This window comes from Winogradskya humida, assembly GCF_016862215.1.
Lineage (GTDB): Bacteria > Actinomycetota > Actinomycetes > Mycobacteriales > Micromonosporaceae > Actinoplanes > Actinoplanes humidus.
The window spans coordinates 1-112,545 of sequence record NZ_BOMN01000018.1; the positions used below are offsets into that span (position 1 = coordinate 1).

Below are 112,545 nucleotides of genomic sequence, written 5' to 3' on the forward strand. Positions count from 1 at the left end.
GCCAATCCCGAGGACACCGGTGCCCACCACCCAGCCGGATTCAGCGAAGCCGGCGTAGAGAGCACAGCCGGCCCCAGCGAGGCCGGCGCCCACCCGGACCGGCCTCGGGCGGCGTAGGTCACCGCACCCGGATGATGCCCCACACCCCGTTCTCCACGGCCCAGCGGAACGCCCCCGAGCGGTAGGCATGGTCCCCGCGATGCCGCGCTTTCATCACCAGCGTCCGGGCAACCCCCGCGGTGAGCCCGGAGAACGACCCCTCGGCCAGACCCGGCGCGACCTCCCAGGCCATGCCGTGCACCGTGAACGTGTGGTTGCGGGGTTTGTCGCAAGCGCCCACCACCCGCAACCACAATGTCTGCCCCACCTCGGCATGCCAGATCGGAGTGGGCGGATCCTCACGGGACAGCACGTCACGCGGGTGGGCGAGCGCCGAGCCGTAACTGACGCCCTTCTGACCCGAGTCCTCCGGGTCGTCGTCCGGCACGATGTCGCGCACCGGAAGATCGGGGTTGCCTGCCACGAAGTGCCGCAGCCCGTCCTGCACCAGCAGCACCTGCTCGTTGGCGACCACCCGGCCGTGCCGGTCACGGAGCAGCGCGTTGCCGCCGGTCCAGCGTTCCAGCCCGGTGTGCGGGTCGGTCGGCGTCACGTCGCCCGGCTCGACGACGAGGGCACCGATCAGGCCGTGATGGCGGTGGTTGCGCACGTCGGCCATATCCTGCAGGTAGCAGACCTGCCCAGGGCCTTGCGTGTGCGACGCCGGCGCAAGCCCGTCATCCGCCCACCACCAGTAGGTCCGCCAGTTCTCCGCGCGATGATCGTGGCGCGCCGTCCGGTCGCGGAGGACGACCCGGCCCGGCGCCTCGGGGTCGGCGGGTTCGGCCCCGTGCTGCCCGTCGCCCGGCGGACGCGACGCCACCGTGCCGTCGTGGTTGTTCCCCACGAACGCACCGTCGTCGCTGACCACGTCGTACCGCAGCAACGCCGGATGCAACGAGACCCGGGGCGACACCGTCCGCTGCTGCTCGTCGAGCGGCAACCGCGGCGGCTCAGGCTCCACCCCGAAGTCGGGCAGCAGCGGCCCGTCCTCGCCGATCACCTCGTTGATCAGCGTCACCTTCACCCACTCACCCCGACGGGCCCGCAAGATCAAAGGCTCCTTCGTCACTCGTACGCCCACCGCGCGCCGGAACCCCTCCTCGTCGCTCTCCCACCCGTCGGCCTCCTCGTAGATGAGCCCCCACGGGTCGGTCAGGTGGCGCCCGTCGTACTCGTGCTCGACCCGCCGGGCCCGCACGACGTACTCGCGCACCCCGGCCCCGCCGGTCGGCCTGGCCGGCAGCGTGCCGTCCCGGGGCGTGCCCGGCAGCGGGGGCAGTTCGAGCAGGGTGGACGGGTGCGGAGTCAGCGCGCGGACCAGCCCCCAGCAGCCCAGCCACAGATCGTCCATGGCCGCGAAGTGCCACAGGTGATCGCCCATGCCGTAGTCGTCCAGCTCCAGCGTGAACGCCTCGGAGATCCCGATCGTCTGCTGGTTGACCAGCGCCGATCGCCCGTCGTGCCACTCGCGGCGCCAGCGCAGCCCGTGGGTGACGAAGCTGTGCTGTTCCTCGTGGGAGCCCTGGATGATCCGGATCCGGAGCCGCTCCCCCGCGTACGTACGGATCAGCTCTGTCTCCGGGTCCCCGGTCTCCGCAGCTGCTTCCACCTTCTCCCTGTCTTCTGCTGGGTCCTCGTCTGCTGGGTCCTTGTCTGCCGGGTCCCCTTCTGCCGGGTCCCCTTCTGCCGGGTCCCCTTCTGCCGGGTCTTCTTCCTCCTCCTCGTCCGGGAGGCCGGGAGTGCCGCTGCTGCTGAACCACTGAGAGGGGTCGTCCCCGCGGAACGTGAGCGGGCTGGACCGGAAGTTCACCGCCATCGTCCCGGGGTCGTCGTCGCCGCTGAGCTCGCCGGGCGGGTTGAGCGGCTCGCCGTGCTCGTCGACGAGCGGCACGAAATCCGCCACGGCCAGGCACGCCTCGCGGTAGGGCGCGATGCCGCTGTCCACCGGCGGCAGCACCACAGCCTGCGGCCCGGACCACGCGATCGTCTCCTGGTCGGGCAGCAGCCACCGCGACCCGTGCGGTTCGGCGATCAGGGCCGCGAACAGCCCGTGTTTCTGCCGGTAGTTGGCGAGCAGGTGGTCGTGGAAGAAGCACGGCCCGAACTCCTCGTCGACCACCCAGCGGTGCAGACCCGCGTTGACCGGCAGGTTCTCCGCGTCGTCGGGCACGGCGGCGACAGCCGCCCGGCAGCTCGCTCCGGACAGATAGTTGAAACCGGTCGACGAACCGTCCGCGGTGAGCACGTCGAACTTCACCAGGTGCACGTGCAGTCCGCATTCCACGGGCGGTGTCGGCAGGTCGAACGCGTCGGCGGGGATCGGCGTCAGGTCGTTGATCATCCGCAGCTCGACGACGTCACCGTGATTGGCGCGCGGATAGAACGCCTCGATCCGCTCCGCCGGCGGCTCCTGCTCCTCGCCGTCCACCGCCACCCGCACGATCTGGTAATGGTGACCGTTCGCGTCCTTCCACCCCCGGTTGTTGTAGCTCACCTCGTCGGCGCTGACCCGCACGTCATAGCTGATCACGCGGGGTGCGGGCAGCCCGGCGCGGGCATTCCAGACGGCGGCGTCACCGTCGAGGTCCACGAACAACGCACCCGGCCGCGGGTTCGCCACCACCCCCGGCGCGAACGCGGCCAGCTCCTTCGCCGAGTGCAACGGCATGCCCAGCAGACGCCGCCGGCCACCGAGGAATTCCGGGACGATCGCGGGCGGCGGCGGGGACTTGCGCGGGAACGTCGCGTCCATGAACCACGGGAAACCCGGGTGGAGATCATCGCGGGGGTCGGGCTCCCGGCCCGGCAGCGGCCTCAGCGGGTGCACAGGAGTCCCATCCGGGTACGCGGTGACGGCGATCCCGTCCACGAGCCGGTCGAAGCTGCGCCACAATCCCCACATCCCGTGGTGGAAGTGCGGGTACAGGTGACAGTGCCAGATCACGTCGCCCGGAGCATGCTGGCGGCTGCCCGAACCGTAGAGCGGATCGATCGTCACCCCGGTCTGCGGGCCGATCGTGATCGAATCCAGCAGTTGCGACCCCCGTGCCTCGCCGGGCTGCGCGCCGTCCCGCGGATCGGCCCGCCACTGGTGCACGTGCAGGTGGAACACGTGGGTCTCTTTCACCCCGGCGTGCACCAGCCGCACCCGGGCCGGATCACCCTTGTACGCCCGGAAGATCGGCGTCACCGGATCGTTGAACAGCCACGAGCTGTGGTGCTGCTCCTCCCCCGCGACGATCTCCAGGAACTCCCCGTCGTGCGTGCGCCCGATGTGGAACACCTCGGTCAGTTCCTCGTCGATCTCGATGCGCACCGCGGAGAAGTCGACCTCGCCCACGGGCGGGAGCGGCCGGTCGAGGGTCTGCTCGGCGTAGCGCCGCATCTTGTGCGGCAGCCGGTTGGGCATGGGCTCGGCCCGGTATGACAGAGGCATCACCGTGTGCTCGCCGACCAGGTGCTGGCCGCTGTGCACCTCGGGCTCGTCGTGGATGAACACGGTGAACTCGCGGTGGCTGTGCGGGTCGCCGTCGACGTGCAGGTCGATGTAGTCGTCGGTCACGACGTCGCCGGGCATGATGACGTCGACGTACGGCCCGTCGGCATAGTGCGTGCCGGTGAGCAGTTCGCCGGTCTCCGGGTCGGTCCACGTCGCCCCGGCAGGCTCGACGACGAACGCGCCGAACAGGCCGTGCATGTTCGTGCCCCGCTCGGTGCCGCGGACGTCACCGAGATCGTTGACCGGCCACACTCCCTCGCGGCTCGCGTGCCAGCGGTAGGTCCGGCGCTCGTCCGGGCGTACCGTCGAAGGGTTGTTGCGGCCCACGGCCGCGCCGTCGTTCTCCTGGACCGACCCGCTGAGGTCACCCTGCAGGTGCATGCCCACGGCCCGGTCCCGCACCTGGTTCTCGAAGCGCACGTCGACGTGCTGACCCAGCGACGCGCGGAGCACCAGCGGGCGCACCACCGGGATCGGCCGCAGCGGGTTGAACCTGTCGTACGCCGGCGTCCTCTCCGCGAGCCCGGCGATATCCTCCCGGTGATCGTTGAGCAGCAGCCGCCGCACCCGCTTCACGCTGAGGCCGCTCTCGTGCGCCAGCCGCTGAAACTCCACGTGGTCGCCGGCCTCCAGCTTCGCGAGACGCTCCCCGATCATGACCCGCGTGGTGGCGAGCGCGTCGCGGTACAGCTCGGCCCAGCTCGCCCGGACGGCCGGGTCGGGATCGATCCGGGTGATCAGACCACCGGTGAGCCGGTCGAGGGCGGCCCCGACCTCATCTGCCGTGGCCTGGAAATTCCGCGTAGCCGCCGGGGTCGCCGGAGACGGGCGCTCCAGCATCCGCTCATGGCGCCAGAGCCCATCGACGACGAGCTGCATCCACTGCGCACGCTCGTGCATCCTCGGCAGGAACCCGTCGTCGTCCTCCCACCGCTCCCGGGCGAACCGGAGCAGCGGCTCGTACGCGCGCAGCGTGAACAGAAGTCCGTCCCGGTCGTGATCGCCGTCGTTGGTGTAGACGATCGGGAATTGCATCGCTATGACGTCGTAGGTCAAATCAGACATGTCGATCTCCTGGTGTCCGGGACCACAGGTTCGTTTCGCCGCTGCCGTCGCGGCGTCTTGTTGTCAGATCACGCCTCTTTAAGATCACGCCTCTTTGAGATCGCGCCCCTTGAGATCGCGCCCCTTGAGATCGCGTCATCTCAGATCGCGTCATCTCAGATCGCGCCGAGTAGCAGGGAGGCGCCGATGATCAGGGCGGCCGCACCCGCCGGCCGGACCAGCACCCGGCCGTGGCGGGTCAGCCGCTCGGCGGCCATCACCGCGGCGAGCACGGCCATCGCCGCCAGCGAACCGGCGCCGGTCAGCAGACCGGTGGCCATCAGCAGCCAGCAGCACCCGACGCAGGACGCGGCATAGACGCCGGAGACGACCGCGGCCTCCTGCCATGCAGGGCGAACGCCGCGCCAATGCAGCATGGCGATCCCGCGGGGGCTGCGGCAGGCAGTCAGGCAACGGTCCTTCCAGGAACTGAACTGGTAGGCCCCGGCGAGCATCAGCGCAGCCCCCAGCGGGGCGTGCGGATGCTCCCAGATCCAGGTCCAGCTCTGCAGCCGGTCGCTGACAGCGAGGTTGAGCGACACCAGGACGGCCCCCGCGGCCGTCCAGACGCCGACGTACACGCTCATCGCGAGCCAGATCCCCTGGTTGAACCGGCGCAGCAGGTCGAACAGCGGCAGCGCGGTCGGCAGCATCATCGCCACGACCATCACCACCCAGCCGGTGAGGGTCGCCGCGTGGTGGTGGTGACCGCCCTGGTGCTGGGCGGCCATCACCACCCAGCCCGCCGCACCGAGAGCCACGACGCCCCCGGTGAGCGTGCGGCCGGCCGGGCTCCGCGTCGCTGTGATCGTCATTCCGGGACCCTCGTGCGGACCTGGGAATACTGGAAACGGCCGCGCATCGCCGAACGACCCCGGACATCGAGGTACGCGCCGGGCAGAGCCGGAACCCGCACGGCAAGGGCGTCGGTGCGGTGCGCCACCACTGCGCCGCTGCCCAGTTCCTTGCCGAGTGCGGTGTTGGTGAGGGTGAGCGGCTCGTCCTCGTCGAGGAAGAACGCCGCCGACCCCGTGACCTCGACCAGTCCCGTCCCCGTCACGGCCGGCTTCTGCGGCAGCCCGACGTAGATGTGCCAACCGGCGGCGTCGGCGGTGACCTCGATCCGGGCGCGGGCCGTGGTCAGGACCGCGCCGCTGACGTCGGCGAGGTCTGCCAGGGGCCCGTCGAGCCGCCCGCTGAACGCCTCGGTCAGAAGCGCGAACTGCTCGTCGGTCGCGGTCGCAGAGACGAAGATCGCCGTGCTCGTGGAGCCGGCCCGGCGCCCGCCGCTGTGGGTGGAGACACTGACGACGCTGAGGCCACCCACGCCGACGCCGTCGATCCGCGCACCGTCGTCGAGCTGCCACGCGAACAGGCCGGTGCAATGGTCCTCGTCGGGGGCGTCGTCGAGCCAGCAGGGACAGACCAGCGTGCAGTCGCAGGCCTCGGTGAAGACACCTGTCAGCGAATAAGTCATGAGCCCTGTCCCCTTCTCAATTCCGGATCGTGACGGGAGCGGTGACCTGGCCGCCGCGGCTGGAGGTGATCTCGACGCTCGCGCCGGCCGCCGGGGTCAGCCCGGCCTCACCGGGCACGACGGTGCGACGGATGTCCCACTCGTGCAGCGCGTCGACCGGACCGCTGCCGACCTCCACACCGTCGAGAGCGACCGTGACGCGGTCGGGCAGTGGCGCGGTGGCGGTGCCCTCGATGCGCCATCGCCCGGAGTTGGTCCGGAACTCGACGAGGGTGAGCTGCAGGGTGTCGGTCACCGGGACGGCGGGGTCGATCTGGATCGAGACGGCGTCGGTGTCGACCGCCCCCGCGTTCTGGACAGTGACCTCGAACTCGAAGGCCCCGGCGGCGGGCGCCTCGAAGGTGGCGCGGGCCGTCGCGGAATCGGTCAGCACGACCGGGGCCCCGTCGATCTGGGCCCAGGTGTAGGTGATCCCGGCGCCGGTGCTGGCGCTCGCGTCAAGCGTGACGATGTCGCCCGCTACGACGACACGGTCCTGACCGGCCGCGGCTCGCACCGGGTCGGGGGCCGAGGCGGGCCCGGAGACCAGCACGTGCCGGTTGTGCGAGCCGCCGTGCGAAGAAGTGACCTCCACGCTTGCCGGCGGCGCATCGAGCTCGAAGACCTGCTTGCCCGCGGTCAGCAGGCCGATGCCGGTCACCATGAGCGTGGGCGGGTCGTCCAGGTCACTGGACTGCGCCTCGACGGTGAGCTGGTTCTGCGCGGTGTCGTAGTCGGCGACGAGCACGGTGACCGCGTCGGAGACCGTCGGGGCGGCGATCGACGGCGGCAGGTCCGTGGCGTTGACCACCTCCACAATGGCCGGGACCGTCGTGACCTCCGCCCGCGTGTGGTAATCCGTGCCGGTGGTGGTCAACGTCGTGCCTGCCGCGAGCAGGGTCTGGCCGGGCTCGCTTCGCGCGAAGACGTCGATCACCACGCTGCCGGACGACCGGGTGTAGACGGCTCGGGCCGCCTCGACCCCGGCCAGGGTGGAGATGCGGCCCTGCACGGTGAAGAGATCGGTGAAAATCTTGTCGAGGTTGGCAGGGTCGGTGGGGTCGGGGGCCGCCCCGGCACCGCCGACCTGCGGGCCCTCGACGGTGAAGAAGTCGAAGCCGAGCGGGCTGCCGGCGATCGTGTGCCCGGTGACGCCGTCGCCGAGGTATCCCGGCGGCGCGTCGGCGCTCCACCGCAGGAAGGGCGCGACCTCGCCGTCGGCGACCAGCAGATCGAAAAGGCCGGCCCCGGCGCCGATGTCCTCGGTGACGAAGACCCGGCCGTTCTCGTCGGCCTGCAGCGGGTCGGTCCGGCCATAAGGATGAGTGAATGTGTACGCGGCGCCGGGAATGCCGCCGTCGAGGCGCACCCGGATGCGGGCGAAGACCTGCTGCTGCCCGTCCGCGACAGCGCCGGTGCCGGCGAACGCGGCCTCGAGCGCGAGCACCACCCGGGCACGGCCGGGACGGGGCTGGCCACCGACCGGCATCTCCGCCTCGGCGAGGAAGTAGAACGCCTCGTCGGGGAAGTTGCCGGGGAAGCTCACCGGCGCCAGCGGATCGGGCAGGTCGCCCATGGCCTGTGTGTTCGGGTCGCGCGGGTCGGTGGCGAGCTCGAGGCGCCGCCCGGCGCCGTCCTTGTACCAGCGGGGAAAGCCGTTCGCGGTGTCGATGGGTCCGCGTACGGCGAGGCGTTCAGGGTTGCGTTGCATACCGGTCCTCCCGTGTTTCGTCACCGGTGGGTGCGATGAGGTAGAGCAAGGGATCTTCGCCGCTGATACAGGTCGTCACCTGGATGACAGATCACCTGAACCGATGACCGAGCACTCGAACCGCTTGCTTGCGGCGCCACCATGATGCCATGATGGCGCCATGGACCTCAACCCCTACGTCGCCCGGCTCCGGGAAGAGCTCGCCAACGCCGCCGATCTGGGCGGACCCGACGCCCGGGCCCTCGCCGACCGACTCACCTCACCGTTGGAATCAGCGTTCCGTCTGGTCATCCTCGATGCCCTCGGGACCGCCGCCGACGAGATCACCCGCGACATCGCCCCCGGCTCGGTCGACGTGCGATGGCGCTCGGGTGATCCCGACTTCGTCGTCAACCTGCCGCTCCACGACACGCATGACCCCGCAATGGTGCCGGATGATGCCACGGTGGCGCCACCTGCGCCGGAGCCCGACGACGGGTCGGTCTCCCGGATCAACTTCCGCCTGTCCGAGCAGCTCAAGGGCCGCATCGAGGAGGCCGCCGCACGCGAGGGCCTCTCGGTCAACGCCTGGCTCGTGCGCACCGCCACCGCCGCCGTTCAGCAACCCTCCCGACCGCAGACCTCCCGTGCCCCCCTCTCCGGGCAGCGCATCACCGGCTGGGCCCGATGACCACCGCGAAAGGACCACTGATGCCTTCCTTCGACACCCCGCAGCCGATCCGCGCGACGCTTGAGATGTCCGTCGGCGACGTGCGGCTCGCCGCGAGCGACCGCCCCGACACCGTCGTCGACGTGCGCCCGAGCAACCCCGCCTCCGACCGTGACGTGCAGGCCGCCGAGCAGACCCGCGTCGAGTTCACCGATGGCCACCTGCTGATCCGCACCCCCAAACCCCGCGGCATCGGCATGCTGGGCGTGCTCGGCAAGCCGGGCTCGGTCGACATCGACATCGCCCTGCCCACTGGCTCCGGCATGCGCCTCACGTCCGCTCTCGGCGCGATCCACAGCACCGGCGAGCTCGGCACCACCTACATCAAGACCGCGGCCGGCGACGTGCGCCTGGAGCGCACCGGCACCCTCGATCTGACCACGGCCGCCGGTGAGGTCGTCGTGGACCGTGCGAACGGCGACGTCCGGATCACGACCGCCTCCGGCACCGTCGACGTGATCGAGATCCGGGGCAACGCGGTGGTCAAGAATTCCAACGGTGCCACCCGAATCAGCCGGGTCGCCGGAAACCTCCGGGTAGCCAACGCCAACGGCGACATCGTCGTCGGGTCGGCCGCCGCGGACGTGAACGCGTCGACCGCCAGCGGCAGCATCCGCGTCGACGAGGTCAGCCACGGCAGCGTCTCCGTCAAGACCGCCGCCGGCTCGTTACGGGTCGGGGTCGCCCGGGGCACGGCCGTCTACCTCGACCTCAACACCACTTTCGGCAAGGTCTCCAGCGAGCTGGCCGAGTCCGGCGCCCCCGAGCCCGGTGAGGGCCGCGTCGAGCTCAAGGCCCGCACGTCGTTCGGCAGCATCGAGGTCTTCCGCGCCACCGCGGCCACGGAGGCGGGGGCAGCATGATCAGCGCGACCGGCGTGCACAAGGCGTACGGCGGGACCATCGTCCTCGAGGGTGTGGACCTGGACGTGCCGGCCGGTGCGATCTTCGCTCTGCTCGGCCCCAACGGCGCCGGCAAGACCACCACGGTCAACATTCTGACCACCCTGATCCGCCCGGACGCGGGCTCGATCCGCATCGCCGGCGCCGACCCGCTCACCGACCCCGACGCCGTGCGGGCGGCGATCGGGGTGACGGGTCAGTTCGCCGCCGTCGACGCCCTGCTCACCGGCGAGGAAAATCTCATCCTCATCGCCGACCTGTTGCATCTCGGCCGCCGCCCGGGCCGCAGACGCGCCGCTGAGCTGCTCGAGCTGTTCGACCTGACCACCGCGGCCCGCCGCCCCGCCGCGACCTACTCCGGTGGCATGCGGCGGCGCCTCGACATCGCGATGGGCCTGGTCGCCACCCCGCGGGTCGTCTTCCTCGACGAGCCGACCACCGGCCTCGATCCCCGCGGCCGCCGCGCGATGTGGGAGACGATCCGCGGCCTGGCCGCCGGCGGGGTGACCATCTTCCTCACCACGCAGTACCTCGAGGAGGCCGACCACCTGGCGGACAAGATCGACCTGCTGCACCACGGCCGCATCGTCGCCTCGGGGACCCCTGCCGAGCTCAAACGTCTCGTCCCGGGCGGCCACGTCACCCTCACCTTCGCCGAGCCCGCTGGCACCGACACCGCAGCCCGCGCGCTCGGCCTGACCCCACCCGGCGACCGGACGACCCTCAACGTCCCCGGCGACGGCAGCGTCCCGTCGCTGCGGGCACTTCTGGCCACCCTCGATGCCGCCGGCGTGGAGCTCGAAGGCCTGTCCGTGCACACCCCTGACCTGGACGACGTCTTCCTGGCCCTCACGGCAACGGGAGCCCCGCGATGACAACCCTCGCCTACGCCGTGCGCGACTCGAACACCATGCTGCGCCGCAACCTCAGGCACACCCTGCGCTACCCACAGATGTCGGTCTTCCTCGCCGGCGCCCCGATCATCTTCCTGCTGCTGTTCGTCTACGTCTTCGGCGCCACACTCGGCGCCGGTCTCGGCGGCACGAGAGCCGACTACCTGGCGTTCGTGGTCCCCGGCATCCTCATGCTCACCATCGGCGGCGCCACCACGGGAACCTCGGTCTCGGTGGCCTCGGACATCACCGAAGGCATCGCCGCACGCTTCCGCACCATGCCGATCGCCCGGGTCTCGATCCTCACCGGCCACGTTCTCGGCAGCATCATCCAGACCTTCGCCAGCCTCGTGATCGTCCTGGCGGTCGCCCTCGCCATCGGCTACCGCCCCACCGCAAACCCAGCCGCCTGGCTCGGCGTCATCGCCGTCCTCGCCATGGTCTGCTTCGCCTTCACCTGGCTCGCCGTCGCCCTCGGCCTCTCCGCCAAAACAGTCGAAGAAGCCAGCAACACCCCCATGCCCCTGACCCTGCTCCCCTTCCTGGGCAGCGGCTTCGTCCCCACCGACACCATGCCCCCAGGCCTGCGCCAATTCGCCGAATACCAGCCCTTCACCCCCATCATGGAAACCGTCCGCTCCCTCCTCACCGGCCACTCCCCCGGCACCCACCTCCTGACAGCCACAGCCTGGTGCGCGGCCTTGGCCCTCATCGGCTACCTCTGGTCCCGCTACCGCTACAACCGCCTCTGACACCCCCACCCGACGCTGCCCCCGCTGGCAGCAGGCCGCAGGCAGCAGGCCGCAGGCAGCAGGCCGCAGGCAGCAGGCCGCAGGCCGCAGGCCGCAGGCCGCAGGCAGCAGGCCGCAGGCAGCCGCAGGCAGCAGGCAGCCGCAAACCATTGACAACTAAAGAGAGAAGAGGACAGGGTCCGAGCACGGGGTGCCCGCTCCGCCACGAGAAAGAGGCAGCGGCCTCAACGGGCGAACAAGGATCGCACCGCCTCAGCCAGCCGGACCAGCAACGGCCCGGCATCACCGCCACCGCCACCGCCACCGCCACCGCCACCGCCACCGCCACCGCCACCCTCGATGGTCCAGCTGAGGATGTCGCCCGGGGTGATGGTCAGCGAGCGGCGGAGGTGGTGGGGCAGCCGGAGGCCGTCGAGTTCGGCGAGTTGTACCGCGTCGTGCAGGTCTTTCGCCGCGGAGGAGCCATTTGCGGCCTGGTCCGCGTGGAGCCAGTGCAGTTTCCAGGCCAGTGACAACTCACGGCTTGCGGTCCACAGGGCGACAGGCGGACGGCCGTCTGCGCGGGGAACGGCCGTGAGCACCGGGGGTTCGGGCAGGCGTTCGTCGTAGGCGAAGTCGACCTGGACGCTGCCCGATTCGCCGGAGCGCGACTGCCAGGGGATGTGGATCCGCACGCCTGAGCCTTCGGCGTACTCGGTGTAGCCCCAGCTTGCGTCGCGTTCGACCTTGTCGGGGTGGAGCCGCACCCCGTCGCCGGTCTCGGGCCGGGCCGTCAGTTCCTCGAGCAGGGCGCTGTGCGGCCAGCTGAGTTCGTATCCGTCGACGTCGGTGTCGGAGATCCAGCGCAGGCCTTCCGGTGGCACCCGCGGATGGTGCCCTCCGGTGTCGAGGTCCTCGCACTCCCAGATCTCGGAGCGGACGCCGTGCGCCACCTCGGGCCAGTGGCGCACCGGATCCAGCTTGGACACATAGGGGTAGGGGTCGATGTCGTCACGCGGCACGAACTCCATCGGCCGGACCATCCAATCGATGTCGCCCGGCGGCCGCGCCCGGTCCCCCACCCACGCCGGCATGGTCATGCTGCCCCGGAGCACCAGCACCCCGGCCAGCCACGACCCGTCCACCACCGCCAGGACGTGATCGAGCGCGGCCCGCTGCCCCGGAGTTGTCCCACCCACGGGCCGAGAGGCTACCGCCGGGGTACGACAGAAAGCCTCGGGCCTTGCAGAAACCCGAGCGGGGCAGTTGACCCTGCGCGAGAGAAACCGGGCGCAAGAAGCCGGACGCGAAGCCGGGCGCACGAAGCCGGACGTAAGAGAAACCGGGTGATGAAGAGCGGTTTACGAAGGGGCGATGAGCTCGTCGGCCACCCATTGGGCGACGCCCTCGGGATAGGGCGCGGGGAGGCCGAGGACGATGTGGTGGAAGCCGGCGTCCGTTGCCGCGCGGATCGCGGTACGGGTGGGTGCGGGATCGGTGTAGGTGACTCCCAGGTGGATCGAGCGGGTGATGTCCGCGGGGTTGCGGCCGATCTCGGCGCAGTAGCGGTCTAGCAGGGCGCTGCGGGAGATGACGTCCGGCATGTTGCCGCCGGGGATGTTCCAGATGTCCGCGTGGGTGGCGACCACGCGGAGGAGGGCGGAGGAGCGGCCGCCGATGACGATCGGCGGGTGGGGGTGCTGGACCGGTTTGGGGTTGCAGTAGGCGCCGGTCAGCCGGACGTACTCGCCGTCGAAGTCGAACGGCTCGGGTGACGTCCACAGGTGGCGGATGACGGTGCAGGCCTCGGCGAGGCTGCCCATGGAGTGCGCGAAATCGTGGAAGGGAAGGCCGTGGGCCTCGTACTCGCGGCGGGCGAGGGGGTGGTCGGGGCGGGAGCCGGCGCCGATGCCGAAGTCGAGGCGGCCGCCGGAGACGACGTCGACCGTGGCGGCGATCTTGGCAAGCATGGCCGGTGGGCGGAAACGGTTGCTGGTGACGAGGAGGCCGAGGCGCAGGCGGCGGGTCTGGGCGGCGAGGGCTGAGAGCAGGGTCCAGCCTTCGTACGCCGGGCCGAGCGGGTCGCCGCCGATCGGCATCAGGTGGTCGAACAGCCACGCGTGCTCGATCTGGGGTACGCCGTCCGCCTCCTGCCACACCCGCAGGATGTCCTCATAGCCGACCTGCATCGGGGCGGTCATGATCCCGAAGCGTGGCATGTCAGCTCTTCGACTCGACGGTGCCCAGCGGGGAGGCTTCGGCGGCCAGCGGTGCATCCGACGGGTAGAGGACGCTGCGCAGGTAGTTCACGCTGAGTTCGCGGACCAGGGCGACCCGGGCGGGATCCTCGTCGGTCGTTTCGGTGACCAGATATCCGGAGAGCCCGCCGAGGCTGTGCTCGGCGCCGAAGAGGGTGAGCAGGGTCTTCGGGGCGGGGCTCAGGTGGTACGCATCGGTGAACCATTCGGGTCCGCGCACCGAGAGCGGCGAGTCGTCCTTGTCGCCGGCGACGATGAGGGCCGGGGCGGTCAGGCCGTCGAAGGTGGGGCTCATGAACGGGAAGTGCTCCGCGGCGAACGGGCTCAGGTCGGCACCGCCCGTGCCGGGGATGGCGAACAGGACGCCCGCCTTGATCCGCGGGTCGGTCATGTCGTCCTCGCCGACGACGCCCGCGCCCAGCAGTGTGCTTGCTGTCTGGGCTCCCCAGGAGTGGCCGGCGACGGCGATGCGGGTGTGGTCGAGGCGGCCGGCGAGCCCGGGGACCGCGGCTTCGAGGACGTCGAGGTTGTCGAGGATGCGGGTCAGGTCCTCGACGCGGGTACGCCAGATGGCCGGGTAGCGGGGGTCGTCCGGGGTGACGTTCAGCGTCCGGGAGTCGAGGTGGGTGGGCTGGAACACCGCGAAACCGCTGGCCGTCCAGAAGTCGACCATGGGGGCGTACGAGTTCATCGACTGACTGAAGCCGTGCGAGAAGACGATGATCGGGAGCTGGTCGCCGGTGGCCGGCGCCGAGATGCGTACCTGCAGGTCGTCGCCGCGGTCCGGGGCGGGCAGCGTCACCGGGGCGAGCGAGAGGATCGGGGTCGGGACGGTCATGGGTTTCTCCTCCGGGGAGTGGCATCATGGACAAGCGGATCCTTGTTCCGTTAATGAACATACGGAACTCAGTTCCGTTTGCCAAGGAGTCTGCGGGACAGTGTGATGCGCGCAACCGATGAGGAGAGGTCGTCTGCTTCTTCCAGGCCGTGGACAAGTTCAAGGCCCGCTACGAGACGCTGGGCTTCAACGACGTAGCGAGCCTGAAGGACGGCACCATGTGGCCGACCGCCTTCGCCCTGCCGGAGCTGACCGACGAGGACGTGGCCAGGATCGGCGCACTGATCAAGAAGGCAGCAGGGCAGGAAGGGCGGCAGGGCAGGATAAGCAGCAGGGTTAGGAAGGGCGGCAGGGCAAGAGGGGCGGCAGGATAAAGGGCCGCGGGTCAGCGGCGGGCGAGGCGGCGTTCGCCGGAGGCGCCGGTGGCGTACGGCAGGTTGTAGTGGGCGTAGACGGCGGGTTCTTCGGCTGCCGTAAGTTCGCCGTCGGTGTCGATGGTGGGCGCGTCGGCGGCGAGTTTCTTGTCGTAGCGCACGCGGACCGCTTGGGGGGATACCGTCGCGCCGTCGACGGGGACGAAGGCGAGCCGGTGGCGGCCTACGAAGCCGACCTTCACGGTGACGAAGGCGGGTTCGTCGGTGGCGGTGTCGACGTAGACCGCTTCGAGTTCGCCGATCTTGCCGCCGTCGGGGTCGATGACCTTTTCGCCGCGCCAGTCGCGCAGGTTCTCCGCTGGAAACATGGCTTACGAGTGCCCCGCGTGGCGCGCGACAAACAAAAGGGCACGTTAGCGTGCATGTCATGGCGACTTTTGTGACGATCGGTTACGGCGACCAGAAGGGCTACGACCGCACTGAGGCCTCGGTGCGGGACGCTGCCCACGAGCACGACGCCCGCCTCAGGGAGACGGGCGTCGTGATGGGGATCGCGGGGCCACCGGTTCAGGTTCGCAACCCGGACGCGGGCGGCGTGACCGTGGAGCAGGGTGCGTACCTGTCGTCAGGTCTGCCGATCGCGGGTTTCGCGCTCATCGAGGCGGATTCCCTCGAGGAGGCGATCGGTCTGGCCTCGAAGTCGCCGTGCGCGGTGGCGCACGGCGTCATCGAAGTCTGGCCGTTGCAGACCTGACCAGACCCGGCCACTGCAGATCTCAGCAGCCCTGGCCGCTGCGGACTCTGCCTCTGCAGACCCTGCCAGTGCAGACCTGAGCAGACCCGGCCGCTGCAGACCTGAGCGGACCTGGCCGCTGCAGACCTGAGCGGACCCGGCCGCTGCGGACCTGAGCGGACCCGGCCGCTGCGGACCCTGCCGCTGCAGACCTGGCCGCTGCAGACCTGGCCGCTGCAGATCTGAGCAGACCCGGCCGCTGCAGGAACAAGGTTGCAGGAACAAGAGGTGTGGCTGCACCGAACCAGAGGGCTACGGCCCGGAGACCAGGTATTCGACCTGGTGTCCGCTGTTGACGGCGGCGCCCTTGCTGTTGATGACGTGGGAGATGGTGCCGGTGCCGCCGAGGGAGACCGTGACCATGTCGGTGAACTTGATGCCGGTCTTGGCGGGGACCTCGAAGGCGTGGGCGTTGACGACTGCGGGGTTGACGTTGAAGTAGGCGTAGCTGCCGAGGCCCCACGCCTGGTGGTTGTTGACCGTGTCGGCGACCTTGTACGCCGCCCAGCCCTGGGTGCTGCCGTTCATGTAGGCGGCCTGGTTCGGCGGGTCGTAGGGCAGCTCGTTCTGGTAGAAGTAGGTGCGGCCGTTCTCGCCGTTCCAGATGGTCTGGTACTGCTGGTAGTGCTCGACGAAGAGGCCGTAGAACGTGACGTCGTCGCCGTTGACGATCAGGCCGTTGGCGGCGGTGTTGACCGTCCAGCCGACCGTGCCGCCGTTGCCGTGGTCGGCGCGCCAGATCCAGGCGTGGTCGCCGATGACGTCGTCGCTGTTGATGCGCAGCGACACCGTGGCCTTGCCCGCGATCGAGCCGCCGATGCGGAAGAACACGTCGGAGAGCACCGTCGGGTCGGCGCTGTGGTCAGTGGCGGAACCGTTCGGGCCGACCTCCATGAGGACCGCCGAGTTGGTGGTGCCGGCATCGATCAAGAGCCCTGCTACGCGTACGCCGTCCACGTCGGCGACGTTGACAGCCGTGACGCCGCCGTCGGGGATGAACGTCGCCAGGCCGAGCCCGAGGACGACCGTGTCGGCGCGGGTGACGTTGAGCGGCGCGTTCAGGTGGTACGTCGCCGGGGTGACGAGCAGGTTCTTGCCGGCAGCGAGCGCGGCGTTGATCGTCGCCGAGGTGTCGCCCGGCTTGACGATGTAGAACGTGCTGATCGGCAGCGAGGAGCCGGCCGGGGTGCCGGACGCCCACGAGGTGCCGGTGGAGTTGCTGCGCACCGACGGGACGAACACCTGGTAGGCGCCGGCGCTGTCGACGTACAGATAAGGCTTCTCGGCGATTTTCGGGGTCTGGCCGACGGTGGTGTAGGGCGGGCTCGGGAAGCTGTTCGCGGGGGCGCCCTGGTCGCCGACGAAGACCTGGTTCCAGTTGGAGCCGTTCCAGCTGCCCATCTGGGAGTTGCGGGTGAGCCACTGCTGCTGCGACCCGGACTGGATCTGCCCGTCGATCTTGGTGTCGGACATGAAGCCGCCGGAGGACCAGCCGCCGTCGGAGAGCGCGAGGTTGCCGCGGACGTGCATGCGGCGGTACGGCGCGGCCTGGGACACGGCCCAGCGGTCGAGGCCGTCACCGGGTGTGACGGAGAGGCCCTCGGCGGAGCGCCAGAAGTTCTGGGTGGCGTTCTGCGAGCCGTCCGGCCACCAGTCGGCCTCGGCGTGGACATGGCCGTTGATGGTGACGGCGTCCGGGGTGAGGCCGAGCCCGGCGACCTGGGTGAAGAAGCCGACGTTCGCGTCGACGTTGTAGGTGCCCGGCTTGAACAGCAGCGCGTACCGCTGGGTGCCGAACTGGTTGCTGACCTGCTGGTTGAACACCGTCGTGAGCCGCGACTGGATCGTCGACGCGGACATCGACGGATCGAAGACCGAAACGTTGGGGCCGAGGTCGGGGTTCGTGGGGTTGGGTGGCACGGTGGTGGGCGGGGAGGTGGGTGGCGTGGTGGCCCCGTTCACCGTCCACTTCTGGTTCGCGGAGCCCGTACACGTCCAGAGCTGCAGTTTTGCCCCGTCCGCCTGGTTGTTGTCCTTGATGTCGAGGCACTTGTTGGCCTTGACGTTGACCAGGTCGTGCGTCGAGGCGTTGTAGGTCCACTGCTGGCTGTTGAGGCCGGCGTAGCAGTCCCACATGTGGACGGCGGCGCCGTCGGTGGTGGCCCCGTTGGCGACGTCGAGGCACTTGCCGAGCGCCTTGAGGGTGAGGTCGTCGCCGTACGTCCAGGTCTGGTTGGGCCCGGTGGAGCAGGCCCAGGTCTGCGGCAGGTTGCCGTTGGCGGTGCTGCCATCGGTGACGTCGAGGCATTTGCCGTTGGCGGAGCTGACGACGCTGCCCGTGGTGGCGGCGAGCGCGCTGGTGACGCCGGCGATACCCAGGCCACCGACCACGACGGCCGGGACCAGGATCGCCAGTAAGCGGCGTTTCTTCACAATAAGTCCTTACGCGAAGACGAAACGAGAAGACGATCAGGCGGGGTTGTCGGCGTGGGTGAGCGTTTCCCAGGCCACGAACAGGTTGTTGGTGCCCTGCGGGCGCTTGGCCTCGGTGTAGATCTGCGTGTTGCTCATCGCGATGCCGAGCCGGTTGTGCAGGGCGTTGTACGCGACCTCGCTGATCGGGCCGAGCCCCTTGGTGACGGTGCCGCCGCAGATGTTGGACGGGACGGCCGTACCGTTCTCGAACTTGGTGTGGAGGCCCAGCGAGTGCCGGAGCCGGTCCTGCAGTTCGGGGTAGAGGTCGCCGCCCTGGATGCGGGTGGTCTCGGCGACGTGCGAGATGGCCGAGATGCCGTAACCGGTGTGGACGAAGTCGCGGCAGGTCTCCTGGGCGAGCCCGTCGACGAACGTGCTCTGGCCCTGCCAGTAGCTGATCAGCTCGGACGGCGTGTCGACGCTGCCGACCGGCGGATACTTCGGCTGCGACCCGTCGGCGGCGACATAGATGTACGCGGCGGCGCGCGCCCGGAAGCGGGTGATGGCCCGGTCGTAGCTGGTCCGGTCGTCGAGGAAGACGGAGATGCCGACGGCGGCCTCCATCATCGACAGCTCCCAGTTGCCGTTGCTCGAACTACCGACGATCACGGTGGGCAGGTAGACGTTGCGCAGCATGGTGGCGAACCGGGCCTGGTTGGGCCAGCTCGAGTACGTGTACTTGATGATCTCCGCGGCGCGCGGCCAGACCGACCCGGCCCAGCCCGTCTGCAGCGGCGCGTTGCTGTTGGTGTGCGAGGTGATGCTCGCCGACCACGCGTCCATCAGGGCAATTGACTTCTGGGCGTACGCCGCATTGCCCGTGATGTACCACGCCAGCGCGTCGGTGTACGCGGCGATCGCGTCCTCGCGCTCGTCGGTGCAGCCATTGTTGGGGTTCGAGTAGGAGCCGCACTCGACGACGGCGCGCGGGGCAGGGGTGCGCGACAAGGACGCGTACTTGCTGGCCAGCATCTGGTTGTAGGCGCCGAGCCAGGGCTGCGCGCCCGCGTTGACCTTGCCCTTGACAAAGTCGAGCTGGGCCTTGCTGAGCAGGACGCCGGGGTGGGAGAAGACGGCGGCGGCTTTGACAGTATCGGCCTGAGCGACAAATCGGACGCCGACCGAGGCGACGAGGGCGAGAGCGACCGTGCCGACCGCCAGCAGGGCACGACGTGGGGATCTCTTCATGAAGTTAGCTCCGGAATGTGGGGGGCGAACCGGAAAGGGGGTTAACAGTTAAGAACTTGAACTAAGGCGTAGTCAATACACATCGATGAACTTAAGGATGACGAAAGGTTCGCCACGACACGTTCCGTCGCGCGCATGACACGTGGAATACAGGGGACTGCGCAAGCATGGAACCCATGACCGAGTCGACCGTGCAGGGACCGCTCACCGACGGCGAGCTGGACCGGCTGAACGCATACTGGCGAGCCGCGAACTACCTGACCGTCGGGCAGATCTACCTGATGGACAATCCGCTGCTGCGCGAGAAGCTGACACCGGAGAACGTGAAGCCCCGGCTCCTCGGGCACTGGGGCACCAGCCCGGGCCTCAACCTCATCTACGCGCACGCCAACCGGCAGATCGTCAGCCGCGACCTCGACGCGATCTACGTGATCGGACCGGGACACGGCGGCCCGGCGATCGTCGCCAACACCTGGCTGGAGGGTACGTACAGCGAGCTCTACCCGTCGATCAGCCGCGACGCGCCGGGCATGCAGCGGCTCTTCAAGCAGTTCTCGTTCCCCGGCGGCATCCCCAGCCACGTCGCCCCCGAGGTTCCCGGTTCCATCCACGAGGGTGGCGAGCTCGGTTACTCCCTGATGCACGCGTACGGCGCCGCGTTCGACAATCCCGACCTGGTGGTCTTCTGCGTGGTCGGCGACGGCGAGGCCGAGACGGGCCCGCTGGCGGCGAGCTGGCTGTCCAACGCGTTCCTCAACCCGGCCCGCGACGGCGCCGTCCTGCCGATCCTGCACCTCAACGGGTGGAAGATCGCCAACCCGACGGTCCTCGACCGGATCCCCGGCGGAGACCTGCAGTCCTACCTGCGCGGCGTGGGCTACGAGCCGATCCTCGTGGAGGGCGACGACCCCACCCTGGTGCACCAGGCAATGGCCGCTGCCATGGATCGGTGCCTCGACACGATCAAGGACATCCAGGACCACGCCCGCGGCACCGGTGACGGCACGCGACCCCGCTGGCCCATGATCATTATGCGTACGCCGAAGGGGTGGACCGGCCCCAAGGAGGTCGACGGCAAGCCGGTCGAGGGCACGTTCCGCGCGCACCAGGTCCCGCTGTCCAATCCCCATGGCAACGCGGAGCACCTGGAGCAGCTCGAGAGCTGGCTCCGGTCGTACCGTCCGGAAGAGCTCTTCGACGAGGCCGGCGTACCCATCGGTGAACTGTTGTCCCTGCCACCCTCGGGAACCCGGCGGATGAGCGCCAACCCGCACGCCAACGGGGGTGAACTGCTGCGCGACCTGGTGCTTCCGGACTTCCGGGACTACGCGGTCGACGTCGAGAAGCCCGGCGCCCCCGAGGTCGAGGCCACCCACGTCCTCGGCGACTGGCTGCGCGACGTGATCCGCGCCAACCCGGACCGGTTCCGTCTTTTCGGCCCGGACGAGGTCGCCTCCAACCGGCTGCAGTCGGCGTTCGAGGTGACCGACCGCGCCTGGGCCGCCCGCACCACCCCGCTCGACGACCATGAGTCCCCCGAGGGCCGGGTCATGGAGGTCCTCAGCGAGCACCTGTGCGAGGGGTGGCTCGAGGGTTACCTGCTCACCGGGCGGCACGGCCTGTTCACGAGCTACGAGGCGTTCATCCACGTGGTCGACTCGATGGTCAACCAGCACGCCAAGTGGCTCAAGACCAGCCGCCGCATCCCGTGGCGGCGCCCGATCGCGTCCCTGAACTACCTGCTCTCCAGCCACGTCTGGCGCCAGGACCACAACGGCTTCAGCCACCAGGACCCCGGCTTCATCGACCACATGGTCAACAAGAAGGCCGAAGTCGTCCGCATCTACCTGCCGCCGGACGCGAACACCCTGCTCTCGACGATGGACCACTGCCTGCGCAGCCGCCACTACATCAACGTCGTCGTCGCCGGCAAGCAGCCCGCGCCGAGCTGGCTGACGATGGCCGAGGCCGATCTGCACTGCCGCCGCGGCCTGGGCATCTGGGACTGGGCCAGCACCGACGCGGACACCGAGCCGGATGTCGTGATGGCGTGCGCGGGTGACGTACCCACCATGGAAGCTCTCGCCGCCACCGACCTGCTGCGAAAGCACCTGCCGGACCTCAAGGTCCGGTTCGTCAATGTCGTCGACCTGATGCGCCTGCAGCCGGTCTCGGAGCACCCCCACGGCCTGACCGACAACGAGTTCGACACCGTCTTCACCACCGACAAGCCGGTCGTCTTCGCCTACCACGGCTACCCGACCCTGATCCACCGCCTGACCTACAAGCGCACCAACCACGCCAACTTCCACGTCCGCGGCTACAAGGAGGAAGGCACCACGACCACGCCGTTCGACATGGTGATGCTCAACGACCTCGACCGCTACAAACTGGTCATCGACGTGATCGACCGCGTCGACGGCCTCGGCTCCCGCGCCGCCCACCTGCGCCAGCAGATGATCGACGCCCGCGAGGAATGCCGCGAATACACCCGCGAGCACGGCGAGGACGACCCCCGCGTCGCCGACTGGACCTGGCCCGCCTAGCGCTCTGTGTGGCAAGCCCCGGCCGTCCACGCGGCGGCCGGGGCGGGTGAACAATTTGTTCCGTGCGTGGTTACGCCAGGAGGGTATGTCTGACCTACTGCTGATTCACGGATTGACGTACGACCACCGCGCCTGGGGTCCGCTCCGGGAGCACCTCGATCCCGGCCGCCGCGTGCTGGCCGTCGACCTGCCCGGTCACGGCAGCTCCCCCCGTCGCGACGCCTACCCCCTCGCCGGGATCATCGACGCCGTCCACGAGCAGGTCACCGCCGCCGGCCTGGCCGAACCCGTGGTCGTGGGTCATTCGGTCGGGGCGATCATCGCCGGCGCCTACGCGGCCCGCTATCCCGCGGCGGCCGTGGTCAACCTGGATCAGATGCTGCTCCCGGGGCCGTTCTTCGCCGTCGTCCGCGCCGCCGAACCGCAGTTGCGGGGCCCGCGCTGGCGCGAGTTCTGGGAGCGGATGCTGGCCGGCATGGGCATCGAGTCGCTGCCCGATGATGCCCGCAAGCTCGTGGAGACCGCGACGGATCCGCGGCAGGACCTCCTGCTCGGCTACTGGGACGAGATCCTCCGGGAGACCGACGAGCAGATCCGCGAGAACCGGCTGCGGGAATTGCGCGCCATCGCGGACAAGGGACTCCCGTACCACTGGGTGAATGCGAGTGAGCCGCCCACGGCGTACCTGCAATGGTTGCGGTCTGTCCTGCCGCAGGCAGAGGTCACTGTCGTGCCGGGCGGGCACTTCCCGCACCTCGCGGACCCCGCCGCCGTCGCTGCGGTTTTATAAGGACAACCCGTGCTGTGAGGACACCCGCCAGCGGCGAGGTCCCCCGGCGGCGGGCTGGTAGCGGAAGTGGCTGCCGGTCCGCAGCGACGCCCGCAGATGCCCGGCGGCGAGCGGCGTCACCTTGTCCAGGCGGCTGAGCACGGTGCCGAGTGCCCGGGTCGCGTTGACCCGGGCGCGTTCGGCTTCCGCGCTCTGCAGGCGCGGGCGTCCACCGAGGCCGGTCGCCGCTCGAAGCTCGGCGACAAGCGCGGCCCGCTCGGCGGCCAGCTCCGATGCCCGGGTGGCGTCGCCGGCGCGATCCGCCTCATCAAGGCGTTCTTCCACCGTCGCCAGCCGAGCCCGATAGGCACCCCGGGCCCCGGCATCCAGGACCGGCTCGCCCGGCGGCGCTGTCAGTCCCGCCCCGCCAGAAACAAGATCAAGAGCTGCGATCTCACTACCGGGCGACGAGATGAGCGTACGCAGATAGTGCAGCCCCCGCACATCCCGCAGCCGCACTGTCTCGGCACCGGCCTCCAGGAACCAGTCATCGCCGTCGCGCAGCAGCCGCCACTCGTCACCGGGCGCCACCGCCACACCGAGCCGCGCCGCCAGCGACCGCGCCCGTTCCCGGTCCCCCGGTCTCCCCCGGACCGCGAGCGTCACGCACAGCCACGGCAACGCACCCAGCCGTTCCTCCTGAACCACCGCCCGATCGAGGTGCTCCCGGGCCTCCCCCGCCCGCCCGAGCCGCCCGGCGAGCCGCCCAAGAAGATCATCGACGGGCCCGGTGACCATGTTGGCGCCACCCCAGACGACCAGCCGCCCCTGGTACGGCACCAGCGCGTCGTACAACTGCTGAACCGCCCCCTGATCACCGCCGCGGGAGGCCACGAACGCAAGATCGGCGTCCGCGCCGCTGGTGGTGGCCACGAACGCGAGATCGGCGACCGCGCCCAGCCACCGCGGCCCACTGCCGGCGAGCACGGCGGGCAGCACCCGGTCGAGCTCCAGGAGCGCCTCGGCGTCGCGCCCCGCGTCCGCCATCACCCGCGCCGCGGTGGCCTCGTAGAAGTGACCGGGCAGCCGCCGCGCCATCTCCAGCAACGGCGCGACCTGCGCATCGGCGGCGCCCCGCAGGACCGCCAGGCGCCCGGCCAGCGACGCGGTCAGCCGTTCGGTGTCGGCCAGCCCCGCCCGGCGCCCGGCCACCGCGACCTCGTCCGTGAGGGTCGCGGCCAGGTCCAGCCGCCCCCGGACGATGGCGAGCATGGCCTGCCGGGACAGCGTCACGATGCCGGCGTGGGCGTCGCCGGCGAGCTCACCCGTCCGGGCGTACACGACCAGCGCCGCCTCGGCCGCGTCCAGCTCACCGAGCTCGACCAGGGCGGTGAACCGCCAGAACAGCCCCCGCATCTCGAGCGCGGCATCACCCGCGAGCCGCGCCAGCTCGATGATCTCGGCGGCGGTGTCGAGCCGCTCCGGCGCGGCCAGCGGATCCCACAACGCGTGCAACTGCCCGTCCAGCACCTCGGCGAGCGTCCCGGCGTCCCCGCTGTCCCGGGCCAGCCGTACGGCCTCGGCGGCAAGGTCGCGGCGCCGGTCCCCCGCCGACGGGTCGCTGAGCAGCTCCCGGGCCCACCTGATCAGAACCCGCGCCCGGACCTCGGACGGCAGCCGGCGCGCGGCCGCCGATTCCAGCAGCCGCAACAGCGCGACGTCCGGCACGAGAAACTCCGCCCGCGACGACACCCGCAACGCCAGCCGCGCCACAGGGTCGCCGTCCCCGTCACCGTCGGTGATGTCCGCCGCGACCTCGAGCGCCACATCGGCCCTGCCACCGCTCGCCAGCCAGATCGCGTGGATCACGTCGCCGGGCCGCCCGGGCAGGAGCAACCCCAGCTCAGCCTCGGTCAGCGGGTCCACCGCCCCAGCCTAGATACACCTCCAGCGGCCGCCGCAGCGCGGTGATGTCAGCGACCGGATCACCCGCCACGACCAGCACATCCGCGTCAAAACCAGCCCGGATCCGACCCTTACGATGGTGTACGCCGCACGCCTCAGCCGGGCCACGCCCTGCTGCAGGATCGCCTGGGACAGCCCGGCCCGTGCGGCCATGGCGATCACCTCGGGCGGCACCACCACGGCGGGATCGGACCCCAGCGTCAGACAGACCGCAACCCCGGAGGCAGCCAGCGCTTCGGCCAGCTCATCGTCCACGTACGCTCCCGACGCCGTCACCGACGTACAGTGCTCGATGCCGTCGACCCCGGCCCGCAGCGCCTGCCAGATGGCGGCATGCGCATGGGCGTGCGCGGTGACCGGCAGCCCGTGCGCATGAGCCTCGTCGACGGCGGCGGCCAGCTCCTCGTCGGTGAACTGCGTCCCGGCCGTGTCGGTCCCCGGCGTGAACACCCCGCCGCTGGCCATGACCTTCACGACGTCAGCACCCTGCGCGACCCGCTCCCGCACCATCCGCCGGACGTCCTCCGGCCCGCGGACCTCACCACCGAGCGACCAGCAATGCCCGCCCGGTGTGGTCAGCGGCGCCCCCGAAGCAACAACATTCGGCGACTTCGGCCGCCGGCTCAGCACCACCCCGCGAAGATCGCCGAGGTCACGCACAGTGGCCACGCCGGCCCTCAGATGGGTACGCCGACCACCACGCCACCCTGACGATGCAACCGCTCCCCGTCGAAGATCCGGGCGACGCGGATCACGTTCACTCCACTGTGGCCCGGCATTGCCCGATGGTACCGACGTCCGTGATTCGCTATCGATCTCTGTCGTAAGGTGACAGGGCGCGCTCACCTGATCGGCGAGGAAGGCACAATCGATGACGAGCAGATCCGAGTCTGACCTGCAAGCGCGGCTCAACGCCGCCCAGCCGAACAGTGCCCGGATCTGGAACTACCTCCTCGGCGGCAAGGACAACTTCGCCGCGGACCGCAACGCCGCCGAAGCCCTGATCACCGAGCTCCCGGAGATCCGCGAATTCGCCCGCGCCGGCCGCGGCTTCCTCACCCGCGCGGTCACCTACCTGACCGCCGAGGCCGGCGTCCGCCAGTTCATCGACGTCGGCACCGGCCTCCCCACCGCCGACAACACCCACGAGGTGGCCCAGCGCATCGCCCCGGAATCCAAGGTCGTCTACGTCGACAACGACCCCGTGGTCCTCACCCACGCCCGAGCGTTGCTGACCAGCAACCCCGCCGGCGCCACCAGCTACATCGACGCCGACGCCCAGGACCCGAAAACAATCCTCCAGGCCGCCGGCGTCACCCTCGACTTCACCCAGCCGATCGCCGTCATGCTCATCGGCATCCTCGGCCACCTCCCCGACACCGACAACCCCACCCAGGTCGTCCGCACCTTCGTCGACGCCCTCCCGCCGGGCAGCTACCTGGCGATCAACGACAGCATCATCACCCCGGGCAATGTCGTCGCCGCCGACACAGCCCGCGAGGTCGGCTCGAACTACCACCTCCGCACCCCCGCCCAGATCACGGCGTTCTTCGACGGCCTCGACCTCCTCGACCCAGGCGTGGTGCCCACCCCCCTCTGGCGCCCCACCCCCGGCACCACCCCGGCCGAGGTCCCGGTCTACTGCGGCGTCGCCCGCAAGCCGTGATCAAATAAGTGAGTGGAGCTAACCAAACAATTCACCGACGACCAGTACGCCAACGCGCTGGAATCGTGGTCATGGCTCGATCTGGCCGGTAAGGCTCCCCGTTTCACGTCCCTGTTCGGCGACGTGTTCCTGGAGGACAAAAGCGGCGCCTGGTGGTTCCTCAGCACCATCACCGGCGAACTCACCCCGGAATGGCCGGACGGCGCCGCGCTGGCCGCCGACCTGGACACAGAAGCAGGCCAGGACCAGTTCCTGCTCGGCGCTCTGGCCATGGCCGCATTCCACCGCCGCGGCCTGACCCTCAACCCCGACGAGGTGTACGCCTACGTCCCGCCCCCGGTCCTGACCGGCAGCTTCGACGTGGACCAGATCCAGGTCTACACATTCTCCGTCGCCCTCACCGTAACCGGCCAGCTCCACCACCAACTCCAAGCCCCACCCGCAGGCTGAGCCCCCACCACCATTCCCGGCCCACGCCGGCACGGTACGGTTCGTCGGTGGGTGATCGCGTCAAGAGCAGACAGAGCCCGCCCAAGGCGAACGGGCACCGGTTCCACGGAGACCCGGACCGTTTTCACCTCCTCGCAGAGTTCATCGGCGAACGCTTCGGCAACTCGGTCGAGTACGTCGCTGACGTCGCCGGCGGCCAGGGAATGCTCGCACGCGAGCTGCGGAAACGCCTGAACTACCGGGTAGAGGTCGTCGATCCGCGCGGATGGACACTGAAAGGCGTCGAGTCACGCGCCGTCCCCTACCTGGCACAAGACGCCGCCTACTACGATCTCGTCATCGGCCTCCACCCCGACCAGGCATTACGCGAGGTCGTCCACTCAGCGCTGGGCACAGCCACCGTCATCGTCCCCTGCTGCAACTTCTGGCGCAACGACCAGCGACTCGGCCGCGACGCCCTGGCCGAATCGATCGCACAATGGTTCGACCAGAACCAGGTCCGCTACGAGAGAGTCGAGTTCGCCTTCCGAGGGCCACAGAATCTCGGCTTCGTGACAGCGCCTCCGGGAACCGACTGACGCAGCCGTCCTTTGGGCAGAACAATTAGCCACCTCACCCATACCTTCCGTGACCAGACGTCAATACCGTTGGGTTATGGTTTGTCCCACCTGTGGTTTGGACAACGATCCCTCGGCCTCGGTCTGTGCCCGGTGCAACACCGATCTGGGCGCCGGGCGGGCGCCGGCGCCGAATGCCGCAAGGGGCGAGAGCGCAGCGCCACCACCGGTGCCGGGCGCCGTGAGGTATGCCCCACCTGCGCGCAGCCGGCTTCCGCTGATCATCGGCCTGGCCGTGGTGGTGCTGCTGGCGTTGGTCGTGGTGGTCTACCGCGTCACCCAGCAGGACCCGCCGGTCGCCGCACCTGACCCCGCGGCCACGGTGGTGACCACGGTCGACCCGGATACCCGGACAGATCCGGAGAGCACGACAGATCCGGCGAGTACGCCGACCGCCCGCAGCAACGAGTCCGAAGCGGAACCACTGCTACAGGCTCGGGCCATCGACAGGCTGCTGGGCCGTAGCCGGGTGAGCCGGGACAAGCTCAACAGCGCCATCGACCGGGTCGGGCGCTGTACCGGCCTGGGTGGCGCGGTCGACGACCTGCAGGCTGTCGGGCGGGAGCGGCGGGCCCAGATCGCCGAGGTCCGGGGCGCGGATCTGTCCGCACTGCCGGACGGCGAGTTGTTACGGTCCCGGCTGGTTACCGCGTTGCAGTTCTCGCTGGATGCGGATGCGGCCTATGTGGAGTGGGCCGAGCCGACGCTGGCCGGTACGTGCGCGAACACTGCCGCGCGCAAATCAGCCTATGCCCGGGGGCGGTCCGCCTCGGACCAGGCGGGGGCAGCCAAGCAGGACTTCCTCGCCGCGTGGAACCCGATCGCCACGTCGCTCGGGGTGCCGGCACGGGACCGCCAGGGCATCTGAGCACCAGGCCCGGATGTCTAGAGGGGCCAGTTCGCGGCGACGATCACGCCGATTGCGGCCGCTGCCTCCACCACGGTACGGGTGCTGCCGGCGCTCTCGGCGAGGGACTGGAGCCGTGTCTGCAGACGCCCGCGGGCTTGCGGCGTACCCTCCGCGATCTCGGCTTTTATAGCGGCCACTTCGCTCTGGGCGTATGCGGGCTGGGGATGCCGGCCGAGGATGGCGGTGAGGAGGTCACGGACCTCGTCGGCGGGGGCGGTGTTGTTGTTCTGGGTGTTGGTGTTGTGGTTGCCGATGTTCTGCTGACCGCCGTGGAAGTTCATGTCCCCGAAGTTCATCTGCGACTCAGCCACGTGATCCTCCGGTGGTGCGCGGCTGTCCGGCCGGCGCACTGGTGTTCTGGACGTTGACGTTGCGGCTGCCGAAATTTTGCTGGCCACCGATGAAAGTCGCGTTGTCGATCGACACGTTGGTCACGGCGCTCTGGAACTCCGTGGTGTCGACGCCCTGCTCGTCCAGGTATTCCAGGACGGTGTCGGTGACCACCCGGTCCAGCAGCTTGATGTACTTCTCCGCGTCCAGGATCTGCATGAAGTTCACGGTCGGGCGCTGGGCGGCGAGCTCACGGACGCTGAAGTCGGCGCCGTAGTCGTAGAAGCGGAAGTCGTCGGCGCGCCGTGCGGAGCGAGCCATCCGGCCGGTCAGCCGTAGCGTGTCCCAGCCGAGGCGGGCCAGATACACCGGTCCGAGCAGGTTGTCGCGCAGGAAGCTCAGCATCGTGTCCACGGCCGCGTGGTAGGGCACGCGTTCCGGGCGCAGGTTGTCGACGAGATGGTAGAGCGGGTTCACCTGCGGCATGACGGTGGACACGAACTCGGTGTAGAGCATGCCGCCCTCGACGGCCAGGTGGACGAACGCGGTGACGCCGATGCCCGAGTCCTGCGCGGGCAGCACGAGCCGGCCGTCCGGGGTGAAGATCTCCTTGCCGTTGGCCGGCACCACTGCGCGCAGGTAGTGCCGCAGTCCGCCCTGCGGGCTGCCGACGATCGCCGCGATGGTCTCGGTGGAGGCGAGGGTGCGTGGCGTACGCGTCTGCGGGTCGATCAGCGGATCGTCACTGCGCCGGTTACCGTCGGCAGCCACGTACGGCACCACGTAGACGTTCGGAATGCGCTCGCCGTCGCGCAGACGCTGATCACGCAGCCCTACGACGGCATCATGCACCCGCTGATTGAGTGCGAGGCTGTCGATCGCGACCCGGCCGTCACCGTTCTTGGGCTTGAGCGTCGTCGCGAACGACCAGCTGTGCTCGCGCCACCCGGCGCCGGCGAACGGGTCGATGTCCTGCACGCAGATGTTGCCGCGCTGCATCGCCGCGACGACGCCCAGCCGCCACTCGACCCGTGAGCTGCCGACGCGCGGCGCGACGGCTGTCACGCCGGGGGCCAGTTCGGTGGTGAGGATGCCGTACGCGTGACGGCGCGACAGGAACAGCACGAGGAACATGGCACCGGCGAGCCCGATCGGGACCAGCAGCACCAGGCCGCGCAGTCCGTCGGCGAACGCGTCGTCGACGGCGGGTGCCGAGTCGCCGTAGTCGCCGAACCCGTCCTGACCGCTCGGCAGCCCGAGCGAGTCGACGACGCTGCCCAGCACGACCGACAGCAGGAAGGAGCCCAGCAGGCACAGCGCCAGGACGACGACCACGGTGATCCCGGCCAGCCGGAACGATCGGGGCAGCTCCCGCACCGTCGACGAGCGCAACCCCACCACGACGGCGCACAGGCCCAGCCACGCGACGGTTGCCAGCGGGCTGAGGCAGAGCCCGACCACCAGGACGCCGGTGACCATCGCGTACCGGATGAGGAGCAGGCGGCGGGCCCGCAGGCAGTGCCGCACCACGGGGTCGAGGTCGAAACCGTAGGACGGCGGCACCGCCTTGCGTTCGGACTCGACCACCTCGCGGATCGTCGCGTTGGCAAAATCCGGGTCGAGGTACGGCGCTCCGCACAGCCGGCGGGTCGTGTCGTTCCAGGTGCCGGCCGGCTGATACGCGGGCATGCTCAACAGAGGCGCGCCCTGGTTGCCCTGCTGCGGGTAGCCCATCCAGAGAAGGTATCGGTGACCGCGATCGCGCCGGCACCCCTGGACGGAGGACTCGTTCCGGCTTCGTCAACCCGCCCTGGCCGACTCGCGGCGGACGGGCATGGATGGCAGGGAGTGCCAGCTCACCGGGACGTTGCGCATCAGGAGCGCCCCGTCGAGTTCCGCCGCCCCCGCCGGGAACAGAGCAGGATCCTCGAAGTACGTCGACCGCGCATCGGCCACCTCGACCGGCTCGACGGCCCACGACTCGGTACGCAGTTCGATGCCGTCCAGGACGCGGCCGCCGGTGGTCTCGGAGTAGCCGGCGCAGCCCTGCCGGAAGAACTCGGATGCCTCGGCCAGATCACCGAACAGCGCGCTGCCCGGCCACGTGGGACTGACCCGCACGTGGACGCCCACCGCGCCGGTGTTGTCGACGCTGCGGAACCCCACTCTGAGGTCCCGCTCATCCTCCGCGACGGTGAACCGGGCGCGGTGGTGCTCGCCGGGGAAGACCCTGCCGCCGGCCAGCGCCGAGGCCCGGGAAGCGGTGTCGCGCCGTGGAATGTAGACGCCGGCGGCGACGCCGTCCGGGGTGTCCCATTCGACCGCGATGCGATGTGCGGCGTTCTCGGTGCGCATGCCGATCCCGGCAGGCAGGGGCTTCGGACGCAGTCGGCCGAGCCGGATCAGGCAGATCCCCGCGACGCCGTGCCCGTTGACCAGCTGGGGGCGCAACGGCGCGGGCAGCAGGCGAGCGGTGGCTTCTGGATCCGTACGATAATTGACGAGCAGGCGCCGTTCGACGACGCCTGCCATGACGGGAACCCTCATGATGACCCTCTCCGGCGGCGCGTCATGACTCCAGAGTCGCGACGATGGACGCTTCGGCGGCGGCTTTGTCGACACCGAGGCCGGCTAGGACGCCCGTGCCGTCCTCGAGTTCGAGGATGGCGAGCAGAATGTGCTCGGTGCCCACGTAGTTGTGGTTGAGGCGCAGGGCTTCGCGGAACGTGAGCTCCAAGGCCTTCTTGGCGTGCGCGTCGAACGGGATGAGCGCGGGCAGGGAGTCGGCTGCCGCGGGCAGCGTCGCGGTTGCCGTCTGCCGGACCGCGTCGAGTGACACGCCCTGCGCGACGATCGTGCGGGCGCCGAGGCCGCTCGGGTCGGCCACCAGGCCGAGCACCAGGTGAGCCACGCTGATCTCAGGGTTGCCGCCGGTGCGGGCAGCCTCCTGCGCCCCCACGACGACCTTCCTGGCCCGGTCGGTGAACCGGCTGAATCCCTGGCTGGCGTCGAGATCCGGCGCGTCGCCCTTGGCCACGAAGCGTTTCTGGGCCGCCTGCTTGGTGACGCCCATGCTGCGGCCGATCTCCGTCCAGGAGGCTCCGGAGCGGCGGGCCTGGTCGACGAAGTGCCCGATCAGATGGTCGGCGACGTCGCCGAGGTGGTCGGCGGCCAGCACCGCATCGCTGAGCTGGTCGAGGGCGCCGGTGTGGGTCTTCTTGATGGCCTCGATCAGGTCGTCGAGCCGGACCGAGTTTGCTGCGGGACCAGTTGTCGTCATGCGTCAACCATAGGTTGACGATGCCGGATCGTCAACTCAAGGTTGACGCGGGAAGGTGTCAAGACCGCGACGGTGACGGCGTTGTCTGCGAGTGATCCTCAGCGGTCAGGGAGCGCCACGCCCGCAGCACCGGCAGCGTGGCCAGCAACCCGAGCACCGGCACGAGGAACGCGAGCCGCAACCCGATCGGTGACGACAGCGCCCCCAGCAGCACAGCCCCCAGCAGCGCCCCGCCGTAGTTGAACAGGTTCACCCGCGCGATGACCTCGTCACTACGCCCCGGCGCGCTACGCCCCGCGACGCTGAACGCGAGCGGGACCAGGATGCCGACGCCCAGCCCGGTCAGCGCGAACCCCGCCACCGCTGCCCCGATCGACGGCACCGCCACCACCAGCCCGCAGCCCAGTGCGCAGACCAGCAGACACCCGGCAGCGGCCACGGTCGTGCCGATCCGGGGCACCAGGTGGTCCCCCACGAGCCGGGCGGCGAGCACCGCGGCCTGGTAGGCGGCGTACCCCAGGGGCACCACGGTGGCCGACGCGGCGAGGGAGTCGTCGAGGTAGACCGAACTCCACGTGCTGACCGCCGAGTCGGCCAGGAACGCGGTGAAGATGAACGCGCCGCAGACGAGCACGATGCGCCGGGTGCCGCCCGCCGTGTGCCCGGAGAGGGCGGCCAGGACGGTGCGGTCCGGCTCGAAGGACGAGAAGCCGGCGAGGGCCGTCGCGGCGGCGAACGCCGCGGCGAGTCCGACTGCGACGGCGGCGCCGGCTCCCGTTGCCGCGGAGCCCGACATGGCCAGGGCTGCCACGATGGCGGCGGCGGTGTAGGCGGCGAACAGGCGGCTCATCACGCTGCGGCCCAGGCGGGCCTGGACCAGCACCCCCTGCATGCTCAGGCTGGCATCGACGGCACCCAGCCCCAGCCCGTACGCGATGAAGACCGCCACGAACACAGCCTGCGGGGTGTGGAATGTGGTCAGCGCCAGCCCGGCGGCGACGACGAGCAGCCCGCCGGCCAGGGCGTAACGGCTCCCCCACCGCGCGGCCACCTTGTCGGCGAGCATCGAGCCGCCGGCCGCGGCCGCGATGACGAGCAGCAGGAGCACCGAGACGAACGCGTCGTCGACGTCCTGCCGGGACTTGAACATGGGCAGGGCGGTGACCACGGCCGCATAGCCGAGGCCCTGTGCGGCGTACCCACCGGCGATCCACGCGGCCCGCCGGCCGCCACCCACCTGTTGCGGCATGAGGGAATCATTGTCGGCGATGACCGGGCGGAACAGGGCCGATCCACCAATTGCGCACCGGAGGAAGGCGTGTTTAGCGGCCGGCTCTCACCCGGCTGAGGAGCCAGATGAAGTACGGCGCTCCGATCAGGGCGGTCACCAGGCCGGCGGCGAGCTGTGAGGGAGCGATGACCGTACGCCCCACAGTGTCCGCGACGGTGACCAGTAATGCGCCCAGCGCGACCGACACGGGCACCGACCGGGCGTGCCGGGCACCGACCAGCGCGCGGGCGGCATGTGGTGCGACGAGGCCGACGAAGGCCAGCGCCCCCACCGCACAGGCCGCGGCCGCGGTGAGGATCGCCGCCAGGGTGAGGAAGCCGAGCCGGGCCCGGTTCAGCGGTACGCCCAGCACCCGCGGCACGTCCTCGTCCAGCGAGACCAGGTCGAGGGTCCGCGCGCCGATGAGCGCGAGCGGCAGCCCGACGGCGAGCATGATCGCGGCGGGGACGACCTGGCCGAGGGTCCGGCCGTAGGTCGAGCCGGCGAGCCAGGTCAGGGCGACGCCGACGTTCCACGGTGAGACGACCACGACCAGCAGCGTCGTGATCGCCGACGCGGCCGTGCTCACGCCGATGCCGATCAGGACGAGCCGGTCGGAGGACAGCCCCCGGTGGGACGCGAGCCGGTAGACGAGCGCGAACGTGGCCAGGGCGGCGAGGGTCGCGGCGCCCATCACCGGCCAGACGCCGACGCCGGGGACGAGCAGCACCATCGCGACGGCGCCGACGCTCGCGCCGGGGGTGATGCCGAGCAGGCCCGGTTCGGCGAGCGGGTTGCGGCAGACGGCCTGGACGATGGAGCCGGCCAGGGCGAGGGCGGCGCCGCCGAGCAGGGAGACGAGCACGCGGGGCCAGCGCTGGTCGAGGACGAACGAGACCTCGCGGCCGGCACTGCCCCGCCACCAGTTGGCGACGTCGCCGAGCAGCACGAGACGATCACCCAGCAGCAGCGCGGCGAGGAACGCGGCGATCAGGGCGACACCGAGCACGACACCGACGACGGTGACGAAGCCGCGGGAACGGGCGGTGCCGTGGGTGCCGCTGGCCGAGGTGGCGGGTCCGCTGTCGCGCAGGCGCCGGGCGAGCCAGACGAGCAGGACCGCGCCGGCCAGCGAGGTGACCACGCCGGTGGGGACGGAGATCGCGGTGTCCGCGGGCAGGGCGAGGCGCAGCAGCACGTCGGCGGTGACGATGACGAGGGCGCCGACCACGCCCGCGAACGGCAGGAGCAGGACGTGCCGGCTCAGGCCGGGGACGCGGCGGGCGACGAGCCGGGCGATGACCGGGCCGCAGAGCCCGACGAAGCCGATCGGGCCGGTGACGGTCACGGCGGTGGCGGCCAGCAGGACCGCGAGCAGGATCGAGAGGACCCGGGTACGCCGGACGTCGACGCCGAGCACCCGCGCGGAGTCGTCGCCGAGGCCGAGCACGTCGAGGCGGTGCGCGAGCAGCAGGGCGCCGAGCACGCCAAACGCGACCAGGGGCGCGGCGAACGTGACCTGGCCGGTGCCGGACTGCACGGTGGTGCCGCTGCCCCACGCGTACAGGCCGGTGGTGTTCTGCTGGAAGAGCATGAGCAGCACGACGGCGAGCGAGTTGAGCGCGAGGGCCACCGCGGAGCCGGCGAGCACGACCCGGGCCGGGCCGGCCGCGCCACCGCGGGCGACGAGCAGGACCAGACCCGATGCCGCGAGACCGCCGAGAAAGGCGATCAGGCCGTTGACCAGGAAGGGCAGGGCGATACCGTACGCGGCCACGGCGACCACCGACACGTAGGCGCCCGCGTTCACGGCGAGGGTGTCCGGCGACGCCAGCGGGTTGCGTGCCACGGATTGCAGGGTGGCGCCCGCGACGCCGATGGCCAGCCCGACGAGCAGGGCGGCGAGCAGCCGGGGCACGCGGCTGGCGACCAGCACCGCGACGGTCTGTTCCCGGCCGTCCCCGGAGGAGCCGGGCACGAGCGCGCGGAGCAGCTCGGCGATGCTGAGGTCGGCGGTGCCCTGGGTGAGATGCACGGCGGCGAGCACGAGCAGCAGGGCCAGGGCGATCGCGAACGCGGCGATCACCCGCGGGGCGCCCCGGCGGGGAGTGGTCCCCGCCGGGGTGACGGCCACGTCAGCGGCCGTGTCGGTGGTGCCGTTCATCGATGTCAGGCGCCGGGGAAGGCCGCGACGAGCGCGTCGATGTAGGCGTTGGCGGACGGCACGCTGCCGAACATCCAGATGCCGTCGGGGAGCTTGCTGAGGTGCCCGCCCTTGACGAAGCCGAGCTGCTTCCACACCGCGTTACCGGTCAGCGCCTTGGTGAACTCGCCGCCGCCGTCGGTCTCGTTGGCGACGTACACGAACGTACTGTCCGCGTTGGTGATCTTGGTCAGGCCCTCGATGTCGGTCTGCGCCAGGCCGTAGTCCTTGTCGCCGCCCTCGGTCCACTGGTTGGTGAGGCCGAGCTCCCTGCCGAGACCGCCGAAGAACGAGCCCGGGGTGTACATGCGGATGGCCACGGTGCCCGAGTCGATCCAGCCGTCGGACATGGTGAACGGCGCCCCGGTCCTGCCGGCCTTGGCCAGCGCGTCCTTACCGGCGGCGACCTTCGCGTCGAAGCCTGCGAGGATCTCGGTCGCCTTGGCGGACGTGCCGGTCGCCTGGGCGAGCGTGGTCAGCGTCTTGCGCATGTAACCGATCGGGTCGGTGCCGTCGGAGCCCTTCAGCGCGATCACCGGCGCGGTCTTGGTGATCTGCTCGATCACGGTCGCGGGCAGGTCCGTCGTGGCGACCACGAGGTCGGGCTTGAGCGCGACGATGGCGTCGAGGCTGGGCTCGCCGCGGGTGCCGACGTCGGGCGTCGCGGCGTCGACCGGTGCCACGGTGTCGTAGATGTTGTAGTTCTTGACGTCGGCGACACCGACCGGCTTCACGCCGAGCGCGACCAGGCTCTCGGTCAGGCCCCACTCGAGGGAGACGACGGCCTTGGCGGGCGCGTCGAGGTGCACGGGGCCGCGCTCGTCGGTCAGGTCGACCGGGCCGGTGGCGGCGGACGCGCTGGGGGTGCCCGCGTCGTCGGCGTCCTCAGTGGTGCCGCAGGCCGTGAGCGCCAGGGCTGCCACCACGGCGGTGGCCGCTGCGGCCAGAGTCCGGCGCAAGGGGGTCGTACGCATAGAAAATTATCCTTAAAGGGTGGAGGACATACGGGTGGAATGGCGGCCGACCGGTTCGGTGCGGACACGCCCCCGGTCGTCGACCCGCACATCGATGCGCAGGCCGTAGACCTCGGTGAGAAGTTCGGAGGTGAGCACGTCGGCGGGGCGGCCGGTGGCTCGCACGACGCCGTTCTGCAGCAGCACGACGTGGTCGGCGACGGCGGCGGCCTGGTCGAGGTCGTGCAGCACCACACCGACCGCGGCGCCGTGCTCGTCGGCCAGGTCCCGGACGATGTCGAGGGTCTCGACCTGGTAGCGCAGGTCGAGATAGGTGGTCGGCTCGTCCAGCAGCACGACGCCGGTGTCCTGCGCGAGGCAGGTGGCGAGCCAGACACGCTGCAGCTCGCCGCCGGACAGTTCGTCGACCGGGCGCTCGGCCATCGCCGCGACCCCGGTCAGGTGCATGGCCTTGTCCACCGCGGCGGGCCCGTCGGGATCACCGGAGCCGAACCGCCCGCGGTAGGGGTGCCGGCCGTAGGCGACGACCTCTCTCACGCGTACGCCGCCCGGGGTGGGCCGCGACTGGGTGAGCAGGGTGACCCGCCGGGCGAACTCCTTGGGGTGCAGGGCGTGGGCGTCGCCGGGCTGCTCCCCGCCGAGCGTGACCGAACCGCTCTTCGGGGTGTGCAGCCGCGCGAGCGCACGCAGCAATGTCGACTTGCCGGAGCCGTTCGGCCCGACCAGTGCCACGACTTCGCCGGCACGCAGTTCGATGGCGGCGTCCCGGACGACCGTGCGGCCGTCGTACGCGAGCGTGAGACCGCCGCCCGAGAGCGCAACGGTCTCCGGAGAGGCTGTCATGCAGGTTAGGCTAACCTAAGCCCGGGACAGCCGTTCAGGGGGCCGGGCTTCCTCTCACAGGTTTGACCGGGAAGAATGCCGCCATGGCGGACATCGACAGGTCACCGGAGCCCACAGTCATCGGCTCGGGCCCCAGCCCCATGACGGTGCTGCTCTACACGCCACCGGCCGTCGTGCCGATCAGCTTCGCGCTCAGCCTGGCCGCGCAGAACAGCGCGTGGGGTGGCTTCTTCCAGGCGACCGCCGTCGTGGCGCTCTTCCTGAGCGCACCCGCGGCCGTCCACCGGATCTTCACAGCGCTCAGCCCCCGCCGGGCCGACGACGCCGCCGGCGGGACGCTGACCGGCACGTTCGAGCGCCGCCGCTACGCCGAGGCGCTCACCGCCGCCGGGCGGCTCGACGCCGCGATCCCGCTGCTGACCGAGATGCACGACGAGGGCTGGCCCGCGGTCGACCTGACCGAGGTACGCCGGACCAGCGGCCAGGCGCTGACGGTGCTCGCCGAGCGGCTTCGCATCCACGAGGCGATGGGCCGGCGCCTCACCGAGGTCCTCGACGAGCAGCACAGCGCCGACCTCACGCCCGCCAACAAGGAGCGACTGGCCGTAGCCGCCGACGAGCTGCGTGATGCAAGGGCGGCGTATCAGTCCTCGATCGAGGAGCCGATCACCTACCTGCGCGAGCTGGCCGACCAGGCCGAGCTGGCGATCGCGCACTGGGACCAGATCCGCCGCGGGGCCGACAGCGAGAGCCGCGTACGCCGCATCCTGCGCGACGCCCGCGCGGCCATCGACCACGCCAACTCCCCCACCACGGACCCGGACGCCGAGGTGCTGCCGACCCTGCGCGCGGTCAACGAGCTCGTCGAGAAGCACGGGCCCGAGCTGTACCGCTAAACCGTCCACACCAGACAGAACGGCTTTCCGGCGGGATCGGCGAAGACCCGCCAGTCATCGCCCTCGCCGTCCAGCCGGGTGGCGCCGGCTGCCAGTGCGGCCCGTTCCGCCACGTCCACGTCCCGCACGTGCACGTCGAGGTGGATCTGCTGCGGGTACGCCGGGTCGGGCCAGCGCGGCGCGGAGTAGTTCTCGACCTGCTGGAACATCACGGGCTGCGAGCCGTACTCGCCGATCATGGCCATGCCGTCCGCCTCGTACGTCACCGGCTTGCCGAGCAGCTCCGCGTAGAACTGGCTGAGCAGCTTCGCATCGGGACAGTCGAGCATGACGTCCCCCAGCGTCGTCGCCGGATCGCCGGGGTTGAGGCACAGATCGAACGGGTGCCCGGCCGGGTCGGCGAGCGTGTGCCACTTCTCGTTGCGGCGCAGCACGGTGGCGCCGAGCTCCTGGGCGCGCCCGGCTGCGGCGTCGATGTCCGGCACCCGGAAGTCGAGGTGCGCCTGCTGGGGATGCTCCTGCCCCGGCCACGCCGGTGCCACGTGGCCGGGTGCCAGCTGCAGCCCGATCCGCCACCCGTCCTCACTGAGCAGCGTGATCCAGTCGTCCCCGTCGTCCGCGGGCAGCCGCTTCCACCCGGTGAGCTGCTCGTAGAACGTGGCCAGGCGAAAGATGTCCGGGGCGTCCAGCGCGACGGCCCGCAAGGTGCCGATCTCAGAGGTCATACCGCCGATCCTGCCCGCCCGGGGCCGTTCACGCCCGGATCGCCGCGACCGCCTCGTCGTAGAGTTCGAAGACCGACTGTTTGCCGCCCCCCGTGGTCCAGGCGTCGACAGCCGCGTTCAGGCAGGCCAGCGCACTGGTCACGATCGCCGCGGCCCGGGGATCGCCGGCGCTGCCCGGGGGCACGCCGAGCCGGCGCTCGACCTCCGGGACGAGCTGGCCGGTCCAGCGCAGCTGCTTCTCGACCTGCCGCGCCCGCAGCGACGGCGTCTCGTGGAACATCGCCGTGATCCTGGCGGCCCACTCGGGGGTGAACTCCATCTCCGTCGCGAGCACGTCGAGCGCGGCCCGCAGCGCCTCCCACGGCCCCTCGGAATCCGGTCGCCCCGCCAGGACCTCCTGCACGCGGACTCCACGCTCGGCGATGTCCCCTAGCGCGATGTCCTCCTTGGACTCGAAGTAGCGGAACAGCGAGCGGCGGGAGACGTCGGCCTCGGCGGCGATCTGCTCCATCGTCGTCGCGTCGAAGCCCTGCTCCAGGAAGAGCCGCATGGCCGTGGCCGCGATGTCCGCCTTGACGGCCTGCCGCGTGCGCTCCCGTAGCCCCATGATGCCGATCATAGCGGGTGGTGCCGATCTGGCACTCAGTGCCATTTTGGCATACAGTCACCTCTATGACACCCGTGGACTATCGCAACCAGACCACCCTGATCACCGGCGCGAGCGCCGGCATCGGCCGCGAGTTCGCCCGCGCCCTCGCCCGCCGCGGCTCCGGCCTCGTCCTCGTCGCCCGCCGCCGGGACCGCCTCGACGAGCTCGCCGCCGAGCTCGACGTCCCGACGACCGTCATCCCGCTCGATCTCAGCGAGCCCGCCGCCGGGGAGCGCCTGGCCGCCGAGATCGCCGGCCGCGGGCTGAGCGTCACCAGCGTCATCAACAACGCGGGCTTCGGCTCACACGGCAACTTCCACGAGCTCGATCCGGGCCGCCTGCGCGACGAGATCGCCGTCAACGTCGCCGCGGTCGCCGACATCACCCGGGCGTTCCTGCCGGCGCTGCGGGCCGCGGGCACCGGGGTGCTGGTCAACATCGCGAGCCTGGGGTCGTACCAGGCAGGTCCGCACATGGCCCAGTACGCGGCGACCAAGGCGTTCGTGCTGAGCCTGACCGAGGCGGTGTGGCAGGAGAGCATCGGCACCGGATTGCGGGTGCTCAGCCTCGCACCCGGCCTGACCCGCACGGAGTTCTTCGACGTGGTCGGCAACGACTCCATGACCCGCTTCGGGCGGTTCCAGACCCCCGAGCAGGTCGTGGCGTACGGGCTGAGCGTCCTCGACCGCCGCAACCCCCCGCCGAGCGTGATCTCCGGGCTGCCCAACCGCATCATGGCGAACGCGGGACGCCTGCTCACCCGTCGCCGGATCGTGCTGATCGGTGGCGTCGCGGGCGGGTAGACAGTGTCTACGGTGACCTGGTAGACACTGTCTATGCCCGCCGACCTCCGCACCCGGCTCGTTGACGCCGGCGTTGCCCTGGTCGCCGAGGAGGGCACCGACGCGCTGTCGCTGCGCGAGATCGCCCGCCGCGCCGGGGTGTCGCACGGGGCTCCGCGACGCGTCTTCCCCACCCACCGCGAGCTGCTCGCCGCCGTCGCGCGGGAGGGCTACGCCGATCTCACCGACCGGGTCGCCCGGCTTCCCGTCGTGGGCGACCCGGGCACTGATCTGCTCGCGCTGGCGCGGATGTATGTGGAGTTCGCGCGTACCAATCGCGGGATGTTCGAGCTGATGTTCCGGCACGAGCTGCTCAGCGGGAACAAGGAGGGGCTCCGCGGGGTCAGCAAGCCACTTTTCGGCGTACTGATGGAAAGGCTCGGAGCGCAACAATCCGACGCTGCCGTAAGGGCCGGGGCCTTCTGGGCCAACCTGCACGGCATCGCCCAGCTCTGGCTGTGGGACAGCCTCCAGATGGCCACCGGCAACGACGACCTCGAAGCGCTGCTGCGCCGGGCCGTGCAAGCGCACACAGGAGCGACACCGTGCTGATCCCCCACCTCGTCCGGGCGGCCCTCGTCCCGGTGTCCCGGCTGGCGTTCCGGCCGACGATCGAAGGCCTGGCGCATCTGCCGACGGACGGCCCGGTCATCGTCGCGGCCAACCACATCTCCGCGCTGGACAGCTTCCTGATCCCGCTGGTCAGCCCGCGCCCGGTGTTCTTCCTGGCCAAGGAGGAATACTTCACCGGCAGCGGCCCGCTCGGCGCCCTCACCCGCACCGCCATCAGCGGTCTCGGCGCGATCCCGGTCCCCCGCGGTGGTCACCGCGCTGCCCAGGCCGCCCTGGAGGCCTCCCTCGCGGTGCTCAAGGACGGCCGGGCGTTCGGCATCCACCCCGAGGGCACCCGCTCCCGCGACGGCCGGCTCTACCGCGGCCGCACCGGCGTGGCCTGGCTGGCCATGGCCTCCGGCGCCCCGGTCGTCCCCGCGGCCCTGATCGGCACCGACCGCGTCCACCCGGTCGGCACCCTCATCCCCCGCCCGGGCAAGGTCACCGTCCGCTTCGGCGAGCCCCTGCACTTCCCGCAGCCCGCGGGCAGCGCCGCGAAGGCCCGCCGCGAGGCCACCGACCAGATCATGGACGCCATCGCGGCCCTGTCCGGCCAGGACCGCGCGGACACCTACAACGAGGTCTCCACCAGCGACTGACCGACACCGAGGCGCACGGTGACCACCTCACCGACGTCGATCCCCTCGGCCTTGCGCACCCACGTCTTCAGGGGCACCACATATCGGCCGTCCTTGGGCCACAGCGACGTGGTCCACCGCGTGCCCCCGATCTCGGCGTCTACCGGGATCATGCCCCACCCGTAGCTGACCTCCGCCGCGACCTCGGCGATCGCGGCACAGCCCTCCTCGGGCACGGTCACGAAATGCCACGGCGCCGGCCCCCGCCAGAACCACACCTCACCGGCGAACTCAAGCTCCATGCCGCCCCACGCTACCGGGCAGGTCAGGCAGGTGCCGGGGTCAGCCAGCGGTCCAGCTCGGTGAGGATGTTCCCGAGCTCGGGCCCGAGGGCGTCGGCGATCTCGGTCAGGGTCTGTCCCTCGTGGGCACGGCGGCCGGACTCGCTCAGGAAGATCTGGAAAACGCCGGCCAGGGCGATGCCCTGCAGCCGGGCGATCTCCGGCGGGACCGGGCTCGTCTCGCTGATCGCCGCGGTGAGCGCGGCGGCCTGGCGATCGGCCACCTCGAGGGCCAGCCGGTTGATCGCCGGACTGATGATCGCCAGATAGCCGAGCGTGCCGCGGGCACTCTCCTGTGGCATGTCCCGCATCGCCGACACCGCCTGCAGGACGTAGTCGCGGATCGCAGCCGCGGGGGTGGCCCCCGCGGGCCGGGAGCGGATCAGGTCGCCCAGCTGTTGCTGGATCTGCTGCTCGCGATCGGTGACCAGCTGCTCCTTGGTCGGGAAGTAGTTGTAGAGCGTCTGATCCGCCACCTCGGCCGCACGCGCGATCTCGCTGACCGTCACCCGCTCATAACCACGCTCGGCGAAGAGCCGCGCCGCGGTGTCGGCGATGAGCCGGCGGGTGCGCGCCTTCTTGAGGTCACGAAGTCCTGGTTCCGCCACCGCAGAAGTGTATCAAGCCACAAACTTGTAGCTGACTCCATAATTAGAGTACGCTCCAGGCATGCCTATCCCCCGTACGCCGTACGACCCCGAACTCGTCGCCATGGAGCCGGAGCAGGAGTTCCCGGCGTTCACCCGTGAACTGCTCGAAATGATGAGGTCCCGCCCGTCCGGCGGGGTCGCGCAGCTCGGCGCAGAGCTCGCCCGCACCGGTGTGCGGCACGAGGAGCGCACGATCGCCGGACCGTCGGGCGCCATCACGCTGTCGATCTTCACGCCCCGGGCCCCGCGGACCGGCATGCCCGCCCTGTACTCGATCCACGGCGGCGGCATGATCGCCGGCGACCGGTTCGGCGGCCTGGCGGAGTTCGGATTCCTCGACTGGGTGAACGAGTTCGGGATGGTCCTGATCTCGCCCGAATACCACCTGGCACCCGCCGTGCAGGGCACCGCACTCGTCGAGGACTGCTACACCGGGCTCACGTGGGTCGCCGGCAACGCCGGGAGTCTCGGCATCGACGCAGCGCGCATCATCCTGGGCGGGTTCTCCGGAGGCGGCGGCCTGGCGGCGGGCACCGCACTGCTCGCACGCGACCTGGGCGGCCCTGCAGTGCTCGGCCAGCTGCTGATCTGTCCGCAACTGGACGACCGGGGCCGGACCGTGTCGGCACGCCAGTTCAGCAAGGAGAACGGCGCCCGCCGCGGCCTGACGACGGACCACATCCGGTTCGCCTGGGACATGGTCCTGGGCGAGGGGCACGCCGAGGGCACACCGAGCCCCATCGCCGTCCCGGCCCGGGCCCCGGACCTGTCCGGACTGCCGCAGGCCTACCTCGACGCCGGCTCCGCCGAGCCCTTCCGCGACGAGACCGTCGACTACGCCTCCCGGATCTGGGCCGGCGGCGGACAGGCCGAGCTGCACATCTGGGCCGGCGGCTGGCACGGCTTCGAAACGGCTGCCAAGGCCACGGTGACCGCGGCGGCCCGCGCGGCCCGGGAAAGCTGGCTGCGCAGGATCCTCGCGGCCGGGTGAGACAGGCCCTTCTACACTGCGGCGGTGCGGACCGTGACAGTGCAGGGAACCAATGGCGCGACATGGCGGGTACGGGTGGTGTGGGAGCCACGCTGGCGGGCCCTCGCCCGGCGGTTCGGTGGGTGGCGGCGCAATCGCAAGAACGGACCGGATCTCGGCGGGCTCGACTTCCCGTCCAGCAGCCATTCCGGTGGCGGTGGCGGTGGCTGGGGTGACCTCGGCGACGACATCGCGATCGGCATCGCGATCATCGTCGGGATGATCGTGTTCGGGGTGCTGTTCTGGTGGTTCCTGCTTCCGCTGCTGCTGCTCGTGCTCGACGTGGTGGTCGTGGTGGTGCTGCTGATCGCGGGCATCGTGGGCCGGGTGCTGTTCCGCCGGCCCTGGATCGTGGAAGCGACCGGCGATGGCGGCGCCCCGGTGGCAGCCGAGGTCGTCGGCTGGCGGGCGGCGCTGCGCAGCCGGGACGAGATCGCGGACAGGCTGCGGCTCGGCTATTCGCCGCAGGACGCCGTGACGGCGGTCCGGCTGCCCGGCGCTCAGAGGCTGTAGGCGTACCTCACCCGGCGTTGGCCGTCGTAGATCGCGCGCAGCCACGGCTCGCGCACCGCGGGCAGCCGGGCCAGCGTCGCGTGGAAGGCTCGCGCGTCCGGGCGGAAGGGCGTGTGCGGGTGCAACGGCAGCGGATCGTCGCGCATCGCGTCGTCGGGCATCGCACCGGCTCCGGGGACCGGCCTGCGGTCCCGGGTGAACGCGAGCCATACCCACACGTCCCACTCCAGCGGCGCCACGGGCGTGGCGCCCGGCGACGGCCACGACTCACCGGTCTGCGGATGCCGCGGAACCAGCAGGATGTCGGCCCCCGGATCGACCGGCACCCCCGGCCCGGCCATCACCACCCTCTTCTCCGGCAACCCCCGGCCGGGGGGCACGACGATGCGGGCGCCGTCCGCTGCCGCGACCAGGTGGGCGAGTGCCACCCCGGCCGCGGCAGTCCAGCGTAGATCCCAGTGTCCCTGCTGCTCGACGGGCGGCGTCCCCGGCCGCAGCCCCCGCAGATCGGCCCAGTCGTCGACCGGGTCGGCACCGTCCTCCCGAGCAACCACGGCGCCGGGGTCCAGCCACACCGCCTGCCAGTACGAGCAGTCGTCGATCCGCGTCGCCACCGGCCGGCCGCACTGTTCACACCCCAGGTTCAGGCCGTCCACCCCACCGGTGAGCCCGAGGCAGTAGCCGTCGTCACGCCCGCCGATGAACGCCGTGCCGCGCACGTCCCCGGGTGCGATCACCACCGAGCCCGCCGGCCCGAGCGACAACGCGAAGACCGGTGCGTACAGGCCCTGCGCCTGCCCCTCGGCCTCGTCCCCATCGCGCCACGGCGATCCGGACCGGTGCGGCTCAACGGCAAAAGTGCCGGCCTCCATGAGTACGCCGAGAAAGTCATGCCACGCGTCCTGGTGAGCATGCGCGGGCAGAGCCACCCTTTGCACCGGAACGGTCAGCGCCGCGCCGCATCCTACGCACGCGAAAACTGTCACGCGCCGAGGATAGACAGGTGGCATCATCGGCGGCGATGGGATTTCTCGATACGATCGCCGCCAGGGTGGCCGCCGGGTCCACAGTCGACTTCCGGCCGACCGGCTCCTCGATGGTGCCCCTGGTCCGCAGCCGCCAGCTCGTCACCGTCGCCCCGGTCGACCCCGCCAGGCTCGAGGTCGGTGACATCGTCCTGGCCAAGGTCGCCGGCACGACCTACCTGCACCTGGTGTCGGCCCTCGACCCCGGCAAGGGCCGCGTGCAGATCAGCAACAACCGCGGCCGGGTCAACGGCTGGACCACCCACCCCAGGATCTACGGCATCTGCACCGCCGTCGACGGCACCCCCCGCCCCCGCCTCACCGGCAAACAGGCTCAACCACGCTGAGCCGGCAACAGAATCAACCACGCTGAGCCGGCAACAGGCTCAACCACGCTGAGCCGGTCATGCCGAGGTGTCATCCTCGAACTCGTGCACGGCCGACCGGCCGACCTTGGGTCCAGGTGGGCACGGTCGATCGCGCGATCCAGCCGCTCGCCCCATGGCGGTCGCGCGGTGGAGATCGACAGCACGAACCCCAGCGAGCGGCCGTCGTCGAGCAACTCAGGTGGTCCGAGTATCCATTTCCGCCGGTCGGCCATGTGCTGGGACGACGCTCGCAACGCATTGGCGACCGACGCGGGCGCCGCCCGTTGCATCAAGGCAACCAGTTGATCGAATGATCCTCTTGCCTGAAACCCCCCCATCGGACAGGAGCACCGCCAGCTCACCGGTGTCGCTGAGGTACCGGTGAGCTGGCGCCGATGAAGTATCAACCGCTACCCGCCGCACGCTCAGCGCAGGGCGGGGAGGACCTTCGCGCCGAAGGTTTCGATGAATTCGGTGAGGTCCTGGCCGACGTGGTGCAGGTAGATGCGGTCGAAGCCGAGCTCCTCGTAGCCGCGCAGCCAGGTGATGTGCTGGTCCAGGTCGGCGGAGATGTTGACGACCTTGCGGACCTCGTCGAGGGTGACGTGTTCGGAGATGACGTCGAAGTGTTCGGCGGTTTCGAGGTCCCAGCAGATGGGGGGCGGGAAGATGTTGCTGCGCCACTGGTCGTGGGCGATGCGTTCGGCTTCGTCCTGGGTGGGGGCCCAGCTGAGGTGGACCTGGAGCGAGATCGGGCCGCGGCCGCCGTTGTCGCGGTAGGCGGCGATCATGGCGCGCAGGTGTTCCTCCGGGGCGTTGACGGTGACGAGGCCGTCGGCCCAGGTGGCGCACCAGGCGGCTGTTTCGACGCTGACCGCGGCGCCGATCAGCGGTGGGGTGATCTCCGGGCGGGTCCACAGTTTGGCGCGGTCGACCTTGATGACACCCTCGCGGGTGACCTCCTTGCCTTCGAGCAGGCCGCGGATCACGTCGACGCTCGCGAGCAGGCGGGCGTTGCGGACGTCCTTGCGCGGCCACGGCTCGCCGGTGATGTGCTCGTTGCTGTATTCGCCGCTGCCCATCGCGGCCCAGAAGCGGCCCGGGTACATCGTCCCGAGCGTGCCGATGGCCTGCGCGATGATCGCCGGGTGGTAGCGCTGGCCGGGGCGTTGACCACGCCGAAGCTGAGGTTGGTGGCCTGCAGCGCGGCACCGAGCCAAACCCAGGCGAAGGCGGACTGTCCCTGGCGCTCGCTCCACGGGGAGAAGTGGTCGGAGCACATGGCCGCGTCGAAACCGGCGCGTTCGGCGGCCACCACGGCGTTCAGCAGGTCGGTGGGCGGGATCTGCTCGTGGGAGCAGTGAATTCCGTAGTCCGTCATACGGGTTGTACCTACCCGGCTCGCACGCCCGGCAACCCGGGGTCATAACTTAAACCCATGATTCGCTGGGTGTACGCGGTGATCGAACGGCCTGCCGAACAGCTCGACGCCGCAGTGGCGTTCTGGTCCGCGGTCACCGGCACCCACCGGTTGCACCGCGATGACGCCGACGACTGGCTCGAGGTGCGGGAGGGAGACGGTGGCGCCCGGCTGCGCTTCGCCAGCGACGACGTGCCCGCGCTGGTGGCGGCCGCGATCGGGCTGGGCGCGACGACCGGCGACGAGCCGCACGTGCTGCGGTCCCCCGCCGGGCTGGCGTTCGAGGTCACGCAGTGGGAGGGCGAGACGCGGTTGCTGCCCGCCGGGGCGCGGAGCCAGCTCGATCAGGTGTGCCTCGATGTCGCGCTCACGGCGTACCCGTCGGAAATTGATTTTTGGGGTGAGCTCACCGGATGGCAGCTGCAGTCGTTTCCGCCGCAGTTTCGCCGGCTGGTGCGCCCGCAGGGCATTCCCGTGCAGATCCTGCTGCAGAGCACCGACGACGGCTCCACCAAGGCGCACCTCGACATCGCCAGCGCCGACGCGGAGGGCGACCGACGGCGTCACGAGGCGCTGGGTGCGACCCTCGTGCAGGACTTCCCCGAGTGGATCGTGATGCGCGATCCGGCCGCCGGCATCTACTGCTTGACCAGGAGGAATCCCCGTGACTGACGCCTTCTACCTCGACTGTGACACCGGTGTGGACGACGCGCTGGCGATCTCGCTGCTGCTGCACAGCCCGGGCGTCGAGCTGCTCGGCGTCGGCACGGTCAGCGGCAACACCAGCTCCGGGCAGGCCGCGCGGAACACTCTCAACGTGCTCGCGCTGGGCGGACGTCCGGGCGTACCCGTCGCGGTCGGGGCGCACCACCCACTCGAGGGAGTTTTCGCAGGGGGCGCGACCGTCGTCCATGGCGGTAATGGCATCGGCGGGGTGGAGCTGCCGCGCTCCCCGGACGAACCGGTCCCGGCGCAGGCGGTGGATCTGCTGCTCACGCTGGCCCGGGCCCGCCCCGGTGACCTGCGCATCCTCGCGACCGGCCCGCTCACCAACCTCGCGCTGGCGCTGCGCCGCGAGCCCCGCCTGCCGCACCTCGTCCGCGACGTCACGATCATGGGTGGTGCGGTGCGGGTGCCCGGCAACATCACCCCGCACGCCGAGGCCAACATCGCCAACGACCCGGAAGCCGCCGCCGAGGTCCTGGCAGCGCCCTGGCCGGTGACCCTGGTCCCGCTCGACGTGACCCTGGAGCACCGCTTCCAGATCAAGGACCAGGAAGCAATGCGTGCGCACGGTACGCCGCTCAGCGCCGCGATCGCCGACATGCTCACGGCCTACTACGACTTCTACGAGCCCCTGCTCACGGTCCGCGAGGTCCCCCAGCACGACGCCCTCGCCGCCGCGGTGGCAACGGGCGCGGTCACGCCGGCGGACGCGCCGATGCTCGGGCTGCGGGTGGAGCTGACCGGCGACGAGCGGGGCCGGCTCGTCGAGGACGCTTCGGTCGCCGCCCGGACCCGGGTCATCCTCAGCCTCACGTCGGAAGCCGCGCCCGTCATCCTCTCGCTCGCCGCAGGCCCGCGGTAGCCACTGCACGCGTCCGGTCGCCGCGGCTCTCCCTGCCCGCGTCCGGTCGCCGCGATTTCTACTGCACGCGCAGGGAGGTCATGCCGCCGTCGACGCGCAGGATCGCGCCGGTGGTCGAGGCGGCGAGGGGTGAGGCGAGGGAGGCGACGGCGTGGGCGATCTCGTCGGCGGTGACCAGGCGGCCGAGCGGCTGACGGGCCCGGAGCGCGGCCGCGGCGGCGTCCGGGTCCTCGGCGGCACCGAGCAGCCGGCCGACCCACGGCGTGTCGGTGGTGCCGGGTGCGACGGCGTTGACCCGGATCCCCTCGGCGACGTGGTCCGCGGCCATCGCGAGGGTGAGTGCCAGGACAGCGCCCTTGCTCGCGCTGTAGAGGGCCCGCTGCTGTACGCCGACGAACGCCACCGCCGAGCACATGTTCACGATCACCGGGCTCGACGACCCGCGCAGGTGCGGGAGGGCGGCCCGCGACACCCGGGCGATCCCGGTGACGTTCACGTCGAGGACCCGGGCCCACTCGGCGTCGTCGTTGGCGCCGACGTCACCGGTGGCACCGATCCCGGCGTTGTTGACCACGATGTCGATACCGCCGAGCCGCTCGGCGACGCCGGCCACGGCCCGGTCGACCGCCGTGGCGTCGGTGATGTCACAGTCCAGGGCCAGCACGCCGGCCGGGGCCTTGCCCGCGTCGCGGTCGAGCACGGCGACCCGTGCACCCCGATGGTGCAGCAGCGTCGCGGTCGCCGCGCCGATGCCGCCGGCACCACCGGTGACGACGGCGACGAGGCCCTGGAACTCGTTCATGGTGTCCCCCGTAGTCGCGGATCGATGTGGACCTTCGGGCCCGCACCCGTGGTGGGTGTACCGGCCAGGACCGATCCGGCCTGGTCGAGACCGACGGTGGCGGCGACGAGCGGGCGCGGATCGACGACACCCGCGGCGTACGCGGCGATGGTGTCCTCCAGGCCCGGGGAGGCGGAGAGGATGCCGACGGCGGTGACGTCCTTGAGCGCCAGGCGGCGGGTGTCGATCAGGCTCGGGCTGCCCGCGAGCCCGATGTAGACGAGCCGCCCGGCAGGTTCGACCAGGTCGAGCGCGCGGGCCGGCAGCGGGGCGGCGTTCGAGGCGTCGATCACGGCGTCGTACGGCAGATCGGGAAGTTGATCCTCGGTCCAGGCGTGCTCGAAGCCGATCGACCGGGCAAATTCTAGAGATTCCGGGGTACGCCCCAGCAGGTGGACCTCGGCGCCGGCCGCCCGGGCGAACATGGCGGTGAGCAGCCCGATCGTGCCCGGCCCGAGGATCAGGGCACGGTCACCGGCGCCCATTCCTGCGGCCTGCGCGGCCCGCCACGCGTTGCCACCGGGTTCGACGAGAGCACCGAGGACGGGGTCGACGGCATCGGGCAGGTGGTGCAGCGAGGTGGCCGGGACCGCGAGCTGCTCGGCGAGCGCGCCGGGGCGGCCGCCGCGGATGCCGACCTCCTCACGCTGCTCGCAGACGTGCTGGTGGCCGCGCAGGCAGCGCCGGCAGGTCCCGTCGCCGAGCATGGTGTCGCCCATGACCCGTCTGCCGAGCCAGGCGGGGTCGACGCCGGCGCCGAGGGCGGTGACCGTCCCGGACCATTCGTGGCCGAGCCGCATCGGGAAGCGGGCGTGCCCGTCGTGCAGGTACGACATCTCGCCGGTGAAGAACTCCATGTCGGTGCCGCAGATGCCGACCCGCTCCACGTCGACGACGGCCTCGCCCGGCGCGGCCTGCGGTGGCGGGACGTCCTGGACCGCACCGACGCCCGGCGCGGTGAGTACAAAAGCTCTCATCGGGGCGCGATCACGTTCTGCCGCTGCGAGCCCAGGCCCTGGATGCCGAGCTCCATCACGTCGCCGGGCTGCAGCCACACCTGCGGGGTGAAGCCCATGCCGACACCCGGCGGGGTGCCCGTGTTGATCAGGTCGCCCGGCTCGAGGACCATGAACTGGCTCAGGTAGTGGACGATGAAGTACGGGTCGAACACCATCGTCCTCGTGTTGCCGGACTGGCGGCGGGTGCCGTTGAGGTCGAGCCACATGTCGAGGGCGAGCACGTCCCCGATCTCGTCCGGCGTCACCAGCCACGGGCCCGCCGGGTTGAACGTCTCCGCGGACTTGCCCTTGCTCCACTGCCCGGAACGCTCCATCTGGAACGCCCGCTCGCTGACATCGTTGACCACGGTGTAGCCGGCGATCGCGGCGCGGGCCTCGGCAACGTCGTCGAGGTAGCTCGTGCGGCGGCCGATGACGATGCCGAGCTCGACCTCCCAGTCGGGTTTCGTCGAGCCACGCGGGATGCGTACGTCATCGTGGGGGCCGATGAGGGTGTTGGGGGATTTGGTGAACAGGATCGGCTCGGACGGCACCGCCTGGCCGGTCTCCTCCGCGTGGTCGCGGTAGTTGAGGCCGATGCACAGGATCTGGTGCGGGCGGGCGATCGGCGCGCCGATGCGCTCCCCGGCGAACGGGGCCGGTGTCCCGGCGGCGACCAGCGGGGCGATGCGCTCGATCCCGCCGCTGCCGAAGAACTCCTCGTCGAAGTCGTCCACGACGTCGGACAGGTCGACGTAACTGGTGTCGTCGACGCGGGCGACGGGCTTTTCGGCGCCGGGGGCACCGATGCGCATCAGGTACACGGGCGGAACTCCTGAGGTTGGTGCCAGGCCGGCACGAGATGACCGGGCACGTCCACGCGTACGGTGAAGATCCGGCCGGAATCGGGGAATTGCTGCCGTTGCTCGTCGGTGAGGTCGTCGGTGGCAGTGGTGATCACCAGGCGGCGCAGGTCGTCATCGGCGAACGCGACGCTGGACGTGTGCGGGGCGGGCACGGCGATCCGCTCGACGCAGGTGCCCGCGGGGTCGTATCGGCGGACCTCGCCCGCTCCCCAGACCGCCATCCAGAGGTGATCGTCGGCGTCCATCGCGATCCCGTCCGGATAGCCCTCGTCAAGCGTGATGAACGTGCCGCGCGGCCCGAGCGTCGCGTAGTCGCGGACGGAAACGGTGCGGCGCAACGTGTCCACGCTGAACAGGCGGCTGCCGTCGGTCGACCACGCCAGCCCGTTGGACAGCGTCAGGTCGTCGTCGATCGTCGTGATCGCGCCGTCGTTCTCGAGCCTGACCAGCACCTCTCGCTGCGAGTCGCCCGCGAACGCCAGCGTGCCGACCAGAAAACGGCCTTCAGGGTCGGTTTTGCCGTCGTTGAGCCGCCTTTTCGCGACGACCCGCGGCGGCTCGGGGGCCGGCGACCGCGGCGGCTCGGGTGCCGGAGACCGCGGCGGCTCGGGTGCCGGAGACCGCGGCGGCTCGGGTGCCGGAGACCGCGGCGGCTCGGGTGCCGGGATGATCGTCGGGCCGGTTCGGCGGGTGCCGTCGGGGTGCAGCAGGACCAGGCCGGTCTCGGCAGCCACCAGCAGACTCCCGTCCGCAGCCACAGTGACCGCACCGACCATGGTCTCCCAGGCGATCCGGTCCTCAACTATCAGCCGGTCACCGTCGAACACACCGGCGAGCACGGCCCGCCCCACGATATCCACCCACAGCAGCCGTCCGCGGCGAGAATCCCAGACCGGACCCTCCCCCAATATGTACGCCTCCCGCGTCGCCACCCTCGCCACGCGCCCGGTCACCGCGATCGTCCCAGCTCGCCCAGCTCCTCGACGATGCCCCCGACCGCGGCGACCAGCACGCCGACCGGGGTCCGGTAGGTGAGGCCGCTGACACTGACCGCCCCTGACGCGACCGTCGGCGAGGTCAGATAGACCGGCACGGCAACGCAGTTCACGCCCACCTCGTTCTCCTGGTCGTCGACGGCGAACCCGCGCTCGCGGATCACCTCGAAGTCCTCGTGCAGGTGCGCGGCGGTGCAACGCGTGTTCGGCGTACGCCGCTCCAGCTCCGCGCCGCCCACCCACTGCCCGACCGCGTCGAGCGTGGTCAGGCGCGAGGCGAGCAGCAGTTTGCCCACGGCGGTGGTGTGCGCGGGATTGCGGCCGCCGACCGTGGAGGTCAGCCGGACGGCACCGCGCGGCGGGTCGGTCTTCGCCCGGTAAACCACCTCACGGTCGTCGAGCACGGCGTAATGTGCGGTTTCGCCGTATCTCGTCGCGAGGGCTTCAAGGGCGGGCCGGATCCGTACGTGCTCGGGGCGCTCCTCGTGGTGCGCGAAGGCCATCCTCAGGAACTCGTCGCCCAGGACGTAACGCCCGCGGGTGTCCTGGTCGGCCAGCCCGGCCCGGCGCAGCGCGACCAGCCCGCGGTGCACGGTCGGTTTAGGGCTGCCGATGACCTTGGTGAGCTCCTCGAGGCCGATCCCGCCCGGGTGCCGCGCCAGCTCCTTCAGCACCGCCAGAACCCGGTCGGAGCCGACCAGCTTGGCTTCCTCGACTCCGGCTTCCTCAGCGGCACCTGTTCGCGTACTCTCCATGATGTTCCGAATATTAGATCATCATTCCAATTACCGGAAGTGACTCATGTCGGACCTTCACAGCTCGGATCTTCGCAGCTCACAGTGGTACGCCGGCGACGACCGCAACGCCTACATCCATCGCGCCTGGATGCGCCGCGGCGTGCCGGACTCCGCGTTCACCGGCCGCCCCCAGATCGCCATCGCCAACACCGCCTCCGACCTCACCCCGTGCAACGCCCACCTCAACGAGGTGGCCCAGTCGGTGAAGAACGGCATCTACGAGGCCGGCGGCATCCCCCTCGACCTGCCCGTCGTGTCGCTCGGCGAGACCCAGGTCCGCCCCACCGCGATGCTCTGGCGCAACATGGCCGCGATGGCCACCGAAGAGATGCTGCGCGCCAACCCCATCGACGGCGTGGTCCTGCTCGGCGGCTGCGACAAGACCATCCCGTCGCTGCTCATGGCCGCCGCCTCGGTCGACCTGCCCGCCGTCGTCGTCCCCGGCGGCCCGATGCTCACCGGCACGTTCCGCGGCGTCCCGCTCGGCTGCGGGACCGACGTCTGGCGCCTCTCCGAGGAGGTCCGCGCCGGCACCCTGTCCCAGGAGCAGTTCCTGCGCTCCGAGTCCGCGATGATCCGCAGCCGCGGCCACTGCAACACCATGGGCACGGCATCGACGATGGGCCTGCTCGCCGAAGCCCTCGGCACCGTCCTCCCCGGCCTCGCCGGCACCCCCGCCCCCGACAGCCGCCTGCTCGAAGGGGCTCACGCCTCCGGCCGCCTCGCCGTCGACCTCGTCACCGCCGGCCGCGTCCCCAGCACCCTGCTCACCCGCGGCTCGTTCCACAACGCGATCGTCACCCTCGCCGCCATCGGCGGCTCCACCAACGCGGTCGTCCACCTGCTCGCCATCGCCGGCCGCCTCGGCATCGACCTCACCCTCGACGACTTCGACCGGATCGGCTCCCACGTCCCCCTGCTCGTCGACCTCCAGCCCGCCGGTCGCTTCCTCATGGAGGACTTCCACCGCGCCGGCGGCCTGCACGCCGTCCTGCGCGAGATCCGCGACCTGCTCGACCCGGCCGCACTCACGGTCACCGGCCGCACCCTCGTCGACCACCTCGACGACGCCCCGACCTGGGACCCCGAGGTCATCCGTCCCCGCAAGGACCCCCTGATCGCCGAGGCCGGCATCGCGGTCCTGCGCGGCTCGCTCGCCCCGTCCGGCGCCCTGATCAAACCGGCCGCCGCCTCACCGCACCTGCTCCAGCACCGCGGCCGCGCCCTGGTCTTCGACTCGATCGAGGACTTCCACGCCCGCGTCGACGACCCCGGCCTCGACGTGGACGCCGACACGATCATGGTCCTGCGCGGCTGCGGCCCCAAGGGCTACCCCGGCATGCCCGAGGTCGCCAACATGCCCCTCCCTCAGAAACTCCTCGAACAGGGAGTACGCGACATGGTCCGCATCTGCGACGGCCGCATGAGCGGCACCGCGTACGGCACCGTCGTCCTGCACGTGGCCCCCGAAGCCGCCGCCGGAGGCCCCCTCGCCCTCGTCCGCACCGGCGACATCATCAGCCTCGACGTCACCGGCCGCCGCCTTGACCTCGAGGTCCCCGCCGCCGAACTCGCCCAGCGCCGCGCCGGCGACTCCACCACCGCTGCCTTCGCCGACCCGAAACGCGGCTGGGAACGCCTCTACGTCGACCACGTCCTGCAGGCCGACACCGGCGCCGACCTCGACTTCCTCCTCGGCTCCAGCGGCTCAGCCGTCAGCCGCGAATCCCACTGATCCTCTCGCCGGTCAGGATCGCGGGCGGTCGCCCAGCAGCCGGGTGGCGAGGACCGCTGCCTGGGTGCGCCGCTCGAGCCCGAGTTTCGCCAGCAGGCTCGACACGTAGTTCTTGACGGTCTTCTCCGCGAGGAACATCTTCCCGGCGATCTCCCGGTTGGTCAGCCCCTCGGCGACGTACTCGAGGATGCGGCGCTCCTGATCGGTCAGCGCGGCGAGCTCCTGCGGCTGCTCCACCCCGCTGCGGATCCGCTCGAGCACCCGCTGCGTCACCGCCGGATCGAGCAGTGACTGTCCCCCGGCGACCCGGCGCACGGCATCCACCAGGTCGGTCCCCCGGATCTGCTTCAGCACATACCCGGAGGCCCCCGCCATGATCGCCGCGAACAGGGCCTCGTCATCCTCGTACGAGGTGAGAATAAGCCCCTTGATCGTCGAGTCCACCGCGCGCACGTCCCGGCAGACATCGATCCCGTTCCCGTCCGGCAACCGGGCATCCAGCACGGCGACATCGGGCCGCAACGCCGGGATCCGCCGGGCGGCCTCCTGCGCCGACCCGGACTCCCCCACCACCTCGATGTCGCCGCCCGCGTGCAGAAGGTCGGCCAGCCCCCGGCGCACCACCTCGTGGTCGTCGAGCAGAAAAACACGGATCATAGGACCTTCCTACCGCCCCGCAAGGCCCCCACCAAGGGCCGAAGGTCCCGAACGGCTCAGTTGCCCGCGCCGAGGCTGGACATGAACGCGGCCGGATAGCGGTCGCCGCGTGCGGTGCCCGCGGGTACCGCCTTTTCGATCTCGGCCAGGTCGTCGCCGGTGAGGACGAGCTCCGTCGCCGGCAGGGCCTCGCTCAGCCGCTCCCTCGTGCGGGCCCCGGCCAGCGGGACGATATCCGGGCCCTGGGCGGCCACCCAGGCGATCGCCAGCTGAGCCACGGAGCAGCCCTTCGCCACCGCGATCCGGCGCAGCGCGTCCACCAGGGCGAGGTTGTGCTCCACGTTGCCGTCCGCGAAGCGCGGGCTCCTACCGCGAAGGTCCCCCGGCCCGGCGACGTGACCGGCACTCCAGTGCCCCGAGATGAGGCCCCGGCCGAGCACGCCGTACGCGGTGAGCCCGATGCCCAGCTCCCGCAGCACCGGCAGGATCTCCGCCTCCACCGCCCGGGAGATCAGCGAATACTCGAACTGCAGGTCGGCGATCGGATGCACGGCGTGCGCCCGGCGGATCGTCGCGGCGTCGACCTCCGACAGACCGACGTGCCGCACGAACCCGGCGTCGATCATCTCCTTGATCGCACCCACCGTCTCCTCGATCGGCACGGCGGGATCGAGCCGCGCGGGACGGTAGATGTCGATGTAATCCGTGCCCAGCCGGGTCAGCGAGTAGGCCAGGAAGTTCTTCATCGCCTCGGGACGCGAGTCATACCCGCCGAAGCTGTGCCCCGCGCCCATCAGCATGCCGAACTTCACGCTGAGCTGGTAACTCTCCCGGTCCCGGCCACGCAGTGCCTCGCCGAGCAGCATCTCGTTGTGGCCCGAGGCGTAGAAGTCGCCGGTGTCGATCAGCGTCACCCCCGCATCCAGCGCCGCGTGCACCGTGGCGATGCTCTCCGAGCGGTCCGCCTGGCCGTAGGCACCCGACATGCCCATCGCGCCCAGTCCCAGCGCGGAGACGACCGGGCCTGACTTCCCCAAAGTTCGTGTCTGCATCTCGTTCTCCTCCATCGTCGGTCTGCCACCACGCTGCGCCCGTTTCCCCCGGCGCGGGAGCGGAGCGTTCATCGTGGGATCGCCGCTCCCTGGATACGGCCGCCGCCCGCGGGGGACCATGGGGTCATGCAGCGTGACCAGCTCGCCGACTTCCTGCGCCGCCGCCGCGAGGCCATCCGCCCGGCCGAGGTCGGCATCACGGACGGCCCCCGCCGCCGCACCGCGGGCCTGCGCCGCGAGGAGGTCGCGATGCTCGCCGGGATGTCGGTCGACTACGTGGTCCGCCTCGAGCAGGGCCGTAGCAGCCAGCCCTCGACCCAGCTGCTCGGCGCGCTGGCCCGGGCGCTACGCCTCTCCGACGACGAGCGGGGCCACCTGTTCCACCTGGCCGGCCATCAGCCACCGCCGTCGGACGGGGTCGCCGGTCTGGCTCGCGCCGGCCTCATCCGCATGCTGGACCTGCTCGGCGACAGCCCCGCGCTGGTGATGTCAGACCTGGGTGAGGTCCTCGCGCAGAACCGGGCCTCCATCCTGCTGACGGGCGTTCAGACGGGTCAGACCGGCGACCGGCGTTACATCGTGTTCCGCTGGTTCACCGATCCCACGTTCCGCATCACACACCCGTCCGAGGATTTCGACCTCCGCGCCCGCCAGCTCGTCGCCGACCTGCGGGCGACCGCCGGGCGGCGTTCCGGTGACCCCGACATCGCCGGGCTCATCTCCCGGCTGCTGGCCGCGAGCGAGCAGTTCCGCCTGCTGTGGGCGGACCACGAGGTGGCGGTCAGGCGAGCCGACCGCAAAACCATGGTGCACCCCCGGGTGGGCCCGCTCGTGCTGGATTGCGAGACCCTGATGACCCCCGATCAGGGCCAGCATCTGGTGGTGCTCACCCCGGCTGACGCGGAGACCCGTGAGCGGCTGGCACTGCTGCGCGTCCTCGGCGTCGAGGAGTTCGCGACCGGCGGATCATGAGCTCTGACGGCTCCACTGCATGGACATGCCCGTCGCGCCGCGTTCGGTCCGGATCTCCATCATGGTGCCGAGGATCGTGGCCCGGTCGAGCAGGATCGGGCGGTTGTCCAGGCCGAAGGTGACCCGGTCCGAGACGAAGACGGGGGTGCCGGGCGGCTGACGCATCAGCGCCGCGGTCTTCTCGTCCAGGATCCCGGGGCGCAGCACCTCGGCGGCCCGGTGGACGACGATGCCGTGCTCCGCGAGGACGGCGTAGAGCGATGCCCCGCTGTAGTCCAGGTCGGCCAGGGGCACGCCGGCGGGTTGCGGCGCCCACGACAGCTGGTGGACCGCCGGGCGTCCCGACAACAGCCGCAGGCGTTCGAGGCTCAGGACGCGCCGGGTGGCGGGGACGTCGAGCTGGGTCGCGGCCCAGGCCGGGGGGCGTTGCAACGACTGCGCGACGATCAGCGTGGTGACGCTCTGGCCCTGGGCCTTGAGGTCCTCGGCCAGGCCGCGCAGGGAGTCGAGGCGATACATCAGCCGGGGCGACGTCACGAACGTGCCCCGCCCCGGCTCCTGCGAGACCAGGCCCTCGTCCTCCAGCCGCTGCAGGGCCTGCCGCAGCGTCACGAGGGTCACGCCGTACTGCGAGCTGAGCTCCTTCTGCGGCGGCAGCATCGCGCCCGGGGCCAGCTCGCCCGCACGGATCTTCGCGGTCAGGTCATCGGCGATCACCTGATATTTCGGCGTACGGCGTTGCAGTGGACACCCCCTGGTCGAGCGCGGCGCGCAGGGCCCCGACCTCCCGCCGGAGATCAGCGGGCGAAGCCCCGTCCAGAACCCTACGCATCAGCGCGGCCCCGACGACCACCCCGTCCCCGGCGCGTCCCGCGACAGCCGCCTGCTCCGGCGTCGACACCCCGAACCCGATGAGCACCGGCAGCCGCTGCACCGGATCCGCGCCGTCGCGTGACCCCGCGTGGAAAACACTCGCGGCCGGCTCGGCGAGCAGCAGCTTCGCGCGGCGGGCGAGGGCTTCGGCCTCGGGGGCGAGTGTGGTTCGCTCTCCGGTGACGCCCATGACGCTCACTGCGTACACAAATCCTTGGCTGCGGTGGCAGATCTGGCGCAAGCGATCGTCGGGGGTTACCGGTGCGGCGAGCAGGATCATGTCGATGCCGGCGGCAGCGGCGGCGGATTCGAGCTCCGCCGACTCCTCGAGCGGCAGGTCCGAGACGATCAGGCCACTCACGCCCGCCCGGGCGAGACGCTCGATACCCACCTTCAGGACCAGATTCGCGTACGCCATGACGATGATCGGTACGCGCAACCGCCCCCGGATCGCGGTCAGCTCGTGCAGGATCGCGTCCACTGTCGCACCACGGGTGAGTGCCTGGTCCGAGGCCTGCTGGATCGTGGTGCCGTCGAGCATCGGATCGGAGAACGGCAGGCCGACCTCGATCGCGTCCGCCCCCGCCTCCTGATAGGCGAGCAGGTAGTCGGTCCAGCCGGCTGTGACACCACCGGTCAGAAATGGCACCAGCAGCGGACGACCGGTACCCAGCCGCAAAGTCACGACGCCACCTGGAGCTGGGCCATGTCCTTGTCGCCGCGGCCGGAGAGCGTGAGCAGGACCGTCGAACCGTGCGGCAGTTCGTCCGTCCCGGCGGCGCGCATCACCCAGGCGACGGCGTGGGCGGATTCGAGCGCGCAGATGATCCCCTCGGTCCGGGCGAGGCGTTTGAGGGCGGTGAGCACCTCGTCGTCGGTGACGGTGACGTACTGCGCCCGGCCGGATTCGCCGAGGTGGGCGTGTTCCGGGCCGATGCCGGGGTAGTCGAGGCCGGCGGCGATCGAGTGGGCCTCCGCGATCTGGCCCTCGGCGTTCTGCAGGACCAGGGAGCGCGATCCGTGCACGACGCCGACCGTTCCGTCGGTCATCGCCGCTCCGCCGGCCGCTTCGACGCCGATGAGGCGCGCGCCGGTGTCCGCGAAGCCGGCGAAGGTGCCGGCGGCGTTCGATCCCCCGCCGACGCAGGCGACGACGACGTCCGGCACGCCGGCGGGGAGCTCCGCGGCGACCTGGCGGCGGGCCTCGTCGCCGATCACCCGCTGAAATTCCCGGACCATCCAGGGGTACGGGTGCGGCCCTGCCACCGAGCCGAGGCAGAAGTGGGTGTCGTCGACGTTCGCCACCCACTGCCGCATGGCCTCGTTGGTGGCGTCCTTGAGCGTCCGGCTGCCGGTGGTCACGGGCACGACGTCGGCGCCGAGCAGGTTCATCCGGAAGACGTTGAGCGCCTGCCGCTCGATGTCGCGTTCGCCCATGTAGACCGTCGCACGCAGCCCGAACAGCGCGGCCGCGGTGGCTGCCGCGACGCCGTGCTGGCCGGCGCCGGTCTCGGCGATGAGCCGGGTCTTGCCCATCCGGCGGGCCAGCAGCGCCTGCCCCAGCACGTTGTTGATCTTGTGGGATCCGGTGTGGGCGAGGTCCTCCCGCTTGAGCAGCAGCGTGATCCCGAGTTCGGCGGAGAGGTTCCAGGCCGGCGTCAGCGCGGTCGGGCGGCCCGCGTGCACCGCCCGGAAGAGATCAAGCTGCTGGCGGAACCCAGGATCGGTCCAGGCGTCGCGGAAAGCCTCCTCGAGCGCGGCGCACGCCGGTATGAGGGATTCGGGCACGAACCGGCCACCGAACGATCCGAACCGGCCACCGGCCACCGGGTCGCGCATGCCGCGCTGGGTCGCGAGGGTCATCACGGGCCTCCAAAGTTATAGAACTCTTGAGGCATCATGACATAACTTCCGCCAGAGTTCTATAACTCTTGGAGCGCCTCGAACCAGCCCAGCGCCATCTTGCGGTAGCCGGCGTCGTTCGGATGGAGCTTGTCGGCGAGGTCCCGCCCGCGCACCGCGCTCTGATCGACCAGGTGGAACTGCGCCCCCGCCGCGGCAACGACGGTCACCACGTGAGCGTTGTAGGCATCGGCGCGCTCCTGCCGCACGGCACCGTCGCCGACGTCCCGGTTACCTACGATCCGCGCCACGAGCACCTGCGCACCGGGCCGGTCCCGGGCGATCTGCGCGAGGAGACGGGTGAGCACCTGCGGGGCGAACCGGGCCGCTTCCGGCGTACGCAGATCGTTGGTCCCGGCATGAAGAACAACCACATCCGGCCGGTACGCGATCAGCCAGCGATGCAGACGCTTCGCCAACTGCGTCATGGTCCACCCGGAGTGACCCTCGTGATCGTTGTCAGGCCCGTCCCCCGAGCGCTGGGAGCCCACGAAATCGACGTCCCACCCGGCACCGGTCAGCATGCGGTAGAGGTCAGCGCGGTATCCGTCCTCGTGCACGGACCCGGCACCGGCGGTGATCGAGTCACCGAGCGGCATGACCCTGATCCGGCGCCCGGCCGCGAAACCCGGCTCAGGCACGGCCACCTCCGGATGCGAGGGCGGTGCGGGCGTAGGCGCCGACCGGGTCGGGACCGGTTCCGAACATGCCGTGAGCAGCAGAGCGGTCGTCACCGCCGTCAGCACCTGCACCCTCAGCCGCATCATCAGCCCCCGTAGGCCCCTTCGGCCTCCGCCCGGAAGAACTGATCAGGATTCACGTTTTTCTTGCCGGACCGAGGGGTGCCTTCGACACCATTCGATGAAAAATGCGTTCTGCCGGCACGGCGGCCGGGTCGATAATGCTGGGGTGCAGGCACTCGAGATCGCGTGCGACGAGTCCGGGTACGAGGGTGAGAAGCTGATCGACACCACGACCGACGTGTTCGCGCACGCCGGGGTGCGGCTCGGCACCGACGTCGCGTCCGCATGCCTTGCCGAGCTGCGGCGACGCATCCGCTCCCCCGCGACGGAGTACAAAGCGACACACCTGCTGCGCGAGAAGCACCGCGCCGTGCTCGTCTGGTTTCTCGGGCCGTCGAGCCCGCTGTTCCGCAACGCGCACGTCTACCTGATCGACAAGGTCTACTTCGCGCTCGGCAAGCTCACCGACGTCATGATGAGCGAGCCGGTCGCGGCCGGCCTCGCCCCGGACGGCCGGTCCCGGGCGGCCTCCGACGCCCTCTACCGCGACGGGACCAGCCACGACTTCCTGACCGCGGCGAACACCATGATGCGCGCGCGTGACCGCGCGGACGTGACGGGCCCGGTCGACAGCTTCTTCCGGGTGGCGGGCACGCTCGGCGGCCTGGACGGTGACTCCACCGGAGGTCGAACCGAAAGTCGGAACGGGCGTCGAGCCGAACAACGCAGTGGCCGCACCCCAGGTCTCACCAGCGGCGGCGATGGGCCGGGGAACATCCCGGCCATGTGGCAGCCCTTGGGACGCCATGGCGGCCGCACCACAGGACAGGCCGGCGCGTTCTCAGGGCGGGAGAAGGCCGTCGCGTTCCGGCAGCGGATGCGGGACGACCCCGCCCTCTCCCTGCTCGACCCGCTGACGCCGGCGGTGATGCGGGCCGTTGCGCGCTGGGGTGCGGACGGACAGCCGGTGACGATCGTGCATGACCGGCAGACGATGCTGCCGCACGAGCGGGTGGCGCGGTTGCAGCGGGAGTTGCGGGAGGCCGGGCTGGTGCTGGAACGGGTGGAGCTGGCCGCCGCCGAGTTCGAGGCCCGGGTGCAGCTCGCCGACATTCTCGCCGGCACGGTGCGCAAGATCGCTCAGGACCAGTTGCACGGCTGCGGGGACGGGGAGCTGACGACGCTCGTCCGGCCGTACATCGATGGGCAGTCGATCTGGGGTGATGGTCGTAGCTGGGCGTCGCTCCGCTCGTGAGCGACACGCCCACACGGCCTACTTGCTAATGAAAACCGTTGCCAACAAGATGGACAGCGTCGCCGAGATGGCGGCGGGTTGGTCTCTGTTCGTGTACGGGAAGGATCCCCATGTCTTTGAACGTTTCCCCCGATCTGTTGTCCGTCGCCGAGCGCGGCGAAGTCTCCGACGGCGAGTTCGTGGAGTGTGTGCGCACGTCCCTGCCGTACGCGTGGCAGGTCGTCAGTTCTGTCATGACCGACCTGGGACGTGACGGCGGTGACTTCGCCGATCACGAGATCCCGCCGCCGACCGAGGCCGAGCGGGGGCAGTTGCTGCGCGCGCTCGCCAGTGATGCCATCCGCGGTGGTCTGGAGCGGCACTTCGGCGCGAAGCTCGCGTTCCAGAACTGCCACCGGGTCGCGGCGTTCGGTTTCTCCGCGGTGGGCGGGGAGCGCTACCAGGCGTTCGTGTCGCCGCGCGGGCAGCTGCTGAACCAGTCCCCCGAGTTGCGTAACTGCTGATCACCGGGCCTTCCCCCGTTTTGCCGGCGGGGGAAGGCCCTGGTCAGGTGTCGTTGTTCCAGGCTTCGCGGAGGTCCTTGCGGGTGTCGCGCCACCATTGCCCGAGCTCGGCGCCCCAGGATCGGAAATCGCCGGCGAGGTCCTTCATGGCGTGCATGTAGCCCGGATCGTCCATCCGCGCACCGAAAGCCTCCGCTGCCGCACAACCCCAGAGCACGGGAATCCCCAGCACGGCGAGCAGGCTCAGCCACCAGAAACCAGTCATCGCGTACGCGAGGAGCAGCGCGACCATCACCGCCACCGTGACCGACCCCGCGCGGGTGGCCCGGCGCAGGAGCCACGGCGCCAGGCGCAGGCACCGCCACGGCACCCGGCCCGCGGGGACGAGCACGCGCAGCGCGAACCCCGTCACCACCGCCGCGAACAGGCCGGCGAGAATCCGGCCCGGCAGCACGACCGCCTCCCAGCGCAGGGCGCACAGAGCCGCGACCAGGACCAGGACGGTCGCCACGGCGAACCAGCGGCGCAACGCGCTGAGCAGGCTGCGGATCGGCCAGGTCATCGAGATGACGTCCGGGCGGGCGGGGTTCTCACGGGCGACGTCGCGCAGGGTTCGCAGGGAGCGGCGCACCCGCAGGTGTTCCGCGTCGAGCATGGCGATGAGCCACCGCCCGTACGCGTCGGAGGGGTCCATGTCGAGAGCCGCGCGGGCCGCCCGCTCGGCCTCGTCGCGGTTACCGGCGTCGCGTTCCAGGTCGGCGAGGGTGAGCAGCCCTTCGACCGAACGCGGGGCCAGGGAGAGCCCGTGCTGGGCGGCGACCCGGGCCTCGTCGTAGCGGCGGGGCGCGGCGAGCGCGCGGGCCAGGACGAAGTGGCCGCCCGGGTCGTGAGGTGCCAGCCGGACCGCTTCCTGCGCCGCCACGATCGCGTCCTTGTCGCGCAGCAGCGACATCAGGGACTCGGCCCGTTCCGCGTGGGCCTCGGCGCGGTGCGGGGCGGCGGTGATCGCGGCGTCGACGGCCTTCAGCGCCGCGGGATAGTCACGCTGCCGGCGCAGCACGAACGCGAGCAGCGTCAGCAGATCAGCGTCGGCCGGCTCCGCAGCCAGGCCGGCCCGCAACGCAGCCTCGGCCTGCTCGTCACGGCCGATCTCGATCAGCTGCCGGGCCTGCCTGTACGCCACGCTCACAGCATCTTGCGTTTCTTCAGGTACGCCGCCAGGTCGTCATACTCCCCGCTCTCGTTCCCGAACAGCGCCACCGACCGCGCCGTCGCGAACCACGCGTCCGTCGAGGGCCGCACCTCCTTCACCGCGGCGAGCATGTCCTGCTGCGAGATCATCCGCACCTCACCGGTCGTGATGGCGTCCCGCATCGCGAACTCGGCAGCGGTCTCGCTGACATGCGCGAGGTCCGCACCCGAGTAGTGATCCGTCGCCGCGGCGAGTTTGCGCAGGTCGATGCCGGCGATCGGGCGGTCCCGCAGGTGATACTCCAGGATCGAGGCGCGGGCGGCCTGGTCCGGCGGCAGCACCAGCAGGGTCCGGTCGAGCCGCCCGGGCCGCCGCAGCGCGGGATCGATGTCCCACGGCGCGTTGGTCGCCGCGAGCACAAAAACGCCGTCGTTGTTCCCGTCGACCCCGTCGAGCTCGGTCAGAAGCTGATTGACCAGCGTACGCATCCCCGACGACCCGAGCTGGCTACGCTTGTGCCCGAGCGCGTCGATCTCGTCGAGGAACAGCACGCAGGGCGAGTGGCTGCGCGCGGCGGCGAACAGGTCGTGCAGATTGCGCTCGGAGCTGCCCATCCACATCGTCAGCACATCGGTGATGGACAGCGAGATGAACGCCGCCCCCATCTCCCCGGCGACGGCCCTGGCCAGGAACGTCTTCCCACACCCGGGCGGGCCGTAGAGCAGCAGCCCGCCGCGCAGGCTCTTCCCGAACAACGTCCGCAGCTCAGGGTTGCGCAACGGCCCCAGAAACGCCAGATCGAGACGCTTCTTCACGTCCTCCATCCCCCCGACATCCGCCAGGGTGATGGTCGCCCGCTCGACATCGAACGCCCGATCATGATCACCACGAACCGGCTCGTGATCGTCATCGGCGCGGACGGGCGTGCCGGGATCGGCCGCAGGGGTGAACCGAGGCTGCACGATGCCATGGAACTCACCCTCCAGCGCATCCCAGTCCACATCACCAGGCGCACGCCCGCCCGGCGCAGCGTCACCCCGCGCAGCATCGCCCCGCGCAGCATCACCTGGCGCGGGGCCGCTCGCGGCAGGTTGCGACGGCTCGGCGGGATCCGGCGAAACCGCAGCGCCCGGCGAGGCGGACGGAACCGACGGCGTGGCAGGGCCCGGTCCGTCCGCAGAAGATGGTGGGGCGGCGGGAGATGGTGGGACGGCGGGGGCGGATGGGACGGCAGGGCCCGGCGGGGTGGGTGTGGTCGGCACCGACAGGGCCTGGGACATGAGGTGCTGGGTGGCGGGGTCGGTGGGGTTCTGGGCGAGGAGGTGGGCGGCGTGCGGGATGGCTTCCGCGGGGCGGTTGGCGGCGACGAGGAGCTCGGCCAGGTGGCGGCGCAGGGGGTGGTCGTCCGGCCGGGCTTCGACCGCCGCGGTGAGGCTGTCGATCAGGGCGTCGCTCATGGAAGGGAATTATGCCCGCACCGGCTGACACTTTCCGGCCGCTCTCCCCGCGGTGGGGAGACCACCCGGCCTACGGCAGTATCGCGTCGATGTAGCCGCCGTCGACCCGGACCGCACCGCCGGTGGTGGCGGACGCGAGCGGCGAGCTGAGATAAACGACCATGTTGGCGATCTCGTCCGGTTCGATGAGCCGCTGGAGCAGGGACTGGGGCCGGTGCAGCCGCATGAATTCGCGCTGCGCCTCGTCCCAGGGGAGATCCTTGTCGACGAGCTCGTAGACGAAGTCCTCGACGCCGCCGGTGTGGGTGGGGCCGGCGAGGACGCTGTTGACGGTGACGCCGCTGCCCGCTGCTTCCTTGGCGAAGCCGCGGGAGACGGCCAGCAGGGCCGTCTTGGTCATGCCGTAATGGATCATCTCGGCGGGCGTGACGACGGCGGAGTCGCTGGCTATGTACTGGATGCGGCCCCAGCCCCGGTCACGCATGCCGGGCAGATACGTCCGGGTCAGGCGGATGGCGGAGAGGACGTTGACCTCGAAGTAGCGGCGCCACTGGTCGTCGGTGATCTCCAGGGCGGGCTGGGCGCCGAAGATGCCGAGGTTGTTGATCAGGATGTCGGGGGCCGGGACCGCGGCGACGACGGCCCGGGTGCCCTCGTCCGTGGCCAGGTCGCCGGGGGCGGCGAAGGCATTGTCGATCTCCAGCGCCACCTTCTCCACCGTGGCGGCGTCGCGGCCGTTGACCGCCACCCGGGCGCCGGCCGCGCTGAGGCCGGCGGCGATGGCGCGGCCGATGCCCTGGGTCGATCCGGACACCAGGGCGGTTTTTCCTGTCAGATCCAGTCGCATGTCCCCTACTTTTCCCGGTCCGGTCCTTTGATGCGCGCCAGGACGGCCGATGAGGATATCTGACACCGAGCAGAGCGGGGAGACGACGAGACCGATGCAGACGTTTGTGGCCAGGGCGACGCAGTTCGCGCGCAACGGGATGGAGCCCATCCTGGCGCTGGTCGCCATCGTGATCCTGCACGGTTTCGGGCTCGTCGGCGGGGCCCCGCTGTGGGCGTTCGTGCTCCTCCAGCTGGCCTGGGCGGCGCTGCAGCAGCCGTGGGTGCGGCAGCGGTCCGGGGAGGACCGGTCGATCGGGCTGCAGATGGTCGTGGCGACCTGCACGATGTATCTGCTCGGCTGGGGTGCGCTGCTCGCCGTCGTACACGTCTACATCCTGACGGTTCATCTGCGCAGGACCGGCGCACAGGCCTGGAAGCCGGCCGCCACCGCGAGTGTGCTCTCGCTGGCTGCCGGACAGGTCGCGGTCTCCACCGGGCTGGTGCACAGCAACCTGGACGTCGCCCAGTCGAACGCGCTGGCGCTGCTCGTCGCGCTCGCCATGGTGGCCACCGCACGCACGCTCGGGCAGTTCGTCGCCGAACGCGAGCAGGCCCAGGCCGGGGCGCAGCTCAGCGAGGACCGGTTCCGGGCGCTGGTGCGCGACGGTTCCGAGGTCATCACGATGAGCGACGCCGAGGGCAATGTGTCGTGGGTCAGCCCCGCCGCCGCCGTGGTGATGGGGTACAAGCCCGAGGAGCTGCGCGGCCGGGTCATGAACGGGCTGTTCCACCCCGAGGACGAGGTCGCCTCGATGGAGCTGTTCACCCGGCTGCTCGCCTCGGACAGCACGGTGGAACACTCGGCCGAGCTGCGGGTGCGGCACGCGAACGGGTCGTGGCACTGGCACGAGATAATCTCGCGGAACATGCTCGCGCACCCCGCCGTACACGCGATCGTCAGTCACCAGCGCGACATCACCGAACGCCGTGCCGTGCAGGACCGCATCGCGTACGCCGCCTCGCACGACAGCCTCACCGGGCTGGCGAACGGGCCGACGCTCAAGCGCGACCTGGAACGCGCCCTCGCGCAGGGCACCCGCTACCAGCACCCGGTGGCCATGCTCTTCTGCGACCTCGACGGCTTCAAGTCGGTCAACGACACGTACGGGCACGACGTCGGCGACCGCCTGCTGCAGACGATCAGCACGGTCATCAAGAACATGACCCGCGACACCGACTCGGCCGGCCGGCTGGGCGGCGACGAGTTCGGCGTCGTGCTGACCCGGGTACGCAACTCCGAGGAGGCACTGAGCGTCGCCCAGCGGGTCATCGACGCGATCACCGGCAACGCCTCGGTCGCCGGGCTCAAGCTCGAGATCGGGTGCAGCGTCGGTGTCGCCCTGGCCTACCCCGGCGGCTCGGACGCCAAGACGCTGATGCGCCACGCGGACGCCGCGATGTACCGCTCCAAGCGTCGCGGCCGCAACAACAGCACGGTCTACGTCGAGGAAGAGGTCAGCGCTCCCTGGTCGTGAACCGGGCCGGAGCGGCGGCCCGCATACACGGGCCGCCGTCCGGTGCTCAGAACGTCACGCCGGGGAAGTCCTTCCTCGCCTGCTCGAACTGGGACTGGGAGAACCCGGAGTTGAACGCCTGCGCTGCCCGGCCGCTCAGGTCCTTGCCCGCGGCGGCGCTGGTGAACAGCACATACTCACCGGCGTTCATGCGCCGCGTGTAGATGAGGTTGCGGCCACTGTTCTCCGTACGTGTCGGGAAGTTCTGTGAAAGCAGGCCGAAGTAGCGCTGCATGACCGCCGCGTTGTTGCCGCTGTCGTGCCACAGCGGCAGGAACCAGTCCTTGAACCAGTGCGCGTTCTTCGCCCCGGCCGGCAGATTGTCCGCGTGACCGCCGAACAGGGCCTCGGTCCGCTGCGCGTCAGCCGTGCGCCCGGTGCTGGCGTAGAAGTCGTAGACGCAGAACTCCGCCCACTTGGAGTCACCCCACACCTCAAAGGCAGGTGACTCGTGTACGCCCTGACTCGAGCCCTCCACCTCGTGGCAGGCCTCGTGCACGATCTCGTCGTGCAGCACACCGTTGCTCTCGTCCCACCCGGTGTCACCGACATCGATCGTCGTCCGGAACCCGGAGTTCGCGTCGAACCGGTTGTTGACCGTGCCGCCGCCGTGCTTGCCCTGGTGGAAGAAGGCCAGCGCCGGCTTGGGTGCGCCGAAGTTCGTGCAGCCCGGCCCGATCGGCGCGGGCAGCTGCCGGTCGACGTCGCATTTGCCGTAGGCCGCCTTGATGTACTTCCACACGTCCGTGACGAACGGCGACACCCAGGCGACGTGCGCGGCGGGCAGCGCCTTCAGGTCGTTGTCGAAGTAGACCGCGACGTCGGCGTTGCAGGCCGTCCGGGTCAGCGCGTCCTTGTGGTCGGAGATGTAGTCCGTCAGCGTCGCGGGCGCATCCTGGTGGCAGGAGGCCGCGGGCGTGGCCGGCGTGGTGCTCGCCGGCGTCGCGGTCGGGGTTCTGCTCGCCGGGGTCGCGGTCGGGCTCTGCGTCGGCGGGTTCGAGGTCGGGCTCTGCGTCGGCCGGGTGGTCCGCGACGGTGACGGCACAGCGGACGGTGACGCCGGGGGCAGCGGTTTGTCCGCCGCGTACACCTCGAGCTCGTAGATGCGCGCCGCGGTGTCGGCCGTCGACGTCGCCCGGGTGACCGTCAGGCGCACGAACCGGGCCGCGACCGTGGCGATCGGGTGCACGGTCACGTCCGCGGTGTTGGCGCTGACCTTGGAAACCTGCGTGAAGGTGGTGCCGTCGGCGCTCACCGCGAGGTCGAAGTCGCGGGTGTTGCGGGCGCGCGGTTCGCCACCGGCTCCGGCGTGGCGGACGATCAGCTTGCCGATCGCGGCCGGGGCACCGAGATCGACCGTCAGGGCGGCGTTGCGCACTCCGGAGCACCACTTGTCAGCCAGGCCGTTGCCGGTTGTGCCGTTGACAGCGGACGCGGGTGCCTCGGCCGGGCGGCACGGCGCGGACCCGGTCGCGGTCTTCCCGCGGGCAAGGTTCGTGCCGTCGCCATCTTCGGCGTAGGCGCTCTGGATGCCGAGGGCCGCGGCGCCGGCGAGGAGCGCGCCGACCGCGGTGATCAGCAGGGGTTTGCGTAAACGGGAGGGGGATCGATGACGCATGATCAGCGACGCTAATCCCGCACCGCCCGTACCTCCATTAACTAATCCTTAACACTCCTAACTGATACGTTCTCTGCCCTTTTCTCCGGGATCGACGTGCCCGAGAAGAACGCGATGATGTCCTCAGCCAGCTCGGCAGGCGTCTCCAGAGCGGCGAAGTGACCACCTCGCGTGAACTCCGTCCACCGCTGCACATTGTGGTTCCGTTCGGCCAGCACCCGGACCGACCGGACGATGTCGTGCGGCATGACGACAACACCCATCGGGACGCGGGTGGAGACCGCAACCGGCCCGGCGCTCTCCTTGGTGAGCCGGGCCGAGGACCCGGCGGTGCGCGTGAACCAGTAGATCGAGACGTCGGTGAGGATCTCGTCGTCATCCGGCCTCGTAGCCGGGTCGGTCCACTCGGTGAACTTCTCGGCGATCCAGGCAAGCTGCCCCACCGGCGAGTCCGTCAGCGCGTACGCAATCGTCTGCGGCCGCGTCCCCTGCAACACCTGATACCCGGGCCGGTTCGCGGCATACCGGGCGGCATGCTCAACCCGCGCCCGATCCTCAGCGCCGAGCCCGTCGACAGGCCCGACCGTCGGCAGATACGTGACGTGCACACCCCTGACCCTCTCAGGCACCTGCGCCGCCACCGTGCGCACAATTCCCGACCCCCAGTCACCCCCATGCGCCCCGAACCGCTCGTACCCGAGCACGCTCATCAATGCCCCGAACGCCCGCGCGACCCGCGTCAGACCCCATCCACGCTCCACCGGCCGCCCCGAGAACCCGAACCCGGGAATCGACGGCACCACGAGATGAAACCGCTCCCTGAGCAGCGGAATCACATGCCGGAACTCCGCAAACGTCCCCGGCCATCCATGCACGAGCAACAACGGCTGAGCATCCACACGCTTCGACCGGACGTGCAGGAAGTGCACCTCAAGCCCATCAATCAAAACCACATGCTGCTGGTACGCGTTAAGCGCCCGCTCCTGCACCCGCCAATCAAAATCCGTCCCCCACCGCTGAGCCAACTCCCGAACCCGGCCAAGCGGAATCCCGTAGTCCCACCCCCCGCCGTCAACCTCATCGGGCCACCGCGTCCCGGCAAGGCGCCGCCGAAGCTCGTCGATCTCAGCCTTGGGCACGTCGATCCTGAATTCGTCCATAACACTAACGTTAGTTGCCCTAACGTTAGACGGTCAAATGATATGGTCCCCGGCGTGGATGATCTCCCCAGCTGGCTCCTCACCCAGACAGCGGCACAAGCGGGCCGCCTGGTCGCCGCCGAATTCGCCGCGGAAGGCGCCCGCGGCTACCACTACCGCCTGCTGCGCTCCCTGATCGACGAGGGCCCCGCCAGCCAAGCGGACCTGGGCCGCCGCACCGGCATCCACTTCAGCGACGTGGTGGCCTCCCTCAACGAACTCACCACCGGCGGCTGGATCGCCCGCACCCCCGACCCCGCCGACCGCCGCCGCAACGTCGTCACCATCACCCCGACCGGCCTCCACCGCGCCGAAGTCCTCGCCACCCGAGCCGCCGCCGTCCAGGACCACCTCCTGGCACCCCTGTCACAGGAGGAACGAGCCGCCTTCGTCGCCACGCTGACAAAGCTGCTCCACCACCTCAGACCGCATGAGAGCGAGGAGTAGGCGTCACATGGCCGGTCCTACTGCTGCAGTTCTGACACCTGACCCGTTCACTGCGGGCAATCTCAATGAGTTCCACGGCTGGCTCGCGGAGTCACTCACTCCCGATACCGCCGGCAACTCGTGGTTGCTCCGGGAGCCGCGTCGCCTGGGCATGGAGAGCCCGGTGCAGACCGGGCCGATGCTCATCGAGCCGATCGCCTACGAGGATGAGGACGCCGAGGAGGCGGCATGCATGGAGCGCGCCCTCGGGTTCCCGCCCGGCAGCGAGGTGGTCCTGGCCGCAGCTGTCAACGGCAAGGACGACCACCGCTTCCTCGCCCACCTCGCGGTGGCGATCGCCCGACGGTACGGGGGCCTCATCGACCTCGGCGGGCGGCTCCCGGTGCCTCCACCACGAGGCGTCCCCGCTCTGGCAGCGCTGGAGTCGGGCGTCGGCCTCCAGGAATGGCAAGACCTCTCGAGGGCAACGATCGCAACCCTCGCCGGTCGCCGGCACGAGATCCCGTACCGCACCGCGGGCGGCGAAGTCGCGATGTTCCATGTCGTCGATGCTGATCTGCTCACCTCGTGGTTACGGCATCCACTGTTCCGCATGGTGAAGTGAAACGGCTCGGGCCCGCGCGCCAGGATCGCGGCGGATCAGGAAACCCGGTCGAGGCACAGTGGAGTTCCGGGCATGATCGTGCGATGACTGACGGCAAGCCTGCGATGCAGCCCTTCGGTCACCGGGCCACGTTCGCGATCGAGGTCGGCGGCCTTCCTGCCTATCTCGTGGAGGCCGGGCAGACTCAGGTGTCCGAATTCCGCGTCGTTGATCTCTGGGCGGGCGGCAAGCAGCTCACGTGTCACGACAACACCGCTTACACACCGACGCTCGTGCATCACATGCGCTCGGCCGCCGAACTGGTGCGGCGGCGGCAGATCCCCCGGTGCCCGTTTCCCTGGCGGTCGCCCGCGGAGATCTTCCGGCTTCTGCACGCGAACGAGAGCGAGTTCCGGGAGCGATTCTGGCTGTTGAGTAACTGGGACGAAATCCTGGACAACGTGGAGACGTACACCTGGCTCGACGATCTGCTTGTCATTGCCTGCCGGATCCGCCGGCCGTCCCGCAGTGAGATCTTCGTGGCCCGGGTGCCCCCGGACGAGTTCGTGGCCACCCTCGACGAGGCTGCCCACCTCCTGGCCACCTGAACCGTCGCGTCGGCGGTCGTGGCCACGTACCCGCATCGGCAGGGTTTTTCGGTGGCGGCCTCCGGTGTCGTACGGTCATGATGCCCGGGTGAGTAGCAGGTTGCGGGCCATTGCCCGCGAGAGCGTGGCGATCGCGGAACGCGGTGGCTATGCCGGGGTGAGCCTCGGCGATCAGGTGACCAGGTCCGTGGCCGGCACCCGGCTCTACGTCCCGGATGAAGTGATCACCGCGCCACCGCCGGTCACTGGCGCGCCGATCATCCAGGTGACCAACGAGTCGACACTGACAGCCACCCGACGCCTCGGCGGCGACCTCGCCTGCCTGGTCTTTGCCTCCGCGCGTAACCCGGGTGGCGGTTTCCTCAAGGGCGCCAAGGCCCAGGAAGAGAGCGTCGCCCGCGGTTCGGCGCTCTACCCGACCCTGCTCGCGGCAGGCGACTTCTACGCCTACCACCGGTCCCGTCCCGAGCTGACCTACAGCGACCGGGTTATCTACTCGCCGGCCGTGCCGGTCTTCCGGGACGATCGGGGCGAGTTGCTCCCGGCTCCATATCCGGTTTCCTTCCTGACCGCGGCGGCCCCCAACCGGGCGGCGATCGCGCGCAGCCAGCCCGAGCGGCTGTCCGAGGTGCCTGAGATCCTGGCCCGCAGGGCCAGCCGCGTGCTGCGGGTGGCCGCGGCGAACGGCCACCGCCGGCTGGTGCTGGGCGCCTGGGGCTGCGGTGTGTTCGGCAACGACCCGGTCGAGGTGGCGGCCGCGTTCGCCGGCGCGCTGAAGGCGAGCCCATGGTTCGAACAGGTGACCTTCGCGGTCCTCGACCGCGGGCGGGACACCTCGACATATGCGGCCTTCGCAGGCCTGAGCACGACCTGACCACGCCCTGACCGGGGTGCGGGCCATACCGAGGCTTTCCGCGATCACCTTGCCGCGTCGTTGGGTATGACCAGGAACACGTTGAGCCAGCTGGTGGATCGCACCGCGCGGCGCGAGCTGGCCGGCCGGCCGGCCGAGATCGAGGAAAGCCTTGACGCCGACGGCCAGCGCGACGTCGAGCGCGTCGCCGCCGCCATCGTGGACACCTCGAACTTGCCCGTCGCACCGTGGGGTCCCGTCACGCCCGCACCTTGACGATGTTCATGCCATGAACTAGTTTAGTTCATGGCATGAACCAGTGAGGGGTGATGGCGATGAACACGCAGGTGAACGGCACGATCGCAGTCTTCGGTGCGACGGGGCAACAGGGTGGGGCGGTGGTCGACGCGCTACTGGACCGCGGGGCGCGGGTGCGGGCTCTGGTCCGTAACCCCGAGTCCGGGCGGGCCCAGGCGCTGGCCGCCCGCGGCGTCGAGCTGGCGGCCGTCCGGATCGACGACCCGGCGTCGCTGGCCGCCGCGCTGGCGTCGGTCGAGGCGTTCTACTTCATGACCCCGGAGGCGAACAGCCTCGACGAGGTCGAGGCGGAGATCCGCGTCGGCACCGCGCTCGTCGACGCGGCGGTGGCGGCACACGTCCCGCACGTCGTGTTCAACTCGGTCTTCGGCGCCGACCAGGAGACGGGTGTGCCACACCACGACTCGAAACACTGGATCGAGGAGCACCTGGGGAAGTCCGGCCTGAGGGCCACGATGGTCCGCCCGGCCGCTTTCATGGAAGGCTTCACGAGCGTGATGGCACCGAGCCTGGAGCACGGGAAGATCGTGCTGAGGCTGCCGCTGGCGGAGGACGTCGCCGTGAAGATGATCTCGGTCAGGGACATCGGCCGGATCGCCGCCGCGGTCCTGCTCGACACCGCCGATGCGCCCGGCGGAGCCATCGACCTCGTCGCCGACGAGCTGACAGGCCCCCAGATCGCCGCAGCATTCGGCGCACGCGCCGGACTCCCGGCACGGTACGAAGCCCTGCCACTGAGCGTTCTTCCCAACGAGCTCGACAGGACGATGTTCCGCCAGTTCGCGGAAGCGGCACAACACCCTTCGGACCTCGCGGTGGTACGCGCGATCGAGCCGGCCACCCTGAACCTGGCCGAGTGGATCCGGGCCATCGGCTGGACCGTGCCCACGAACGCAGTTGGTTCCTGAATCTCCGACCGCAATGAACTCCCATCCCGGCGTGCCCGCGGACAAGGCCCCATTCGTCAACCAGCCGGGGCCGGGTGTTCGTCATCGGATGCGGCTCTGCGAGTGACGGCCGAGCACTATCCGCCTGCCCCTGGCATGTGAGGTTGAACGACCAGGGTGAGCCGCCTCGCCAAGTGGGTATCGTTTCGGTCCGCCGGCGGGTCGAGGTGATGAGGTACCCCGGCGGCGGCGTGGACGCGCGCCGACGTGCCCGTCGCGAAGAGATTCGGATGCAGGATGCGGAGCTTTTCGGGCACACCGCGCCCGCCGTCGAGGTCGCGGTGCGGCTGCGGGCCTCGCCCAAGCCGACGTACGACGAAAGAAACAGCGGCATGCTCGGCCTCCGGAATTTCGCACCTCGCCCGACGCCGGCTCACCGGAAACCGTCATCGCCGGCCCAGTGTCCTGAGCCTTTGATCCGTCCGCAGTAGGTGGCGAGGGCAGCAGGATCTGGCCACGAGGCACGAAGTTGCGCCGAACCCGGCCATGCCGCAACCTTCTGCGGCGTCAGGTGTCAAACGTGGGCCAATCACGTCTGGCCGGGAAACATACGTTCTTCTGTCAGACGTGATTGGCCGGATTTGAGGAGCAACACCGCAGAAAGTTCTCCCATCCCGGTGTCCAGCGCAACATTCAGCCTCGCGGCATGGACTGCAACAACTCGGTCGCGGCTGGTGGGCTCCGCGAACATGCGGCTATGACACCGACCAGCCGGGCGACGTCATCGGTGGACAAGCCGGCCGCACACGGCAGGACGATCCGCGCCCAGAACGCCACCGGCATCAGCTGGGGAAAGGGTGACCCACCCGGACCCACCGGTGCGTGTGCCCACGGTGGCCATCGGCATGCTTCCGCTGCTGCGGCACGGTCACTGAAACCCGACCTGGTATCGCAGGCGCGGCGGCTGTCTCCGGCCGGGGAAGCAAAAGAGCCGCCACGGGGGTGGCGGCTCTTTCTGCTACGGCGACGATCAGGCCGGCCTGCGGTAGGCCGATGGTGTGCCCGGATAATCGATGCCCGCCATGCGGACATGATCACCGGTGTGCGGGGCATGGACGATCTTGCCCCCACCGATGTAGATCGCCACGTGGTGCACCGGGCTGCCGTAGAAGACGAGGTCTCCTACCTGCAGGTTGGCCCGGCTGACGGCTCTGCCGGACTGGACCTGGTCGCCCGTGTAGTGGTCGAGGTGAACCCCGACCGCCGCCCAGGCGATTTTGGTCAGGCCCGAGCAGTCGTAGCCCGAGGGGCCTTCGGCACCGAAGATGTAAGGCTTGCCGATCAGGTCGCAGGCCTTCTGGGCCGCGATGTTGCCCTTCTCCTGTGTGTAGGTCACAGGACAGGGGCCCGTCTTCAGCGGCCCGTCGTCGGCGCCGGTGGCACCGTAGGCCTCGACCCGCAACTTCTGCAGGTCGTCGACCTTCTTCTGGATCTGGTTCTTACGGGTGCCGAGGTCCTTGTCGCGGGCAGCGACGTCATCCGTGAGAGTTTGCAGATCCTGCTGGTCCTTCGCGTACTTGTCGCGCAGCTCGCGCACGCCCGCCACCTGCTCGTCCTGGTGCCGTGCGATCTGGTCGAGATAGAGCAGCTTCTCGGTCAGACCGGTCGGCGATCCCGTGACGACCATCGACTGCAGCGCGCCCGGTGAGCCCCGCATGTACGCGTCGGAAGCCATGCCACCCACCTGCGACATGGCCAGGTCAACTTCGAGCTGGAGGGGCTCCAGCTTGGCGTTGATCTTCTTGAGCTGTGCACGGTTCTTGACGAGCTCGTTGTGCACCTTGTTGTACTGCTCGATGAGTGGCTCGAGCTTGTTCCACTGCTCGTCGATCTGCTTCTCGATGCTCGAGGGCGTCGGCGTCGCGTTTGCCACCCCGGGAACGAGCACGACCCCGATGGCGGCGACGACACAGAGCAGACTGCGCAGAACTGCGGCGCGGGGCGCCCCAATCCGTTTCACGTAGGTGCTGTGTCCTTTCTTCCCTCAGCCGCCGACCGGGTTAGCTGTCGGGTTCGGACGGGAAGCGCGCCCGGCCGCGATAATGCTGCGGCTTAACCCCGTGAATCGTGGGTCCCCGGCTCGTGGTGCACGATTAGGCGGTGACCCGTCAGTTCGCCCGGGTTCGGACGAGGGGGGACCGACGGATCGCGCACCACCGTACTCCCGATCTTCGACAAACAGAACCCGTCGTTAGCATCACTAACTACACGTAACGCCCAGTGACGTACAGTAATTAATGAAGGTTTAAAGGGGCCATGCTGTGAGGGCCCTGTCAAGCCAGGGCACCACCAGGATCACTGTGGGTAGTACCAGCAGGCCCGCGGCCATGCTCGCGGCCAGCACCGTCAGCGCAACGGACCGGGTGTCCGCGCCCGCCAGCCGATCGAGGCGGCGGCGACGCTCCACAGTGGTTCCCGACGCGATCTCATCCGGGACCTCGGGGCTGACTGCGTCACTCAGCACCGACAATGCGCTTCGTAGTGGTTCCGCACCGTTTCGCTGCCGTGCGGCATCGTCGGCGGCCATTTCGAGCAGCAGATGTACGGCGTCAAGCGGCGCACGACTACGCAAAGGCCGCGGCACAGCACGATAGAACGCCGTGAACGATTCCATGACGAGGTCGTGGCGATATCGCAGGTGCGCCTGTTCGTGCGCGATGACGGCGCCGACCTGCGCACTGTCGAGCACCTGCAGCGCTCCCCCGCTGAGCACCACGCGCGGGCGCCGACCGGGCAGGCAGTAGGCGAACGGTAGCGGTCCGTCGAGCACGCGCAGCCCGTCGGGGACCTCGGCGGGCAACGTTCCGTGACGCTCGGCGCTGTCGAGCAGGTCGACGAGCATCCGGTGGCGGGCCCTGCGCGTCCGTGAGCGATAGCTCACACCCGCCAGCGAGACGAGCAGCCGGATGATGATCAGCGTGGCGACCGCGAGCGCGGCGATCAGTGCCGCGGCGCCGACCGGTTTGCCCGAGCCGAACTCGTCGATCAGCTCCTGCGGGCCCGCCAGCACGACACCCAGCGCGCACAGGATGCCGGCGAGGGTGATGCTCTGCCACAGCACGATCGCGGCGACCGGCGCACGTCCGGGCCACCGCGCGTGCGCGAGGATCCCGGGCACGGCGAGCGACAGGGTCAGCCCCAGCGCGCCGAGCAGCAGTGCGGTCACGGTCTCCTTTTCGCTGCCTCGATCGCGGCCTCGAGTGCGGACGGGTCGATCCGCCCGACAAAGTGTGCCAGAGCCGCGTCGCGGGCGGCGGCGTCCGGGGCTGTGCCGAGCGCGTCGAGCATGAGCGCCGCGGTCATCTCCTCGCGCGACTGCGCGGGTGCGTAGCGGTAGGCGCGGTCGGCCTTCTGCTGCGTGACCACGCCCTTCTTGGCGAGACGATCAAGAACGGTCATGACCGTGGTGTACGCCAGCCCGCGCTCCCCGCTGAGCCGTTCGTGGACCTGCCGGACGGTCAGCGGCTCCCCGGCGTCCCACAGCTGCCGCATGACGTCGCGTTCGAGGTCCCCCAGTGCCATGTGAGCCAGTCTACTGCACAGCGTCGTACTACAAGACGTAGTATCTACTACGAGACGTCGTAGAGGGGGCAACACGTGGACGTGCTCGACCTGACCCGGCTCCAGTTCGCGGTCGTGACGATCTACCACTACTTCTTCGTGCCGCTGTCGATCAGCCTCGCCGCCACCGCGGCCGGGCTCCAGCTGACCTGGCTGCGCACGAAGAACGACAAGTACCGCGACCTGACCAAGTTCGTCGGCAAGCTGCTCATCGTCACGTTCGCCGTGGGCGTGGTGACCGGGCTCGTGCAGGAATTCCAGTTCGGCATGGGCTGGAGCAACTTCGCCAAGTTCTACGGCGACGTCTTCGGCCCCACGCTGGCGATCGAGGGCATGCTCGCGTTCTTCCTCGAGGCCACGTTCCTCGCGCTGTGGTACTTCGGCTGGGACCGGCTGCCCCGCAAGGTGCACGCCGCGACCATCGTGATCGTCGCCGTGGGCACCGTACTGTCCGCCTTCATCATCCTGGCCGCCAACTCGTTCATGCAGCACCCGGTCGCGTACTCGATCGACCCGGTCACCGGCCGCGCCCACCTGGACGACTTCGGCGAGCTGCTGCTCAACAAGGTGAACCTGGCGGCGTTCCCGCACACCCTGGCCGGCGCGATCATGGTCGGCGGCTCCCTGCTGCTGTCCATCGGCGTCTGGCGGTTCAGAGCCACGGCAGAGGCCGGATTCCGTACGCTCGCCCGGCTCGGTGCCTGGCTCACCGTCCTGGGCGGCGCGTTCACCGCGATCACCGGCGACCACCTCGGCAAGGTCATGACCGAGGTCCAGCCGATGAAGATGGCCGCCGCCGAGGCACTCTACGAGACGACGACGGGCGCACCGTTCTCCGCGTTCGCGCTGGGCAAACTCGACGGCAGCGAGCCGTACTTCACCGTCGACATCCCGTACCTGCTGTCGATCCTCGCCACCGGCGACCCGCACTCCACCGTGCAGGGCATCAACAACCTGCAGGAGCAGTACACCGCTCAGTACGGCCCCGGCAGCTACATCCCGATGATCCCGGTCGCGTTCTGGGCGTTCCGCCTGATGATCGGCATCGGCATGGCGGCCATGGTGATCGCCGCGTACTACCTCTGGTCGACACGCAAGGGCCGCGAGCCGGAACGCTGGCACGACCGGCAGCTGATCCGCTTCCTGCCGCTGATCCCGCTGCTGCCGGCCGCGGCCAACACGGTCGGCTGGATCTTCACCGAGACCGCCCGCCAGCCCTGGATCGCGTTCGGCATCTCCAAGGTCGCCGACGGCATCTCCCCCGGCCTGACCCGCGCGGAGGTGATCGCGTCGCTGATCGGGTTCGCGCTCATCTACGGCATCGTCGCCGTCGTCTGGTACCGCCTGGTCCGCCACCTCTCCCGGCAGCCCCTCGCCCCATCGAAAGATGAACCCGCGCCGGTTGCCGACGAAGCTCCCGTCTACTAAGGACACCCACGATGATCACACTCTGGTTCTCGCTGCTCGTCCTCTGCTGGATGCTGTTCTTCGTCCTCGAGGGCTTCGACTTCGGCGTCGGCATCCTCGGCCCCGCCCTCGGCCGCGACGACCACGAACGCGGCGCCATCGTGCGGACGGTCGGCCCGTTCTGGGACGGCAACGAGGTCTGGCTGGTCGCCGCGATCGGCGTCACGTTCGCCGCGTTCCCCGACTGGTACGCCGCCCTGCTCTCGGCCCTCTACCTGCCGATGGTCGCCATCCTGCTGCTGCTCGCGATCCGCGGCGTCGCCCTGGAGTTCCGCGGCAAGGGCGACGGCCCCCGCTGGCGGCAGCTCTGCGACGCGGCCCTGACGACCAGCTCGGCCGGGATCGTCCTGCTCTGGGGCGCGATCCTCGGCGTCCTCACCCACGGCCTCGCGGTCGGCCCCGACGGCCAGGTCACCGGCACCGGTCTGAGCCGCAGCCTCGGCCCCCTCGCCTCCTGGCCCGCCCTGGCAGGTGCGATCCTCGCGCTGTTCGCGGCCCTCCTGCTCGGCGCGGCCTTCCTGTCACTACGCACCACCGGACCCGTCCATGTACGCGCACAGCGCGCCACCCTCGCGATAGCGTCCACCGGCACGGCGGTGCTGGCCGTACTCGGCATCGTCACCGGCTCCTGGCTCCTGCTGGCCGCCGCCGCCCTGTCGCTGATCATCACGCTGATCGCCCGCACGGGCCGCGAAATGCTCGCTTTCGCGGGCACAGCAACCGGGGTCGCCGGGGCAGTGGTCGCGGTCTTCACCCACCACGGCGACGTCGTCCTGCGCAGCACGCTGAACCCGGCGTGGTCCCTGACGATGACGGGAGCGGCGGCCACCGGCTCCGCCCTGAAACTCATCACGGTCGTGGGCGTCGTCGTGCTCCCCGGCGTACTCGTGTACCAGGCGTTCTCCTACTGGGTGTTCCGCAAGCGGGTGTCCAGCGAACGGGTCCCCTCATGAGCCGCGGGCCGATCGATGCGCGGCTGCTGCGGCATGCGCGCTCCGGGCGTACCGGAATCGGTGTCCTGTCCTTGATCGGGGCCGCGCAGGCCGGCACCACCGTGCTCGTCGCAGTGGCCCTGGCGCGGACCGTGACCGGCCACGACGCGGTCGGCCTGCTCGCCCTGGCCTTCGTCCTGCGCGCGGCACTCACCTGGGCCGAACAGGTCGTCGCCCAGCGCACCGCCGCCCGCGTCATCGGCGAACTCCGCCGCTCCACCCTCACCGCCACCCTCGCGCACGGCCCGGCGTGGGTGGCCCGCTTCGGCGCCGGCCGGCTGATCGCGGCGCTCACCGGCGGCCTCGACTCCCTGCGCCCCTGGTTCTCCGGCTACCTGCCCGCGCTCGTGCTCGGCGTCGCGCTGCCACCGCTGGTGCTCGTCGCGATGGCGCTCGTCGACCCGGCATCCGCCCTGATCGCGCTGGTCACCCTGCCACTGCTTCCGCTGCTCGGCGCGCTGATCGGCTGGGCCACCCAGAAGCGCGCGGACCAGGCGTGGGCCGCCGACGCGCGCCTCGCCGGCCACTTCCTCGACGTGGTCCGCGGCCTGCCCACCCTGCGCGTGTTCGGCCGGGCGGAACGCCAGACCGCCGTCGTGCGCGACATGACAGAAAAACACCGCACCGCGACCGTACGCGTATTGCGCGTGGCCTTCCTCTCCTCCACCGCCCTCGACCTGGTGGGCACCCTGTCCGTCGGCCTCATCGCCGTCGAGGCGGGCCTGCGCGTGGCGAGCGGCGGCATGCAACTCGGCGCGGCTCTGCTGGTCATCCTCCTGGCCCCCGAGGCCTACCGGCCGCTGCGCGAGATGGCGGCCCGGTTCCATGCAAGCGCGGACGCAACCGCCGTGATCGGAGACGTGGACGAGGTGCTGATCGACGACACCGGCTACCTTCCCCTGACCGCCGCCTACTCCCCCCGCCCCAGCCTCTTCGCCACCCGGCTGCGGGTGCGCTACCAGGACGCCACCCACGACGCCCTGACCCTCGACGCCCTCGCCGTCCGCGACCACGAGATCGTGGCCCTCCACGGCCCGTCCGGCGCGGGCAAGACCACCGCCCTGCGCGTCCTGGCCGGCCTCCACCCGATGTCCCCCGACCCCCGTACCGGCCGCATCGAACTCACCGGCCCCGGCGTCCTCTACCTCCCCCAGCGCCCCTCCCTGCCCCACATCCGCACGGTCGCCGACGTCTTCCCCGGCCTCCCCGCCGCCGACATCCGCACCGCCCTCGCCACGGTCGGCCTCGACACCGAGCTGGACCCCGCAACGGTCCTCGGCGAACACGGCTCCGGCATCTCCTCCGGCCAGCGCCAGCGACTCGCCCTCGCAGCCCTGCTCCGCGCCGCCGCCCGGGAACCCCTGGTCCTCCTCCTCGACGAACCCACCGCCCACCTCGACCCCGAATCCGAACGCACCGTCATCGGTCTCCTGCGCGAAGCCGCCACCCGGGGCTGCGCCATCCTCGTCGTCGCCCACCGCCCCGCCCTCCTCACCGCCGCCGACCGCACCGTCGAAGTCACACCCCCCGCCGCCACATCCATCCCCTCAGCCGTTTTCGCCCCTGCCCCACTACCAGCCGGACCACCAAACGCGGCCGCCCCGTCAGCCCTGCCAGCTCCCACTGCCGTCTCAGGCCTTACCGCTGCCCCAGCTCCAACTGCCGCCTCAGGCACGGCCGGCCCCTCGAGCTTGGCCGCCCCGTTGGGAACCCCTGAGCATTCCGGCCTGGTCAACCACTCCGGCTTGGCTGTCCCCGCGGACCTGGCCGATCTTTCTTCCCACTCGGAGTTGCGCGGGACGGCCACCTTCCCGGACCCGGCGCGACGTACCCCTGCGTCGGGTGGCGCACAGCCTGTAGAGCGTCCTAGGACAAAGTTGCTGTCGGTAGGGACTGCTGTGGGGCTCGGGGTGGCGTCCTCGCTGGCGGGGATCGTGCTGACGGGGGCGGCTGCCTGGTTGCTCGTGCGGGCGGCGACCCTGCCGCCGGTGCTGACACTGTCCACCGCCGTGGTCCTGGTGCGCGGGTCGGCTGTGGCCCGCCCGCTGCTGCGGTACCTGGAACGGCTGGTGGCTCACGATGTCGCGTTCGCCAGGCTCGCGCAGTGGCGGTCCGGGGTCTACGCGGGGCTGATCCCGCGGGTGCCCGGGCCCCGGCTGCGGCGGCGTGGTGACCTGCTCACCCGGATCGCCGACGATGTCGACGCGCGGACGGACGGGTTGCTGCGCGGGCGGCTGCCGATCATGTCCGCGTCGGTCACCCTGGTCGTCGCGGCGGCGGTGGCTGTCGGGGTGACGCCGTGGCTGGTGGTGCCGCTCGGGGTGGGGCTGCTCGTTTCCGCCGTCGCCGCTCCCGCGCTGGCCGGGTGGCAGGCCGGACGGGTCGAGGCCGCAACCGGGCGGGCCCGTGCCGAACTGCGCGACGCGGTGGTCGAGTCCGTGGACGGGATCGAGGAGCTGGCGGTGCGCGGGGCGGGTGCTCTGGGCGTACCGGAGATGCGCAGCCGGAAGCTGGAGGCCCTCGAAGCGCGGGCGGCGCGCACTGCCGGTTCAGCCGCGGCGCTCAGCCTGCTCGGATGGGGTTTCGCGGTCGCGGGCACCGCGTTCGTCCTGGCGCGAACGGCCGGGCTCTCCGCTGAATGGGCCGCGGTCCTGCTGCTCGCCGTCGTGGCCCTCGGCGAGCCGGTCGCCACGCTGCCGGACGCCATGGTCGCCCGCCGCCGCGCCGCCGGTGCCGAACGCCGCCTGGCCGCCATCGAGGACGCGCCACCATCAGCTGCCGTCGAGGACGGGCCCCCGTCAACCGCGACCCGGGAAACGCCGGCGTTCCTGGAGTCCGGGGATGTGGTGGTCCGGGGGCTGGTCGCGGGCTGGGACCCCGCGCGGCCGCCCGCGCTGCGAGGAGTCGATCTGGAGGTGCCGCACGGGCGGAGTGCCGCGGTTCTCGGGCGGTCCGGCGGGGGCAAGTCGACGCTCGCGGCGGTGCTCGTGGGGCTGCTCGATCCGCGCGCCGGCGAGGTGTCGCGGCCCAGGCGCACGATCCTGGTCGGTGACGAGGCGGACCATGTGTTCGCGTCGACCGTGCGGGAGAACCTGCGGCTGGCGGATCGCTCGGCGACGGATGACGCCCTGGCCGCGATGCTGGTCCGCGTCGGTCTGGGTCCGTGGCTGGCGGGGTTGCCGGCCGGGCTGGACACCTGGCTCGGGGCGGGCGGTGGCACGGTCTCGGGTGGCCAGCGTCGGCGGCTCGCGACCGCGCGGGCCCTGCTCGCCGGCCCCGGGTTGCTGGTGCTGGACGAGCCGACCGAGGGGCTCGACGAGGCCGGCGCGGACGCGCTGATGGCCGATCTGCTCGGTGCGGCGCAGGGGCGTACCGTCCTGCTGCTCACCCACCGGACCGAGGGCCTCGACCTCGTCGACGCCGTGCACGAGATGCGCGACGGCAGGCTGACACCCGCCGCCGCCCCGGCCGGGGTCAGGCAGTAACCGTCTTCAGGCCGAGGGCAGCCTCGCGGATGGCGGTGTGACACTCGGGCATGCCGGTGAAGTGGATCGCGCGCAGGCCGACGGCCTTCGCCGCTTCGATGTTGTCCAGGCGGTCGTCCACGAAGATGACGTCGGCCGGTTCCGCGCCGAGGACGGCGACCGCGTGGGTGTAGATGGCCGGGTCCGGTTTGATCATTTCCAGGTCCGCGCTGTAGAGGCGGTGGGCGAACGGCTTCAGGGCGGCGTGCCGGTCCAGCTCCCTGGCCAGCTCACGCGGCGCGTTCGACAACAACGAGACGGGTACGCCCGCCGCGTGCACGTCGTCGAGCATGCTCATCGTGTCCTGGTTCAGGTGCAGCCAGCTGGAGACGTCGCGCTCCACGAGGTGGCAGAGGCGCTGGCCGCCCGGTGGGGTGCCGAGCACGTCCGTCCAGTAGGCGAGGGCGCTCAGGCCGCGGTCGTACTCGGGGCGGCTCTCCCAGTAGCGCTCGATGAACTCGGGCATCGGGATGCCCGCGGCCAGCGCCATCGACATCAGGTCGGATCGGGACTGGTCGGCGCTGATCACGTTGCCGAAGTCCATCAGGAGATGTGTCATGCGCCCTGCCTCGCGATCGTGGTCGTGGTCGTGGTGGGGGTGGCGGTCATGGCGGTGAGCAGGTCCGCGGCGGGCAGCGGCCTGGCGTACAGATATCCCTGCCCGCGGGTGCAGCCGAGTGACCGCAGCTCGAGGGCCTGGTCGGGGGTTTCGATGCCCTCGGCGATCGTGGTCAGGTGGAGGACCTGGGCGAGGCGGATGACGGCTTCGGCGATGGCGCGGCCCTCGGGCGTACCGTTCAGCTCCGCCACGAAGGCCCGGTCGATCTTGAGGATGTCGACGGGGAGGCGGGTGAGGTACTGCAGGGACGAGTAGCCCGTACCGAAATCGTCGATCGCGACCCGGATGCCGTGCTCCCGCAGCGCTTGCAACGTCGGGGCGTGGGTGGCGTCGACCAGCGCGGACTCGGTGATCTCCAGGACCACGTGCGACGGCGCGGTCGCGGTGCGGTGCAGGACGGCTAGGACGTCATGGACCAGGGTGGGGTCCTGCAGCTGCCGCGGCGACAGGTTCACGGACATATAACTGCCGGGGGGCCGTACGGTTAGGGCCTCCTCCAGAACCCACAGCCCCATCCGGGTGATCATTGCCGTGCGTTCAGCCAGCGGGATGAACCGCACCGGGCTGATCGGGCCGCGGGTGGGGTGTTCCCAGCGCAGCAGCGCCTCCGCCCCGACCGCCCTGCCGGTGCTCATGTCGACGATCGGCTGATACACGACGTGCAGCTCGCCGCGGTCGAGGGCGTGCTGGAGGTCCTCGGCGAGGGCGGCGTCCTCGGCGCGGCGGTCGGTCATCGCGGGGTCGTAGGTCGTCCAGCTGTGGGTTCCGGCGCGTTTGGCGTGGTACATGGCCAGGTCCGCGCGGCGCATCAGGTCCTTGACCGTGTCCTGCTCGCCGATCGCGTAGGTCAGGCCGATCGACGCACGGATCGGCACGACGTCGTCGTCGAGCGGCACCGACGGCGTGAGCAGCAGGCGCTCGGCGATCGAGTGGGCGTCGTCGGTGGCGCCGGGGAGCCAGATGGCGAATTCGTCGCCGCCGATGCGGGCGCAGGTGTCGGTGTGGCGTACGGATGCTCGCAGGTGGTGGGCGAAGGTGGTGAGCATGTGGTCGCCGGCGGGGTGGCCGTAGGCGTCGTTGACGAGTTTGAAGCCGTCGAGGTCGATGAGCATGAGGGTGCCGTGTTCGTGGCGGCGCAGGCTGCGGGTGATGGCGTTGTCGAGGCCGGTGCGGTTGGCGAGGCCGGTGAGGACGTCGGAGACGATCAGGTCGCGGCTGTCGCGCAACGAGATCACCTGGCGGAACAGGACGGCCGCGGTCATCACGATCAGCCCCGGCACGAGTCCGCCCCAGGGCAGCAGGTCGTTCTCGCGTACGGTCACGGCCAGCAGCAACGTGCCGCCCACCGCGACCGCAGCGATCGGCAGGTGCAGTGACCACGCCGGGATCCGGGCCGACGCGGCGGCGGGCTTGGGCGCCACGGCGTCGAACCGCAGCGCCGCCACCGTCATCAGCAGCGACCCCATGACGAGGAAAGCGGTCGCGACCGGCGAGTTCGTGTCACCGCCGTGCGCGTAGAGACCCCACCAGAGTGCGTCGCCGCCGAGATAACACGTGATGCCGGTGACGAAGAACGTGAGCGGGCTCGACACGCTCGAGATCGTCCCGCGCAGCAGCACGACACTCACCGCCACCATGAGCAGCAGGTCACCGATGGGATAACCGATCAGGCCGATCCACTCCGTGGACGGTGTCCTGCCGTGGACCGTCGGAACGATCAGGAAGTACCAGACGACCATGAAGCCCGCGCCCAGCACGGTGACAGCCTCCGCCGCGAACGCCAGCCGCTGCCGCCCCGCCATCCGCCGCGCCGGAGCGAACATCAGGCCCGCAGCGAGCAGGACGAACATCACGAGCCGCCCGAGCGTGGAGGCCCACCAGAAACCCTGGCCCCCGCTCACCGTCCAGCACATCAGCATCAGGCCGACTACCAGCGAGCACAGCCGGCCACCCGCCACGATCTGCCACGCCGATACCTCACCCCGGCGTCCCGCACGAACACTCGCCACAACCCCGAGAGCATCAAGGGCCAGGACCGACACCCCCAGCACGTACGGCCGGACCGCCGCGTTCGCCAGGGACAGGACCACGGCGGCGGCGACAACCACGATCAACACCCAGGACGCGCGTGTACGCCACTCTCGTCCACCCATGCCCATGCCACTTGTGATCGGCCGGGAGCACCGGAAACTGAACATCACCCGGTGAGCAGGTTCAGGACCGCCTTCTCCGTGGGTGGGTCGACGGTCTCGCCGCGCTCGTACGCGTCCAGCACGCGCGGATCGACATACGCGCTGCGTGCCACGGCCGGGGTGTTGCCCAGGAGCTCCGCGACCTCTTTCATCGCGTGCGACACGGCGCGTTTCCGGCCGGTCCTCGTTTCCTGTACGCCTGCCGCGGCGAGCTCCGCCGCCGCCTTGACCGTCCCGTGCCAGGTCCGGAAGTCCTTGGCACTCATCTGCTCACCGCTGATCTCGCGCAGGTACCCGTTGATCTCGTCGGCGTGCACCTCGTGCCACCGGCGTGCGGAGGGGTCCCAGTAGGCGAACAGCCGGGTTGCCTCTCTGCGCCGGCTCCGGAGGTCGCGCAGGACGCGGCGGACGTCCTCGTCATCGACCGGGAGCGCGTGCGACTTACCGGACTTGCCGACGAAGTCCAGCGTCACCCGGCCGGCGTGGGTATGCACGCGGTCGGGCCGCAGCGTCGAGAGGCCGTAGGTGGGGTCCTCGTCACGCTGGGCGTACTGATCACTGCCGACCCGGAACATGCCCATGTCGAGCAGCCGGACGACCGCGGCGAGCACCCGGGCCCGGGAGAGGCCACGGCCGGTCAGGTCCGCGCACAACCGCTTGCGCAGCGCGGGCAGCCGGGAACCGACCTCGACGGCGTGGTCGAACTTCTTGCCGTCACGGTCGGCACGCCACTGCGGGTGGTAGACGTACTGTTTACGCCCGGCGGCGTCCTGACCGGTGGCCTGGATGTGGCCGCGGTCGTCGGGGCTGATCCAGACGCCGGTCCAGGCCGGTGGGATGACCAGCGCCTTGATACGGACGATCGTGGCGGCGTCTGTGAGTGCGTTTCCGTCGCTGTCGAGGTAGCTGAAGCCGGTGCCGCGCCGCTTCCGGGCGTACCCGGCCTTGGTGAGATCGCTACGCCGAAGCCGCATGGTGCCGCACTCCTCTTTTCGGGGCCCGGGGGATGCCCCGCCGCGACGCGGGCAAACGCGCAATATCCTTCGTCGATGCGACAGCGGCTGGCCTGGCTCGACGGGTTGCGGGCGGTCGCCGTCCTGCTCGTGCTGTACGCGCACCTCAGCCGCTACCTGTTCCGCGGCGCCCGGGAGTTCTCCAGCGAGTGGCTGAACGCCGGCACCGCCGGGGTGATGCTGTTCTTCCTGGTCAGCGGCTACATCATCCCGGCCTCGCTGGAACGGCACGGGGATCTGCGGCGGTTCTGGGCGAGCCGGCTGCGCCGGTTGATGCCGCTCTACGCGGTGGTCAGCGCCGCCGTTGTCAGCCTGGGTATCGCCGGTGTGGTGCCGCTGGATCCGTTCCTGGTCGATCACCCGGCGACCGCGGTGGCTGCGCACGCCGGCATGGTGCCGTTCCTGCTCGGCGTCCCGCTGGTGACGCCGGTGTTCTGGACGCTCACGTTCGAGATGGTGTTCTACCTGCTGGTCACCGCGTTGTTCGCCCTGCGCATCCCGCGCGCGGACGCCGTACTCTCCGTCGTGCTCGCCGCTGGTGGCGTCGCGACCGCGCCGCTCATCCCTCAGCTGGTCCCGGGGAGCTCTCCCGTCACCGCGGGTGTGATCGTGCTGCTGGGGGCCGGCCTGTTCGCGGTCACCAGCCGCCGGCGGCGCGCGGTCGTGATCGGCGGGCTGCTGCTGGGCGGACTCGCCGGCACGCTGCTCGTGGTGAACATGGATCCCGCGCACTCCTGGGACGGGCTGCTCATCCTGGCCGTGATGTTCACCGGGACGACCGTCTACCGCGCGGACCACGGGCAGACCGGCTGGTGGCCGGTCATCGTCACGGGCACGGTCGTGGCCGCGGCGCTGCTCGCCAACTGGTTCGCGGAGCTCACGTCGCTGCACGCCCTGACCCCGCGGTACATGACGCGGTCCGTCATCACCCTGCTCGTCTTCGCGGGATCCTTCGCCCTCGGCATGGCAACCCGCCACCTGCGAACCCCGCGCTGGCTGGCCCACGCCGGAGTGATCAGCTACTCCGTCTACCTCGTGCACTACGTCCTGATCCAGCTCCTCGCGCCCGCCCTCCCCCGCAACCTCCCCGTGCCTGCGCAGGCGCTCGCCGTGGTGGCGTACCTGACGCTGCTGTCCGGCATCTGCGAACTGACCTACCGGTTTGTCGAACTGCCCGGCCAGCGACTCGGCCGGCGCCGGGCTCCCGCTCCCGCCGATGACCGGCACGGCCTGGCAGGATAGCGACATGGAACGTGTACTCGGCATCGGCGGATACTTCCTGCGAGCCGCCGACCCGGAGGCCCTGAACGCCTGGTATCGCGATTGTCTCGGCCTCGACGCCGACGAGAACGGCACGTGGCAGCAGGAGGCCGGCCCGACGGTGTTCGCGCCCTTCCCGTCCGACAGCGACTACTTCGGATCCCGGACCCAGCAGACCATGCTCAACTTCCGGGTCCGCGATCTCGACGCGATGCTCACCCAACTGCGCGACAAGGGCGCAAACGTCGCGGCGGAGACGCAGGACATGGACGGCGTCGGCCGATTCGGCTGGGTCACCGACCCCGAAGGCAACCGCATCGAACTGTGGCAGCCCGCCTGACCGCTCACGCCAGGAATGGCGAAAAATGATCGGCGACCATTTCCGCTATCGCTTCGGCGCCCCGGCTGCCATCCACTTCAATGATGCGTACGCCTGACCGCCGCGCATTCTCCGTCACGTCCTCGATGATAAGGCCGTCGCGCGCGATACGGTTACGCTTCGCTTTCACCGGGTCGCTCACCTGCGCGTTGAAGGTGCCCGCACGCGGGAGAACGGCGAGCTGATGCCGCCGGAATTCCTCGGTCGGCACCAGAACGATCATCTGCCGCGGAGAGCCGGCAACCGGCACCACCAGCTCCGGGCGCAGCCCCCACCCGTCCACGATGATCGGGCGCGGCGTGACCAGGGCGCGCAGATCGTCCAGGACCCACTCGAAGCGTTCCGGGAAACCCGCAAGGACAGCGGCAGCCATTTCCGCGGGGCTCGGGGTGATCCAGACATCATCCGGATGCGGGCTTCCGACGGGTTCACCCCGGCGCAGGCGTGCGGCAATCCGGCGATCCTCATGGCCGCGCGCATCGTGGTAGTCGTAATGGTAATGGGTAACGCCGTACCGTTCCGCGAGAATTCCGCCGACCGTGGTTTTACCGGCCCACTGACCCCCGCCGATCCACAGCGCATTCCTGATGGTGCTGACCGGATCCCATTGCATGATGACCAGCGTGATATCGGCGTACCCTATTATCAAGTCTTGTTCTTGTGCCCTGAAAATGATTATCTATCCATAGGGGCCGCACGGACCCGGTTGCGGTAGCGCAGCGGGGACTCGCCGACCTCGCGTTTGAACGCCGTGCTGAAGGCGCTCTCCGATGCGCATCCCCGATCTGCCGCGAGCGACCCCACCCCGCACGTCCCCGCCGCGCAGCGCACGCTGCGCGAGCAGCACGCGCAGCCGACCCGGTGGCAGCTGCGCCTGCCCGAGGTACGCCCGGGGATCTCGGTGGCCTCGAATCTGGCGCACATGGAGCAGGGCACGTTAAGCATGGACCAGCTGCGGGCCATGGGCCTGATCGACGAGAACAAGACCCCGCAGCAGGCCGCCGCGACGATCGTGTTCGGCGCGGCCAGCCCGCTGCTCGACGGGATCGGCGGGGTCTACCTGAAGACAGCGACGTCGCACCCCTGGACCCCACCCCCTGGGGAAGCACCCCCGTGGGTGAGAAGCCGATCATCTCCTCCGACGCCGCCCCGCACGCCCTCGACCCAGCGACTCTGGGAGCTGAGCGTCGCAATGCTCTGAGCGATCAGAGGGCACGCAGCTTGTCGCCGAGGTCCTTCTGGAAGAAGTCGAGGAAGCCGTCGGGGTCAGGGCCGGCGTTCTGCAGCACGATGTGGTCGAAGCCGGCCGTGACGTAGTCGCGCACGGCGGCCACGTACGGTTCGGCGTCCGGACCGGTCGCGAAGTGCTCGCTGATGTCCTCCTTGCGGACGGTCTGCGAGGCGGCTTCGAAGTTGACCGGGTTGGGCAGTTCGCTCATGACCTTCCAACCGGTCAGAGCCCAGCGGGTCGTCTCGAACGCCGCGGCCACCCCGGCCTCGGCGGTTTCGGCCCACGCCATCGGGACCTCGGCGTAGAGCGGCCCGGCGCCACCGGCACCCTGGTAGGCCGTCACGAGTTCGGCGCGCGGCTCGGTGGCGAACAGGCCGTCACCCAGTTCGGCGGCCATCTCGGCGGCGTTGCGGCCACCCGCGGCGACGGCGATCACCGGGAGCTCGTCCGGCAGGTCGAAGACGCGGGCGTCCTCCAGCTGCAGGTGCTTGCCCTCGTACGACTGGTAGCCGCCCTGCCACAACAGCTTGATGATCTCCAGCGCTTCCCGGAGTCGCTCCTGACGGCCCCGCACGCTGGGGAAACCTTGCCCGACGACGTGCTCGTTGAGGCGCTCACCCGAGCCGACCCCGAGGGTGAAACGGCTGTCGGAGACGATGGCGAGCGTCGCGGCGGCCTGGGCGATGATCGCCGGGTGGTAGCGCACGGTCGGGCAGGTGACCCCGGTCGCGAGCCCGATCCGGTCGGTCTTCGCCGCGATCGCGCCGAGCACGGTCCACGCGAACGGCGAATGTCCCTGCACGTCCAGCCACGGGTGGTAGTGGTCGCTGATCTCCACGAAGTCGAACCCGGCCTGCTCCGCGCGGACCGCCTGCCGGATGAGCTCCTTGGGGCCGAAACCCTCCGCAGCCAGCTTGTACCCGAACTTCATCGCTCTCCCCCTCGTCGTGCTGTCCCAGCGTCAGATCCCGCTGTCACAGCGTTAGGTCGCGCCGTCACAGCGTTAGGTCGCGCCGTCACAGCGTTAGGTCGCGCCGTCACAGCGTTAGGTTGTGTGCAATTAAGTTGTGCACAATTTAATTGCACACAACCAAGTTGCACACAACGGATCGAGTTCCCCTGCGGGATTCCGGCAAACCCGGCACGAGCCCCTCCGCGAACCGGCCCGGACTCCCGTGGAACCGGCCCGGACTCCTCTGCGAACCCGGCGCGGGCTTACTGCAGACCCAGCACAAGCTTCTGCCGCTACCGGGTTTTCCTACCGCGCCGATAGGGCTAGCATGCGGTGCACCCGGACAGAGGAGTGCGTCGATGGACGAGAGCAGCTATGACCTGCGCCGCCTACGCCAGTGGCAGGCGGGTGAGGCGCGCGGCTTCTCCCGGCGTGACCTGCTGAAACTCACGGCCGCTGTCAGCGCGGGCCTGGCCGGCGCCGCCGCAGTGGAAAGCCCGGGACACGCCGCAGGGCCGATCGTGAAGCCGCTGCCGCCGGATCTGTTCACCGTGTTCGGCACCAACGCCGAGATGCGCTGGTCAGCGATGGCCGGGCAGGGATATCACGTCCCGATCGACCGGTTCTTCGTGCGCAACCACACCAGCACGCCGATCATCGACCGCGACTCCTGGCGGCTTCAGCTCACCGGCGCCGGGCTGAGGCGGGGACCGGTCGATTACACGTACGCGGACCTCGTGCGCCTGCCCGCCGTCACGCTCACGGCAGCCGTGGAGTGCGCGGGCAACGGGAGGAGCTTCTTCACCAGCCAGCAGGGGCAGACGGTGTCGGGTACGGCGTGGCAGCTCGGCGCCGTCGGGGTCGCGCGGTGGCGCGGGGTACGGCTGTCGACGCTGCTGCGGCATGCCGGGCTCGGTAGCAACGCCGTTGATGTCATGCCGGCCGGGCTCGATCCGAACTATGTCACCGGGGGTGTCGACCTGGGCCCGGTGCGGCGGCCGTTGCCGGTGCGCAAGGCACTGCGGGACGTGCTCATCGCGTACGAGATGAATGGTGAACCTCTGCCACCCGACCACGGTGCACCCGCCCGCCTGATCGTGCCGCACTGGATCGGTATCTCGTCGATCAAATGGCTGGGCAGCATCGAGGTCGCCGACGAACCGCTCTTCTCACCGTGGAACACCCAGTTCTACCGGCTGTTCGGGCCCGGCTTTCCCGTGGAGGGGCAGCCGTTCGATCGGCAGGTCATCAAGAGCGCATTCGAGCTCGACCGGGGCGCGCAGTTCACCGCGGGGCGCACCACGCGGCTGCGGGGACGGTCGTGGTCGGCGGGTGGTGCCATCCGGCACGTCGAGGTCAGTACGGACGGTGGCGCGCGATGGCGGCGGGCGCGGCCGGTGGGTGGTAGCGAAGGCGCGGCGTGGCAGCGGTGGGAGCTCGACTGGCGGCCGGAGGCGGGCGAGCACGAGTTGCTCGCCCGGGCTACCGACGTGCACGGGAACAGCCAGCCGGATGTGGCCGTCTACAACACCCTCGGGTATCTCTTCGACGCTGTGGTAAGGCATCCGGTGGTCGCCGTCTGACCTCGGTCTGCGTGAATCGCGTGTGATCCAATGGGGGTATGGAACTCGACCGGGACGCCCCCGGGCTGGTCGGCCGGGGTGGCGTCTGGGGCGAGCTGGCAGCGCTGCTCGATCCGGCGCGGCCGGAGGTGACGGCGGCGATGCTGGTCGGGCCGGCGGGGATCGGGAAGTCGTCCCTGATCGAGAGTTTTGCCGCGCGGGCGGCCGAGCTCGGCTATCCGCTCGTGCGGACCAGCGGCGAGGGCAGGGGCACCACCGCTCCCTACTCCGCCCTGCGCCCGCTGCTGGAACGAGCGGACCTGGACGAGTTGCCCGAGGGGCAGCGGCAGGCCGTGCGCTCCGCGCTGCGGGGCGCCGAGCAGGACGTCGCGCTGCTCGCCCTTCGCACGGCCGTCTGCGCGATCTGCGCCCAGCTGGCCACGAACGCGAGCATGGTCCTGGTCGTCGATGACGTGGACCGGGTCGACGCGCCCAGCCTCGACCTGCTGCTCACCCTGGCCTCGGTGGTGTCGTGGGGGCACGTGCCGGTGGTGGCGCTCTTCGCGAGCCGCACCGAGCGGGTGCCGGTCGAGCTGGCCGAGCTGGTGCACCAGGTGACGGTGCCGCCGCTGTCGGAGCGGGAGTCGGAGCGGCTGTTCGACGGGTTGCCGGGGGCTCCGAGCGGCTCCGGACGCCTCGAGATCCTGCGGCGGGCGGCGGGCAATCCCCTCGCTCTGCGGGAGTACGGCGACTGGGCCGACCTGCCCGGCGACGGTGACGGGGTCGCGCAGGTGTACGCGCGGCGCGTACGGGAGCTGCCGAAATTGTCTTTGCAAGCCCTGACCCTGGCCGCCGCGGGTGAGCGGAACTTCGCGGTGATCTCGCGGGCCGAGCCGGCGGTGACGCTCGCGGCCTGGCAACCCGCCGAGGAGGCCGGACTGATCACGGTGACCGACGCGACCGTACGGTTCCGGCATCCGCTGGTCGAGCGGGCCGTGCTCGAGGCAGCCGGCCCGGAGGCGCAACGGCAGGCCCACCGCGCGCTCGCGGCGGCCACCCCCGACCCGCGGCGGGCGCTGTGGCATCGCGCGGCCGCTGCCGACAGCCTCGACCCGGGGCTGGCGGCGGAGCTGATCGATGCCGCGGGGCGGCTGGACGGCGCCGGTACGGTCACCGCGATCAGTCTGCTCGAACAGGCCTCCCTGCTGCTGCCCGCGGCGGACCGGCCCGAGGTGCTGCTCGCCGCCGCCGGCAGGGCGGGGGCCGCGGGGCGGCTGCGCTGGGCGCGGGAGATCCTGCACCGGACCAGGGAAGCGCTGGTCGACGCGCCGATGCCGGCGGTCGGGATCCACCTGATGAGTTTCCATTCCTGGCTGGAGACCATGGCCGGGCGACCGGACGTGGCCGCCGAGCTGCTCGTGCCGGCGCTGGACCTGGCCGAGGGAAGCCGCGAGCTCTCAGGCGCCGCCAGCACCGCGGGCTTTCCGGTCTTCCTGCTCGGCGACGGGCCGCTGCGCGAACGGCTGCGCGCGGCCCTCGGCACGGTCACGGAGCCTGTTCCCCCGCTGCTCTTCCCCCGGGCCGTGGTCTCCCCGGACGAGCAGACCCGGGCCGCGACGCTCGGGATCCTGCCGAGCGAGGACGCCAACCTGGGCGCACTGGCCGGCGCGGCTGCCATGCTGCTGGACGAACCCGAGCACGCCGTACGGCTGCTCACCGTCGCGACCGAGGCGGTCGTCGAGAGCACCGCGGCCGGGGTGTTCCTCGCGGCGCCGGGCGCGGCGGGCTGGGCGCTGGTCGACACGGGCCGGTGGGTGGAGGCCGAGCGGTGGTTCGTGCCGCTGATGTCGTCGCCCATCGCGGCCGAGGCCGAGCTCATCCGGGGCGGGGCGCATCTGCAGCTGGCCGTCATCGCGTACGGGAGGGGGCGCCCCGAGCGGGCCGGCGAGCTGCTGGGGCACGGGAAGTTCAACCCGCTCGACATCCCCGCGCTGGGTCTGCGGCTGCGGTGGGCACAGGGGACGGCAGCGGCGGCGGCGGGCGAGCACGATGAGGCGTACCGGATGCTGGCCCTGGCCTGTGCCACCGGTCATCCGTGGCGGCTGCTCGCCCTGCCGGATCTGATCGCCGCCGCCCGGCAGGCCGGGCGGCTCGACCATGCCGCCAGGATAACCGGGGAGTTGGGCGAGCAGTGGGAGGGACGGTGGCTCAGCGGGAGGGCGCGGCGGCGGCTGGACCTGGCCGGGGCGCTGCTCGATGAGGATCCGGCGGCCGGGGCCGAGCGGATGGCAGCGTTGCTCGACAATTCGGACGCCCGGAGGTGGCCGTTCGAACGCGCGGTGCTCGCCACCGAACGCGCCGACCGGTTGCGGCGGGCCCAGCAGCCACGGCCGGCCCACGACGTGCTGGTCGACGCGCTGGACACGTTCGAACGGCTCGGGGCCGCGGGGTGGGCTGCGCGGGTTCACGCTGAGTTGCGGACTGGGACGACGGCTACGGCGGGTGCGGATCCGTTCGCCACGCTCAGTGCGCAGCAGGAGCAGATCGTCCGGCTCGCCGCCGGCGGCATGACCAACCGCGAGATCGGCGCCCGCCTCTTCCTGTCCCCGCGCACCGTCGGCTCCCACCTCTACCGCGTCTTCCCCGACCTCGGCGTCGCCAACCGCACCCAGCTCAGCGACCTCCTCGCCACCGCCGACCGCCGCCGCCGCGCAGGCGAACCGTCCCCGGCTGACGACCGTCGCCGCGAGTAAGCCGCCCGGCCGAGAGTGAGCTGCGTCCCTCTCGGCGGGGTGAGCTGCTGACGGCCGGGAAGCAGTGATGCAGTCGACTAACGGACGACAGGTGGGCGCGGCACAATCATTGTGGTGCGAGTGACTGAGTTGGATGAGGCGGCCCGGCGGCTGGTGGTCGGCGCCCTGCATCCGCCCTATCTCTACGCGATCGGCCCGCACGACGCGCGGCTCGCCCTCGACCTGATGCAGGCTCCACCGGATGATCCGCCCGGCGTCACCCGCCACGAGGTGACGATCCCGACCCCCCGGGGCCCGTTGCGGGTCCATGTGCTCGTGCCACTCACGGCCGGATCAGGACCACCACCCATCATCATGTACGCCCACGGCGGCGGCTGGATCGTCGGCGGCTACGACACCCACCACCGTCTCGCCGTGGCCCTGTCCTGCGAAACCGGCGCGATCGTGGTCGTCCCCGACTACGTCCGCGTCCCCGAGGCCCGCCACCCGGGCGCGGTCGAGCAGCTGACGGCAACGCTCGCCTGGATCCGCGCGAACGGCCTGCCCGCCACCGGCGACCTCACCAGGATCGCCCTGGTCGGCGACTGCGCCGGCGCCACGATGGCCCTCGCCGTCGCCCTCACCGACCGGGACGCCGTCGCGCACGGTCACCCGCCCCTGCGCACCCAGGTGCTGCTCTACCCGCTCGGCCGCCCACTACCCGACGACCCCTCGGCAACCGAGTTCGCCACCGGCGCCGCCCTCCGCCTGGCCGACGTCCAGCGCCTCTGGCAGGAGTACTCACCCCGCGCGGACCCAGCAGCGGACCCCCTCGCCGCGACAGATCTGCACGGCCTCCCACCGGCCCTCCTGATCACCGCCGAGGCCGACGTCACCCGCGACCGCGCCGAACGCTTCGGCGCCCGCCTGCGCGCATCGGGAGTCGCCGTCACCGCCGTCCGCTACCTCGGCACTGTGCACGACTTCGCCGTCCTCGACGCCCTCCGCTGGACCCCCGCCGCGACCGCCGTCCTCGGCCAGATGATCGACCACCTGAGCACCGCATTCGCACCCGCCCCGCAGCCTGAACCTGAACCTGAACTTCAGCCTCAGGCTCAGCCTCAGGCTCAGGCTCAGGCTCAGCCTCGACTTCAGCCTCAGCCTTCCGCCGGATTGCGGGCTGCCGGGGACCCGTTGCCCTCCGCCGGGCCTCGGCCCGCGCCCGGTCTGGCCGGGTCTCGGCCCGCACCCGATGTCGCCGGATTGCCGCCTGCCCCCGATGAGGCTCGGCCCGCACCCGATGTCGCCGGATTGCCGCCTGCCCCCGATGAGGCTCGACCCGCACCCGGTGTGGCCGGGGTCGCGGCAGTTGCCCGCAGCAGGGGCCCGGGCGCCGAGCGTGGGCCGGGGGCGGCGTGAACGTGGCGCTGGTGGGGCGGGCTGAGCCCTTGGACGCCGTGGCCGGGCTGCTCGGTGGGGGTGAGTCCGTACTGGTGCGGGGGGCCAGGGGGACGGGGCGGTCGGCGGTGCTGGCTGAGGCGGTGCGGCGGCATGCGGCTGGTGGGGTGCGGGTGCTGGCTACCAGGGCGCTGGCCGGGGATGAGGCGCTGCCCGGGGCTGGGTTGCAGCGGTTGCTGACGCCGGTGGAGGGGGAGGTCCGGGGGTTGCCGGCTGCGGAGTCCGCGGCGTTTGCGCGGCTCTTCGGCGTTGATGGGCCCGATGCCGCGCCGGTGCCGTTGCACGCGGCGGTCTGTTCGCTGGCTCGGCGGTTGCTGGACGGCTCGCGGTATCTGTTCTGCGTCGATGACCTGGACCGGCTCGACGAGTTGTCGCGTGCGGCGCTCACCGGGCAGGACCGGATTGCGGTGCTGGCCAGTTCGGTCAGTGCGCCGGCCTGCCCGCCGATGCGTACGGTCGGGGTGGACCGCCTCAGTCATGCCGAGTCTGAGCGGTTGCTCGCCGGGCTGCCGGGGATCCGGGGGCATGCCGGTGCCCGGCTGGTGCTCGCCCAGGCCGCCGGGAATCCGCTCGCGCTCACCGAGCTGGCCCGCGCCCTGCCGCCCGAGTCCGAGCTCGACGCCACGAGCACCGAGTTGCCGGTGCCGCTGCGTCTGCGCCGGGCCCTGGCGCCGATGGTCGACGGGCTCGATCCGGTCCGGCTGCGGGCGGCCCTGCTGGCGGCGTTCGCGACCGAGACGCCGGGGCCGCGGGTCACCGCCGCGCTCAACGTCCTGGTCCTGCCCGACGTGTGGTCCTGGCTGGTCGCCGACGGCGTGCTGCGCCCGGGCCCCCGGCACCGCTTCACCCACCCCGTCATCCGCGCCGCGGTCATCGAACGCGCCGGCCTCGCCCAGAGCCGCGACGCCCGCCACCAGCTCGCCGCCCTCCTCCCCCGCCCCGCCCCGACAACGCCCGCCCCCGCAAAGCCAGACCCCGCAAAGCCAGACCCCGCAGGGCCAGACCCCACAGGGCCAGACCCCGCAAAGCCAGACCCCGCCCGCACAGCCACCACCCCCACAGGGCACGCCCCGGGCAGCGTGATCGCCGACGGCACCGCGGCGTGGGCTTGGCATACCGCTCGCGCGGATCCCTCGGCCGATGACCGCAGCGCGGCGATTCTCGAGCACGCCGGGAACGAGCTGAGCCGCGCGGGCCGGCTGAGGGCGGCGACCTACGCGCTGTCCATGGCGGCAGCGCGCAGTGCCGGCCCGGAAGCGGCACAACAGCGCCACGATCGCGCGGCCAGGCACGCGTACCTCGCGGGGGATGCGGCCTGGGGCCGCCGGATGCCGGCAGACAACCCTTCCGACCTGCCGATGCGGCTGCGTGCGGTCTGGTTGCGCGGTGACGAGCAGTCCCGCCGGGCCGTGCGCGACGAGCTGCCGATGGCCTCGGAGTTCATGAAGGTCTGGGGCCGGGCGATCGTCGAGGACGAGGACCGCGGCGGAGTCGCCCAGCGCGCCCTGCACGAGCCCGAGCGGCCCGGCAGGACGGACAGGACCGGGCCGTACCCGCGGGCGGTGGCCCTCGGCACGATGGCGCAGGCGCGGCACGAGACGGCGCTGGCCCTGGTTCAGCTGCGGCGGGCGTACGAGCTGGCGCCCGTGACCGGTGTGCATCATCCGGTGGCGCTCGGGGGGCTGGCGTGGGCGCACTTCGACGCCGGTGACCTCGAAGAGGCCCGTCGGTGTGCGGCGGAGGTGCTGGACGTGACCGCCGGTCGCGAGCACGGCGGTGACGTTTTCGGGGATGTGCGGGCCGGGGCGCTGGCCACCCTCGCGTCGGTTGCCGTGCTGCGCGGGGACGCCGGGCACGACGAGCTGTTCCGGCAGGCCCGGGAGGCGTTGGTGCCGTCGCGGCACGCGTTGTACGAGTTGCGGCTCGATCGGGCGCAGGGGCTCACCGCGGGGATCGGGGGGCAGTACGGGCTGGCGTTCCACCGGCTTCGGCGCAGCTTTGACGCGTACGGTCATCCTCTGCATTTCCGGGTTTCGGATCTGGCTCTGGCCGATCTTGCGCAGGTGGCGGTCGTGCTGGGGCGCGAGGGGGAGGTCGCGCCGATCGTGGCGGCGGCCGGGCCCCGGGTGCGGGCGCTGCGCTCGGTGCGGACGACGGCGATCTGGAACAGGGCCCGGGCGTTGCTGGCCGGGCCGGGGGCGGAGGCGGAGACGTTCTTCCGGTTGTCGCTGGCGGACCCGGGCAGTGATCAGTGGGGGTTCGAGCGGGCGCTCGCCCGGATGGACTACGCGCAGTGGTTGCGCCGGCGGCACCGGCCGGCGGAGTCCCGTCCGTTGCTGAGCGCGGCGCGGGATGTCTTCGACGGGGCCGGGCTGACCTCGTGGCGGGACCGGGCCGGGGCGGAGCTCGCCGCCGCCTCACCGCCGCCGCGGGGGACGACGCCCGCCGACCATCTCACCCCGCAGCAGCGTCAGGTGGCGCAGCTCGCCGCGCAGGGGCTGACGAACCCGCAGATCGCGGCCCGGCTGGGGTTGTCGGCACGCACCGTGGGAACGCACCTGAGCAGGGCGTACCCCATTCTCGGGATCAGTCGCCGGGCGCAGCTGCCGGCGGTTCTGGACCCTGCAGTCGTTCGACGGACGACGGGGCGGTAGCCGGCCCGCGAGGATTTCGCTGACATCAACGGTCAAGCGAAGGACCCAGCATGCAGGACGCCAAGCCGGTGCTCGAGCCGGCGGCGGCGCGGTTCGCCGAGGAGACTCGCGTCGAGCAGGGGCGCCGGTCGATCCCCGACAAGGGCGTCGAGGAATTCACGGTCGCGGGCGGGCCTTCAGGCGCGGTCCAGATCCGCCTCGTACGCCCGGACGACGCCGGCGCGATCCTGCCCGTGATCGTCTACCTGCACGGCGAGGGCTGGGTGTCCGGCGATGCGCGTACCCATGATCGGCTGGTCCGTGAGCTGGGCGGCCGGGCCCGCGCCGCGGTGGTGTTCGTCTGTCACACCCCCTCCCCCGAGGCCCGCTACCCGGTCGCCGTCGAGGAGTGTTACGCCGCGCTCGAATGGGTCGCGGCGCACGGCGGCGGGCACGGCCTCGACCCGGCACGCATCGCGATCGCGGGTGACTCGGCGGGCGGCGCGATGGCGGCCGCGGTCACGCTGATGGCCAAGCAGCGGTCCGGGCCGACGCTCGCCGCGCAGGTGCTGTTCTACCCGGTCACGGACGCGGCGTTCGGGACCGGTTCGTACGGCGAGTTCGCCACCGGCCACGGGCTGACCCGCGACGCCATGCGCCGGTTCTGGGACCGGTACGCCCCGGGCGACGCCGCCCGCGCGGAGATCACGTGCTCACCGTTGCGCGCCACCGCGGAGCAGCTCGCCGGTCTGCCCCCGGCGCTGATCATCGTCGCCGAGGCCGACGTGCTGCGCGACGAGGGCGAGGCGTACGCGGCCAAGTTGCGCAGCGCCGGCGTACCCGTGACCGCCGTGCGCTATCAGGGCACCATCCACGACTTCGTCACCGCCGACGCGCTCCGCGACACCCACGCGGCCCGCTCGGCAACCGTTCAGGCCGGCCGCTTCCTGGCCGACGCCCTCTCGTAAGGAGCACCATGTCCACCACTGTCGTACTCGTGCACGGCGCCTTCGCCGACGCGTCAAGCTACGCCGCTCTCATCCCGGAACTGCTCGACGCGGGAATCCCCGTCGTCGCCCCGGCCGTCCCGAACCGCAGCCTCGTCGGCGACGCCGCCTACGTCGCCTCGGTCGTGCGCAGCATCAACGGCCCGGTCCTGCTGGTGGGCCACTCGTACGGCGGCGCGGTCATCACCGTCGCCGGCGCCGAGGAGAACGTGAAGGGCCTGGTCTACCTCGCCGGGTACGCCCTCGACGAGGGCGAGAGCCTCGGCCAGCTGCAGGGCGGCTTCCCCGACTCCGACCTCGCCGCGGCGCTGGTCTACACCCCGTTCCCGAACCCGGGCGGCGAGGACGGCACCGACGTCTCCGTCGACGTGGAGAAGTTCCCGCACATCTTCGCGGCCGACGTGGACCCCGCCCTGTCCCGGATCCTCGCCGTCTCGCAGCGCCCCCTCGCCGGTGCCGCGTTCGCCGAGCCCGCCCCCGTCGCCGCGTGGAAGACCAAGCCCGCGTGGGGCATCGTCTCCAGCTCCGACCACACCATCAACCCGGACGTCGAGCGGTTCGGCTACAACCGGGCCGGCGTGAAGGCCATCGAGATCGACTCCTCCCACCTCGTCATGCTCTCGCACCCGCGTGAGGTGGCCGACCTCATCAAGGAAGCCCTCGCCTCGATCGACGCCTGAGGCTTGGGCACACTGTCCCGGTGACACATCGCTTCGGGGCAGTCGACGTGCACTACCCGCCGGCCGGTGGCGCCCGTGCGGCTCTCGTGGTGTCCTCCTCCACCCGGTTCGACGACCTGGTGGAGGAGCGCACCGCCTGGCGGGACACCGTCGCGGACTACCAGCCCGGCCAGTTCTACCTGCGCGAGCTCCCGGCGCTGGCCGCGGTGCTCGCCACCACGTCCCCGGTGGACCTGCTGATCGTCGACGGCTACGTCGACCTGGACCCGGCCGGCACCCCGGGCCTCGGCGCCCACGTCCGCGACGCGACCGGCCTGCCGGTGATCGGCGTCGCCAAGACCGAATTCCACGCGGCGACACACGCCGTGCCGGTCCTGCGCGGCACGGCGACGACCAAACCGCTGTTCGTGACGGCCGCCGGTTACGACCTGGCAGACGCCGCCGCCCTGGTCACGGCGATGGCCGGGCCCTACCGCTTCCCAGACGCCCTCAAACGGGTCGACAGTTTGGCCCGTGGCCGCGACTGAGTCCATAGTGGGTGCGTGCCGAAAGGGTTGACCTACACCGACGCCGTCAAGCTGCTGGGCGGTTCCGGCCCCCTGATCACGATCGCCGACAACCTGCTCGGCGGCGCGCTCAGCGTGGCAACCGCGGGCGGCAGCGACGTCGCGCTCAGCCTCTTCGACGCCAAGGCCGAGGCGATCCGGCTCGGCCACCAGGTGGCCGCCAAACTCTCCGATTCAGTACGCGGCCTGGGCCGTTACGACCGCACCGTACGCCTGCAGGCCGCCCACGGCGTCCTCGTCGTCACCGCGTTCTTCGAGGCCCTCGACGCCTGCCTCACCGAAGCCGGACTGGGCTCCCCCGAGTTCACCCGCGACGAGCAGCTACGCCTGAGCGGCGTCGTCTCCTCGCCCATGGCCGCCACCAACCTCGTCGGTTTCCTGAAGGACTCCCCGATCCCCGTCCCGGCGCCCGAGCGAGGCTACGACCAGCTGCTCGCCGAGCTGACGGCGTGGTTCGCCCTGACGAGGACGAAGGCCCAGGTGTTCCTCAACGGACTGGCCATCCTCGCCGACGCCGACGAGACCACCCAGCGGACGGTGGCCCAGTCGCTGGAACGGCTGCCCGAGCGTGCCGCCGCGCGGTACGACGAGTCCGTGCGGCGGCTCGCGCTGGAGATCCCGGAGTTCGGGTTCTGGCTGCGGCAGCTGGAGGACCGGGCCACCGCGCGCGGCCTGGAAGCCCTCGAAGCGGCGTTGCACGAGATCACCTCGCCGCGCGGGCCGCAGCGGCAACGGGCGGCGCTCGCCACGGCGTACCGTGCGGTGCTGGACCGGCCGATCCTGGGCGGCGACGCGGGGGACGTACTGATCCCCAGCCTCGCCACGGCGTACATAGATCCGCGTTTCCGGGTGCGGCCCGCCGGCCCGGGAGCCCGGCCCGCCGAGGAGAGCTGGTGGGACACCGCCGATCCGCGTGGCGACTTCGCCGGGTTCCTGGCTACCTACCTGACCACCCCCCAGGCCGCCGAGGCGCCGATGGTCCTGCTCGGGCATCCCGGCGCGGGCAAGTCGTCGCTCACCCGGATCCTCGCCGCCCGCCTGCCCGCCGCCGACTACCTGGTCGTCCGGGTCGCCCTGCGCGACGTGCGCGCGGAAGCGGAGATCCAGGACCAGATCGAGCAGGCGTTGCGTACGACCATCGGCGAAACCGTCTCCTGGGCCGACCTCACCCGCGACGCCGACGGCGCGATGCCCGTCCTGCTGCTCGACGGCTTCGACGAGCTCCTCCAGGTCACCGGCATCCACCAGTCCGACTATCTCCACCGCGTGGCGGCCTTCCAGGAACGCGAGTCCACCCTGGGCCGCCCGGTCGCCGTCATGGTCACCAGCCGCGTCGCCGTGGCCGACCGCGCCCGCCTCCCCACCGGCGCCCTCGCCGTCCGCCTCGAAGCCTTCGACGACGCCCAGGTAGCCCGCTGGCTCGAAATCTGGAACGGCATCAACCCGGACCGCCGCCCGGTCCCCCTCGCCGCCCTGCACCGCTTCCCCGACCTCGCCGCCCAGCCGCTACTGCTGCTGATGCTCGCCCTCTACGACGCCAGCGGCCACCGGTTGCCAGCCGAAGAAAACCTCGGCACCGGCCAACTGTACGAACGCCTCCTCAGCGAATTCGCCCGCCGCGAGGTCCGCCGCCTGCATCCTGGCGTAGCCGAATCCCACCTGCCCGCCCTCGTCGACGCCGAACTCCTGCGCCTCTCGGTCGTCGCCTTCGCCATGTTCCACCGCCTCCGCCTCTGGGCCACCACGGAAGAACTCGACCGCGACCTCGCCGGCCTGGGCCTGCACCCCGCCACTCCCGCCCGCACCGAGGACTTCCGCACGCCGCTCACCGCCGGCCAGGAGATGGTCGGCCGCTTCTTCTTCATCCAGCGAGCCCAGGCCAGGCAGGACGACCGCACCCTGCAGACGTACGAATTCCTGCACGCCACCTTCGGCGAATACCTCATCGCCCGCCTCGTGGTCCAGGCAGTCCGGGACGCCGCGGCGCGCTCCCAGGCCCGCAGCCTCCACCTGGGCCCGGCCAACGACGACGACCTGCTCCAATCGTTGCTCGGCTTCACCCCGCTCACCACCCGCGCCACGATCCTGCCCTTCATCACCGAACTCCTCCGCGACACCGACCCTTTGCCCACCCGGGAATGGCTCGTGGATCGGCTGCGCACGGCGGTCACCCGCCCCCAATACACCGAACGCCGCTACCAGCCCGTCGACAAACGCATCGACCACTGGATGGCGACCTATTCGTTCAACCTGATGCTGCTCACCCTGGCCTGCGGCGGCCCGCTCCCCGCGTCGGAGCTCTTCCAGCACGCCAAGGATCCTGCCGCTTGGCTCCGCGACACGTCCCTGCAATGGCGCGCGGCCGTCCCCAGCGGCGTCTTCATGGACACCGTCGCCACCATCACCGTGTCCCGCGAATGGACCGATGATTCCCGCCGCGACCTCATCCTCAACCCCGACGAGGAACACGACGGCGGTCCGCTGTGGTCCCACAACTTCGCCCCGGACTCCGAGGTGGCAACCTGGGATGCCGGCAGCGTCATCAGCAACTACTTCGAGCTCGGACCAGCACTGAACTCGATGCGGCTCAGTGGGGCGCTCTCCGACGACGCGTTCCGCAACGCGCTCGGGCCATTGCTGGAGCGGCTGCCGCATAGCATTCTGACCTTCGTCTTCCAGGACGCAGGCGAGACGGAATCGGTCGCGGCCAGCCTCATCCGGATGTGGTTGTCCTCCACGCTGGCCGACGATCCCCACACCCTGCTCGAGGCCTACGAGCGGGCCCTCAGGACAGCGTCCCGCTTCGCCCAGCAGTCACCGGATCTCGGGGCCCGCGGGCCGGTCACCGAGGCGATCCTGCGCTCCCTGACCCGCGACGCCCACCGCCTGTCCCCGCCCGACGTGGTCCGGCTGGTGGACGGGATCATCAGGCACGGCCACGGCGACCCCGGCCTCGTCGTCGCATGCTTGGCCGGGCTGCCTGACGACACACCGGGGCTGGGAGACCTGCGCGACGCCCGAACTCTCTGACCCCGGCGGACGCTCAGATTCCGGTCATCGTCCTGAACCTGACAGCCACGATTCTCACAGTCAGTTACCTCGTCCAAAACCTATACCTTGAGGGTTATTCACAGGCGATCTTGTAGAAGTGGCGTGCGATGACGGTGCTGATAGTTTCGGGGAAGGTTTTCAGGGGCCGGCAGTAGTCGGTGTGCAGGATGCGCCAGGTTTTGGAGTTCCCGGTGGGCGGATTCCTGATCGCTACTGTGGATTCCATGCCCTCACTGAATGAGCCTCCCTGTCTCTGCCGTTCGGAGCACAGTCACAGTCTGACAATGGTCGCCACCATTTTCCAACCTACTTAATACTCACCATCTGCCATTCACGCCCCTATGATCTATCTCAACCCGACAAAGGCACGCCTACGCCTTCCGATCATGCGACTCCCCGAGAAGCATCAAGGGATGGAATACGCGCAGCTGGAAATTTTCACGGCAGTCGAATTGGCGTGGCTACGTGACCCCACACGGCGCCGGAACTACTCCGCGGCAACCGAAGTGTTCCGCCGTGAGCACCGGGTCCGGCGCGCGTTCGGGAAAGCCTTGGGCCATACCGCCCGGCTGCGACGCGACTCCCCCGAGGCGCGGACACCGGACGGCAACCTCAGGTGGATCGAGGCAGCTCGTGCTTTGTTCCGGGCAGCGAACACCACGCAGGCCGACGCTGACGCCGACGCCGAGCGTGACCGCAGGCGTGCCGCCGGTGACCTGTTCGACTGGACCCGTTTCATCAACCGCTGGCAGGTGAAGTACGCAGCCGCCTGCTTGCCCACCAACACCTGACCCGCTCGGGACACCACACCGATGACGCCACGCATCCACACAGGAGAATCTTCTTCGAGCCTCACGCACAACGGCCGAAATCGTCATCGACGGCCATGGGTGAGCCGTGCATTCAGGGAGGAACGTTCAGGACGGGGAGATCAGGCCGTCCACCTGGGGCGATCTGCAGCTCAAGGCAGGCCCTGAATAACCCTCCCAATAAGCTGAGGCATGATTAGCGTGCGCTTGACAACCGGCGCTCACTTTCATTGCGCCATTCAGGGATTCAGCGCAATGAAAGCGCATATCTGAACCCAAGGCGGATGACCTTCGGCCGGTTCCCACGAATGCAAAACATGGCGTCACCGTCCACTGCGGTTCGTCATACGGAATCCCGCCGTGCTTCGAGTGCGCCGCCACGAGAGTGCCTATCGGGATTCAGTGCATCACCCACCACGGTGACACCCCGTGTTGTCCGCCGCGTCAAACAATCATCGACAATCCGGCAGGGCGCAAAAGTCGCAGAAAATTCCACAGCCCTCCTACCGCCGGTCGCGGTCAGCTCGGTCGCCGTCAGCTCCGTCGCGGTCAGCTCAGTCGCGGTTGGCTCAGTTGCGGCGGCGGGCGGAGCTGGCGAGCAAGACGATGCCGGTGATGAGGGTGGTGAGGCGGATGAGGAAGGTGATCAGGCCGATCACCGCGACCAGGGCGCCGATGGCGATGATGGCGTAAGGCAGCCAGTCGTGCTCCGGGACGATGCGGGCGGCTTCCGGGTCGTTCGGGCGGTAGGAGACCGTGACCTGTTTGCCCCGCTCGGGGCGGGTGCTGCTGGTTTCCGGCTCCGTGACCGTGACCTCGCGGCCCTCGGCGGTGGTGAAGGTGTAGACCTTTGCGTACATCGTGTGGTTGTCGTTGTTGCGGCTTCGTTCGGCGCCGGTGATCGTGCCTGTGGCGGTGCCGCCGCCGGGGAACGGGACGTGCTGGCTGTGCCAGAACCAGCCGGCGGCGACGAAGATCAGGCCGATCGCGAGGATCGCCAGGGAGCCGAACAGCCCCGCTCGCTTACGGCCGGGCGTGTCGATGCCGGCGAGGCCTTCGACGATCAGGGCGCCGCCGGTGGCCGCGCGTGTACCTCTTCCGAACAACGAACTCAGCCCTTTCGTTTCGGGCGCTGTTCCTGCAGGCGCAGGATGATGCGGGTGGTCACGATGTAGGCCAGGCCCAATGTCGCGAGCGCGCCCATCGCGAACCACCAGGCCCCCACCGTGTACGTCCACAGGCCGTCGGTGGGCAGCAGGATGTGGAATGTGCGCAGGTCGACCGTGACGGCTCCGGAAGCGAAACCCCAGCGGGTCGGGCTGAACAGGGCGAGGGCCTGCAGCCACGGGCGGCCGCCGATGCTGTAGAGGCCACCGCTGAGGACGAGCTGGGCCATGATGGCGACGACCAGGATGGACATGGTGTGTTCGGCGCGCTGGGCGAGGGCGCTGGCGAGCAGGCCGGCCATCGCGGCGGTGAACGCGGTCAGGGCGAGGACCACGATCAGTTCGAGGCGGGGGCTCGCGAGGATGACTCCCGAGGCGGGGAGGTCACGGCCGAGGAGACCCAGCAGGCCCAGGACGATCGCTTGCAGGACGCAGATGATCGCGCTCACGGCGATCTTCGAGCCGAGGTACGCGCCGGAGCGCAGTCCGATCGCCCATTCGCGCTGGTAGATGGGGCGTTCGGCGACGAGTTCGCGGATGCTGCCGGCCATGCCCATGAAGGCGGCTCCGAGCACCAGGATGACCAGCAGCGTCGCCGCGCCGGTCTGGGGTGGGCCCGGTTCCCAGCGCAGGCTCGCCTCGGGTGGGGCGGTCTGCACCACGGCGGCCAGGACGAACGGGAGGCCGACGAGCATCATCCACTGCCGGCGGTCGGCCAGCAGCAGCGTCGTCGCGCGATGCATGAGCAGGCCGGTCTGGCGCAGCATGCCCTGCTTGGGCGGGGCGGGGGACGCTGCCTGACCGAAGCGTTCGCGGGTCTTCTGCTGGACCGTGAGCGAGTGCAGGCCGGCCCACTCGGTGGCTTCCTCGCTGAGCGCGCTGAACGCGTCGGCGTAGTCGCGAGCGCCGAAGTGGTCGAGCAGGCCGGCGGGCGGGCCGAAGTAGGCGACGCGGCCGCCGCGGGCCAGGGCGAGGACGCTGTGGCAGGCGTCGAGGTGCAGGGTGCTGTGGGTGACGACCACGACGGTGCGGCCGCGGTCGGCGAGGCTGCGGAGCTGGCGCATCACCTCGCGGTCGAGCAGCGGGTCGAGGCCGGAGGTGGGTTCGTCGAGGTAGAGCAGGGACGGCTCGGTGAGCAGCTCCATCGCGACGGAGGCCCGTTTGCGCTGGCCGCCGGAGAGGCTGTGGATCGGCAGGTCGCGCTGCTTGGTGAGGTCGAGCTGGGTGAGGACCTCGTCGACGCGCTGGTCGCGTACCGAGGAAGGCACGTCGTCGGGCAGACGCAGAGCCGCCGCATAACGCAGGGCCTGGACCAATTGCAGTTGATCGTGCAGGACGTCCTCCTGCGGGACCAGGCCGATGCGGTGGCGCACCTCGTCGTAGGACGGGTACAGGTCGATGCCGTCGACGTAGACGTGGCCCTCGTCGGCGGCCCGGGCGCCGGTCAGGGCGCGCAGCAGGGTGGACTTGCCGGCACCGCTGGGACCGATGATCGCGATCAGCGAGCCCGGCGGCACCGAGAACGTGATGTCGGAGATGACGCGGGTCTCGCCGTACCGGACGGTGAGGTTCTGCGCGGCGAGCGACGTCTCCGGTGCCTCGCCGTGCTCCCGCAGCGCGCCGACGCCGTCGAAGCTGAACGTGGAACGGCCGATGGTGAGCCGGTCGCCGGGCAGCAGCGACGAGCGGTGCACGGGGTGGCCGTTGACGAACGTGCCGTTGCGGCCGCCGAGATCGGTGACCAGCGCGACGCCGGGCTGCGCCACCGCGACCGTGGCGTGGTAGCGCGACACGAGCAGGTCGTCGACGATCACGTCGTTGTCCGGCTGGCGGCCGATCGTGAGCGGGCGGCCCGGGAAGGGGTACTGCTCGCGGACCGCTTCGGGTGCCGCGACGGTGATGGGGGCCATGGCCAGGGAGGTCGGCTCCGCGCCCTCGTCACCGGGGTCACCCGCGTGCACGGTCAGGACCGGCCCGGCGTCGAAGTTGCCGAGGCGCAGGACGGTCGGGGTGCCGGGCCGCAGGGCGAGCGCGGTGATCCGCTCGGAGCCGAGGTACGTCCCGTTGCGGCTGGTGTCGACCACGGTCCACTGGTGGCCGCGCAGCTCGAAGTGGCAGTGTTCGCGGGAGACCCCGTTGTCGCCGAGGACGACCGTGCAGTGGGGGTCGCGGCCGACGACGACGCGGCCGTCGCCGGGGAACATCAACTGGTCCGCGCCGGACACGGTTACATAGAGCGGCATCGCCATGGCGAGCATCTTGTCAGTGCCCGGCAAGGGGCGGCGTGCGGGTGGCACGCCGCCCCTCTCCCCGCCCGGGGCCTACATACCGTTGCCGATGAAGAAGCTCGGGTGCGGCGGCTGGTTGTAAGCGGTGTTCTGCCAGGCCAGAGCCGTGCGGTACTGGGTGTCCTGGAGCAGCGTCGTGATCCGCCGGTCCGTCTGGATCGGCGTCGAGTAGATCCGCAGCGCCGTGTTGTCGGTTGTCGGCCAGATCACTTCCTCACGCCAGTCACCGAGCAGATCACCGGAGAGTGACGGTGTGGACTTGGTCCCGTTGTTCGAGTGGACGCCGGACGCCGTCAGCAGCCTCGTGTCGGCGCTCGTGCCGTACTTGTCGATGTGCGTGGCGTCGAGCAGCTCGCGCACCGGGTCGCCGTCCCACCAGGCCAGGAAGTTCGTCGAGCCGGGCTTGCGACTGGCCACCACGGCACCGGAGGGGCTGCGCACGCCGTCGGCCGCCGCGGACCAGGACTCGGCGCCGGCGCTGCCCGCCCAGATGTCGCCGGAGACCCCACGGCCGTTGTCACCGTTGGCGGGGGTCGACCAGATGATCTGACCGGTACGCGCGTCCGCGAACCACGACGACGGTTTGCTGGAGTCCTCGTCGACCTTGAACTCCTCCAGCCCGGGGCGCGACGGGTCGAGATCGCCGACGTGCATCGCGTCGCCGTGCCCGAGCCCGGTGTTCCACAGCTTCGCGCCGTTGTCGTCGATCGCCAGCGCGCCGTAGATGATCTCGTCCTTGCCGTCGGCGTCCACGTCCGCGATCGACAGCTGGTGGTTGCCCTGCCCCGCCGTGCCGGAGTTCGTGGAGCTGCTGCTGTCGAACGTCCAGCGCCGGGTCAGCGTCCCGTTGCGGAAGTCCCACGCGACCACGACGCTGCGGGTGTAGTAGCCGCGGGCCATGATGATGCTGGGCCGCGACCCGTCGAGATACGCGGTGCCGGCGAGGAACCTGTCGACGCGGTTACCATACGAGTCGCCCCACGACGAGACGGTCCCGCGCGGCGGCACGTAGTCCACGGTCGACAGCGCCGCGCCGTTGCGCCCGTCGAACACGGTCAGGAATTCCGGCCCGGTGAGGATGTATCCGCTGGAGTTGCGGTAGTCCGCGCTCGCGGAGCCGATGACCTGCCCGGTGCCCGAGACTGTCGCGTCGGCGGTCTTCATGGCGATCTCCGCGTCACCGTCGCCGTCGTAGTCGTACACCTGGAACTGGGTGTAATGCGCCCCCGCCCGGATGTTGCGCCCCAGATTGATCCGCCACAACCTGGTCCCGTCGAGCTTGTAACCGTCGACGTAGACGGGGTCGGTGACCCCGGACTGCGAATTGTCCTTGGAGTTCAGCGGATCCCACTTGAGCACGAGGTCGAGCTTGCCGTCCCCGTCGAGATCGCCGACGCTCGCGTCGTTCGCCGCGTAGAGCGAGCTGTTGGGATTCTGGATCGGTACGTCCAGATAGCCGTTCGCGAAATTGAGCGACGCCCCCGAGGCTGCCTGTTCGACACCCCCGATCACAGCCCGCACTGTGTACGCGGAGCCGGCCGCGGCGCCCGCGTCGAGGTAGTTCGTCGACGCGGTGACCGGCGACGCGGTGACCTTCGTGGTCCCGCGGTAGACGTTGAAGCCCACGCCCGCGGGATCGGTCGCCAGCAGCCGCCAGGTCACGAGGTTTCCGGTGCCGGAACGGACGCTGACCAGGCCGCGGTCCAGGTTCTCGATCTGCTTGGCGAACAGCTGGGCCGGGGCATCCGCGGATCGGGCTGCTTGCGCGTGGGCCACCGGGGCTATCAGGAAGCTCGCGCCGAGGACCGCCACGGCCACCGCCGATGTCTTGGGCATGGTCACCTCACATTGACGTACGTGATTGTACGGGAGCGCTCCCACACTGACGCCCATTAATCTCCGTGTCAAGATGCCGTAATGATCGAGAAATTGTTTTGGAAGCGCTCCCATGCCATGATGCGGTCAATTTCCCCTCGTCCGGGAGGACCCCCATGACCCCACGGAAGAACCCGCGCACCGCCGCTTTGCGCACCGCCGCTTTGCGCACCGCCCGCGCCCTGCGGACCGGTCCCGCCCTGCTGGCTGCGCTCGGCCTGCTGACTGCCGCGACCGCGACGGCCGTTGTCACGACTGCCGGACCCGCGCAGGCAGCAGCCGGTTGCCGCGTCGACTACGCGACGACCAGCCAGTGGCCCGGCGGCTTCGGCGCGTCCGTCTCGATCACCAACCTGGGCGACCCGGTCACCGCGTGGTCCCTCGCGTTCGCCTTCCCCTCGGGCCAGACGATCACCCAGCTCTGGAACGGTGTGGCCACCCAGTCGGGCGCGGCCGTCACGGTCCGCAACGCTGCCTGGAACGGCGCCCTGGCCACCAACGCGACCACGTCATTCGGCTTCAACGGCTCGGGCACCGGCGCCACCCCGGCATCCTTCTCGCTGAACGGCACCACGTGCACGGGAAGCGTCCCCACGAGCCCACCGACCAGCACTCCGCCGACCACGACACCCCCCACCACGACGCCGCCGACCACCACGCCGCCGACCACGACACCCCCGCCTGCGGGGCAGCCGGTCAAGATCATGGCGCTGGGTGACTCGATCACCGGCTCCCCCGGCTGCTGGCGGGCCCTGCTCTGGCAGAAACTCCCGGCCGCCCAGGTCGACTTCGTGGGTACGCTGCCGGCCCAGGGCTGCGGCTTCACCTACGACGGCGAGAACGAAGGCCACGGCGGTTTCCTCGCCACCAACGTCGCCGACCAGAACCAGCTCCCGGCGTGGCTCTCGGCGAGCTCCCCCGACGTCGTCCTGATGCACTTCGGCACCAACGACGTCTGGAGCAACATCCCCGCCGCGACCATCCTGACGGCCTTCACCAAGCTCGTCGGCCAGATGCGCACCCAGAACCCCGCCATGAAGATCATCGTCGCGCAGATCATCCCCATGAACCCGTCCAGCTGCACCGAATGCGCCCAGCGCGTCGTCACCCTCAACGCCGCCATCCCGGCCTGGGCGGCGTCCCTCACCACCACGGCCTCCCCGATCACGGTGGTCGACCAGTGGACCGGCTTCGACACGGCCACCGACACCTACGACGGCGTCCACCCCGGCGACGCGGGCAACGTCAAGATCGCCAACAAGTGGTACCCCGCGGTCGCCGCCGCCATCACCCGCTGACCCTGCCGCTCCACCCGCCCGGGGTGCCGCCACGGCATCCCGGGCGTCACGGCCACCCCGGCGTCACGGCCACCCCGGCATCACGGGCGTCACGGCGTCACGGGCGTCACGGCATCACGGCATCACGGCGTCACGGGCGTCACGGGCGTCACGGCGTCACGGGCGTCACGGGCGTTACGCGTCGGGGCAGTCGTATCCGCCGACGAAGTACACGCACTCGGTGCGGTCCGAGCGCCGCTCGTCCTGGAGCGCGTTGCGGCCGTC

The 112,545-nt window shown here is 70.6% G+C and carries 102 protein-coding genes, 2 pseudogenes and 1 riboswitch (1 of these 105 only partly in view); of the genes and pseudogenes, 48 read left to right on the forward strand and 56 right to left on the reverse strand.

Annotated elements, in window-relative coordinates; all coding sequences use genetic code 11:
• Window positions 1-118: 118 nt before the first annotated feature.
• From Ahu01nite_RS07070 to Ahu01nite_RS07085, 4 genes are all read right to left on the reverse strand, one after another.
• Window positions 119-4,666 carry a multicopper oxidase domain-containing protein gene (locus Ahu01nite_RS07070; protein WP_203835602.1) on the reverse strand — a complete coding sequence of 1,516 codons (4,548 nt, stop codon included), beginning with the start codon at window positions 4,664-4,666 and terminating at the stop codon, window positions 119-121.
• Window positions 4,667-4,821: 155 nt separating this feature from the next.
• A complete protein-coding gene (locus Ahu01nite_RS07075; protein WP_203835603.1) occupies window positions 4,822-5,520 on the reverse strand; it encodes a DUF2182 domain-containing protein in 699 nt (232 codons plus the stop codon).
• Window positions 5,517-6,182, reverse strand: a complete 666-nt coding sequence (locus Ahu01nite_RS07080) for a DUF1326 domain-containing protein (RefSeq protein WP_203835604.1) — start codon at window positions 6,180-6,182, stop codon at window positions 5,517-5,519. Before Ahu01nite_RS07080 ends, Ahu01nite_RS07075 begins: the two co-directional genes overlap by 4 nt.
• Window positions 6,183-6,198: 16 nt before the next feature.
• Entirely contained in the window at window positions 6,199-7,932 is a 1,734-nt protein-coding gene (locus tag Ahu01nite_RS07085) for a PKD domain-containing protein (RefSeq protein ID WP_203835605.1), read from the reverse strand.
• Between the two features lie 160 nt (window positions 7,933-8,092).
• Here Ahu01nite_RS07085 and Ahu01nite_RS07090 point away from each other — a divergent pair, with 160 nt between their 5' ends.
• Genes Ahu01nite_RS07090 through Ahu01nite_RS07105 form a run of 4 tightly spaced genes read left to right on the forward strand, consistent with a single transcriptional unit; the run spans window position 8,093 to window position 11,188 of the window.
• The gene (locus tag Ahu01nite_RS07090) at window positions 8,093-8,602 is read left to right on the forward strand and encodes a toxin-antitoxin system HicB family antitoxin (RefSeq protein WP_203835606.1); all 510 of its coding nucleotides are present in this window, start codon (window positions 8,093-8,095) and stop codon (window positions 8,600-8,602) included.
• A 20-nt stretch (window positions 8,603-8,622) separates the two neighbouring features.
• A complete protein-coding gene (locus Ahu01nite_RS07095) occupies window positions 8,623-9,504 on the forward strand; it encodes a DUF4097 family beta strand repeat-containing protein (RefSeq protein ID WP_203835607.1) in 882 nt (293 codons plus the stop codon).
• Window positions 9,501-10,418, forward strand: coding sequence for an ATP-binding cassette domain-containing protein (locus Ahu01nite_RS07100; protein ID WP_203835608.1), 918 nt, complete (start codon window positions 9,501-9,503; stop codon window positions 10,416-10,418). Before Ahu01nite_RS07095 ends, Ahu01nite_RS07100 begins: the two co-directional genes overlap by 4 nt.
• Complete coding sequence (locus Ahu01nite_RS07105; RefSeq protein WP_203835609.1) at window positions 10,415-11,188, forward strand: ABC transporter permease; 774 nt, start codon at window positions 10,415-10,417, stop codon at window positions 11,186-11,188. Before Ahu01nite_RS07100 ends, Ahu01nite_RS07105 begins: the two co-directional genes overlap by 4 nt.
• A 224-nt stretch (window positions 11,189-11,412) precedes the next feature.
• Here the strand turns inward: Ahu01nite_RS07105 and Ahu01nite_RS07110 are convergent, their stop codons facing one another.
• From Ahu01nite_RS07110 to Ahu01nite_RS07120, 3 genes are all read right to left on the reverse strand, one after another.
• Window positions 11,413-12,366: a nucleotidyl transferase AbiEii/AbiGii toxin family protein gene (locus Ahu01nite_RS07110; protein WP_203835610.1), complete on the reverse strand. Its 954-nt coding sequence runs from the start codon at window positions 12,364-12,366 to the stop codon at window positions 11,413-11,415.
• A gap of 162 nt (window positions 12,367-12,528) precedes the next feature.
• Window positions 12,529-13,386: an LLM class flavin-dependent oxidoreductase gene (locus Ahu01nite_RS07115; protein WP_203835611.1), complete on the reverse strand. Its 858-nt coding sequence runs from the start codon at window positions 13,384-13,386 to the stop codon at window positions 12,529-12,531.
• Between the two features lies 1 nt (window position 13,387).
• Window positions 13,388-14,263: an alpha/beta hydrolase family protein gene (locus Ahu01nite_RS07120; protein WP_203835612.1), complete on the reverse strand. Its 876-nt coding sequence runs from the start codon at window positions 14,261-14,263 to the stop codon at window positions 13,388-13,390.
• A gap of 149 nt (window positions 14,264-14,412) precedes the next feature.
• On the opposite strand from Ahu01nite_RS07120, the gene Ahu01nite_RS07125 reads away from it, so the two are divergent.
• Window positions 14,413-14,637 carry a hypothetical protein gene (locus tag Ahu01nite_RS07125; protein ID WP_203835613.1) on the forward strand — a complete coding sequence of 75 codons (225 nt, stop codon included), beginning with the start codon at window positions 14,413-14,415 and terminating at the stop codon, window positions 14,635-14,637.
• An 11-nt stretch (window positions 14,638-14,648) separates the two neighbouring features.
• Here the strand turns inward: Ahu01nite_RS07125 and Ahu01nite_RS07130 are convergent, their stop codons facing one another.
• Entirely contained in the window at window positions 14,649-15,005 is a 357-nt protein-coding gene (locus Ahu01nite_RS07130; protein ID WP_203835614.1) for a PRC-barrel domain-containing protein, read from the reverse strand.
• A 59-nt stretch (window positions 15,006-15,064) separates the two neighbouring features.
• On the opposite strand from Ahu01nite_RS07130, the gene Ahu01nite_RS07135 reads away from it, so the two are divergent.
• Entirely contained in the window at window positions 15,065-15,391 is a 327-nt protein-coding gene (locus Ahu01nite_RS07135) for a YciI family protein (RefSeq protein ID WP_203835615.1), read from the forward strand.
• A gap of 291 nt (window positions 15,392-15,682) precedes the next feature.
• Here Ahu01nite_RS07135 and Ahu01nite_RS07140 read toward each other — a convergent pair whose 3' ends face one another.
• Both Ahu01nite_RS07140 and Ahu01nite_RS07145 read right to left on the reverse strand, forming a co-directional pair.
• Complete coding sequence (locus Ahu01nite_RS07140; protein ID WP_203835616.1) at window positions 15,683-17,863, reverse strand: RICIN domain-containing protein; 2,181 nt, start codon at window positions 17,861-17,863, stop codon at window positions 15,683-15,685.
• A 36-nt stretch (window positions 17,864-17,899) separates the two neighbouring features.
• Entirely contained in the window at window positions 17,900-19,093 is a 1,194-nt protein-coding gene (locus Ahu01nite_RS07145) for an alginate lyase family protein (protein ID WP_203835617.1), read from the reverse strand.
• A gap of 176 nt (window positions 19,094-19,269) precedes the next feature.
• Between Ahu01nite_RS07145 and Ahu01nite_RS07150 the strand changes: the two genes are divergently transcribed.
• Window positions 19,270-21,639 (forward strand): phosphoketolase family protein, encoded by a 2,370-nt coding sequence (locus tag Ahu01nite_RS07150; protein WP_203835618.1) that lies wholly within the window; start codon window positions 19,270-19,272, stop codon window positions 21,637-21,639.
• Window positions 21,640-21,724: 85 nt separating this feature from the next.
• Entirely contained in the window at window positions 21,725-22,429 is a 705-nt protein-coding gene (locus Ahu01nite_RS07155; protein ID WP_203835619.1) for an alpha/beta fold hydrolase, read from the forward strand.
• Here the strand turns inward: Ahu01nite_RS07155 and Ahu01nite_RS07160 are convergent.
• The 3 genes and pseudogenes from Ahu01nite_RS07160 to Ahu01nite_RS51775 form a co-directional block, all read right to left on the reverse strand.
• Window positions 22,424-24,334 (reverse strand): hypothetical protein, encoded by a 1,911-nt coding sequence (locus Ahu01nite_RS07160; protein WP_203835620.1) that lies wholly within the window; start codon window positions 24,332-24,334, stop codon window positions 22,424-22,426. The two genes, Ahu01nite_RS07155 and Ahu01nite_RS07160, sit on opposite strands and share 6 nt — an antisense overlap.
• Window positions 24,312-24,581, reverse strand: coding sequence for an amidohydrolase family protein (locus Ahu01nite_RS51770; RefSeq protein ID WP_369076627.1), 270 nt, complete (start codon window positions 24,579-24,581; stop codon window positions 24,312-24,314). Before Ahu01nite_RS51770 ends, Ahu01nite_RS07160 begins: the two co-directional genes overlap by 23 nt.
• A gap of 62 nt (window positions 24,582-24,643) precedes the next feature.
• Window positions 24,644-25,042: pseudogene (locus Ahu01nite_RS51775) on the reverse strand (amidohydrolase family protein); the annotation flags it as partial.
• Between the two features lie 202 nt (window positions 25,043-25,244).
• Here Ahu01nite_RS51775 and Ahu01nite_RS07170 point away from each other — a divergent pair.
• From Ahu01nite_RS07170 to Ahu01nite_RS07185, 4 genes are all read left to right on the forward strand, one after another.
• Window positions 25,245-26,039, forward strand: coding sequence for an SAM-dependent methyltransferase (locus Ahu01nite_RS07170; protein ID WP_203835622.1), 795 nt, complete (start codon window positions 25,245-25,247; stop codon window positions 26,037-26,039).
• Window positions 26,040-26,051: 12 nt separating this feature from the next.
• Window positions 26,052-26,489 (forward strand): T6SS immunity protein Tdi1 domain-containing protein, encoded by a 438-nt coding sequence (locus Ahu01nite_RS07175; RefSeq protein ID WP_203835623.1) that lies wholly within the window; start codon window positions 26,052-26,054, stop codon window positions 26,487-26,489.
• A gap of 47 nt (window positions 26,490-26,536) precedes the next feature.
• The gene (locus tag Ahu01nite_RS07180; RefSeq protein ID WP_203835624.1) at window positions 26,537-27,067 is read left to right on the forward strand and encodes a hypothetical protein; all 531 of its coding nucleotides are present in this window, start codon (window positions 26,537-26,539) and stop codon (window positions 27,065-27,067) included.
• A gap of 220 nt (window positions 27,068-27,287) precedes the next feature.
• On the forward strand, window positions 27,288-27,974 hold the full coding sequence (locus tag Ahu01nite_RS07185) for a hypothetical protein (RefSeq protein ID WP_203835625.1): 687 nt from the start codon (window positions 27,288-27,290) through the stop codon (window positions 27,972-27,974).
• A gap of 17 nt (window positions 27,975-27,991) precedes the next feature.
• On the opposite strand, the gene Ahu01nite_RS07190 is transcribed toward Ahu01nite_RS07185, so the two are convergent.
• The 8 genes from Ahu01nite_RS07190 to Ahu01nite_RS07225 all read right to left on the reverse strand — a co-directional run bounded on the left by Ahu01nite_RS07190 (window position 27,992) and on the right by Ahu01nite_RS07225 (window position 36,916).
• A complete protein-coding gene (locus tag Ahu01nite_RS07190) occupies window positions 27,992-28,327 on the reverse strand; it encodes a hypothetical protein (RefSeq protein ID WP_203835626.1) in 336 nt (111 codons plus the stop codon).
• Entirely contained in the window at window positions 28,320-30,080 is a 1,761-nt protein-coding gene (locus Ahu01nite_RS07195; RefSeq protein ID WP_203835627.1) for an AbeC-like domain-containing protein, read from the reverse strand. The genes Ahu01nite_RS07190 and Ahu01nite_RS07195 overlap by 8 nt, the downstream gene beginning before the upstream one ends.
• Window positions 30,081-30,146: 66 nt before the next feature.
• On the reverse strand, window positions 30,147-30,878 hold the full coding sequence (locus tag Ahu01nite_RS07200; protein WP_203835628.1) for a DUF2071 domain-containing protein: 732 nt from the start codon (window positions 30,876-30,878) through the stop codon (window positions 30,147-30,149).
• A gap of 37 nt (window positions 30,879-30,915) precedes the next feature.
• Window positions 30,916-31,626, reverse strand: coding sequence for a Clp protease N-terminal domain-containing protein (locus tag Ahu01nite_RS07205; RefSeq protein ID WP_203835629.1), 711 nt, complete (start codon window positions 31,624-31,626; stop codon window positions 30,916-30,918).
• A gap of 58 nt (window positions 31,627-31,684) precedes the next feature.
• Window positions 31,685-32,875, reverse strand: a complete 1,191-nt coding sequence (locus Ahu01nite_RS07210; protein ID WP_203835630.1) for an MFS transporter — start codon at window positions 32,873-32,875, stop codon at window positions 31,685-31,687.
• 73 nt (window positions 32,876-32,948) lie between these two features.
• Entirely contained in the window at window positions 32,949-35,060 is a 2,112-nt protein-coding gene (locus Ahu01nite_RS07215) for an iron ABC transporter permease (protein WP_203835631.1), read from the reverse strand.
• Between the two features lie 5 nt (window positions 35,061-35,065).
• Window positions 35,066-36,073, reverse strand: coding sequence for an ABC transporter substrate-binding protein (locus Ahu01nite_RS07220; RefSeq protein WP_203835632.1), 1,008 nt, complete (start codon window positions 36,071-36,073; stop codon window positions 35,066-35,068).
• A 12-nt stretch (window positions 36,074-36,085) separates the two neighbouring features.
• Window positions 36,086-36,916 carry an ABC transporter ATP-binding protein gene (locus tag Ahu01nite_RS07225; RefSeq protein WP_203835633.1) on the reverse strand — a complete coding sequence of 277 codons (831 nt, stop codon included), beginning with the start codon at window positions 36,914-36,916 and terminating at the stop codon, window positions 36,086-36,088.
• 83 nt (window positions 36,917-36,999) lie between these two features.
• On the opposite strand from Ahu01nite_RS07225, the gene Ahu01nite_RS07230 reads away from it, so the two are divergent.
• Window positions 37,000-37,812 carry a hypothetical protein gene (locus Ahu01nite_RS07230; protein WP_203835634.1) on the forward strand — a complete coding sequence of 271 codons (813 nt, stop codon included), beginning with the start codon at window positions 37,000-37,002 and terminating at the stop codon, window positions 37,810-37,812.
• On the opposite strand, the gene Ahu01nite_RS07235 is transcribed toward Ahu01nite_RS07230, so the two are convergent.
• Window positions 37,809-38,537, reverse strand: a complete 729-nt coding sequence (locus tag Ahu01nite_RS07235) for a VOC family protein (protein WP_203835635.1) — start codon at window positions 38,535-38,537, stop codon at window positions 37,809-37,811. The genes Ahu01nite_RS07230 and Ahu01nite_RS07235 overlap by 4 nt on opposite strands.
• 28 nt (window positions 38,538-38,565) lie before the next feature.
• Entirely contained in the window at window positions 38,566-39,144 is a 579-nt protein-coding gene (locus Ahu01nite_RS07240; protein WP_203835636.1) for a TetR family transcriptional regulator, read from the reverse strand.
• 65 nt (window positions 39,145-39,209) lie between these two features.
• Between Ahu01nite_RS07240 and Ahu01nite_RS07245 the strand changes: the two genes are divergently transcribed.
• From Ahu01nite_RS07245 to Ahu01nite_RS07255, 3 genes are read left to right on the forward strand one after another with little or no spacing between them, the layout of a single operon-like run.
• Entirely contained in the window at window positions 39,210-39,989 is a 780-nt protein-coding gene (locus tag Ahu01nite_RS07245; protein WP_203835637.1) for an SDR family NAD(P)-dependent oxidoreductase, read from the forward strand.
• A 33-nt stretch (window positions 39,990-40,022) separates the two neighbouring features.
• Window positions 40,023-40,580, forward strand: coding sequence for a TetR/AcrR family transcriptional regulator (locus tag Ahu01nite_RS07250; RefSeq protein ID WP_203835638.1), 558 nt, complete (start codon window positions 40,023-40,025; stop codon window positions 40,578-40,580).
• Entirely contained in the window at window positions 40,574-41,239 is a 666-nt protein-coding gene (locus Ahu01nite_RS07255) for a lysophospholipid acyltransferase family protein (RefSeq protein ID WP_307794516.1), read from the forward strand. The genes Ahu01nite_RS07250 and Ahu01nite_RS07255 overlap by 7 nt, the downstream gene beginning before the upstream one ends.
• Here the strand turns inward: Ahu01nite_RS07255 and Ahu01nite_RS07260 are convergent.
• Window positions 41,212-41,520, reverse strand: a complete 309-nt coding sequence (locus tag Ahu01nite_RS07260) for a DUF1905 domain-containing protein (RefSeq protein ID WP_203835639.1) — start codon at window positions 41,518-41,520, stop codon at window positions 41,212-41,214. The genes Ahu01nite_RS07255 and Ahu01nite_RS07260 overlap by 28 nt on opposite strands.
• Before the next feature lie 23 nt (window positions 41,521-41,543).
• Complete coding sequence (locus tag Ahu01nite_RS07265) at window positions 41,544-42,167, reverse strand: TetR/AcrR family transcriptional regulator (RefSeq protein ID WP_203835640.1); 624 nt, start codon at window positions 42,165-42,167, stop codon at window positions 41,544-41,546.
• A 61-nt stretch (window positions 42,168-42,228) separates the two neighbouring features.
• Here Ahu01nite_RS07265 and Ahu01nite_RS07270 point away from each other — a divergent pair, with 61 nt between their 5' ends.
• Together Ahu01nite_RS07270 and Ahu01nite_RS07275 are read left to right on the forward strand one after the other, a co-directional pair.
• Window positions 42,229-43,200: an alpha/beta hydrolase fold domain-containing protein gene (locus Ahu01nite_RS07270; protein ID WP_203835641.1), complete on the forward strand. Its 972-nt coding sequence runs from the start codon at window positions 42,229-42,231 to the stop codon at window positions 43,198-43,200.
• 24 nt (window positions 43,201-43,224) lie between these two features.
• Window positions 43,225-43,752 (forward strand): hypothetical protein, encoded by a 528-nt coding sequence (locus Ahu01nite_RS07275; RefSeq protein WP_203835642.1) that lies wholly within the window; start codon window positions 43,225-43,227, stop codon window positions 43,750-43,752.
• Here Ahu01nite_RS07275 and Ahu01nite_RS07280 read toward each other — a convergent pair.
• Complete coding sequence (locus Ahu01nite_RS07280; protein ID WP_203835643.1) at window positions 43,740-44,738, reverse strand: hypothetical protein; 999 nt, start codon at window positions 44,736-44,738, stop codon at window positions 43,740-43,742. The two genes, Ahu01nite_RS07275 and Ahu01nite_RS07280, sit on opposite strands and share 13 nt — an antisense overlap.
• A 35-nt stretch (window positions 44,739-44,773) precedes the next feature.
• On the opposite strand from Ahu01nite_RS07280, the gene Ahu01nite_RS07285 reads away from it, so the two are divergent.
• Complete coding sequence (locus tag Ahu01nite_RS07285) at window positions 44,774-45,124, forward strand: phage repressor protein (RefSeq protein WP_203835644.1); 351 nt, start codon at window positions 44,774-44,776, stop codon at window positions 45,122-45,124.
• A gap of 446 nt (window positions 45,125-45,570) precedes the next feature.
• On the opposite strand, the pseudogene Ahu01nite_RS07290 reads toward Ahu01nite_RS07285, so the two are convergent.
• A pseudogene (locus Ahu01nite_RS07290) lies at window positions 45,571-46,526 on the reverse strand (TIGR03885 family FMN-dependent LLM class oxidoreductase).
• Window positions 46,527-46,583: 57 nt separating this feature from the next.
• Between Ahu01nite_RS07290 and Ahu01nite_RS07295 the strand changes: the two are divergent.
• The gene (locus Ahu01nite_RS07295) at window positions 46,584-47,237 is read left to right on the forward strand and encodes a VOC family protein (RefSeq protein WP_203835645.1); all 654 of its coding nucleotides are present in this window, start codon (window positions 46,584-46,586) and stop codon (window positions 47,235-47,237) included.
• Window positions 47,230-48,153 carry a nucleoside hydrolase gene (locus Ahu01nite_RS07300; RefSeq protein ID WP_203835646.1) on the forward strand — a complete coding sequence of 308 codons (924 nt, stop codon included), beginning with the start codon at window positions 47,230-47,232 and terminating at the stop codon, window positions 48,151-48,153. The genes Ahu01nite_RS07295 and Ahu01nite_RS07300 overlap by 8 nt, the downstream gene beginning before the upstream one ends.
• A gap of 58 nt (window positions 48,154-48,211) precedes the next feature.
• On the opposite strand, the gene Ahu01nite_RS07305 is transcribed toward Ahu01nite_RS07300, so the two are convergent.
• The 5 genes from Ahu01nite_RS07305 to Ahu01nite_RS07325 are packed head-to-tail and all read right to left on the reverse strand — an operon-like array spanning window position 48,212 to window position 52,608.
• Window positions 48,212-48,955, reverse strand: coding sequence for an SDR family NAD(P)-dependent oxidoreductase (locus tag Ahu01nite_RS07305; protein ID WP_203835647.1), 744 nt, complete (start codon window positions 48,953-48,955; stop codon window positions 48,212-48,214).
• Complete coding sequence (locus Ahu01nite_RS07310) at window positions 48,952-49,971, reverse strand: zinc-dependent alcohol dehydrogenase (protein WP_203835648.1); 1,020 nt, start codon at window positions 49,969-49,971, stop codon at window positions 48,952-48,954. The genes Ahu01nite_RS07305 and Ahu01nite_RS07310 overlap by 4 nt, the downstream gene beginning before the upstream one ends.
• The gene (locus Ahu01nite_RS07315) at window positions 49,968-50,807 is read right to left on the reverse strand and encodes a fumarylacetoacetate hydrolase family protein (RefSeq protein WP_307794517.1); all 840 of its coding nucleotides are present in this window, start codon (window positions 50,805-50,807) and stop codon (window positions 49,968-49,970) included. Before Ahu01nite_RS07315 ends, Ahu01nite_RS07310 begins: the two co-directional genes overlap by 4 nt.
• Complete coding sequence (locus tag Ahu01nite_RS07320) at window positions 50,807-51,811, reverse strand: SMP-30/gluconolactonase/LRE family protein (RefSeq protein WP_203835650.1); 1,005 nt, start codon at window positions 51,809-51,811, stop codon at window positions 50,807-50,809. Before Ahu01nite_RS07320 ends, Ahu01nite_RS07315 begins: the two co-directional genes overlap by 1 nt.
• A complete protein-coding gene (locus tag Ahu01nite_RS07325) occupies window positions 51,808-52,608 on the reverse strand; it encodes an IclR family transcriptional regulator (RefSeq protein ID WP_203835651.1) in 801 nt (266 codons plus the stop codon). The genes Ahu01nite_RS07320 and Ahu01nite_RS07325 overlap by 4 nt, the downstream gene beginning before the upstream one ends.
• Window positions 52,609-52,654: 46 nt before the next feature.
• Between Ahu01nite_RS07325 and Ahu01nite_RS07330 the strand changes: the two genes are divergently transcribed.
• Complete coding sequence (locus tag Ahu01nite_RS07330; RefSeq protein WP_203835652.1) at window positions 52,655-54,385, forward strand: IlvD/Edd family dehydratase; 1,731 nt, start codon at window positions 52,655-52,657, stop codon at window positions 54,383-54,385.
• 12 nt (window positions 54,386-54,397) lie between these two features.
• On the opposite strand, the gene Ahu01nite_RS07335 is transcribed toward Ahu01nite_RS07330, so the two are convergent.
• Complete coding sequence (locus tag Ahu01nite_RS07335; protein WP_203835653.1) at window positions 54,398-55,042, reverse strand: response regulator; 645 nt, start codon at window positions 55,040-55,042, stop codon at window positions 54,398-54,400.
• Between the two features lie 56 nt (window positions 55,043-55,098).
• On the reverse strand, window positions 55,099-56,094 hold the full coding sequence (locus Ahu01nite_RS07340) for an aldo/keto reductase (RefSeq protein ID WP_203835654.1): 996 nt from the start codon (window positions 56,092-56,094) through the stop codon (window positions 55,099-55,101).
• A 126-nt stretch (window positions 56,095-56,220) separates the two neighbouring features.
• Here Ahu01nite_RS07340 and Ahu01nite_RS07345 point away from each other — a divergent pair, with 126 nt between their 5' ends.
• Window positions 56,221-57,066: a helix-turn-helix transcriptional regulator gene (locus Ahu01nite_RS07345; protein WP_203835655.1), complete on the forward strand. Its 846-nt coding sequence runs from the start codon at window positions 56,221-56,223 to the stop codon at window positions 57,064-57,066.
• On the opposite strand, the gene Ahu01nite_RS07350 is transcribed toward Ahu01nite_RS07345, so the two are convergent.
• From Ahu01nite_RS07350 to Ahu01nite_RS07365, 4 genes are read right to left on the reverse strand one after another with little or no spacing between them, the layout of a single operon-like run.
• A complete protein-coding gene (locus tag Ahu01nite_RS07350; protein ID WP_203835656.1) occupies window positions 57,061-57,783 on the reverse strand; it encodes a GntR family transcriptional regulator in 723 nt (240 codons plus the stop codon). The two genes, Ahu01nite_RS07345 and Ahu01nite_RS07350, sit on opposite strands and share 6 nt — an antisense overlap.
• Window positions 57,770-58,624, reverse strand: a complete 855-nt coding sequence (gene trpA / locus Ahu01nite_RS07355; protein ID WP_203835657.1) for a tryptophan synthase subunit alpha — start codon at window positions 58,622-58,624, stop codon at window positions 57,770-57,772. The genes Ahu01nite_RS07350 and trpA overlap by 14 nt, the downstream gene beginning before the upstream one ends.
• Window positions 58,621-59,802 carry a tryptophan synthase subunit beta gene (trpB, locus tag Ahu01nite_RS07360; RefSeq protein WP_203835658.1) on the reverse strand — a complete coding sequence of 394 codons (1,182 nt, stop codon included), beginning with the start codon at window positions 59,800-59,802 and terminating at the stop codon, window positions 58,621-58,623. Before trpB ends, trpA begins: the two co-directional genes overlap by 4 nt.
• Window positions 59,803-59,861: 59 nt before the next feature.
• A complete protein-coding gene (locus Ahu01nite_RS07365; protein ID WP_203835659.1) occupies window positions 59,862-60,482 on the reverse strand; it encodes a GDSL-type esterase/lipase family protein in 621 nt (206 codons plus the stop codon).
• Window positions 60,483-60,750: 268 nt separating this feature from the next.
• On the opposite strand from Ahu01nite_RS07365, the gene Ahu01nite_RS07370 reads away from it, so the two are divergent.
• Together Ahu01nite_RS07370 and Ahu01nite_RS07375 are read left to right on the forward strand one after the other, a co-directional pair.
• Window positions 60,751-61,839 (forward strand): hypothetical protein, encoded by a 1,089-nt coding sequence (locus Ahu01nite_RS07370; RefSeq protein ID WP_203835660.1) that lies wholly within the window; start codon window positions 60,751-60,753, stop codon window positions 61,837-61,839.
• A gap of 110 nt (window positions 61,840-61,949) precedes the next feature.
• Window positions 61,950-62,342 carry an SCO5389 family protein gene (locus Ahu01nite_RS07375; protein ID WP_203835661.1) on the forward strand — a complete coding sequence of 131 codons (393 nt, stop codon included), beginning with the start codon at window positions 61,950-61,952 and terminating at the stop codon, window positions 62,340-62,342.
• A gap of 43 nt (window positions 62,343-62,385) precedes the next feature.
• Here the strand turns inward: Ahu01nite_RS07375 and Ahu01nite_RS07380 are convergent, their stop codons facing one another.
• From Ahu01nite_RS07380 to Ahu01nite_RS07390, 3 genes are all read right to left on the reverse strand, one after another.
• Window positions 62,386-63,525: a tetratricopeptide repeat protein gene (locus tag Ahu01nite_RS07380; RefSeq protein WP_203835662.1), complete on the reverse strand. Its 1,140-nt coding sequence runs from the start codon at window positions 63,523-63,525 to the stop codon at window positions 62,386-62,388.
• A 2-nt stretch (window positions 63,526-63,527) separates the two neighbouring features.
• The gene (locus Ahu01nite_RS07385) at window positions 63,528-64,991 is read right to left on the reverse strand and encodes an ATP-binding protein (protein ID WP_203835663.1); all 1,464 of its coding nucleotides are present in this window, start codon (window positions 64,989-64,991) and stop codon (window positions 63,528-63,530) included.
• 70 nt (window positions 64,992-65,061) lie between these two features.
• Window positions 65,062-65,838: an SDR family NAD(P)-dependent oxidoreductase gene (locus Ahu01nite_RS07390; protein WP_203835664.1), complete on the reverse strand. Its 777-nt coding sequence runs from the start codon at window positions 65,836-65,838 to the stop codon at window positions 65,062-65,064.
• Between the two features lie 49 nt (window positions 65,839-65,887).
• Here Ahu01nite_RS07390 and Ahu01nite_RS07395 point away from each other — a divergent pair, with 49 nt between their 5' ends.
• Window positions 65,888-67,354 (forward strand): sensor domain-containing diguanylate cyclase, encoded by a 1,467-nt coding sequence (locus Ahu01nite_RS07395; protein WP_203835665.1) that lies wholly within the window; start codon window positions 65,888-65,890, stop codon window positions 67,352-67,354.
• 46 nt (window positions 67,355-67,400) lie between these two features.
• Here Ahu01nite_RS07395 and Ahu01nite_RS07400 read toward each other — a convergent pair whose 3' ends face one another.
• Both Ahu01nite_RS07400 and Ahu01nite_RS07405 read right to left on the reverse strand, forming a co-directional pair.
• Window positions 67,401-69,011: a discoidin domain-containing protein gene (locus tag Ahu01nite_RS07400; RefSeq protein ID WP_203835666.1), complete on the reverse strand. Its 1,611-nt coding sequence runs from the start codon at window positions 69,009-69,011 to the stop codon at window positions 67,401-67,403.
• A gap of 41 nt (window positions 69,012-69,052) precedes the next feature.
• Window positions 69,053-70,171 carry an epoxide hydrolase family protein gene (locus Ahu01nite_RS07405; RefSeq protein WP_203835667.1) on the reverse strand — a complete coding sequence of 373 codons (1,119 nt, stop codon included), beginning with the start codon at window positions 70,169-70,171 and terminating at the stop codon, window positions 69,053-69,055.
• Between the two features lie 54 nt (window positions 70,172-70,225).
• Between Ahu01nite_RS07405 and Ahu01nite_RS07410 the strand changes: the two genes are divergently transcribed.
• The 6 genes from Ahu01nite_RS07410 to Ahu01nite_RS07435 all read left to right on the forward strand — a co-directional run bounded on the left by Ahu01nite_RS07410 (window position 70,226) and on the right by Ahu01nite_RS07435 (window position 73,927).
• Window positions 70,226-70,657, forward strand: a complete 432-nt coding sequence (locus Ahu01nite_RS07410; protein WP_239158685.1) for a MarR family winged helix-turn-helix transcriptional regulator — start codon at window positions 70,226-70,228, stop codon at window positions 70,655-70,657.
• Between the two features lie 7 nt (window positions 70,658-70,664).
• Window positions 70,665-71,261 carry a DUF6368 family protein gene (locus Ahu01nite_RS07415; RefSeq protein WP_203835669.1) on the forward strand — a complete coding sequence of 199 codons (597 nt, stop codon included), beginning with the start codon at window positions 70,665-70,667 and terminating at the stop codon, window positions 71,259-71,261.
• Window positions 71,262-71,344: 83 nt separating this feature from the next.
• Window positions 71,345-71,848, forward strand: coding sequence for a hypothetical protein (locus tag Ahu01nite_RS07420; RefSeq protein WP_239158686.1), 504 nt, complete (start codon window positions 71,345-71,347; stop codon window positions 71,846-71,848).
• Between the two features lie 88 nt (window positions 71,849-71,936).
• Entirely contained in the window at window positions 71,937-72,722 is a 786-nt protein-coding gene (locus Ahu01nite_RS07425) for a TIGR02452 family protein (RefSeq protein WP_203835670.1), read from the forward strand.
• Window positions 72,723-72,788: 66 nt separating this feature from the next.
• Window positions 72,789-72,977, forward strand: coding sequence for a hypothetical protein (locus Ahu01nite_RS07430; RefSeq protein ID WP_203835671.1), 189 nt, complete (start codon window positions 72,789-72,791; stop codon window positions 72,975-72,977).
• Between the two features lie 59 nt (window positions 72,978-73,036).
• On the forward strand, window positions 73,037-73,927 hold the full coding sequence (locus Ahu01nite_RS07435) for an NmrA/HSCARG family protein (RefSeq protein WP_239158687.1): 891 nt from the start codon (window positions 73,037-73,039) through the stop codon (window positions 73,925-73,927).
• 1,009 nt (window positions 73,928-74,936) lie between these two features.
• On the opposite strand, the gene Ahu01nite_RS07440 is transcribed toward Ahu01nite_RS07435, so the two are convergent.
• From Ahu01nite_RS07440 to Ahu01nite_RS07450, 3 genes are all read right to left on the reverse strand, one after another.
• Window positions 74,937-75,926 carry a C40 family peptidase gene (locus tag Ahu01nite_RS07440; protein WP_203835672.1) on the reverse strand — a complete coding sequence of 330 codons (990 nt, stop codon included), beginning with the start codon at window positions 75,924-75,926 and terminating at the stop codon, window positions 74,937-74,939.
• Between the two features lie 14 nt (window positions 75,927-75,940).
• Window positions 75,941-76,076: riboswitch (cyclic di-AMP (ydaO/yuaA leader) on the reverse strand.
• Window positions 76,077-76,211: 135 nt separating this feature from the next.
• A complete protein-coding gene (locus Ahu01nite_RS07445) occupies window positions 76,212-77,132 on the reverse strand; it encodes a M56 family metallopeptidase (RefSeq protein WP_203835673.1) in 921 nt (306 codons plus the stop codon).
• Complete coding sequence (locus Ahu01nite_RS07450; RefSeq protein ID WP_275411715.1) at window positions 77,129-77,488, reverse strand: BlaI/MecI/CopY family transcriptional regulator; 360 nt, start codon at window positions 77,486-77,488, stop codon at window positions 77,129-77,131. The genes Ahu01nite_RS07445 and Ahu01nite_RS07450 overlap by 4 nt, the downstream gene beginning before the upstream one ends.
• A gap of 75 nt (window positions 77,489-77,563) precedes the next feature.
• Between Ahu01nite_RS07450 and Ahu01nite_RS07455 the strand changes: the two genes are divergently transcribed.
• From Ahu01nite_RS07455 to cydC, 3 genes are read left to right on the forward strand one after another with little or no spacing between them, the layout of a single operon-like run.
• Entirely contained in the window at window positions 77,564-78,955 is a 1,392-nt protein-coding gene (locus tag Ahu01nite_RS07455; RefSeq protein ID WP_203835674.1) for a cytochrome ubiquinol oxidase subunit I, read from the forward strand.
• A gap of 11 nt (window positions 78,956-78,966) precedes the next feature.
• Window positions 78,967-79,947: a cytochrome d ubiquinol oxidase subunit II gene (cydB, locus tag Ahu01nite_RS07460; protein ID WP_203835675.1), complete on the forward strand. Its 981-nt coding sequence runs from the start codon at window positions 78,967-78,969 to the stop codon at window positions 79,945-79,947.
• Window positions 79,944-83,471, forward strand: coding sequence for a thiol reductant ABC exporter subunit CydC (cydC, locus tag Ahu01nite_RS07465; protein ID WP_203835676.1), 3,528 nt, complete (start codon window positions 79,944-79,946; stop codon window positions 83,469-83,471). The genes cydB and cydC overlap by 4 nt, the downstream gene beginning before the upstream one ends.
• Here the strand turns inward: cydC and Ahu01nite_RS07470 are convergent.
• Genes Ahu01nite_RS07470 through Ahu01nite_RS07480 form a run of 3 tightly spaced genes read right to left on the reverse strand, consistent with a single transcriptional unit; the run spans window position 83,461 to window position 87,295 of the window.
• The gene (locus tag Ahu01nite_RS07470; RefSeq protein WP_203835677.1) at window positions 83,461-84,069 is read right to left on the reverse strand and encodes an HAD-IA family hydrolase; all 609 of its coding nucleotides are present in this window, start codon (window positions 84,067-84,069) and stop codon (window positions 83,461-83,463) included. The two genes, cydC and Ahu01nite_RS07470, sit on opposite strands and share 11 nt — an antisense overlap.
• Entirely contained in the window at window positions 84,066-86,282 is a 2,217-nt protein-coding gene (locus Ahu01nite_RS07475; protein ID WP_239158688.1) for a putative bifunctional diguanylate cyclase/phosphodiesterase, read from the reverse strand. The genes Ahu01nite_RS07470 and Ahu01nite_RS07475 overlap by 4 nt, the downstream gene beginning before the upstream one ends.
• A 44-nt stretch (window positions 86,283-86,326) precedes the next feature.
• Complete coding sequence (locus Ahu01nite_RS07480; RefSeq protein ID WP_203835678.1) at window positions 86,327-87,295, reverse strand: DNA topoisomerase IB; 969 nt, start codon at window positions 87,293-87,295, stop codon at window positions 86,327-86,329.
• A gap of 75 nt (window positions 87,296-87,370) precedes the next feature.
• Here Ahu01nite_RS07480 and Ahu01nite_RS07485 point away from each other — a divergent pair, with 75 nt between their 5' ends.
• A complete protein-coding gene (locus tag Ahu01nite_RS07485; protein ID WP_203835679.1) occupies window positions 87,371-88,576 on the forward strand; it encodes an acyltransferase family protein in 1,206 nt (401 codons plus the stop codon).
• Between the two features lie 4 nt (window positions 88,577-88,580).
• Window positions 88,581-88,934, forward strand: a complete 354-nt coding sequence (locus Ahu01nite_RS07490) for a VOC family protein (RefSeq protein WP_203835680.1) — start codon at window positions 88,581-88,583, stop codon at window positions 88,932-88,934.
• 4 nt (window positions 88,935-88,938) lie between these two features.
• Here the strand turns inward: Ahu01nite_RS07490 and Ahu01nite_RS50230 are convergent, their stop codons facing one another.
• Complete coding sequence (locus Ahu01nite_RS50230; RefSeq protein ID WP_239158689.1) at window positions 88,939-89,586, reverse strand: hypothetical protein; 648 nt, start codon at window positions 89,584-89,586, stop codon at window positions 88,939-88,941.
• 129 nt (window positions 89,587-89,715) lie between these two features.
• On the opposite strand from Ahu01nite_RS50230, the gene Ahu01nite_RS50235 reads away from it, so the two are divergent.
• Entirely contained in the window at window positions 89,716-90,174 is a 459-nt protein-coding gene (locus Ahu01nite_RS50235; RefSeq protein ID WP_239158690.1) for an SDR family NAD(P)-dependent oxidoreductase, read from the forward strand.
• 4 nt (window positions 90,175-90,178) lie between these two features.
• Here Ahu01nite_RS50235 and Ahu01nite_RS07510 read toward each other — a convergent pair whose 3' ends face one another.
• On the reverse strand, window positions 90,179-91,135 hold the full coding sequence (locus Ahu01nite_RS07510) for a TIGR03557 family F420-dependent LLM class oxidoreductase (protein WP_203835683.1): 957 nt from the start codon (window positions 91,133-91,135) through the stop codon (window positions 90,179-90,181).
• Window positions 91,136-91,515: 380 nt separating this feature from the next.
• On the opposite strand from Ahu01nite_RS07510, the gene Ahu01nite_RS07515 reads away from it, so the two are divergent.
• From Ahu01nite_RS07515 to Ahu01nite_RS07550, 8 genes are all read left to right on the forward strand, one after another.
• Window positions 91,516-92,739: a sulfite oxidase gene (locus tag Ahu01nite_RS07515; protein WP_203835684.1), complete on the forward strand. Its 1,224-nt coding sequence runs from the start codon at window positions 91,516-91,518 to the stop codon at window positions 92,737-92,739.
• A 38-nt stretch (window positions 92,740-92,777) separates the two neighbouring features.
• Window positions 92,778-95,471: a helix-turn-helix transcriptional regulator gene (locus Ahu01nite_RS07520; RefSeq protein ID WP_203835685.1), complete on the forward strand. Its 2,694-nt coding sequence runs from the start codon at window positions 92,778-92,780 to the stop codon at window positions 95,469-95,471.
• Between the two features lie 120 nt (window positions 95,472-95,591).
• A complete protein-coding gene (locus Ahu01nite_RS07525; RefSeq protein WP_203835686.1) occupies window positions 95,592-96,869 on the forward strand; it encodes an alpha/beta hydrolase in 1,278 nt (425 codons plus the stop codon).
• On the forward strand, window positions 96,866-99,562 hold the full coding sequence (locus Ahu01nite_RS07530; protein WP_203835687.1) for a helix-turn-helix transcriptional regulator: 2,697 nt from the start codon (window positions 96,866-96,868) through the stop codon (window positions 99,560-99,562). Before Ahu01nite_RS07525 ends, Ahu01nite_RS07530 begins: the two co-directional genes overlap by 4 nt.
• A gap of 50 nt (window positions 99,563-99,612) precedes the next feature.
• Window positions 99,613-100,509, forward strand: a complete 897-nt coding sequence (locus tag Ahu01nite_RS07535) for an alpha/beta hydrolase (protein ID WP_203835688.1) — start codon at window positions 99,613-99,615, stop codon at window positions 100,507-100,509.
• Window positions 100,510-100,517: 8 nt separating this feature from the next.
• A complete protein-coding gene (locus Ahu01nite_RS07540; protein WP_203835689.1) occupies window positions 100,518-101,228 on the forward strand; it encodes an alpha/beta fold hydrolase in 711 nt (236 codons plus the stop codon).
• Window positions 101,225-101,755 carry an endonuclease V gene (locus tag Ahu01nite_RS07545; RefSeq protein WP_438874760.1) on the forward strand — a complete coding sequence of 177 codons (531 nt, stop codon included), beginning with the start codon at window positions 101,225-101,227 and terminating at the stop codon, window positions 101,753-101,755. The genes Ahu01nite_RS07540 and Ahu01nite_RS07545 overlap by 4 nt, the downstream gene beginning before the upstream one ends.
• 15 nt (window positions 101,756-101,770) lie before the next feature.
• Window positions 101,771-104,824, forward strand: a complete 3,054-nt coding sequence (locus tag Ahu01nite_RS07550) for an NACHT domain-containing protein (protein ID WP_203835691.1) — start codon at window positions 101,771-101,773, stop codon at window positions 104,822-104,824.
• A gap of 94 nt (window positions 104,825-104,918) precedes the next feature.
• Here Ahu01nite_RS07550 and Ahu01nite_RS07555 read toward each other — a convergent pair whose 3' ends face one another.
• Entirely contained in the window at window positions 104,919-105,071 is a 153-nt protein-coding gene (locus tag Ahu01nite_RS07555) for a hypothetical protein (RefSeq protein WP_203835692.1), read from the reverse strand.
• A gap of 187 nt (window positions 105,072-105,258) precedes the next feature.
• Here Ahu01nite_RS07555 and Ahu01nite_RS07560 point away from each other — a divergent pair, with 187 nt between their 5' ends.
• Window positions 105,259-105,636, forward strand: a complete 378-nt coding sequence (locus Ahu01nite_RS07560) for a hypothetical protein (RefSeq protein WP_203835693.1) — start codon at window positions 105,259-105,261, stop codon at window positions 105,634-105,636.
• A gap of 587 nt (window positions 105,637-106,223) precedes the next feature.
• Here the strand turns inward: Ahu01nite_RS07560 and Ahu01nite_RS07565 are convergent.
• From Ahu01nite_RS07565 to Ahu01nite_RS07575, 3 genes are all read right to left on the reverse strand, one after another.
• Window positions 106,224-106,760 carry a DUF3592 domain-containing protein gene (locus Ahu01nite_RS07565; RefSeq protein WP_203835694.1) on the reverse strand — a complete coding sequence of 179 codons (537 nt, stop codon included), beginning with the start codon at window positions 106,758-106,760 and terminating at the stop codon, window positions 106,224-106,226.
• A 5-nt stretch (window positions 106,761-106,765) separates the two neighbouring features.
• Window positions 106,766-109,069: an ATP-binding cassette domain-containing protein gene (locus Ahu01nite_RS07570; protein WP_203835695.1), complete on the reverse strand. Its 2,304-nt coding sequence runs from the start codon at window positions 109,067-109,069 to the stop codon at window positions 106,766-106,768.
• 72 nt (window positions 109,070-109,141) lie between these two features.
• Window positions 109,142-110,944 (reverse strand): rhamnogalacturonan lyase, encoded by a 1,803-nt coding sequence (locus Ahu01nite_RS07575; protein ID WP_203835696.1) that lies wholly within the window; start codon window positions 110,942-110,944, stop codon window positions 109,142-109,144.
• A 155-nt stretch (window positions 110,945-111,099) separates the two neighbouring features.
• Between Ahu01nite_RS07575 and Ahu01nite_RS51305 the strand changes: the two genes are divergently transcribed.
• On the forward strand, window positions 111,100-112,281 hold the full coding sequence (locus tag Ahu01nite_RS51305) for a cellulose binding domain-containing protein (RefSeq protein WP_203835697.1): 1,182 nt from the start codon (window positions 111,100-111,102) through the stop codon (window positions 112,279-112,281).
• A gap of 174 nt (window positions 112,282-112,455) precedes the next feature.
• Here Ahu01nite_RS51305 and Ahu01nite_RS07585 read toward each other — a convergent pair whose 3' ends face one another.
• On the reverse strand, window positions 112,456-112,545 hold the 3' portion of the coding sequence (locus Ahu01nite_RS07585) for a hypothetical protein (protein ID WP_203835698.1). It continues 567 nt past the right edge of the window; only the last 90 of its 657 coding nucleotides appear in the window; its start codon lies off the right edge, out of view; the stop codon is at window positions 112,456-112,458.

What these genes read in the sequence shown, in the direction of transcription:
- Ahu01nite_RS07070 (WP_203835602.1), bottom strand. Translation starts at nt 4,666, where the DNA reads ATGTCTGATTTGACCTACGACGTCATAGCGATGCAATTCCCGATCGTC.
- Ahu01nite_RS07075 (WP_203835603.1), bottom strand. Translation starts at nt 5,520, where the DNA reads ATGACGATCACAGCGACGCGGAGCCCGGCCGGCCGCACGCTCACCGGG.
- Ahu01nite_RS07080 (WP_203835604.1), bottom strand. Translation starts at nt 6,182, where the DNA reads ATGACTTATTCGCTGACAGGTGTCTTCACCGAGGCCTGCGACTGCACG.
- Ahu01nite_RS07085 (WP_203835605.1), bottom strand. Translation starts at nt 7,932, where the DNA reads ATGCAACGCAACCCTGAACGCCTCGCCGTACGCGGACCCATCGACACC.
- Ahu01nite_RS07090 (WP_203835606.1), top strand. Translation starts at nt 8,093, where the DNA reads ATGGACCTCAACCCCTACGTCGCCCGGCTCCGGGAAGAGCTCGCCAAC.
- Ahu01nite_RS07095 (WP_203835607.1), top strand. Translation starts at nt 8,623, where the DNA reads ATGCCTTCCTTCGACACCCCGCAGCCGATCCGCGCGACGCTTGAGATG.
- Ahu01nite_RS07100 (WP_203835608.1), top strand. Translation starts at nt 9,501, where the DNA reads ATGATCAGCGCGACCGGCGTGCACAAGGCGTACGGCGGGACCATCGTC.
- Ahu01nite_RS07105 (WP_203835609.1), top strand. Translation starts at nt 10,415, where the DNA reads ATGACAACCCTCGCCTACGCCGTGCGCGACTCGAACACCATGCTGCGC.
- Ahu01nite_RS07115 (WP_203835611.1), bottom strand. Translation starts at nt 13,386, where the DNA reads ATGCCACGCTTCGGGATCATGACCGCCCCGATGCAGGTCGGCTATGAG.
- Ahu01nite_RS07120 (WP_203835612.1), bottom strand. Translation starts at nt 14,263, where the DNA reads ATGACCGTCCCGACCCCGATCCTCTCGCTCGCCCCGGTGACGCTGCCC.
- Ahu01nite_RS07130 (WP_203835614.1), bottom strand. Translation starts at nt 15,005, where the DNA reads ATGTTTCCAGCGGAGAACCTGCGCGACTGGCGCGGCGAAAAGGTCATC.
- Ahu01nite_RS07135 (WP_203835615.1), top strand. Translation starts at nt 15,065, where the DNA reads ATGGCGACTTTTGTGACGATCGGTTACGGCGACCAGAAGGGCTACGAC.
- Ahu01nite_RS07145 (WP_203835617.1), bottom strand. Translation starts at nt 19,093, where the DNA reads ATGAAGAGATCCCCACGTCGTGCCCTGCTGGCGGTCGGCACGGTCGCT.
- Ahu01nite_RS07150 (WP_203835618.1), top strand. Translation starts at nt 19,270, where the DNA reads ATGACCGAGTCGACCGTGCAGGGACCGCTCACCGACGGCGAGCTGGAC.
- Ahu01nite_RS07155 (WP_203835619.1), top strand. Translation starts at nt 21,725, where the DNA reads ATGTCTGACCTACTGCTGATTCACGGATTGACGTACGACCACCGCGCC.
- Ahu01nite_RS07170 (WP_203835622.1), top strand. Translation starts at nt 25,245, where the DNA reads ATGACGAGCAGATCCGAGTCTGACCTGCAAGCGCGGCTCAACGCCGCC.
- Ahu01nite_RS07195 (WP_203835627.1), bottom strand. Translation starts at nt 30,080, where the DNA reads ATGGGCTACCCGCAGCAGGGCAACCAGGGCGCGCCTCTGTTGAGCATG.
- Ahu01nite_RS07200 (WP_203835628.1), bottom strand. Translation starts at nt 30,878, where the DNA reads ATGGCAGGCGTCGTCGAACGGCGCCTGCTCGTCAATTATCGTACGGAT.
- Ahu01nite_RS07205 (WP_203835629.1), bottom strand. Translation starts at nt 31,626, where the DNA reads ATGACGACAACTGGTCCCGCAGCAAACTCGGTCCGGCTCGACGACCTG.
- Ahu01nite_RS07210 (WP_203835630.1), bottom strand. Translation starts at nt 32,875, where the DNA reads ATGCCGCAACAGGTGGGTGGCGGCCGGCGGGCCGCGTGGATCGCCGGT.
- Ahu01nite_RS07215 (WP_203835631.1), bottom strand. Translation starts at nt 35,060, where the DNA reads ATGAACGGCACCACCGACACGGCCGCTGACGTGGCCGTCACCCCGGCG.
- Ahu01nite_RS07220 (WP_203835632.1), bottom strand. Translation starts at nt 36,073, where the DNA reads ATGCGTACGACCCCCTTGCGCCGGACTCTGGCCGCAGCGGCCACCGCC.
- Ahu01nite_RS07225 (WP_203835633.1), bottom strand. Translation starts at nt 36,916, where the DNA reads ATGACAGCCTCTCCGGAGACCGTTGCGCTCTCGGGCGGCGGTCTCACG.
- Ahu01nite_RS07230 (WP_203835634.1), top strand. Translation starts at nt 37,000, where the DNA reads ATGGCGGACATCGACAGGTCACCGGAGCCCACAGTCATCGGCTCGGGC.
- Ahu01nite_RS07235 (WP_203835635.1), bottom strand. Translation starts at nt 38,537, where the DNA reads ATGACCTCTGAGATCGGCACCTTGCGGGCCGTCGCGCTGGACGCCCCG.
- Ahu01nite_RS07240 (WP_203835636.1), bottom strand. Translation starts at nt 39,144, where the DNA reads ATGGGGCTACGGGAGCGCACGCGGCAGGCCGTCAAGGCGGACATCGCG.
- Ahu01nite_RS07245 (WP_203835637.1), top strand. Translation starts at nt 39,210, where the DNA reads ATGACACCCGTGGACTATCGCAACCAGACCACCCTGATCACCGGCGCG.
- Ahu01nite_RS07250 (WP_203835638.1), top strand. Translation starts at nt 40,023, where the DNA reads ATGCCCGCCGACCTCCGCACCCGGCTCGTTGACGCCGGCGTTGCCCTG.
- Ahu01nite_RS07260 (WP_203835639.1), bottom strand. Translation starts at nt 41,520, where the DNA reads ATGGAGCTTGAGTTCGCCGGTGAGGTGTGGTTCTGGCGGGGGCCGGCG.
- Ahu01nite_RS07270 (WP_203835641.1), top strand. Translation starts at nt 42,229, where the DNA reads ATGCCTATCCCCCGTACGCCGTACGACCCCGAACTCGTCGCCATGGAG.
- Ahu01nite_RS07285 (WP_203835644.1), top strand. Translation starts at nt 44,774, where the DNA reads ATGGGATTTCTCGATACGATCGCCGCCAGGGTGGCCGCCGGGTCCACA.
- Ahu01nite_RS07295 (WP_203835645.1), top strand. Translation starts at nt 46,584, where the DNA reads ATGATTCGCTGGGTGTACGCGGTGATCGAACGGCCTGCCGAACAGCTC.
- Ahu01nite_RS07305 (WP_203835647.1), bottom strand. Translation starts at nt 48,955, where the DNA reads ATGAACGAGTTCCAGGGCCTCGTCGCCGTCGTCACCGGTGGTGCCGGC.
- Ahu01nite_RS07310 (WP_203835648.1), bottom strand. Translation starts at nt 49,971, where the DNA reads ATGAGAGCTTTTGTACTCACCGCGCCGGGCGTCGGTGCGGTCCAGGAC.
- Ahu01nite_RS07315 (WP_307794517.1), bottom strand. Translation starts at nt 50,807, where the DNA reads ATGCGCATCGGTGCCCCCGGCGCCGAAAAGCCCGTCGCCCGCGTCGAC.
- Ahu01nite_RS07325 (WP_203835651.1), bottom strand. Translation starts at nt 52,608, where the DNA reads ATGGAGAGTACGCGAACAGGTGCCGCTGAGGAAGCCGGAGTCGAGGAA.
- Ahu01nite_RS07330 (WP_203835652.1), top strand. Translation starts at nt 52,655, where the DNA reads ATGTCGGACCTTCACAGCTCGGATCTTCGCAGCTCACAGTGGTACGCC.
- Ahu01nite_RS07335 (WP_203835653.1), bottom strand. Translation starts at nt 55,042, where the DNA reads ATGATCCGTGTTTTTCTGCTCGACGACCACGAGGTGGTGCGCCGGGGG.
- Ahu01nite_RS07340 (WP_203835654.1), bottom strand. Translation starts at nt 56,094, where the DNA reads ATGCAGACACGAACTTTGGGGAAGTCAGGCCCGGTCGTCTCCGCGCTG.
- Ahu01nite_RS07345 (WP_203835655.1), top strand. Translation starts at nt 56,221, where the DNA reads ATGCAGCGTGACCAGCTCGCCGACTTCCTGCGCCGCCGCCGCGAGGCC.
- trpB (WP_203835658.1), bottom strand. Translation starts at nt 59,802, where the DNA reads ATGACCCTCGCGACCCAGCGCGGCATGCGCGACCCGGTGGCCGGTGGC.
- Ahu01nite_RS07375 (WP_203835661.1), top strand. Translation starts at nt 61,950, where the DNA reads ATGTCTTTGAACGTTTCCCCCGATCTGTTGTCCGTCGCCGAGCGCGGC.
- Ahu01nite_RS07385 (WP_203835663.1), bottom strand. Translation starts at nt 64,991, where the DNA reads ATGAGCGACGCCCTGATCGACAGCCTCACCGCGGCGGTCGAAGCCCGG.
- Ahu01nite_RS07390 (WP_203835664.1), bottom strand. Translation starts at nt 65,838, where the DNA reads ATGCGACTGGATCTGACAGGAAAAACCGCCCTGGTGTCCGGATCGACC.
- Ahu01nite_RS07395 (WP_203835665.1), top strand. Translation starts at nt 65,888, where the DNA reads ATGAGGATATCTGACACCGAGCAGAGCGGGGAGACGACGAGACCGATG.
- Ahu01nite_RS07400 (WP_203835666.1), bottom strand. Translation starts at nt 69,011, where the DNA reads ATGCGTCATCGATCCCCCTCCCGTTTACGCAAACCCCTGCTGATCACC.
- Ahu01nite_RS07405 (WP_203835667.1), bottom strand. Translation starts at nt 70,171, where the DNA reads ATGGACGAATTCAGGATCGACGTGCCCAAGGCTGAGATCGACGAGCTT.
- Ahu01nite_RS07415 (WP_203835669.1), top strand. Translation starts at nt 70,665, where the DNA reads ATGGCCGGTCCTACTGCTGCAGTTCTGACACCTGACCCGTTCACTGCG.
- Ahu01nite_RS07420 (WP_239158686.1), top strand. Translation starts at nt 71,345, where the DNA reads ATGACTGACGGCAAGCCTGCGATGCAGCCCTTCGGTCACCGGGCCACG.
- Ahu01nite_RS07430 (WP_203835671.1), top strand. Translation starts at nt 72,789, where the DNA reads ATGACCAGGAACACGTTGAGCCAGCTGGTGGATCGCACCGCGCGGCGC.
- Ahu01nite_RS07435 (WP_239158687.1), top strand. Translation starts at nt 73,037, where the DNA reads ATGAACACGCAGGTGAACGGCACGATCGCAGTCTTCGGTGCGACGGGG.
- Ahu01nite_RS07450 (WP_275411715.1), bottom strand. Translation starts at nt 77,488, where the DNA reads ATGGCACTGGGGGACCTCGAACGCGACGTCATGCGGCAGCTGTGGGAC.
- cydB (WP_203835675.1), top strand. Translation starts at nt 78,967, where the DNA reads ATGATCACACTCTGGTTCTCGCTGCTCGTCCTCTGCTGGATGCTGTTC.
- cydC (WP_203835676.1), top strand. Translation starts at nt 79,944, where the DNA reads ATGAGCCGCGGGCCGATCGATGCGCGGCTGCTGCGGCATGCGCGCTCC.
- Ahu01nite_RS07470 (WP_203835677.1), bottom strand. Translation starts at nt 84,069, where the DNA reads ATGACACATCTCCTGATGGACTTCGGCAACGTGATCAGCGCCGACCAG.
- Ahu01nite_RS07475 (WP_239158688.1), bottom strand. Translation starts at nt 86,282, where the DNA reads ATGGGTGGACGAGAGTGGCGTACACGCGCGTCCTGGGTGTTGATCGTG.
- Ahu01nite_RS07480 (WP_203835678.1), bottom strand. Translation starts at nt 87,295, where the DNA reads ATGCGGCTTCGGCGTAGCGATCTCACCAAGGCCGGGTACGCCCGGAAG.
- Ahu01nite_RS07485 (WP_203835679.1), top strand. Translation starts at nt 87,371, where the DNA reads ATGCGACAGCGGCTGGCCTGGCTCGACGGGTTGCGGGCGGTCGCCGTC.
- Ahu01nite_RS07490 (WP_203835680.1), top strand. Translation starts at nt 88,581, where the DNA reads ATGGAACGTGTACTCGGCATCGGCGGATACTTCCTGCGAGCCGCCGAC.
- Ahu01nite_RS50230 (WP_239158689.1), bottom strand. Translation starts at nt 89,586, where the DNA reads ATGCAATGGGATCCGGTCAGCACCATCAGGAATGCGCTGTGGATCGGC.
- Ahu01nite_RS07510 (WP_203835683.1), bottom strand. Translation starts at nt 91,135, where the DNA reads ATGAAGTTCGGGTACAAGCTGGCTGCGGAGGGTTTCGGCCCCAAGGAG.
- Ahu01nite_RS07515 (WP_203835684.1), top strand. Translation starts at nt 91,516, where the DNA reads ATGGACGAGAGCAGCTATGACCTGCGCCGCCTACGCCAGTGGCAGGCG.
- Ahu01nite_RS07520 (WP_203835685.1), top strand. Translation starts at nt 92,778, where the DNA reads ATGGAACTCGACCGGGACGCCCCCGGGCTGGTCGGCCGGGGTGGCGTC.
- Ahu01nite_RS07535 (WP_203835688.1), top strand. Translation starts at nt 99,613, where the DNA reads ATGCAGGACGCCAAGCCGGTGCTCGAGCCGGCGGCGGCGCGGTTCGCC.
- Ahu01nite_RS07540 (WP_203835689.1), top strand. Translation starts at nt 100,518, where the DNA reads ATGTCCACCACTGTCGTACTCGTGCACGGCGCCTTCGCCGACGCGTCA.
- Ahu01nite_RS07555 (WP_203835692.1), bottom strand. Translation starts at nt 105,071, where the DNA reads ATGGAATCCACAGTAGCGATCAGGAATCCGCCCACCGGGAACTCCAAA.
- Ahu01nite_RS07560 (WP_203835693.1), top strand. Translation starts at nt 105,259, where the DNA reads ATGGAATACGCGCAGCTGGAAATTTTCACGGCAGTCGAATTGGCGTGG.
- Ahu01nite_RS07570 (WP_203835695.1), bottom strand. Translation starts at nt 109,069, where the DNA reads ATGGCGATGCCGCTCTATGTAACCGTGTCCGGCGCGGACCAGTTGATG.
- Ahu01nite_RS07575 (WP_203835696.1), bottom strand. Translation starts at nt 110,944, where the DNA reads ATGCCCAAGACATCGGCGGTGGCCGTGGCGGTCCTCGGCGCGAGCTTC.
- Ahu01nite_RS51305 (WP_203835697.1), top strand. Translation starts at nt 111,100, where the DNA reads ATGACCCCACGGAAGAACCCGCGCACCGCCGCTTTGCGCACCGCCGCT.